Annotated in this window: 88 protein-coding genes and 1 tRNA gene (1 of these 89 running past the window's edge); 44 read left to right on the top strand and 45 right to left on the bottom strand. The window is 42.3% G+C overall.

Annotated elements, in window-relative coordinates; genetic code table 11:
* Positions 1-364 precede the first annotated feature (364 nt).
* From BW976_RS20795 to BW976_RS20770, 6 genes are all read right to left on the bottom strand, one after another.
* Positions 365-697 carry an EF-Tu C-terminal domain-related protein gene (locus BW976_RS20795; RefSeq protein WP_076376071.1) on the bottom strand — a complete coding sequence of 111 codons (333 nt, stop codon included), beginning with the start codon at positions 695-697 and terminating at the stop codon, positions 365-367.
* A gap of 1 nt (position 698) precedes the next feature.
* Positions 699-1,613 carry an alpha/beta hydrolase gene (locus BW976_RS20790; RefSeq protein ID WP_076376069.1) on the bottom strand — a complete coding sequence of 305 codons (915 nt, stop codon included), beginning with the start codon at positions 1,611-1,613 and terminating at the stop codon, positions 699-701.
* An 18-nt stretch (positions 1,614-1,631) separates the two neighbouring features.
* On the bottom strand, positions 1,632-2,390 hold the full coding sequence (locus tag BW976_RS20785) for a LytR/AlgR family response regulator transcription factor (RefSeq protein ID WP_084192286.1): 759 nt from the start codon (positions 2,388-2,390) through the stop codon (positions 1,632-1,634).
* A 10-nt stretch (positions 2,391-2,400) separates the two neighbouring features.
* Positions 2,401-4,182, bottom strand: a complete 1,782-nt coding sequence (locus BW976_RS20780) for a sensor histidine kinase (RefSeq protein ID WP_175614149.1) — start codon at positions 4,180-4,182, stop codon at positions 2,401-2,403.
* A 173-nt stretch (positions 4,183-4,355) separates the two neighbouring features.
* Positions 4,356-5,448 (bottom strand): peptide chain release factor 2 gene (gene prfB / locus BW976_RS20775; RefSeq protein ID WP_183583930.1). Its coding sequence is split into 2 segments (ribosomal slippage): positions 4,356-5,387 and positions 5,389-5,448, totalling 1,092 coding nucleotides; the frame shifts between segments, so codons are not numbered across the junction.
* Between the two features lie 349 nt (positions 5,449-5,797).
* The gene (locus BW976_RS20770) at positions 5,798-6,235 is read right to left on the bottom strand and encodes a hypothetical protein (RefSeq protein WP_139332368.1); all 438 of its coding nucleotides are present in this window, start codon (positions 6,233-6,235) and stop codon (positions 5,798-5,800) included.
* A 255-nt stretch (positions 6,236-6,490) separates the two neighbouring features.
* On the opposite strand from BW976_RS20770, the gene pgi reads away from it, so the two are divergent.
* A complete protein-coding gene (pgi, locus tag BW976_RS20765) occupies positions 6,491-8,137 on the top strand; it encodes a glucose-6-phosphate isomerase (RefSeq protein WP_076376061.1) in 1,647 nt (548 codons plus the stop codon).
* A 133-nt stretch (positions 8,138-8,270) separates the two neighbouring features.
* Here pgi and BW976_RS20760 read toward each other — a convergent pair whose 3' ends face one another.
* The 4 genes from BW976_RS20760 to BW976_RS20745 form a co-directional block, all read right to left on the bottom strand.
* Positions 8,271-9,365, bottom strand: coding sequence for a glutaminyl-peptide cyclotransferase (locus BW976_RS20760; RefSeq protein WP_076376059.1), 1,095 nt, complete (start codon positions 9,363-9,365; stop codon positions 8,271-8,273).
* Between the two features lie 8 nt (positions 9,366-9,373).
* Entirely contained in the window at positions 9,374-9,742 is a 369-nt protein-coding gene (locus BW976_RS20755) for a YraN family protein (protein WP_076376057.1), read from the bottom strand.
* Complete coding sequence (dnaG, locus tag BW976_RS20750) at positions 9,742-11,676, bottom strand: DNA primase (RefSeq protein WP_076376055.1); 1,935 nt, start codon at positions 11,674-11,676, stop codon at positions 9,742-9,744. The genes BW976_RS20755 and dnaG overlap by 1 nt, the downstream gene beginning before the upstream one ends.
* A 209-nt stretch (positions 11,677-11,885) precedes the next feature.
* Positions 11,886-12,746, bottom strand: coding sequence for a DMT family transporter (locus tag BW976_RS20745; protein WP_076376053.1), 861 nt, complete (start codon positions 12,744-12,746; stop codon positions 11,886-11,888).
* A gap of 111 nt (positions 12,747-12,857) precedes the next feature.
* On the opposite strand from BW976_RS20745, the gene asnS reads away from it, so the two are divergent.
* From asnS to BW976_RS20725, 4 genes are all read left to right on the top strand, one after another.
* Positions 12,858-14,294, top strand: a complete 1,437-nt coding sequence (gene asnS, locus BW976_RS20740; RefSeq protein WP_076376051.1) for an asparagine--tRNA ligase — start codon at positions 12,858-12,860, stop codon at positions 14,292-14,294.
* Between the two features lie 231 nt (positions 14,295-14,525).
* On the top strand, positions 14,526-14,993 hold the full coding sequence (locus BW976_RS20735; protein ID WP_076376049.1) for an SRPBCC family protein: 468 nt from the start codon (positions 14,526-14,528) through the stop codon (positions 14,991-14,993).
* Positions 14,994-15,083: 90 nt separating this feature from the next.
* Positions 15,084-15,620: an RBBP9/YdeN family alpha/beta hydrolase gene (locus BW976_RS20730; protein WP_076376047.1), complete on the top strand. Its 537-nt coding sequence runs from the start codon at positions 15,084-15,086 to the stop codon at positions 15,618-15,620.
* 155 nt (positions 15,621-15,775) lie between these two features.
* Positions 15,776-16,858 (top strand): Ldh family oxidoreductase, encoded by a 1,083-nt coding sequence (locus tag BW976_RS20725; protein WP_076376045.1) that lies wholly within the window; start codon positions 15,776-15,778, stop codon positions 16,856-16,858.
* Positions 16,859-17,494: 636 nt separating this feature from the next.
* On the opposite strand, the gene lepB (BW976_RS20720) is transcribed toward BW976_RS20725, so the two are convergent.
* The 7 genes from lepB (BW976_RS20720) to BW976_RS20690 form a co-directional block, all read right to left on the bottom strand.
* Positions 17,495-18,967: a signal peptidase I gene (gene lepB / locus BW976_RS20720; RefSeq protein ID WP_076376043.1), complete on the bottom strand. Its 1,473-nt coding sequence runs from the start codon at positions 18,965-18,967 to the stop codon at positions 17,495-17,497.
* A 253-nt stretch (positions 18,968-19,220) separates the two neighbouring features.
* Positions 19,221-20,363: a signal peptidase I gene (gene lepB, locus BW976_RS20715; RefSeq protein WP_076376041.1), complete on the bottom strand. Its 1,143-nt coding sequence runs from the start codon at positions 20,361-20,363 to the stop codon at positions 19,221-19,223.
* Positions 20,364-20,600: 237 nt separating this feature from the next.
* Positions 20,601-22,043, bottom strand: a complete 1,443-nt coding sequence (gene lepB / locus BW976_RS20710; RefSeq protein WP_076376039.1) for a signal peptidase I — start codon at positions 22,041-22,043, stop codon at positions 20,601-20,603.
* 15 nt (positions 22,044-22,058) lie between these two features.
* Positions 22,059-22,805, bottom strand: coding sequence for a 4-hydroxy-tetrahydrodipicolinate reductase (gene dapB / locus BW976_RS20705; protein WP_076376036.1), 747 nt, complete (start codon positions 22,803-22,805; stop codon positions 22,059-22,061).
* A gap of 135 nt (positions 22,806-22,940) precedes the next feature.
* Positions 22,941-23,627, bottom strand: coding sequence for a DUF5683 domain-containing protein (locus BW976_RS20700; protein ID WP_076376034.1), 687 nt, complete (start codon positions 23,625-23,627; stop codon positions 22,941-22,943).
* Positions 23,628-23,742: 115 nt separating this feature from the next.
* Complete coding sequence (locus tag BW976_RS20695; RefSeq protein ID WP_076376032.1) at positions 23,743-24,666, bottom strand: ParB/RepB/Spo0J family partition protein; 924 nt, start codon at positions 24,664-24,666, stop codon at positions 23,743-23,745.
* A 3-nt stretch (positions 24,667-24,669) separates the two neighbouring features.
* Positions 24,670-25,473: a ParA family protein gene (locus BW976_RS20690; RefSeq protein WP_076376030.1), complete on the bottom strand. Its 804-nt coding sequence runs from the start codon at positions 25,471-25,473 to the stop codon at positions 24,670-24,672.
* 282 nt (positions 25,474-25,755) lie between these two features.
* On the opposite strand from BW976_RS20690, the gene BW976_RS20685 reads away from it, so the two are divergent.
* Positions 25,756-26,277 (top strand): NADPH-dependent FMN reductase, encoded by a 522-nt coding sequence (locus BW976_RS20685; RefSeq protein WP_076376028.1) that lies wholly within the window; start codon positions 25,756-25,758, stop codon positions 26,275-26,277.
* 31 nt (positions 26,278-26,308) lie between these two features.
* Positions 26,309-26,527 (top strand): hypothetical protein, encoded by a 219-nt coding sequence (locus tag BW976_RS20680; RefSeq protein WP_076376026.1) that lies wholly within the window; start codon positions 26,309-26,311, stop codon positions 26,525-26,527.
* A gap of 3 nt (positions 26,528-26,530) precedes the next feature.
* Here BW976_RS20680 and BW976_RS20675 read toward each other — a convergent pair whose 3' ends face one another.
* The 3 genes from BW976_RS20675 to BW976_RS20665 form a co-directional block, all read right to left on the bottom strand.
* A complete protein-coding gene (locus BW976_RS20675; protein ID WP_076376024.1) occupies positions 26,531-27,223 on the bottom strand; it encodes a VIT1/CCC1 transporter family protein in 693 nt (230 codons plus the stop codon).
* Positions 27,224-27,294: 71 nt separating this feature from the next.
* Positions 27,295-27,906 (bottom strand): class I SAM-dependent methyltransferase, encoded by a 612-nt coding sequence (locus BW976_RS20670; protein WP_076376022.1) that lies wholly within the window; start codon positions 27,904-27,906, stop codon positions 27,295-27,297.
* A gap of 70 nt (positions 27,907-27,976) precedes the next feature.
* On the bottom strand, positions 27,977-28,978 hold the full coding sequence (locus BW976_RS20665; RefSeq protein WP_076376020.1) for a BT4734/BF3469 family protein: 1,002 nt from the start codon (positions 28,976-28,978) through the stop codon (positions 27,977-27,979).
* Between the two features lie 206 nt (positions 28,979-29,184).
* On the opposite strand from BW976_RS20665, the gene BW976_RS20660 reads away from it, so the two are divergent.
* From BW976_RS20660 to BW976_RS20620, 8 genes are all read left to right on the top strand, one after another.
* Positions 29,185-30,939: a reverse transcriptase/maturase family protein gene (locus tag BW976_RS20660; protein ID WP_076376018.1), complete on the top strand. Its 1,755-nt coding sequence runs from the start codon at positions 29,185-29,187 to the stop codon at positions 30,937-30,939.
* 238 nt (positions 30,940-31,177) lie between these two features.
* Complete coding sequence (locus tag BW976_RS20655) at positions 31,178-32,092, top strand: LysR substrate-binding domain-containing protein (RefSeq protein WP_221276107.1); 915 nt, start codon at positions 31,178-31,180, stop codon at positions 32,090-32,092.
* A 430-nt stretch (positions 32,093-32,522) separates the two neighbouring features.
* Entirely contained in the window at positions 32,523-33,533 is a 1,011-nt protein-coding gene (locus BW976_RS20645; protein WP_076376014.1) for an NAD(P)/FAD-dependent oxidoreductase, read from the top strand.
* A 2-nt stretch (positions 33,534-33,535) separates the two neighbouring features.
* Positions 33,536-33,844, top strand: coding sequence for a 2Fe-2S iron-sulfur cluster-binding protein (locus BW976_RS20640; RefSeq protein WP_076376012.1), 309 nt, complete (start codon positions 33,536-33,538; stop codon positions 33,842-33,844).
* 528 nt (positions 33,845-34,372) lie between these two features.
* Positions 34,373-34,720, top strand: coding sequence for an antibiotic biosynthesis monooxygenase family protein (locus BW976_RS20635; RefSeq protein WP_076376010.1), 348 nt, complete (start codon positions 34,373-34,375; stop codon positions 34,718-34,720).
* A 118-nt stretch (positions 34,721-34,838) separates the two neighbouring features.
* Complete coding sequence (locus BW976_RS20630; protein WP_076376087.1) at positions 34,839-35,531, top strand: flavin reductase family protein; 693 nt, start codon at positions 34,839-34,841, stop codon at positions 35,529-35,531.
* Between the two features lie 167 nt (positions 35,532-35,698).
* Positions 35,699-36,265 carry a Crp/Fnr family transcriptional regulator gene (locus BW976_RS20625; RefSeq protein ID WP_076376008.1) on the top strand — a complete coding sequence of 189 codons (567 nt, stop codon included), beginning with the start codon at positions 35,699-35,701 and terminating at the stop codon, positions 36,263-36,265.
* A 60-nt stretch (positions 36,266-36,325) separates the two neighbouring features.
* Positions 36,326-36,772, top strand: a complete 447-nt coding sequence (locus BW976_RS20620; protein ID WP_076376006.1) for a DoxX family protein — start codon at positions 36,326-36,328, stop codon at positions 36,770-36,772.
* Here the strand turns inward: BW976_RS20620 and BW976_RS20615 are convergent, their stop codons facing one another.
* Entirely contained in the window at positions 36,773-37,327 is a 555-nt protein-coding gene (locus tag BW976_RS20615) for a hypothetical protein (RefSeq protein WP_139332367.1), read from the bottom strand.
* 271 nt (positions 37,328-37,598) lie between these two features.
* Entirely contained in the window at positions 37,599-39,500 is a 1,902-nt protein-coding gene (gene acs, locus BW976_RS20610; protein ID WP_076376002.1) for an acetate--CoA ligase, read from the bottom strand.
* Positions 39,501-39,738: 238 nt separating this feature from the next.
* Between acs and rpmB the strand changes: the two genes are divergently transcribed.
* From rpmB to lpxB, 9 genes are all read left to right on the top strand, one after another.
* A complete protein-coding gene (gene rpmB / locus BW976_RS20605; RefSeq protein WP_022830076.1) occupies positions 39,739-39,972 on the top strand; it encodes a 50S ribosomal protein L28 in 234 nt (77 codons plus the stop codon).
* Between the two features lie 105 nt (positions 39,973-40,077).
* Positions 40,078-40,260 carry a 50S ribosomal protein L33 gene (gene rpmG, locus BW976_RS20600; protein WP_022830075.1) on the top strand — a complete coding sequence of 61 codons (183 nt, stop codon included), beginning with the start codon at positions 40,078-40,080 and terminating at the stop codon, positions 40,258-40,260.
* Positions 40,261-40,363: 103 nt separating this feature from the next.
* Complete coding sequence (locus BW976_RS20595) at positions 40,364-40,528, top strand: DUF4295 domain-containing protein (protein WP_076376000.1); 165 nt, start codon at positions 40,364-40,366, stop codon at positions 40,526-40,528.
* Between the two features lie 256 nt (positions 40,529-40,784).
* On the top strand, positions 40,785-41,750 hold the full coding sequence (ftsY, locus tag BW976_RS20590) for a signal recognition particle-docking protein FtsY (protein ID WP_076375998.1): 966 nt from the start codon (positions 40,785-40,787) through the stop codon (positions 41,748-41,750).
* Between the two features lie 94 nt (positions 41,751-41,844).
* Positions 41,845-43,182: a 30S ribosomal protein S12 methylthiotransferase RimO gene (rimO, locus tag BW976_RS20585; protein WP_076375996.1), complete on the top strand. Its 1,338-nt coding sequence runs from the start codon at positions 41,845-41,847 to the stop codon at positions 43,180-43,182.
* Positions 43,183-43,260: 78 nt separating this feature from the next.
* On the top strand, positions 43,261-44,958 hold the full coding sequence (gene bshC / locus BW976_RS20580; protein WP_317042956.1) for a bacillithiol biosynthesis cysteine-adding enzyme BshC: 1,698 nt from the start codon (positions 43,261-43,263) through the stop codon (positions 44,956-44,958).
* A 119-nt stretch (positions 44,959-45,077) separates the two neighbouring features.
* Positions 45,078-45,851, top strand: a complete 774-nt coding sequence (surE, locus tag BW976_RS20575) for a 5'/3'-nucleotidase SurE (RefSeq protein ID WP_076375994.1) — start codon at positions 45,078-45,080, stop codon at positions 45,849-45,851.
* Positions 45,844-46,113 (top strand): hypothetical protein, encoded by a 270-nt coding sequence (locus BW976_RS20570; protein ID WP_076375992.1) that lies wholly within the window; start codon positions 45,844-45,846, stop codon positions 46,111-46,113. Before surE ends, BW976_RS20570 begins: the two co-directional genes overlap by 8 nt.
* Entirely contained in the window at positions 46,110-47,222 is a 1,113-nt protein-coding gene (gene lpxB / locus BW976_RS20565) for a lipid-A-disaccharide synthase (protein ID WP_076375990.1), read from the top strand. Before BW976_RS20570 ends, lpxB begins: the two co-directional genes overlap by 4 nt.
* A gap of 52 nt (positions 47,223-47,274) precedes the next feature.
* Here the strand turns inward: lpxB and BW976_RS29510 are convergent, their stop codons facing one another.
* The 4 genes from BW976_RS29510 to BW976_RS20560 all read right to left on the bottom strand — a co-directional run bounded on the left by BW976_RS29510 (position 47,275) and on the right by BW976_RS20560 (position 49,208).
* The gene (locus tag BW976_RS29510; RefSeq protein ID WP_175614148.1) at positions 47,275-47,424 is read right to left on the bottom strand and encodes a hypothetical protein; all 150 of its coding nucleotides are present in this window, start codon (positions 47,422-47,424) and stop codon (positions 47,275-47,277) included.
* Positions 47,425-47,465: 41 nt separating this feature from the next.
* The gene (locus tag BW976_RS29905; RefSeq protein ID WP_260170956.1) at positions 47,466-47,594 is read right to left on the bottom strand and encodes a hypothetical protein; all 129 of its coding nucleotides are present in this window, start codon (positions 47,592-47,594) and stop codon (positions 47,466-47,468) included.
* A gap of 31 nt (positions 47,595-47,625) precedes the next feature.
* The gene (locus tag BW976_RS29505; RefSeq protein WP_175614147.1) at positions 47,626-47,796 is read right to left on the bottom strand and encodes a hypothetical protein; all 171 of its coding nucleotides are present in this window, start codon (positions 47,794-47,796) and stop codon (positions 47,626-47,628) included.
* A gap of 215 nt (positions 47,797-48,011) precedes the next feature.
* Positions 48,012-49,208 (bottom strand): MFS transporter, encoded by a 1,197-nt coding sequence (locus BW976_RS20560; RefSeq protein WP_076375988.1) that lies wholly within the window; start codon positions 49,206-49,208, stop codon positions 48,012-48,014.
* A 722-nt stretch (positions 49,209-49,930) separates the two neighbouring features.
* Here BW976_RS20560 and BW976_RS20555 point away from each other — a divergent pair.
* From BW976_RS20555 to BW976_RS20540, 4 genes are all read left to right on the top strand, one after another.
* Positions 49,931-50,004: transfer RNA gene (locus BW976_RS20555), tRNA-Ala, on the top strand.
* Positions 50,005-50,134: 130 nt separating this feature from the next.
* Complete coding sequence (locus BW976_RS20550; RefSeq protein WP_076375986.1) at positions 50,135-50,449, top strand: DUF6660 family protein; 315 nt, start codon at positions 50,135-50,137, stop codon at positions 50,447-50,449.
* Between the two features lie 77 nt (positions 50,450-50,526).
* Entirely contained in the window at positions 50,527-54,903 is a 4,377-nt protein-coding gene (locus tag BW976_RS20545) for a CusA/CzcA family heavy metal efflux RND transporter (protein WP_076375984.1), read from the top strand.
* Position 54,904: 1 nt separating this feature from the next.
* Positions 54,905-56,113 carry an efflux RND transporter periplasmic adaptor subunit gene (locus tag BW976_RS20540; protein WP_076375982.1) on the top strand — a complete coding sequence of 403 codons (1,209 nt, stop codon included), beginning with the start codon at positions 54,905-54,907 and terminating at the stop codon, positions 56,111-56,113.
* 307 nt (positions 56,114-56,420) lie between these two features.
* Here the strand turns inward: BW976_RS20540 and BW976_RS20535 are convergent, their stop codons facing one another.
* The 3 genes from BW976_RS20535 to BW976_RS20525 all read right to left on the bottom strand — a co-directional run bounded on the left by BW976_RS20535 (position 56,421) and on the right by BW976_RS20525 (position 59,014).
* Positions 56,421-57,122 carry an NUDIX hydrolase gene (locus BW976_RS20535; protein WP_076375980.1) on the bottom strand — a complete coding sequence of 234 codons (702 nt, stop codon included), beginning with the start codon at positions 57,120-57,122 and terminating at the stop codon, positions 56,421-56,423.
* Positions 57,123-57,299: 177 nt separating this feature from the next.
* Complete coding sequence (locus tag BW976_RS20530) at positions 57,300-57,647, bottom strand: TfoX/Sxy family protein (RefSeq protein WP_076375978.1); 348 nt, start codon at positions 57,645-57,647, stop codon at positions 57,300-57,302.
* A gap of 125 nt (positions 57,648-57,772) precedes the next feature.
* On the bottom strand, positions 57,773-59,014 hold the full coding sequence (locus BW976_RS20525) for an RNA polymerase sigma factor (RefSeq protein WP_076375976.1): 1,242 nt from the start codon (positions 59,012-59,014) through the stop codon (positions 57,773-57,775).
* A gap of 174 nt (positions 59,015-59,188) precedes the next feature.
* Here BW976_RS20525 and BW976_RS20520 point away from each other — a divergent pair, with 174 nt between their 5' ends.
* From BW976_RS20520 to BW976_RS20460, 13 genes are all read left to right on the top strand, one after another.
* Positions 59,189-59,665, top strand: a complete 477-nt coding sequence (locus tag BW976_RS20520) for an RNA polymerase sigma factor (RefSeq protein WP_076375974.1) — start codon at positions 59,189-59,191, stop codon at positions 59,663-59,665.
* Entirely contained in the window at positions 59,649-60,260 is a 612-nt protein-coding gene (locus tag BW976_RS20515; RefSeq protein WP_076375972.1) for a hypothetical protein, read from the top strand. The genes BW976_RS20520 and BW976_RS20515 overlap by 17 nt, the downstream gene beginning before the upstream one ends.
* 80 nt (positions 60,261-60,340) lie before the next feature.
* The gene (locus tag BW976_RS20510) at positions 60,341-60,787 is read left to right on the top strand and encodes a nuclear transport factor 2 family protein (RefSeq protein WP_076375970.1); all 447 of its coding nucleotides are present in this window, start codon (positions 60,341-60,343) and stop codon (positions 60,785-60,787) included.
* 75 nt (positions 60,788-60,862) lie between these two features.
* Positions 60,863-61,765 carry a helix-turn-helix domain-containing protein gene (locus tag BW976_RS20505; RefSeq protein WP_076375968.1) on the top strand — a complete coding sequence of 301 codons (903 nt, stop codon included), beginning with the start codon at positions 60,863-60,865 and terminating at the stop codon, positions 61,763-61,765.
* Between the two features lie 89 nt (positions 61,766-61,854).
* Positions 61,855-62,862 carry an aldo/keto reductase gene (locus BW976_RS20500; protein WP_076375966.1) on the top strand — a complete coding sequence of 336 codons (1,008 nt, stop codon included), beginning with the start codon at positions 61,855-61,857 and terminating at the stop codon, positions 62,860-62,862.
* Positions 62,862-63,830 carry a zinc-dependent alcohol dehydrogenase family protein gene (locus BW976_RS20495; protein ID WP_076375964.1) on the top strand — a complete coding sequence of 323 codons (969 nt, stop codon included), beginning with the start codon at positions 62,862-62,864 and terminating at the stop codon, positions 63,828-63,830. The genes BW976_RS20500 and BW976_RS20495 overlap by 1 nt, the downstream gene beginning before the upstream one ends.
* Before the next feature lie 11 nt (positions 63,831-63,841).
* Positions 63,842-64,621 (top strand): N-acyl homoserine lactonase family protein, encoded by a 780-nt coding sequence (locus BW976_RS20490; protein WP_076375962.1) that lies wholly within the window; start codon positions 63,842-63,844, stop codon positions 64,619-64,621.
* Between the two features lie 32 nt (positions 64,622-64,653).
* Positions 64,654-65,754 (top strand): zinc-dependent alcohol dehydrogenase family protein, encoded by a 1,101-nt coding sequence (locus BW976_RS20485; protein ID WP_217696286.1) that lies wholly within the window; start codon positions 64,654-64,656, stop codon positions 65,752-65,754.
* 81 nt (positions 65,755-65,835) lie between these two features.
* Positions 65,836-66,240 (top strand): tautomerase family protein, encoded by a 405-nt coding sequence (locus BW976_RS20480; protein ID WP_076375960.1) that lies wholly within the window; start codon positions 65,836-65,838, stop codon positions 66,238-66,240.
* A 143-nt stretch (positions 66,241-66,383) separates the two neighbouring features.
* Positions 66,384-66,998 carry a hypothetical protein gene (locus BW976_RS20475; RefSeq protein ID WP_139332366.1) on the top strand — a complete coding sequence of 205 codons (615 nt, stop codon included), beginning with the start codon at positions 66,384-66,386 and terminating at the stop codon, positions 66,996-66,998.
* Positions 66,999-67,028: 30 nt separating this feature from the next.
* Positions 67,029-67,517, top strand: coding sequence for an OsmC family protein (locus BW976_RS20470; protein WP_076375956.1), 489 nt, complete (start codon positions 67,029-67,031; stop codon positions 67,515-67,517).
* A gap of 9 nt (positions 67,518-67,526) precedes the next feature.
* The gene (locus tag BW976_RS20465) at positions 67,527-67,895 is read left to right on the top strand and encodes a hypothetical protein (RefSeq protein ID WP_076375954.1); all 369 of its coding nucleotides are present in this window, start codon (positions 67,527-67,529) and stop codon (positions 67,893-67,895) included.
* 8 nt (positions 67,896-67,903) lie between these two features.
* The gene (locus BW976_RS20460) at positions 67,904-68,215 is read left to right on the top strand and encodes an isochorismate lyase (protein WP_076375952.1); all 312 of its coding nucleotides are present in this window, start codon (positions 67,904-67,906) and stop codon (positions 68,213-68,215) included.
* A 194-nt stretch (positions 68,216-68,409) separates the two neighbouring features.
* On the opposite strand, the gene BW976_RS20455 is transcribed toward BW976_RS20460, so the two are convergent.
* The 3 genes from BW976_RS20455 to BW976_RS20445 form a co-directional block, all read right to left on the bottom strand.
* Positions 68,410-68,952: a DUF4199 domain-containing protein gene (locus BW976_RS20455; protein WP_076375950.1), complete on the bottom strand. Its 543-nt coding sequence runs from the start codon at positions 68,950-68,952 to the stop codon at positions 68,410-68,412.
* A gap of 115 nt (positions 68,953-69,067) precedes the next feature.
* Positions 69,068-69,544: a response regulator transcription factor gene (locus tag BW976_RS20450; RefSeq protein WP_076375948.1), complete on the bottom strand. Its 477-nt coding sequence runs from the start codon at positions 69,542-69,544 to the stop codon at positions 69,068-69,070.
* Positions 69,545-69,678: 134 nt separating this feature from the next.
* Positions 69,679-70,200 (bottom strand): nuclear transport factor 2 family protein, encoded by a 522-nt coding sequence (locus BW976_RS20445; protein ID WP_217696285.1) that lies wholly within the window; start codon positions 70,198-70,200, stop codon positions 69,679-69,681.
* Positions 70,201-70,346: 146 nt separating this feature from the next.
* On the opposite strand from BW976_RS20445, the gene BW976_RS20440 reads away from it, so the two are divergent.
* Entirely contained in the window at positions 70,347-71,354 is a 1,008-nt protein-coding gene (locus BW976_RS20440; RefSeq protein WP_076375946.1) for an AraC family transcriptional regulator, read from the top strand.
* A gap of 4 nt (positions 71,355-71,358) precedes the next feature.
* Here BW976_RS20440 and BW976_RS20435 read toward each other — a convergent pair whose 3' ends face one another.
* The 10 genes from BW976_RS20435 to BW976_RS20390 form a co-directional block, all read right to left on the bottom strand.
* Complete coding sequence (locus tag BW976_RS20435; RefSeq protein ID WP_076375944.1) at positions 71,359-72,285, bottom strand: hypothetical protein; 927 nt, start codon at positions 72,283-72,285, stop codon at positions 71,359-71,361.
* 107 nt (positions 72,286-72,392) lie between these two features.
* Positions 72,393-73,577, bottom strand: coding sequence for a M20 metallopeptidase family protein (locus BW976_RS20430; RefSeq protein WP_076375942.1), 1,185 nt, complete (start codon positions 73,575-73,577; stop codon positions 72,393-72,395).
* A complete protein-coding gene (locus tag BW976_RS20425; RefSeq protein ID WP_076375940.1) occupies positions 73,570-74,031 on the bottom strand; it encodes an SPOR domain-containing protein in 462 nt (153 codons plus the stop codon). The genes BW976_RS20430 and BW976_RS20425 overlap by 8 nt, the downstream gene beginning before the upstream one ends.
* A gap of 100 nt (positions 74,032-74,131) precedes the next feature.
* The gene (secA, locus tag BW976_RS20420; RefSeq protein WP_076375938.1) at positions 74,132-77,440 is read right to left on the bottom strand and encodes a preprotein translocase subunit SecA; all 3,309 of its coding nucleotides are present in this window, start codon (positions 77,438-77,440) and stop codon (positions 74,132-74,134) included.
* Between the two features lie 149 nt (positions 77,441-77,589).
* Positions 77,590-78,543, bottom strand: coding sequence for a bifunctional riboflavin kinase/FAD synthetase (locus BW976_RS20415; RefSeq protein ID WP_076375936.1), 954 nt, complete (start codon positions 78,541-78,543; stop codon positions 77,590-77,592).
* Between the two features lie 243 nt (positions 78,544-78,786).
* On the bottom strand, positions 78,787-79,092 hold the full coding sequence (locus BW976_RS20410; protein WP_076375934.1) for a GIY-YIG nuclease family protein: 306 nt from the start codon (positions 79,090-79,092) through the stop codon (positions 78,787-78,789).
* A 255-nt stretch (positions 79,093-79,347) separates the two neighbouring features.
* Positions 79,348-80,070 carry a tRNA pseudouridine(55) synthase TruB gene (gene truB / locus BW976_RS20405; RefSeq protein WP_221283410.1) on the bottom strand — a complete coding sequence of 241 codons (723 nt, stop codon included), beginning with the start codon at positions 80,068-80,070 and terminating at the stop codon, positions 79,348-79,350.
* A 414-nt stretch (positions 80,071-80,484) separates the two neighbouring features.
* Positions 80,485-81,282 (bottom strand): undecaprenyl-diphosphate phosphatase, encoded by a 798-nt coding sequence (locus BW976_RS20400; RefSeq protein WP_076375930.1) that lies wholly within the window; start codon positions 81,280-81,282, stop codon positions 80,485-80,487.
* Between the two features lie 27 nt (positions 81,283-81,309).
* Entirely contained in the window at positions 81,310-81,588 is a 279-nt protein-coding gene (locus BW976_RS20395; RefSeq protein ID WP_084192285.1) for a DUF3098 domain-containing protein, read from the bottom strand.
* Positions 81,589-81,676: 88 nt separating this feature from the next.
* On the bottom strand, positions 81,677-82,555 hold the full coding sequence (locus tag BW976_RS20390; protein WP_076375928.1) for a cell division protein FtsX: 879 nt from the start codon (positions 82,553-82,555) through the stop codon (positions 81,677-81,679).
* A gap of 249 nt (positions 82,556-82,804) precedes the next feature.
* Between BW976_RS20390 and BW976_RS20385 the strand changes: the two genes are divergently transcribed.
* Positions 82,805-83,008: a hypothetical protein gene (locus tag BW976_RS20385; RefSeq protein WP_076375926.1), complete on the top strand. Its 204-nt coding sequence runs from the start codon at positions 82,805-82,807 to the stop codon at positions 83,006-83,008.
* An 84-nt stretch (positions 83,009-83,092) separates the two neighbouring features.
* Here BW976_RS20385 and BW976_RS20380 read toward each other — a convergent pair whose 3' ends face one another.
* Together BW976_RS20380 and truA are read right to left on the bottom strand one after the other, a co-directional pair.
* Positions 83,093-84,892: an ABC transporter ATP-binding protein gene (locus BW976_RS20380; RefSeq protein ID WP_076375924.1), complete on the bottom strand. Its 1,800-nt coding sequence runs from the start codon at positions 84,890-84,892 to the stop codon at positions 83,093-83,095.
* Positions 84,893-85,004: 112 nt separating this feature from the next.
* A complete protein-coding gene (gene truA / locus BW976_RS20375) occupies positions 85,005-85,820 on the bottom strand; it encodes a tRNA pseudouridine(38-40) synthase TruA (protein ID WP_076375922.1) in 816 nt (271 codons plus the stop codon).
* A 197-nt stretch (positions 85,821-86,017) separates the two neighbouring features.
* On the opposite strand from truA, the gene BW976_RS20370 reads away from it, so the two are divergent.
* A complete protein-coding gene (locus tag BW976_RS20370; RefSeq protein ID WP_076375920.1) occupies positions 86,018-86,311 on the top strand; it encodes a hypothetical protein in 294 nt (97 codons plus the stop codon).
* Positions 86,312-86,425: 114 nt separating this feature from the next.
* Here BW976_RS20370 and BW976_RS20365 read toward each other — a convergent pair whose 3' ends face one another.
* Positions 86,426-86,742: the 3' portion of a DUF892 family protein gene (locus tag BW976_RS20365; RefSeq protein WP_076375918.1), read on the bottom strand. 214 nt of this gene lie beyond the right edge of the window; 317 of the gene's 531 nt are visible here — the last part of the coding sequence; its start codon lies beyond the right edge, outside the window; the stop codon is at positions 86,426-86,428.

Raw genomic sequence — 86,742 nt, 5'->3', positions numbered from 1 at the left:
CGCATCACTGCAAAATCCAGTTCGTTTTTTGACACATCGGTGCCGATGAAATAGGTGAATTCCATAACTTTGCTTTTGATTGTTAATAAATCAAGATTAACCTGTTTAAACACAATCAATACCTTACTAATGAGCCTGAGAACTCTAATTTCTATTTGATGCTTGTTTAAACAAACTGACAGAGGATTGAATCGAAGTATAGGCCTTTAAGCCTGGTAAGTCTTTTAATGTGCCTCTGTCAGTGTTAATCTTTTTAACAAAAATCGGAGTTGTTAACAAAGAAAAAGAAGCAAAAAGAAAGCTTCAACAATAATAACAACTCGTTTATTCTTGTTGAAGCTAATCTAAAGGTAAATCTTATAAGCTACCTTTCCAAATCCTTATTTAAAATTTCCACTATCTTCCCGTTTCCAATTACCCTGGCCCCCTCTCTAAATTCAAAGGATAGGCCGGAATATAACTTTCCGGCAAATATCTCGGTTGATATGATAGTTATTTCAGCAAGAACGTCTTCTCCCGGATACACAATTTCTTTATTCAAAAAAATTTGCTGTCCGGAGGTCTGCATATCACTAAATGCAAACTTAACCTGTGGCCTATAACCTGAAAATGCCGGAGTTGATCTTCCTCCATCTTCTGTCGTAAGATATTTTAATTCAGCAATAAAATCTGCGGAATTCTTCACAAACTTACCCATACTACTTCCCTTTCAAAAAGCCATTCTCGTCCAGCCAGTTTGTGGCCCAATCAAACCATTTGCCTTTGTTTTTGGAATTGTTTAAGCCAAAGCCGTGGCCACCTTCCTGAAACAGGTGCATCTCGGCCTTTACGCCATTTTTAAGCAGGGCATCATAAAACAGCAGGCTGTTTTGTACAGGTACAGTTTTATCATCCTCAGCATGTACTAAAAACGTGGGTGGGGTATTGGCAGTAATTTGTTTCTCATTCGAATACAGGTCAACCTGTGCTGCCGATGGTGTTTTACCGATCAGGTTTTCGCGCGAGCCTACATGCGCCTGCTCGCCAAAAGTGATCACCGGATAAATCAGCATCATAAAATCGGGACGCAAGCTGATATTCTCCTTATTTTCAATTACAGGTTTATCAAAGTGAGTGCCGGCCGTAGAAGCCAGGTGCCCGCCGGCCGAAAAACCGATGATACCTATTTTATTAGGGTTAGTACCCCATTCGGCAGCTCTCTTACGTACAATCATAATGGCCGTTTGTGCATCCTGTAGGGGACCTATCGATCTGTCGACCATAATCTCGTCACTGGGCAGGCGATATTTTAAAACAAAGGCGGTAACACCAATTTTATTAAACTCCTGGGCGATAGCCATACCCTCATGTGCCGAAGCCAAACCAGAATAACCGCCACCCGGAATAACAATTACCGCCACACCATTGGCTTTATCTTTTGACAAAAAATAAGGCGTAAGCGTTGGCACGCTTACATGATCTATCCAGGAAGATTCATTTATTTTCTCTACATAAGCAGCAGGAGTTGGTTTGGAATTGGGTACTCCTTTTGGATATAAGGGAATAGGCTTTTCCTGGCCGTAGGATAATGTTGTTGCAATAGTCAAAATAAAGGCAGATAAAATGGTTTTCATAAATCAAATTTATAATAATTATAAACTTTTACTGAGTGTTTCTTTTACAAGCTCCCGGTTCTGTCGCGAAATGGGAACCTTAGTCTGATCATTTAAAAGTAGCGTGCCGCCATCTTCGCGTAAGTAGCTTTTTACATATTGCTGGTTTACCAAATGCGATTGATGCGTACGTACAAACTGATGCGGTTTTAAAATATCAGCAAAATCTTTAAGCGTTTTACATACCAACACCTGCTCGCCATTTTGCAGGTAAAAGGTGGTGTAATTGTTTGAGGCTTCGCACCTGACGATATCTGTAATTTTTACATACATGATACCTGTAAGCGTAGGCAATGTTATTTTAGGTATTTCTTTTTGCCCGGCTTTAATATACTGCAGCAGGTTTTCGATACTATGATTTTGCTGGCGATGGCTTATTTTTTGTTTTGCTTTAGCTATGGCCAGTTTAAATTCGGCAATATCAATTGGTTTTAGCAGATAATCTAATGCCGAGAACTTGATGGCCTGGATACCATACTTATCATAGGCTGTAATAAATATAACTTCGAATTTTATTTCGGGTAAGGCACGTAACAAATCAAAACCCGATTGTCCGGGCATCTGGATATCCAAAAATACCAGATCGGGCTGATGATCCTGTATAGCTTTTATTCCTTCTGCGGCTTTTGAAGCAGTTGTTAATATCACAACATCTGTACTGTGCGTCGCGACAATGAGCTGCAGGTTTTCAATATTATTAGGTTCATCATCAATGATAATACTGCGAATGCTGGTCATTTTATAATAGTTATACCCAGTTTGATAAACGTATGTTTACAGCAGTTCCTGTAGCCTGTGTATCAATATCTAAACTAACAGCCTGTTCTTTATATAACTGGTTCAATAAAGCTACGCGTTCTTCACTTAATTTCAGGCCATAGCTTTCTTTTTCATCCTGCCTATTGATAGCAAAGCCTTTGCCATTATCTTTTACAGTTAAAAGGATATCTTTCACTTCCTTCATTATCCTCACTTCTATTTTCCCATCAGCCTGTAAGCTAGCCACACCATGCTTTACGGCGTTTTCAACAAAGGGCTGCAGTAACATGGCTGGTATATCAATATTAGCAATGTTTAAACCATCATCGGCTATTATTTCGTACTGAAAACCAAACCGTAATTGCTCCATCTGTAAGTAATCATCCAAAATTTTCAATTCCTGCTCCAAACTTAGCAACTCATCATTCCCGGTATCAAGTACCTGCCTGGTTAAACCCGCAAATTTTGAAAGGTAATGATTGGCACCCGCGATATCATTTTTATTCACCAGGTTTTGTATGGATGTTAACGCGTTGAACATAAAATGAGGATTAAGCTGCGCCCTGATGGAGCGTAATTTTAACCCTGCAGTTTGTTTTTCCTGTGCGGCTTTTAAAAGCTTTACCTGGTTACGCCGGTAATACAGCCCAAACAACAAAGCAACACCCGTGAGTGTTGCTATGATATAAGGCAAGGTTTGTTTAAAAGTTATGGCCGCTTTTTTATCGGGCGGTGCGGGTAGTACCTCAAATGGGATCCGTAGCAACTGGCTTTCAGACCAATGCCCCAAATCTTCAGCCCTTTGTATAATTATCTCATAACTACCTGGTTGATTAAAGTATTTACTTGCCAAAACATAATAATTTTCAAGATGGTACCAGCCTATCTCGTTAGTATCAATTTTCCCTTTAATATTTTTAGTCAAGTATATTACATAGGGTACATCAGCATGTTGTTTATAAGCAAGGCGTATATTAGTAATGCTATCAACCGGAAATTTAAAATTTAAGGGGAGGCCGGTTTTAGGATCAAACCGCGTGGCATACCCTTTATTCATTTTTGAATAATTAAGGTTAAAATAATATATCTTCTTGGTAGAGTCATTGCCACTTTTACCATCATCAGGCGTTTCTATAGTAATTTGAGTAACTACTGGCTTAAAATTAACCCGCCAATCAAAAACCACCCCATCTCTGATATTATAGTCTTTAATATTTACTACCTCTATCATAACCATTTTACCTGGAAACCGATAGTTGCCTAAAAAGCCATACGACTGCTCAGCACCATACTTTTGCTCAAGCTTAGGAATTTTGGACCAGGGAACTATTTCAACACTATCATTCTCAACTACATGGTAACGATAGTTTTTAATATTGCTTTTATCGATACCCAACGCAATTAAAATTGCCGCAGAACTATCTTTAATAATATAACTGGAATATTCTTTTGATAAAGACTTTACAGGATTTGAAAAAAAATCTTCGAGATTGGGGTTTAGTTTAACACCCAGCATAATTGGACTACGGGGTGTTTCATCCTGAGAATTAAAGTAATGTCCCTCTTTATATTCCATTACATCACTAACAGCAGTATCTGCTGCACGGAAGGTTTCAGATTGCCTCACCATCATCCGTTGATCCGTTGAAATAAAATCAAAACAAAAGGCATTCCCAAATTTATTGGTGTTAGAGGTTTGGGCAAATGTGGCCGACATTAAATTAACAGCGAACACAAACCAAGTTATTAATACTAAAGTTCTTTTTTTCATGATGTGATAAGGTTTAGGTTGTTTCATATCACAAAATTGTATCTAATGCTCGGTTTTATCAACGCGTAATGAGTATCTGGTAGCATGCGGTTAGAATTTGGTGCCCGATCAAGATAAAACAAAAAACGGCACTATATGATATAGTGCCGTTTTTTAGATTTGATTAAACAGTTTTAATTTTTAGGCCCGCCAAATTCCATCAGGTAAGCTTTTAAAAATTCGTTGAGCTCTCCGTCCAGCACAGCGGCGGCGTTGGAGGTTTCATGATCGGTACGCAGGTCCTTCACCAGTTTGTATGGATGAAGTACATAGTTACGGATTTGTGAACCCCACTCTATTTTCTTTTTGTTGCCTTCAATGGTATTGGTTATTTCTAATCGCTTACGCATTTCAACTTCGTACAATTGCGATTTTAATAAACGAATGGCATTATCCTTATTCTGTAATTGCGAGCGCGATTCCTGGTTTTTGATAATAATACCCGATGGCTTGTGATATAAACGTACGGCGGTTTCTACCTTGTTCACGTTCTGCCCGCCAGCACCACCAGAGCGGAAGGTTTCAAACTCAATATCGGCAGGGTTAATATCGATCTCTATCGTATCATCAACCAATGGATAAACGTATACAGATGCGAATGAGGTATGGCGCTTGGCATTGGCATCAAACGGAGATACCCGCACTAAACGGTGAACACCATTTTCGCCTTTTAAATAACCATAGGCAAAATCGCCTTCCAACTGCAGGGTTACGGTTTTTACACCGGCCACATCACCAGGCTGGTAATCCTGCTCGGTAACTTTATAACCATTTTTTTCGCCCCACATAATGTACATACGCATGAGCATACCTGCCCAGTCGCAGCTTTCGGTACCACCCGCACCGGCTGTTATTTGCAGTACGGCATGAAACTGATCTTCTTCGGCCGAGAGCATATTTTTAAACTCAAGCTCTTCCACCACCTTGATGGCCTGGTTAAATTGCTGCTGCATTTCTGCTTCGGTAGCATCCCCACTCTGGTAAAATTCAAAAAGCACGCCGGCATCATCAATTACGGATGATACTTTCTGAAACTCATCTGTCCATACTTTTTTGGTTTTGATGGATGCCAGTACTTTTTCGGCGTCCTTGGGATGATCCCAAAAATGGGGACCAACAGTTATTTCCTGTTCTATTTTTAATTGGTCAAGCTTCTTGTCGATGTCAAAGATGCCTCCTCAGGGAAACTAATCTATCCCTTAAATCCTGAATCTGTTCTTTAGTCATTCGGCAAATATATACAATTTGATAATCGGCATAAATAAAAAAGGATGCATTTTAGATTGTCGCATAGTAAACTCACCCCGTGCGACAATTTGATAATCGGCATAAATAAAAAAGTTCCGAAGCTATACTTCAAAGATACGTTGAAGCATAATCCATGAACAGAGGATATTTTGCTAAAAAGTGGGTTTACATGGTTTACACTTTTTACGGTTAACATGACATTATTTAATTGATAATCAGTAAATTAAATACATTTACCCCTCAAATAGTGTAAACCATAATTTTCGGCGTTTGCCCCAACAAAAAAGGCCCGCAAGTTTGCGGGCCTCACAATGTCAGTTATATTTTATTAAGCCACCATCAGTTTATTAACCAATAAGCTTAGGTCGGCTTTGTTACCGTTTAGTTTGGTAAGCATGTTAGTTAAGCCAAATTCTTTGATCTGCTCGCTTTTTGACTCCCTTACCAGTTCCTTCATCACCTGCGGTATAAGTGCGTTTGCAGTTGCCAGGGATTGTACAGGATCAATATGATAAAAAGTATTTAAACGATTGGCAAAGCGGTTTACTATGCTTGATACTAATGAATGATTGTAAATACCCGACGACTGAAAGTACTTGATCAGTTCTTTCAATTTGCCATTTTCCATCTGGCCTTTTAAAACCTCTATGATAGAACTTGAGGCCTCAATCATCACTGCTTCGCGGTGCTTTGCAGGTATTATAGGGTTGTTAACAACAGCCGTCCCGGCGTTATTTTTTACAAGCAAAAAAAGTTTTTCAAACATGACCTTTTTTATTTTTACTTTTAAATTTACAAATTGATGATAAATAATGCATTTGATTACCAACAAAACAAATATATCAAATAACTATTTGAAATATCCAAACAATTGTCAAATATTTTTAAAATTATCGCAATTTTTAGGTGTAAAACAAACACTATGTAAACAGTGTTAAAACAACACTAACAATTGTTAGTTTAATATTTAATATCCACCTAACAATTAACTTGTTACTTTTGTTAAAAAACCACTTCAATTATGCTGCCAAATATCGATTTTACCACCACCCAGAGTTATAAATATTTAACAGATCACTACATCGACATCGTATCGAAAAGCCTGAAAGAGCTATTTGATACTGATAAAGAGCGATTTACAAAATTCCATATCCAGTTTGAAGATATTTTATTTGATTATTCCAAAAACCGGATAGACGAGCAAACTATCGCTTTATTGATACAGTTAGCTAAGGAATGTTCAGTAAATAAGGCAATTGAGGCCATGTTTTCGGGCGAAAGGATCAACGTCACTGAAGATCGTCCGGTGCTGCACATTGCCCTGCGTAACCGCAGCAACAAACCTATTTATGTTGACGGCAAAGATGTGATGCCCGATGTAAATAAAGTGCTTGACCATATGAAAGATTTCAGTCAGGCTATTATATCCGGCGACTGGAAAGGTTATACCGGCAAACCCATCACCGACGTGGTGAACATTGGCATCGGAGGATCTGATTTGGGCCCGGTAATGGTTACTGAAGCGTTAAAGGCTTATAAAAATCATCTGACCCTGCACTTTGTATCTAACGTTGACGGTACCCATATAGCCGAAACGCTAAAAGTGGTTGATCCGGAAACTACTTTATTCCTCATTGCCTCTAAAACATTTACCACGCAGGAAACCATGAGTAACGCGCACAGTGCACGTGATTGGTTCCTGGCTGCCGGAGCAAAAGAGGCGGATGTAGCTAAACATTTCGCGGCCTTGTCAACCAATGCCGCCGCTGTTGGAAAATTCGGTATCGATACCAAAAATATGTTTGAGTTTTGGGATTGGGTTGGTGGTCGTTACTCTTTATGGAGCGCTATTGGCCTGTCTATCTCTTTGAGTATTGGCTTTGATAATTTTGTTAAACTGCTGGAAGGCGCCCATGCTACCGACGAGCATTTCCGCACCACGGAGTTTGACCAAAACATCCCGGTGATACAGGCTTTAGTGGGTATATGGTATAACAACTTCTTTGAGTCTGAAACCAACGTAATATTACCTTACGATCAATACATGCACCGTTTTGCCGCTTACTTTCAACAGGGCGACATGGAAAGCAATGGTAAACATGTGGATCGCAACGGTAAAGAGGTTGACTACTCTACCGGACCGATCATCTGGGGCGAACCCGGCACCAATGGCCAGCACGCTTTTTACCAGCTGATACACCAGGGGACCAAACTGATCCCTGCCGATTTTATAGCGCCTGCACAATCACACAATCCGCTGGGCGAACACCATAATATGTTATTGTCAAACTTCTTTGCGCAAACCGAAGCTTTAATGAACGGTAAAACCGAAGAAGTAGTGATCGACGAGTTAAAGGCAGCCGGTAAATCAGCCGCAGAGATAGCTGAAATAGCGCCTTTCAAAGTATTTGAAGGTAACCGTCCTACCAACTCTTTCCTGCTTAAAAAGATCACTCCGCATAGCCTTGGTTCATTAATAGCCATGTATGAGCACAAAATATTTGTACAGGGCATTATCTGGAACATCTATAGCTTTGATCAATGGGGCGTTGAGCTTGGCAAGCAACTGGCCGGCAAAATCCTTCCTGAATTGAAAGATAACGCCGAAATCAGCAGCCATGATTCATCAACCAATGGTTTGATCAATCAGTATAAGGCCTGGAGGTAGAGCCCCCCTAACTCAAGCCCCCCACCCCCCTAAAGGGGGAGCTGATAATCCTGAAGATAAATGAATAAAACCGAAAAAGCCTGCAATTGCAGGCTTTTTCGGTTAATGAATATGCTAATCAAAAGCTCCCCTTTTAGGGGGCTGGGGGGCTAATCTTTATCTGATACAGATGCGGCCATTTTTTGCCGGTTACAAACAGGCGTTTGCCTTTTGCATCCCAGGCAATGCCATTCATTACATCCGCATTGGGGTTTCTACTTGCCTCCGGGTATAAATTGCTTAAGTCAACTTTTTGTAATACTGCACCTGTTTTAGGGTCTATTACTAATATGTTATTGGTATGATATACATTGGCGTATATCTTACCATCAATGTATTCCAACTCATTAACCTCTTCTACCTGACCTTTATCATCATACACATCAATAAAACCAATTTGCTTATAAGTATCCTTATCCAGGAAAAAGATCCGGTTGGTTTTATCATCCATGTATAGTTTTTTACCGTCAAAACACATACCCCAGCCTTCAACACCTACATTATTGGTAAAAGTGCTCAGTAGCTTAAAAGTATCCTTATCATAAACATAACCTATCTTTTCCAGGTAGGTAAGCTGGATGAGCTTGTTGCCTACAATGGAGATCCCCTCGCCAAAAACTTTCGGGTCAAGCATAATTTGTTTGATGGATTTGCCCGTAGCCAGATCGACTTTTCTTAATCTCGACTGTACATCTCTTGATTGTCCTGCCGGTGGGTCAAGATAACCGCCCCCGCTTTCATAAAGCGCACCATCCTGGTAAAGCAAACCTTCGGTATAGCAACTGGTATCATGCGGAAATACTTTTTCAACTTTATAGGTCAGCAATTCCGGTGCTTTGGCGGCCGTCAAAATAATATTGGTAGTTATTTCCTGATCTTTACCACCGGAGTATACTTTCGCGGTGATCAATTTAATACCCAGGGGAATAGTATCCGTTTTCAGGTTGATACCTGCCGAATCTTTACCCACACCTAATTTTAAGGCATCCAGCATGTATACAATAGAGTCGGGCTTGCTATCCGCAGGCAAACTTACTTTGATCTTTACTTCATCGCCAGATTTGTAGGAGGTACCGGCTTCGGGGCTGATGGTATAGTCAGCGCCGTTATCTTTTGGTTTATTATTGCAGCTGCAGCCAAATGCCAATAAGGCACAGGCGGCAAAAAGTACTTTTAGTTTATTATTCATAAAATAAATCAAGTGGTCGAAGGCCAAAACGCATCTTCAATATGGTTTAGTATATAATTTTTATCCCTGTCAAACAAAATAGCGATGATATCAAACCGCACTTCGCCCTGGTGGTTCATGAGGTAAATATATTCATCTGCGGCATCAGCCAGTAATTTTTGTTTACGGGCATCCACAAAATCCTCGGGTTCACCAAAACCGTTGCCGGTGCGGGTTTTTACTTCGGTAAATATAATAACCTTGTCTTTATATGCAATCAGGTCTATCTCGGCTTTTCCGTGGGTCCAGTTCTCATCGAGTATTTCATAGCCGGAATTTTCCAGGTGGGTTTTGGCTAAAGCCTCGCCGGCGCGGCCCAGGTCAAGGTGCTTGGCCATTATTTGATAATTACTGAGCCTAAAAAATCGGAGATCATTTTTTCGACCTTTTTCATGCGGATATATTGGTTCAGCAATATTTCCTGGTCGGCCTCGGTTTCGGCTTTTTGTAACTCACTGCGCAGATTTTCGAGCATTTTACCCACTTTATGCTTCTTGAGGTGGAATATAGCACCTAAAATGGCAGCTTTCATATTATCCTGCTCATCGTGAATCATGATCCGGTGCATCTCGTACCAGTTTTCGCTCAGCGTATACTTGGTAGCCAGCATGGTTACGGTGAGGTCAACAATCCCCTTATCTTTATGATGGATAAAATAGGCGTCATCGGGCAGCACACCGTTCTCTACTTCCTGCCGGTATAAGTCCGTAAACATTTTACAAACAGGATGCTCAAAAGTAACATCGCCAAGTTCGGCTATCATGAACGGGCCGATATAGGTATTAGCGATACCATCCCAATCAATCATTCTACTACCGTACAAGAGCAACAGCCTGATAATCTCTTTCTCCTGCGAACTCTCATCCTTGGCTTCCTGAACTTCGGGCTCATCAAAAAAGTTGGGCTCGTCCGGAGGTTGTTGCGGGGAGTACCTGGTATTTTGCTGTTGCTGGCCATCTTTTTTAGCCTTGGCCTGCCGCATTTTATTCAGTTCGGAAAGGAGCGAACGCTCATCTATCTGTAACAGATAGCTACACTCCTTAATGAAAACCGAAGCCTTGATGGAGTCAGGTATCTTGGCGATGCTCTCTACGATCTCGCGGATGATCTCGGCTTTCTTTATCGGATCGTTACCGGCATCTTTTAAAAGCAGGTTGGCTTTATAAAGGATAAAATCCTTTTTGCTTTCTTCAATATGTTTTTTGAAGGCGTTGGTACCTACCAGGCGTACATAAGAGTCGGGGTCATGTCCATCAGGGAACGAGACTACTTTTACGTTAAGTCCGGCTTCCAATATCATATCCAGCCCACGCAGGGATGCTTTGATACCCGCCGCGTCGCCATCATACAAAATGGTGATATTCTGCGTAAAACGGCTTATCAGCCTGATCTGTTCGGATGTTAACGATGTACCTGATGACGCCACTACATTTTCGATACCCGCCTGATGAACCGACAGCACATCGGCATAACCTTCAACTAGGTAGCAATTATCTTCATCGCGTATAGCCTTTTTGGCAAAATATAATCCGTAAAGTACGTTTGATTTATGGTAGATCTCACTCTCGGGCGAGTTTACATATTTGGGTACGTTCTTATCTTTTTTCAGCGTACGACCGCCAAAAGCGATGACACGCCCGGTAAAACTATGTATCGGAAACATCACCCGGCCCCGGTACCTGTCGTACAGTGTACCGTTGTCGCGCTTAACCGATAGTCCGCTTTCCTCTAAAAATTGTTGTTGATAGCCCTGATTTATAGCTGTCCCGGTAAAAGCCTCCCATTGATCTGGTGAGTAACCAAGCTCGAACTTTTTGATGGTTTCGGTACTAAAACCGCGTTCTTTAAAATAGCTCAGACCAATATTTCTACCTTCATCAGTATCCAGCATGCTTTCATGAAAAAACTTGGCAGCAAAGGCCGTCACGATCATGAGGCTTTCCCGGCGCAGGTCTTCTTCCTTATTTTCCGGATGATCAATGGTTTCTTCAACCTCGATACCGTACTTTTTAGCCAGCCATTTTAAAGCTTCGGGATAACTGAATTTTTCCAGTTCCATTAAAAAAGTAACCGCCGAACCACCTTTACCTGTCGAGAAATCTTTAAAAATGCCTTTTGCTGGCGATACCGTGAACGATGGAGTACGCTCATTGGCAAAAGGCGATAAGCCCACGTAGTTTGCACCACGCTTTTTTAACTGCACAAACTCCCCTATCACCTCCACAATGTCGGTGGCTTCCATAATACGGTCGATGGTGGATTTTATGATCATGCGCTAAAATGCAAAGGTAGCCTATCGGGTATCAAGTATCAAGTGGTGAGTAGTGAATAGTTAGTGGTGAGCGGAGAGTAGCAAAAGGTGAGCTGTGAGTAATGAATGATGAGTAGTTAATAGTAAGCATCATAAGCTTTTAATAAAAAAGAAATGCCATTATTTAGACAACTAATTATAATTACTCATTACTAACCACTCACTATTCGCTACTTACCACTCACCAAAGTTGGCTTTAAAAATGTTACCGCTATACCGGCAAGCACAATTACACTACCTACTATTTCTTTCAGCTGTAAACTTTCGTGCAGCAAAATTACCGCGATAATACCTGCAATTACCGTTTGTCCCAAAAGCGCTATAGCAACCTTTGTACTCTCCAAAAATCGCAGTGAATAATTGATGGTTATCCAGCCGGTTAACTGGCAAAGCAGGCTCATCCCCAAAAAACAAAGCCAGCTATTTAAAGAAAAGCTAATCAAATTATTGCCTTGCCAACAGCTGATCATGAGCAGGAAGGCACTCGCCGCAAGCATGTTATAAAACATGAACGACAGGGTGCCTATCCGCTGTAAAATATTATTGGTTATTACGATGTAGATGGAATAAAACATGCTGGCCAAAAGCGCCAGTGCAATACCAATATTAAACTGCAGGTTGATTATATTCTGGTAACCCACTAAAATGATCATCCCTAATATGGCTATGCCCGTACCTATCCAAAATAATATTCCCGATTTTTTGCGCAGGATAAAAAAGCTGATGAGCCCTACCCAAACCGGGGCCAGGTTAGCCAGCAGGGTTGATACGGTAGCACTGATGTGCCCCAACGAAATATTCCACACGGCAATGTCTGAGGCAAAAATGAGTCCGCCCAGGAAGGCCGTTAACAGATCCTTAGTGGCTATTTTAAGGTTTACCTTCCAGAAACACCATGGAGCTAATACCAGCCAGGCCAAAAACACCCTATAAAAAGCCGCTGTAATTGGGGGCGCCCCGCAAAGCTTTACAAATATGGGCGAAAAGGCTATACATAAAATACCGATAGTAAGGCTGATTTTGGGGTTCATAGGGGTAACAGATGAGGGGCAAATTTAGTTAAATAGCTTATCATTAAGGCCAAAATTACCCGTACCATTATATAAATAATTGTATTTTTGCGACTCTAAAAAATATATTATATGAGTCAGCGAGTAAAGATTAAAGCATTGCTGCAAAGTCAGCAAACCGACATTGATGTAACAGTAAAAGGATGGGTGCGTGCATTCCGTTCCAATCGTTTCATTGCTTTAAATGATGGCTCAACAAATAATAACATCCAAATCGTTGTTGATTTCGAAAATACTGATCCGGCATTGCTGAAACGCGTTACCGTGGGTGCTGCTTTAAGCGTTGTGGGTAAACTAATAGCTTCACAAGGCAAAGGTCAAACGGTTGAAGTTATAGCTACCGACATTGAAATACTGGGCGACAGCGATCCTGAAAAATACCCCATCCAACCAAAAAAGCACAGTTTGGAGTTTTTGAGGGAGAACGCCCACCTGCGTTTCCGCACCAGTACTTTTGGGGCGATATTCCGGGTGCGCAACAGCCTGGCTTTCGCCGTACACCAATTTTTCCAGGAGCGCGGTTTTATTTACCTGCATACACCGGTGATCACCGCGTCTGACGCGGAGGGCGCGGGCGAAACTTTCCACGTAACCAACTTCGACCTGGATAACATCCCGAAAACAGATACCGGCGAGATCGATTTTAAACAGGACTTTTTCGGTCGCCCAACCAATTTGACCGTATCCGGGCAACTGGAAGGTGAACTAGGTGCTATGGCCCTGAGCGATGTATATACTTTTGGCCCTACTTTCCGTGCCGAAAACTCTAATACTACCCGCCACCTGGCTGAGTTTTGGATGATAGAGCCCGAAGTTGCCTTCAACAGTCTGGACGATAACATGGATCTGGCCGAGGAGATGCTGAAATACGTGATCAAATACGCTTTGGACAAAAATGCCGATGATATCGAATTTTTAACTCAGCGCCTGGAAGAAGAGGAAAAACAAAAACCGCAGAACGAACGCTCAGAAATGACCCTGCTCGAAAAACTGCAGTTTTGTTTAAATCACGATTTCGAGCGCCTTACTTACACCGAGGCTATCGACATCCTGAAGGAATCGACCCCGAACAAAAAGAAGAAGTTCCAATACCCGATTGAAGGTTGGGGAACCGACTTGCAAAGCGAGCACGAACGTTACCTGGTGGAGAAACATTTCAAAAAGCCAGTGATCCTGACCGATTATCCTAAGGAGATCAAAGCATTTTACATGCGCCAGAATGATGACGGCAAAACCGTTGGCGCTATGGATATCCTGTTCCCGGGCATTGGCGAAATTATAGGCGGATCGGCCCGTGAAGAACGTTTGGACAAGCTGGAGCAACGCATGGACGAAATGAATATCCCTAAAGACGAGCTTTGGTGGTATCTGGACACCCGTCGTTTTGGCTCTTGCCCGCACGCTGGTTTTGGCCTGGGCTTTGAACGCCTGGTGCTGTTTGTAACCGGCATGGGCAATATCCGCGATGTGATCCCTTTCCCAAGGTTCCCGAAAAATGCTGAGTTTTAATCAGGATTACAGGATTTAGTTAGATTGACAGGATTTTTAAAGACTTCATTATTGCAACCATGAGAATCCTTTCATTCACTAAATAACCCTCAAATTATGTTGCTGTGAACGTAATTGCATTTTCAAATAGGACTACATAATTTTAGATCGATTAACAGGATTTTAAACATTGCATTATAGCGATTGTGAAAAATCCTGTTAATCTTTAAATAATCCTTAAATCGTGTCACTGTGCCTGTAATTGAATTAGCCACCCATATCAATGCGCCCATCGGGAAATGTTTTGATTTGGCCCGGAATATCGATGTACATGTTGCTTCAACCCGGCATACCGGCGAAACTGCTATTGCCGGTCGTACCAGCGGATTGATTGAACTGGGCGAGTGGGTTACCTGGCGGGCTAAACATTTTGGCGTCTGGCAAACCCTCACTTCAAAGATCACCGAGCTGGAGTATCCCAACTTTTTCACCGACGAAATGGTGCAGGGCGCCTTCAGAAACTTCAGACATGAGCATTACTTTTTTGCTATAAAAGAGGAAACGCTAATGAAGGACATCTTCAGGTACGAATCATCGTATGGCACTATATTCGATCTTGTTTTTTTGCAGAATTATATGTGTAGTCTTTTAGAAAAACGCAACATGGTTATTAAAGAAATAGCCGAGGCCCCCCAGCCCTCTGAAGGGGATGAATATTAATAATTTAAAGTAAAAATGTCGTATTTCGAATATCGAACGCCGAAGTACTTCGAAATTCAGTATTCAATATTCTTATTTAAAGTATTTACCATGACTTTTAACTCAACCATTCTTATCCACCCGGGATTGGGAAACTCAGGTCCGGCACACTGGCAGTCGCTTTGGGAAAAGCAATTTAACTTGGTGCGCATTGAACAGCAAGACTGGGACACCCCGGTTTGCAGCGACTGGATTGAAACTCTGAATAGCTATGTGCAGCAACACGATCCCAAAAATGTGATTCTGGTTGGTCATAGCCTGGCTTGCACCACTATAGCGTATTGGGCACAGCAATACAACGTAAATATTAAAGGTGCCCTGTTGGTAGCCCCAAGCGATACTGAGGCTGGTACTTACCCCCAAGGCACTACCGGATTTACACCTGTGCCCTCGCTAAAACTCCCTTTCAAAAGCATTGTAGTAGCCAGCAGCAACGACTATTATGTAACCACCGAACGTGCCCGCTTTTTTGCAGATAGCTGGGGTAGCGAACTGATAAACATTGGCGATGCAGGCCATATTAATTTAGCCGCTGGCTATGGCGAATGGCCCAAGGGATTAGAGTTGCTGCAGCAGCTGGATAATTGATATATTTAACCTTGTAAACACATTTAGTAAATTATGTGATTGCGAGCGCAGCGTGGCAATCTCATCAATGCGAATCATTCATTGGTAGTCTACTTGTCCTGATGAGATTGCTTCGTCGTCCTCCTAGCAATGACATACTTTTTAGTATTAAATTTATGCTTGTAAGCCCTAATACCCTCCGCGTTTTTACAGAAAATATTTTCAAGGCCATCGGCTGTAGTACGGAGCATGCTACGCTTGCTGCCGATGTTTTGTTGCGCTCCGATTTGCGGGGGATAGACTCGCATGGGGTGGCCCGACTGAGCGGCTATGTACGCCTATGGGAGAAGAATCGCATTAATGCCACACCGAACATCCAGATAGTACACGAAACACCCACCACAGCCACCGTTGATGGCGACGCGGGTCTCGGATTGGTGGTAGCGCCCTTCGCCATGCAAGTAGCCATCAAAAAGGCCGAATTATACGGCTCGGGCTGGGTATCCGTACGTAACTCTAATCATTTTGGCATAGCAGGCTACCACGCACTGATGGCCGTGGAGAAAGACATGATCGGTTTTGCCATGACCAATGCCAGCCCACTGGTAGCGCCTACTTTTTCGAGCGAGCGTTTGTTGGGTACCAATCCTATGTGCTATGCCTTCCCAGCCGGTCATTATCCGCCTGTGGTGGTGGATCTGGCTACTTCGGCAGCGGCTAATGGTAAGCTTGAAATTGCCCAGCGCCTGGGTAAACAGGTACCCGAAGGCTGGATTCAGGACCAGCACGGCCAGTATACTACCGATCCGCATGCGCTCAAAACCGGCGGTGCGTTGTTACCCCTGGGTGGCGACCGCGATCATGGCAGTCATAAAGGCTTCGGACTGAGTGCTACAGTGGATATTTTGTCGGCAGTGCTGTCCGGTGCCAATTATGGACCATGGGTGCCTCCTTTTGTGGCTTTTTTGGATCCGCCGGCTAACCCGGTAGGGCAGGGTATCGGCCATTTCGTGGGCGCTATGCGGGTTGATGGCTTTCGCCCGGTTGATGAGTTTAAGAGCCACCTGGATAACTGGATAGCCCGGTTCAAGACCTCCGCCACCGTTGACCCTACCCAGAAGGTCATCATCCCCGGCGAGCCCGAACTGGAGGCCGAGCAACATCGCAGTACCCATGGCATCCCCCTGGTTGATGCCGTTGTGACCGACCTGCATATTTTGGCCGAGCGTTTTGGCGTGGAACCTTTGCAGGGTTTATAATTTAATATCACCCTTCCCAAAACTTTTTAAACCTTAAATTTTAACACTTTTCTGGCCGAAAACGGGGCAAAATCGTTCAAAATTGGCCTCAAAACGATCGATTTTAACACTTTTTAACAAATTTCAACGCAGTTTTGAGCAGTTTTTAAAACTTTAAAAAGTATTCATTTATTAACTATCAAATAATTACACACCAAACGGTTGGTTTTTGGCTTGGCTTTGTCCTTAACAAAACAGCCCGGTTTTCTGTTAACAGAAAACCGGGCTACCGATTGATATAAATATACGAAAAATTGGAGAGCCTTGCAATTTCTATTTTATAATCGTTCGATGGGTAACCGGGTGACTATCCAATTTTTGTCATCCTGAGCGAAGCGAAGGATCTTCTTCGCGAGCATATTCAACAATAGATGCTTCGTCCCTCAGCATGACAAACCCTATTTTTTACCCTCTTTCCGCCGCGGCCGAAGCGAGGGTCGGCAAGCACAGCGATGCCGGGGTGAGTGGCCTCTGCGTGCGCCCTTCGACAAGCTCAGGATGACAGGCCTACTATCATATTCACAAAAAAGCCCACCCGGTAAACCAGGCAGGCAATGCAAATTTTCTATTCCCCCTTCAAGGGGTTATTAGGGGGGCTTAACGGATAATATTAAACAACCTGCTCCACCTAATCTTGCTCAGGAAGCTGGCATTATCGTCGATACTCATCCAGATAAACAGGGCCTTACCCACGATATGGTCTTCGGGTACAAATCCCCAGAAGCGGGAATCTTCGGAATTGTGGCGGTTATCGCCCATCATAAAATAATAGTTCAGTTTAAAGGTATAGGTATCAGCCTTTTTCCCGTTGATCAGGATATCCTTGCCTACAACCTGTACTTTGTTGCCCTCGTAAATTTCAATAGCGCGACCATAAACCGGGAAGGTTAAACTATCCAGTTTTACTGTCCAACCCTTTTTAGGTACGATGATAGGTCCATAATTATCTACGTTCCATTTAAATTTCGGAAAATTTGGCGTGATCTTATAATTCGGGAATTTTACCGGATAAACATCCCCATTCAACTGATCCGGAACCCCGGCAGGAGATATATTAGGTGTAACCGATTTGATATTGGAGTACCCTTTTAATGTATTGGCCGATGCAACAGTGGTGTTGGTAGTAAAGGTGTTATCAATTCCCGGTGCAATATCTTCCAGGTGAAGCTCATTAACCAGCTGTGGATTAATTTCGCTGCCGTCTGATTTTACCAGGTAATTCATTTCACCATGTATTGGCGTAATGGCAGGCTTACCGTTAATAACTACCTGCGCGTTCACTACGCTCAACGTATCGCCGGGTGTTCCCTGGCAGCGTTTAATATAGTTTTCGCGTTTATCAACCGGGCGGTATAATGGTGAGTCGGCATCCATGGGGTAGTTAAATACTACCACATCACCTTTTTTCACATCACTTAGTCCGGGCAAACGGTAATAAGGCAGTTCGATACCATCCCAATAAGCTTTGGTATTGATGAGCGGCATAGTATGGTGTGCAAACGGAAAAGCCACAGGCGTCATAGGCAGGCGGGCTCCGTAGTTCACTTTGCTTACAAACAGGTAATCGCCAATTAACAGCGAGCTTTCCATAGAAGCACTCGGAATTACGTAGGCCTCAATAAACAGGGTACGGATCAATGTGGCGGCAATCACAGCAAAGATGATGGCATCGGCCCATTCACGTGCCGGTGTTTTTTTAAGGGCTATCTTATATTTTTCCCTAAACTCCGGACTGGCAGATTGACCCAGGTATTTGGTATCCTTGTCAAAACCCCATTTGGGCAAAAATATAAATGGTAAAGCTACTCCCAAAATATGATCGAGCAGGCTGAATTTACCAAACGACTTGATAAAATCAACGGTGAGGCCAATCATCACCAATATGTTCAATCCGGGTATCAATACAAGCACAAACCACCAGGCGGGCCTGCCGCTTAGTTTAATCATGCCGTAAATATTGTATAAAGGCACAATACCTTCCCAGCCTGGTCTGCCGGCTTTTTCAAACAATTTCCATAACCCTACATAAGGTAGTATAACCAGTAGTATAATAGCAAGTATAATGTTCACTTTTCTTTATTTAAATTCTAATTATTGTTCTGTGTTTGACTATTGAAAAAAATCATTAATTCAAAACCCTGTTATCCTTCCTCGCACCTTGTCAGGTCCGCCTCATGTCATTGCGAGGAGGAACGACGAAGCAATCTCGTAGCTATTCCTATCCAAGAGAACGCGAGGAGATTGCCACGCTACGCTCGCAATGACATATTTTTAATTCTCAGATTGACATGGCTTTTATATTTTTCAATAGCTATTCAATTTATTAATGTATCCCTCTAAACAACCTGTTCCAGCGTATCCTATTTACAAATGAGGCGGTGCTATCCACACTCATCCAGGTAAATAAGGCCTTGCCTACTACGTGGTCTTCGGGTAAAAACCCCCAATAACGCGAATCTTCGGAGTTATGGCGGTTATCACCCATCATCCAGTAGTAGTTGAGTTTAAAAGTGTAAGTATCGGTTTTTTTATCGTTTATATAAATATCGTGGCCCACTACTTTTACTTTATTGTGCTCATAAATTTCAATAGCCCTGCCATAAACCGGGAAAGTTAAACTATCCAGCTTCACTGTCCAGCCTTTTTTAGGGATAATGATGGGGCCAAAATTATCAATGTTCCAGGTATAATGCGGGAAGTTTGGTGTATTCTTATAACGCGGGTATTTACCGGGATAAACCGGGTTCAGATCGTCGGCAATACCTTTAGTAGCGATATCTGCCGTAACTGATTTGATATTGGAATAAGCCCTTAATGCCTTGGCCGATTCAACCGTAGTGTTGGTTTTAAACGTGGTACTATCAATAATACCTATATCGGTTAAATGGAGCTCATTGATCAACTGCGGATTTATCTGGCTACCGTCGGTTTTTACTACGTAAGCCATTTCGCCTCTCGGGGCAGTGATTTCTGGTTTACCGTTAATGTAAACCTGGGCATTTACCAGGCTCAGGGTATCACCTGGAGTTCCCTGGCAGCGTTTAATGATATTTTCGCGTTTATCAACCGGGCGAAAATAAGGCGAATCGGCTTCCATGGGTTGGTTAAACACCACAATGTCGCCCTTTTTAATATCGCTAAAACCCGGCAGGCGGTAATACGGTAACTGTATACCATCCCAATAAGCTTTGGAGTTGGTATACGGTATGGTGTGATGCATAAAAGGTATAGCCACCGGGGTTATAGGCATGCGGGCACCATAGTTAACCTTGCTTACAAATAAATAATCGCCAATAAGCAGAGAGCTTTCCATCGATCCGCTGGGGATAACATAGGCCTCAATAAAAAGGGTACGTATCAGTGTGGCCGCAATTACCGCGAAAATTATAGCATCGCCCCATTCGCGCAGGGCGCCCTTTTTCTTTTTAGGCTTGCTTGTATCTTTTTTCCAGAATTTCCAGTTCATATTTCAGATGTGCAGATATGCGGATGTGCAAATGTGCAGATTGGTTTAAAAGTATATAATTATTTTTTTATTCCTATGACTGTTTTGTAAGCTATATGTTACTATTCAAATGTGCGAATGTGCAGATGAGCTGCAGATGTGTGGATATGCAGATGAGTTACCATGTATAGATTAATTACTCAGCATTCGCAAATCTATTCCCCCATTTGCACATCTGCATATTTGCACATCCGCACATCAATGAATCATTCTCATCACCCTGCTCCACCTGATGCGGTGGACTTCGGCATCCCAGCTCATCCATACAAATAGGGCCTTGCCCACAATATGGTCTTCGGGAACAAAACCCCAAAAGCGTGAATCTTCGGAATTATGACGGTTGTCGCCCATCATCCAGTAATAGTTGAGCTTAAAGGTGTAACTGCTGGCGGGTTTGCCATTGATAATGATGTTATTACCATTTACCTGCAGCTTATTCTGTTCATAAACTTCAATAGCACGGCGATAGATGGGTAGCGTAAGACTGTCGAGTTTTACCGTCCAGCCTTTTTTGGGGATAATGATGGAGCCCAAATTATCTACATTCCACCTGAATTTAGGGCTGTGCGGAAATATCTCCGGGTCATAAACCCCTCTGAGCCGGATGTTTGGCCTAACCGATTTAATATCGGCTTGCTGCTTCAACAAAGCGGCCGATTGAGCGGTCATGTTCATCATAAAATCCTGATTGGTAAACTGCTGAATATCTGACAGGTGCAGATCAAATACCACCTGCCGGTTAAAACTACCCGCACTGTTACGCACCATATACTCCATTTCGCCATGCGGAGGGGTAATGGCTGCTTTACCATTTATATAAACCTGCGCGTTAAGCAAACTCAGGGTATCGCCGGGAGTCCCCTGGCAGCGTTTGATATAATTTTCGCGTTTATCAACCGGACGATAGAAGGGCGAATCGGCATCCATGGGATAATTAAATACTACCACATCGCCCTTTTTAACATCGCCAAAACCGGGCAACCTGAAATACGGCAGTTTGATGCCATCCCAATAGGCCTTACCGCCGGTAAGTGGCATGGTATGATGCGCAAATGGGAAGGCAACAGGTGTCATGGGCAGGCGCGCACCATAATTTATTTTGCTCACAAACAAAAAATCGCCCACCAGCAGTGAGCTTTCCATGGATGGTGTGGGGATGGTATAGGCTTCGATAAAAAGCGAACGGATAAGCGTAGCAGCAACTACCGCGAAAATAACCGCCTCGGCCCATTCGCGGGTGCTTGATTTTTGAAGATTTTCCCGATGCTCTTCATGAAAATCGACACTTGCCGAAGGGCCCAGGTAACGCGTATTTTTATCAAAACCCCATTTAGGCAAACAAATAAACGGCACCAGGATAACAGCTGCGTTCTGGCTTATTTTAAATTTACCGTACGATTTGATAAAATCAATAGCTATGCCCACACCAATAATAATGTTGATGCCAGGTATCAGTAACAGCAGCAATAACCACCAGGGCCTGCCGCTGAGTTTGAGCATGATATAGGTACTGTAAACCGGGATCAGGGATTCCCAACCTGGTCGACCAGCTTTTTCAAATAACTTCCATAAGCCGATAATCATTAAAATTATTAATGGCCCGGCAGTTAAACAAAAGGCGGTGTATGTGGCTATATCCATTTAAAAATAGCGGTGCTATTTAAAATCAAACATAGCATCAACAGCATAAAAACCTTTTTTATTGTGCACCCATTCGGCAGCCAGTACCGCGCCAAGGGCAAAACCGTTGCGGTTATGGGCCGTATGTTTAAATTCGATGGTATCCACTTCCGAGTCGTAAATAACGGTATGCGTACCTGGAACGCTGTCGATACGTAAAGATTCGATCAGCAATTGGTTATTGGAAACCGCGTCGTCATCGCTTTTATCATCTGTAGTTAAAACATTAACCCATTCAGATTTGGTTTCCAGGTTATCCAGGATACCTTCGGCAATGGTGATAGCAGTGCCGCTGGGCGAGTCGAGCTTTTGGGTATGATGAATCTCTTCTACCTGCACATCATAGTACGGATAGTTGTTCATTACTTTGGCCAGCAGGCGGTTAACATGAAAAAATATATTTACGCCAACGCTAAAGTTTGATCCGTACAACAAGGTATTGTTACTCTCTTCGCAAAGCTGCTTTATTTCGGGTATTTGATCGTACCAACCGGTTGTACCAACTACAATGGGCACGCCTGCATTAAAGCAGTGCTTAATGTTATCCAATACTGATGCCGGCATGGTAAATTCAATAACCACATCGGCTTTTTGTAAGTTTTCAACCGTCAGATCATCCAGGGTATCGTGATCTATCGTTAACACAATTTCATGTTTGCGGCTAATGGCGATCTTCTCGATGATCTTGCCCATTTTTCCATAACCCAGTAATGCTATTTTCATTATTTTTTAGTATCAAGTAGCTAGTATCAAGTATCAAGACAGCTGCCCTATATATAAATGGCGTGTATCAAAGCTCTCTTAATTGTTTAATCTCTTAAAAAATCTGATACTTGATACTAGCTACTTGATACTAATCTAAAACGTAAAGGTAATTTTTATCGACGGAATATAAGAAGTATTAGCAGTTTGTGCATAAACCGGCTGGTTGATTAAACCTGGGGTAATTTTCATATTCATGCCCAGGTTGTTATCAACCGTATAGGAATGCATGAATTTGGCATCGATGTAAGCTTCAACAGTCTGTATACCCCAGGCAGCCAAAATACCGAAATAGCTCAGATCGCGGTTACGTCTGTAGCCATCGAGCTGGCTGATGATACTAGCATCGGGCACATTATACTGGGCATATAACTGGTATGTAGCATAATACGGCTGACCGGGTGTGGGAGCGATACCCTGCTTACGATAATTATATATCGCTAAATTTTCGTTATAATTTTTTTGATTAAATATCACCGCCGAAACCAAAAGGCCCAGACCACCATAGATGATTGGTACTTTCCACCAGCTACGGTTATACAGCTGGCCCCATCCCGGAATCATTAAGGAGTGCATTACCGCCTTATGGGGACTGTGTAAGCTATCGGGATGATATACTTTTTCTTTTTTAATAGGCGGCGCAAAAGAGCCGGGGGCTGTATTCGACGCTTTTTTCGTAGTGTCGCTTTTACCAGATTTCACGGTATCTGGCCCAAGCCCTTGCGCTTTTGCCGTTAAAGCAAATACGGTAACTAAACCAATAACAAGCAGGAATTTATACATCTTTTAATATAATATTTAAGAGGCAAGAAATTAGAGTCAAGAACCAAGAAAAAGTGATAATCGTAAATTTATCTTCATGTCTTGATTCTTGACTCTAATTTCTTGGCTCTCGGTCTTACCAATCCAGCATCTCCAGGATACGGCCCAGATCATCGTCTGAAAGAAAAGGTATTTCAATAACACCGCTCCCTTTGTTGCCTACCTTAAGTTTTACCCTTGTACTAAACTTTGAAGCCAGATCGTCCTGTATTTTTTGCAGCTGGTATGATACGGGTTCGGGTTGTTTCCCTTCCTTCTTTACCGGCGACTTCTGTATTTCACGAGCCAGTTCTTCAGCTTTACGAACGGATAAACCTTGCTGAATGATATGTTGATGTAAATATAATTGTTTGGCGGGATCGTCAATAGTGATCAAAGCCTTGGCATGACCCATGGTTAAAGCTCCATCGCGGATGGATGCCTGTATGCTTGGCGGCAACTTTAACAAACGCAAATAATTGGTTACGGTTGAGCGGTTTTTGCTCACGCGGTCGCCCAGCTCTTCCTGTTTCAGGTTACATTCTTCAATCATGCGCTGAAAGCTGAGGGCCACTTCAATGGCATTCAGGTTTTCGCGCTGGATGTTTTCGATGAGGGCCATCTCCAGCATTTGCTGGTCGTTGGCGGTACGCACATAGGCAGGTATCTGCGTTAACCCGGCTATTTTTGAAGCACGGAAACGGCGCTCGCCCGATATGAGCTGGTATTTATGCGCGTTAATGCGCCTTACCGTAATGGGCTGTATTAACCCTTGCAGTTTAATGGAGTCGGCCAGTTCGGCCAGGGCTTGTTCATCAAAATCGGTACGGGGCTGAAAGGGGTTTACCTCAATTTCGGCCAGTTGTATCTCATTTACCGAGCCCAGGCTATTAACCTCCACAGCTGATGTGGAGGCTTCTTTATCTTTATCCTTGGTTTTATTATAAGGTTGTACGTTTACAGAGTCATTCAACAGCGCACTTAATCCTTTGCCCAGGGCATTTCTTCTTTCACTACTCATTGGTTACACTGTTGCTGTCGCGGCTTCCGACTCGTTCTTGGTGAGGCCGTTCTTCTCAATAATTTCGCGGGCCAGGTTTAAATAATTGATGGCACCCTTACAGGTGGCATCATGCATAATTACCGATACACCGAAGCTTGGCGCTTCGCTTAAACGGGTGTTACGCTGAATGATGGTATCAAAAACCATATCCTCAAAATGCGTTTTAACTTCATCAACCACCTGGTTGCTCAAACGCAAACGCACATCGTACATGGTTAATAATATACCTTCAATTTCCAGCTGCGGGTTAAGGCGCGACTGTACAATTTTTATGGTGTTAAGTAATTTACCCAAACCTTCCAACGCAAAGTATTCACATTGTACAGGTATAATTACCGAATTGGCTGCGGTTAGCGCGTTGATAGTGATCAAACCTAAAGATGGCGAGCAGTCGATAATAATAAAGTCATACTCGTTTTGTATGGCTTCAAATACCTGTTTCATTTTATACTCGCGGCCGCTCAGGTTAATCATTTCAATCTCGGCACCTACCAGATCGATATGGGCCGGTAGCAGATCAAGGTTTGGGGTATCCGTTTTCTGGATAGCCTCATGCGGGTCAACCTGGTTTATGATGCACTCGTAAATACTATTCTTGATGTTACGGGGATCAAAACCGATACCCGATGTTGAATTAGCCTGCGGATCCGCATCAACCAACAAGGTTTTAAAATCTAATACGGCCAAACTTGCGGCCAGATTTATAGATGATGTAGTTTTTCCTACGCCACCTTTCTGGTTGGCTAAAGCAATTATTTTACTCATTCTATATCCTTACAAAATTTATATTACTATGATTTATAACAACGAAAAATAGAACCGGAAATTTCTACTTTCGTAAAGTTTTTGTCCGGTGATAAAGATACGGATTTAAAACTATTCCGAAATCCACAGGATTTGGCAATTTACAAACAATTTAATTATTGAATTACTGAATTATTGAGTTATTGAATGAATGATTTATTGAATAACGGAATTATTGAGTAATATGGGAGCTTTAAGAATATTTGAGCTTCAATCAATAATTCATTAAATCAATAATTATACATGATCACAATTATATCATCAACCAATCGCCCCGGAAGCCATACACTTAAGCTTGCTAAATATTATCAGCAAAAATTGAGTGAGAAAGGCGTTGAGGCAGGTATATTTTCATTGGCCGATCTGCCGGCAAATGTGATACAAACCGATTTGTACGGCAAGCGCAGCCCGGAGTTTGAACCGATACAGGATTTGATTAACCGTACCGATAAATTCATATTTATCATCCCCGAATACAATGGCAGCTTCCCGGGCGTATTGAAGGTTTTTATGGATGCCTGCGATTTCCCATCCAGCTTTTATGATAAAAAAGCCGCGTTGGTTGGTCTGTCATCCGGCAAGTACGGCAATATCAGGGGTATCGATCATTTTACGGGAGTTTGCCATTACATGCATCTCAACATCATGTCGTTAAAAATCCACATCTCCTCTATCAATAAAGAAATGGATCAGGATGGCAATTTGTTAAATGCCGATACTTTAAAATTTACCGACGAACAAATAGATAAGTTTATTAAATTTTAGTTTGCCATTCATTGTCGGTCAATTATTATCTATGAGTTTTCTTAATCGAAAAAGGCCCCTCCCTGAAGATGTCGTTAAAGAAGCATTGAACAATCCAGATGGATGGGTGTATGTAATTGACGAAGCTTTCAAAAATGAAGAAAATGTACCTCCACAGGCTATAAAAGGTGCATGGAAGGTCAACTCAAAAGGAATAATTACCGGCGACTTTATATATAATCCTAATTACCACTCTCCTAAAAAAACATGAGTTTTAATGCTGCCCGTTGATCAGCTTAGCCATTCCAAATGCAGCAGCAGCAGCCAGGGCTCCTATCAGTAATACTTTCAGTGCGCCTTTGATAGCAGGTTGCCCGGTTACCTTGCTTTTGAAATAGCCAAACACAAACAGGCAGATCATGGTAATACCGCAAGAATAATATAAAGCCTGCGTTGAATCGGCAATAAAAAAATAGGGCGAGAGCGGGATAATGCCTCCAACAATATAGGATACACCAATGGTGATGGCGCTTTGTGTGGCCCGGTTAGCTTTGGGCTCTTCCAGCCCCAACTCATAGCGCATCATAAAATCAACCCATTTATCTTTGTCTTTGGCCATTTCTTCGGCAACTTCATGCTGTAGTTTTTCCGACAGGCCAAAGGCCGCGAACACTTCCTTTACTTCTGCTTTTTCCTGCTCGGGTACTTTTTCTACCTCCTCATACTCCCTTTTCAGTTCAGAAGCATAATGATCGGCTTCGGTACGACCGGCCAAAAAACCGCCCAGGCCCATAGCGATGGACCCTGCCACAATTTCGGCTATCCCGGCCGTGATCACAATACCCGAGGAGTTTACTGCCCCGCTTAAACCAGCGGCCAGGGCAAAAGGTACCGTTAGCCCATCAGACATACCAATAACAATGTCCCTGATGGTGTCTGAGCTTTGTAAATGTTGTTCGTGATGCATAGGTTAAAGGTACCTGCATTAAGGTTAGTAATCGGTATAAATAACTATTTGTTATTAGTTTGAATTAAGCTTTACTGCTTTTGCACACACCAGGTGGTCATACAACGCAGGTTTTGCACATTGGTGGTTTTGATGGGTTCATAAAGAGAGCCGCCTAATTCGGCAGTGTACCGGAGCAGCGTTTGCTCATTCACCAGGAAACGTTCGGAGCCATCGGGTAGCAGGTAGCGGCCATTGCCTGTGCTTGCCACCAATTCTTCGATACCGATATCCGATGCCAGGCGGGCAAACAGATAACCGCCTGGTTTCAGCACCCGCCACAGCGAACGTACCATATTATCAAAGTGCTGCTCATTTTTGGCAAAATGCAATACGGCGCTGCAGATCACCAGGTCGAAATGATTATCGGCCCAGGGCATATCCTCCACGCCAGATACCCGGAATTTGTTGAGCGCGTGTGTAGATGAAAGCTTTGCCGAGAGCTGTTTTACCGCCTCTACAGCTTCTGCACTTTGGTCGGTACCATATACATCAAAGCCATTTTGCATAAAATACACCAGGTTGCGCCCGCCGCCGCAGCCGGCATCCAGTACGGTTTCGCAATGATCAAAGCGCCCTTTCAATAACTGATCGAACAAATAGATATCGATATTGCCAAAGCTTTGCTGCAGATTGTTTTGCATGGGATGTTGTTTGGAGGGGGAAATTAAGGAATCTGGAGAGATGCGAAAAGAGGTAAAGGAATGCTAAACCCTATGTTTTATTTTTTAATATGAACCCTTTTTGTTCTGCAAAGTATATAATTGTAGCAAAGGAAACTTGATCCATTTTGCGGTTCCGATAACAGTATTCAAGTAGATATAGACTTTTATATTCATCATGATTTATTCCATCCAAACTACACACTTCCAAATAATACTTTTTACCTATATCAAATGTAAATGTATTAGCGATAGAAAGCCCCACTTTGTACCATTGTTCATAATTCGAAGTAATTGAAATACTATGCTTTTTTAGATATTTAATTACTTTCCCCATAATAATTCTATCACTCTGGCTGTTTTTTTTATCTGTTGAATAAAAAAGCAGTTTATCTAAATTAGAATTGACAAATTTAGGCTGAATTATAGTATTTGATTTCTGACGCTTAGGATTTATTTCATTTATTAAGTTCGAAGAAATTGTCTCAACATCTACTTCAAATAGATGATAACTTTCTTTGATAAGAATATCGGGATCGTAAGAAGAAAAACATAATCGGCATACATCACTTCCACTTTTATCTACATTCAAATCGTACTTTAATTTTATATATTTTACAAGTTCATCAAAGTATAATTTATGTGTTTCTACGTTCGCATTAGTCTTTATTAATATTTTTATCCCTCTATTTGATGGCGATGTCCAAGTTGCCCAAACATAATCATCATCAAATAATTTTTGCTTTAACTCTTTGACTTTAAGAGTCTCAATCCCATCTAAATCTATTATTATGAACCCGTTGTAGTCTATTAAATTTTCCTTCCTATGGGAGCCATTAAATCTACCGCTGAAAGTTACAGCAGGCAATTTAGCTTTTGCTTGTTTATATTCTAAAACTAAGCCTTCATTTAGTAAATTTCTACATAATAAAACCGAGTCCTTAAAAACACCGGTTTTTATCATGTTTAATTCCTCAAAAAGATCTATGTTATTATCAATTTTAGAAACCGCATTATTATACTTAGAAATAACAAAGCATTTTTCATCAATCATAATAACAAATATATATATATTTAGACACGCTAGAGTAGCGAAGAGTGAATGTAAAAATTCATTAAATTGAATCGGGTTCTTTTATTAGATAGACTGTAAAGTTGAAAAAATGGCTTTTTTGCGTTGTTCCTCCCGTATGTTATTCAATGCATCTGATTTATGTCAGTATTTTGGTTAAAACCTAAACCAGCTACTCTAGCTTTTTTATGAAGGATTTAGAAAGATATTTCAGTCATAAAGCGATAATTACGCTTTTATGCAAATACCGTATCAAGAGTGCTAAAAAAAAGCATAAATATCATTTACTAAGGGATATTAGCTTGCATAAAGTTTCAATGCACTATTTCAAGACGAAACATAATTGCCCTTCTGATTTAAAAGAACTCTTTCCAAGTAGACGTCAGTGGTATAGGCCAAATTTAAAAAGTCGGAATAAGTTCGCCAATACTCAAGATTTAAACATAGCTGCACTATATAAGACCATTCTAACAACACACATAAATGTTGTAAATAAAAAAATCACTCCACCAGAATGGTATTTAAAGCTTAATAAGTTCATTTACTACGTTCAAGAAAGAATAAAAAATCCTGATAATGAATCTATTAAATTACCAATAATAGTTCCGATTAAGAAAGATGATAATAAACATTGCACTGTTTGTAGGCCAATTTCTTTATATAATCTCGAAGATCGGGTCATTATAAGCTTAACGTCCAAATACCTGACTGATATTTTCGATCCATATTTACATAATTGCTCATACGCATTTCGATCAGTGAAATATGATGTTATTAGAACTCACCATGACACTATTACTGAAATCATAAATTATAAAGAAAGAATAAAAAAAGGCTCTGTTTGGGTTGCTGAGTGTGATTTAAAAAAGTTTTTTGACTGTGTTAACCATGAATTAATCATTAACATTTTTGAAAAATTCGTACAGAAAGTTGAGGGGGCAGATTTAAAAGTTTCAAAATCAGCTATAAGGATATTCCTTCAATATCTTAATTCATATACGTTTAATAACAGCGTTTTCAAATTAAATAAAACGCCCCAATATTTCCTAGGTTACAATATTCCTAATGGGCAATTCGAATGGCCCTACGATGAATTAAGACATAATTTTTATGATGGCAATGTTGATACCTCAAACATTGGTGTACCCCAAGGAGGGGCATTATCATGTTTAATCGCAAATTTAATATTACACGATGTAGATGAATCAGTTGATAGCGAACCGAAAGACAGCGATTTACTTTATATCCGTTTTTGTGATGACATGGTAATTATGCATACTGAAAAAATGAAGTGTGAGGAGGCTTTAAAGCGATACAATAAAAAAATCAAATCATCAAGACTATTAATTCATCAACCTGAAGATATCGTTGTTTACAATAAAGCTTTTTGGAAAACTAAATCTAAGAAACCGTATAAATGGACTTCAAGAACTAATAGCGGAGTGCCTTGGGTAAGCTTTGTAGGCTATCAAGTTCGTTTCGATGGAAATATTAGAATCAGGAAGAAATCACTAAAAAAAGAAGTTAACAAACAAAAGAAAGAAGCGCAAGAAGTATTGAAGGCGTTATCTCACAACGTTAAAACTCAAAAAAACATAAACGAAAGTTCAAGAAAATCAAAGAAGCAACAAGTTTATGCATTAGAAAGCAGATTAATCGCAATGTCTGTTGGAAGAGTTAAACTATACAATTACAAGTCTATAAAACCAGGATTATGTTGGACAAATGGGTTTAAAAATCTGAACTATAATATTATAGTAAAATCACAATTAAGATATTTAGATAGACAAAGAACTGTTTCAATTAACAATTTCAAAAGAAAATTAAAATACTTGACTAGGGCTACGGAGAATCCGGTAATTATTAATAAAACATATTTTGGAAATCCTTTTAGTTACCATAATTTCTCGTCCAATCTTCCTACACAAACGTCCATTCGCTAAAATCTCGCATCATATCTACAAATAATTGTTACTGGAAATTTCTCCTGTAACATTTCCCTCTAAAATAAATCTCAATAGCATGGAAACATTCATCTACCTCAGCACAAGAATTATCTCGATATGTTGTCTGGCTGTTATTGCCTGTACGTCTGTTCCTTTTGCTAACTTCCTCAAATGTTCGAGGGAAGTAAAATAGTTCCATCCTCTTTTCTGCCATAAAACCACTAATTTTAACCCAATGATTTTTGATTTCAGGTTAAAGGTTTTTTATACGGTTGCCCAAAGGCTCAGTTTTACCAAAGCTGCTCATGAGCTGTACATTACTCAACCGGCGGTTACCAAGCATATTAAAGAGCTGGAGCAGCAGCTGAGCACCCAGTTGTTTAAACGCAATGGCAATAATATAGCGCTTACTGTAGCGGGTAAAATACTGGCACAATACGCCGAAAAGATATTCCAAACCTATACCGAATTGGAAACCGAACTGGCCCAGCTCAACAATTTGGAGGCAGGTACGCTGCACATTGGCGCCAGCACTACGGTGGCCCAAACCATTTTACCCAAGATATTGGCGCTATTCAAAAAGACCTATCCCGATGTTACCTTCAACTTTATACAGGGTAATACTGATTATATTTCGCAGCTAATCCTCGACGAAAAAATTGATGTGGCCATTGTGGAAGGTGCCGCCCATTCGCCGCAGCTGGCCTACTCCCCTTTTGCCAAGGACGAGATTGTGCTGGTAACCCGGGCCAATAATAAGTTATCTAAAAAACAGGAGATCAGTCCCAAACAATTACTGGACATACCGCTGGTACTGCGCGAAGCCGGTTCGGGCACGCTGGATGTAATCTTTAATGCCCTGGCCGATGTACAGATCAACCCCAAGGACCTCAACATCGAGATCCAGCTGGAAAGCAGTATCGCCATCAAACAATATTTATTGTACTCAGATACCGCCACTTTCCTGTCTATCCAATCGGTACTGAGTGAGTTGAAGTATAATGAACTGAGCATTATTGAGATTAAAGGGATGGAAATTTTCCGCACTTTTCAGTTCATTCAACTGCATGGCAAAAACAGCAAATTGATTGATCTTTTTAAGCGTTTTTGCCTCGCCAATTATAACCTGAAGGGTAGTGTCTCAGTTTGAATTTATTTTGTATTTTAAGACGAAAACCATAATTGTGGCAACTCCCCCAATTAACACTAATATGGGCAAATAAATTAATAGTATAGGTCTGTATGGCAATAGATCTTTTTTAAAAACATTTGCCATAACAATACTACTTAACCCAAAGATATTGAAGTAGTTTAATACTTTTTGCCAAAAAACTAATTTGTCGCTATTACTGCCCGTAAATATACTTTTCATTGGAATTTATTTAGGGAATAAAAAAAACACGTGTTAATTATTCTAAATATATGAATAAGTTATGTGAAATCACTCTGCATAAACAGTCAGGCATAAAAACAAATTCAAACAGAGTCACTATAACCTGGAGTAATGACACATTACTAAATACCATTTGATTTTTGAATGACTTGTAGCCACATTTGAGTGCTTATTAAAAGGCACTTTTATGGAACACATCAATACCGATATTTGCATTATAGGCGCAGGTCCTGTTGGTTTATTTGCTGTTTTTGAAGCGGGTTTACTCAAAATGCGCTGCCATTTAATTGACGTGCTGCCGCAGGTTGGCGGTCAGCTTTCTGAAATATATCCACGCAAACCTATTTATGATATTCCCGGTTATCCGGATATTACTGCCCAGCAACTGGTTGACAGGCTGATGGAGCAGGGAGCGCCCTTCCACCCCACTTTTAGCCTGGGCGAACGGGTAGAAACCCTCACTAAGAATGACGATGGCTCCTACCTGATACAAACCAACGACGGTACCACCGTACACTGCCAGGTGGTGGTGATAGCTGGTGGCCTGGGTTGTTTTGAACCCCGCAAACCAGAGATTGACCGTTTACTGGAGTTTGAAGGGAAAGGCGTGGCCTATATGGTTAAAAATCCCGAAGCCTTACGCGGTCGTAAAGTAGTAATTGCTGGTGGTGGCGATTCGGCGCTGGACTGGGCCATATTTTTGGCCGATGTGGCCGAACGGGTTACATTGGTACACCGGGGCGATACCTTCCGTGGTACGCCTGATGCTGCCGAGAAGGTTTTTGAACTGGCCAAACAAGGCAAGATCGACCTGGTGCTCAAATCGAACGTAGTAGCTTTAACCGGCGAAGGGCATTTGCAGGAAGTCACTTTATTAGATCGAAATAACCAGGTAAGCCATATCACCGCCGATCATTTGATACCGCTGTTTGGCCTGAGCCCCAAACTTGGACCAATTGCCAACTGGGGCCTTAATATTGATTTTTCGGCCATTGTGGTGAACACCCGCGATTACAGCACCAGCGTGGAACGTATTTATGCCATAGGCGATATCAATACCTACCCGGGTAAGCTAAAGCTGATCCTTTGCGGTTTCCATGAAGCGGCATTGATGGCCCAAAGTGCCTTTAAATACGTTTACCCCGAACAAAAACTAAGTTTTAAATACACTACCGTTTACGGCGTAACCGAGTTTTAGCCATGATCAACTTAATTATTGAAGACCGTGAAGGCCACCGTGCCCCGGTCGAAATTCCCGAAGGCATCAACCTGAGTTTGATGGAGGTGCTCAAAGCCTCAGAATATGAGATACTGGCTACCTGCGGCGGTATGGCCCTGTGCGCCACCTGCCATGTACAGGTGGTGGAAGGCCCCGAACAGTATTTTACCCCGACAGATAATGAGCTCGATATGCTCGACACACTGCCTAATGCAGGTCCGGACAGCCGCCTGGCCTGCCAGATCCATCTGAGTGAAGAAATGGATGGGATGGTGTTTAGATTACTTTAAGTTATGCCCAGTTTTTTTGTACACTAAGTAAACAAGGGCATTTTTAACATTTTTTAAGATCAAAACAGCTCTTTTTCTATTGTTTTTTAAGGAAAAATGCTCAAAAATACCCCATTTTAACACTTTTTAACAAATCGGCAAAACAGGCGAAAATTGATACACTAAGTCATCACGCTAAAACCGGGAGATTTGTCCTGGCGGCGAAGACTCACCCCGTCTGCGCTACGCTGGACGGCCCCCTCTTCGGCTTCGCCGGAAATAGGGTAAAAAGGCTTTGTCATGCTGAACGGAGTGAAGCATCTATTTTGCAGCCCTGCAAATTCAACAATAGATCCTTCGTTCCTCAGGATGACAAAATCAAATGATATCCGATCTTCTAAAATCCCCTCTTTCCGCCGCAAGCCAAGAGAGGGTGGTCGAGCGAAGCTATTACCGGGTGAGTCGCCATCCTACACTTCACTCCAACCCGAAGTATCCTTCATCAAACTACCATACCTTTGAGTTGTTACATCATCAAAAGCAAATAAAATGGTAGCCGTAATTTTTGAAGTGATGCCCGCGGAGGGCAAAAAGCAGGAATACCTGGACATAGCCGCCGATCTGAAACCTACATTGGTCACTATTGACGGTTTTATTTCGATAGAACGTTTTCAGAGCTTGACCGATCCGGGTAAAATATTGTCCTTATCCTTTTGGCGCGATGAGGAAGCTGTAAAGCAATGGCGCAATATAGAAGTACACCGGGATGCCCAGGCCAAAGGCCGCGAATACGTGTTTAAAGATTATCATTTGCGTATAGCGCATGTGGTACGTGATTACGGCATGTTTGACAGAAAGGAGGTACCTCAGGATAGCAAGCAAGCGCATCATGGGTAAGGCAGGATAACACAAGGCCGATCAAATACCGCAAGTTCCGGGTTTCACAGGGGCGTATAATTTGGCAATTTTGAATAAGCAAATAAGCGTATTCAATAATTATCAAAATAATAGCAACATGCACAAAATAAGCGAACCCGCCATCCTGTACTTCGGCACCCCGGTAGTACTCATCAGTACCCTAAACGAGGATGGGTCATATAATTTAGCGCCCATATCATCAGTTTTCTGGCTGGGCTGGCGTTGTATCATCGGCATGGCTACCACCTCTAAAACGGTGCAAAACCTGCAGCGTACAGGGCAATGTGTTTTAAACCTGCCATCGGTTAATGAGGTACAGGCGGTGAATAACCTGGCGCTTAAAACCGGCATGCACCCGGTGCCCGAAGGTAAATTAAGTCGCGGTTATTATTATGAGCCCGATAAGTTTGGGATTGCGGGACTAACCCCGGTACCATCGCAAAAAGTGGCCGCTCCGCGTGCCATGGAGTGCCCGGTACAAATGGAGGCGCACGTAGCCGAAATACACCCCATTGGCGAAGACAACGACCAGCAACGCGGACGCATAGTAACCATGGAGTTAAAAATAGTACAGGTTTACCTGGAAGAATCCATCATCATGAATGGTGACCCCAACCGTGTTGATCCGAACAAATGGCGACCGCTGATCATGAGTTTTCAACAGTTTTATGGTCTTGGCGAACAAGTACATGATTCGTCGCTGGCCAGTATTCCGGAGTATAAATACCGTAGTGCTGATATAGAGATAGCCCGGAATATGAAAAGTATCATGGAGCCGGCGGATGCCTGACACCAGTCTCAGGGCCCTCTCCGAGAGCCCCTGAGGGGACGGTAAAGGGCGTCACCCTGAGCCCCGTCGAAGGTAGAGCGCAGAGGCCTGCCCACCATGCTTCGATGGAGCTCAGCATGACACCACGAGATGGTAAAATATAAGCCTTAGTGCTTATCTTCACCTTTATGGAAAAAATACGGGAATACCTGGAGCACATTGCTCCTATGAGCGACAAGGATTGGCAAATATTTTCGTCGAAGTTGACCAAACGGAAAGTCCCTAAACATACCGTGCTTTTAAAAAGAGGTGAAACAGAAAACTATATGTCGTTCATGGAAACAGGAATAGTACGTTATTATATCCCTAAAGATGATAACGATGTAACCTTCTCCTTTAGTTTTGGCAACCATTTTACCAGCGGATATGATTCATTTTTAACCCGGGGACCATCGCCTTACCAGATAGAAACGCTTACCGATGTTACGCTATGGCGGTTAACTTATAATGACCTGCAACATATTTATGCTGATACAGAAGTTGGCCAGACTATGGCCCGCCACGCCTGCGAAGCTATTTTCCTGCTCAAATCCAAACGGGAACTATCGCTTTTAAATGACACTGCCGAACAACGCTATCTGAACTTATTTACCGAAGAACCATACCTTATTAAATATATCCCCTTAAAGTATATCGCCTCATATATCGGCGTTACACCACAGGGATTAAGCCGGATACGGCGACGCATTACTTAACCCAGGTTCATTGTTTGTTGCTGGGTGTATTTCCACTTTTGCATCAAATAAAACACCAATATGAAAGTACTGATCGTATTACTGGCTACCTTTGGAATAGGCCTTATAGTTACTAAATTAACAGATGATTTTAATATAAAACTGTCGGCCCAGATAGCTATGGCTGTGATGATGGCCTTTACCGCCCTGGGGCATTTTAAATTTACCAAGGGCATGGCCATGATGCTGCCTGCATCTATCCCCTATAAAAAACAAGTAGTATATATTACCGGAATGATAGAAATTGCCGCGGCCGTGGGTTTGCTTATACCTGATACCCGTACACTTACGGCATGGTGTCTTATCCTGTTTTTCATAGTACTTACTCCGGCCAATATCAATGCCGCCATGAAACACTTGAATATGGAAAAAGCTACGTTAGATGGACCTGGTCCGGAGTATTTGCGGTTCCGGATGCCGTTGCAGCTTTTGTTTATAGCCTGGGTTTATTGGAGCTGTTTGTTGTAATTACTTTTTCACAAACTGCTTGAGCACTTTGCGATCCATACGGCTATCGGCCCACATCGTTATTTTATAATGATCCTGGCCCTCATCGGCTTCGGGATCCACATTGTTTAATCCTGAGGAATAAACTCTTACCCGATATTTGCCGGGGGTGATAATGAGTTTCAAATATGATTTATAATCCGGAAAGTTAAGTACCTGCAACAACCCCGATTGAATGGTAATGCCGGCTTCCACCACATGATCATACCGGCTAAAATCTTTTTCAGGATCGGCGCTGTCTAGTATTTCCAGGTCGGCTTTTACATGACCATAACTTTCAATACCAATGCCCAGGATATCATAGTCAACGCCCAATTTATCATGATAGGCTTCCGGTGTCCAGAAAGTATCGGAGCCGGTATTGCTTTTATATGCCGAATCGCAGAGGTAAAACTGGTTGTGTTTGGTGAAAAAATCGAGCCGGTATTTACCGGATGGCTTGGATTTAAAAGCCAGGTTAGAAAACGATAAAAGAATAAGGATGCAAGGAACAAGGAAAAAAGTCCAGTACTTCATTTTTCCCGATCTATCACTCCTGATTCCTTGCATCTATCTTTAATTTCTAATTTTTCAAAAGAGTCTTTGCTCCTTGTTCCAAATATTCTTGCTCCCGCTACAAAGGGGGATAGCCTATGAAAAGGCTTTATGCAAAAAAGGTCTCATACCGAGCTCCGTCGAAGCATGGTGGGCAGGGCCTCTGCGCTCGACCCTTCGACGGAGCTCAGGGTGACAGCCCACCCTTTTAAACATTTTCTTGATTCCTGATTCTTATTTCTTGCCTCTCTAATTACAAAGCCCCTGCCTTGATCTCATCAACCACAGCCGGATCAAGCAGTGTAGAGGTATCACCTAAATTAGAGGTATTACCTTCGGCTATCTTACGCAAAATTCGGCGCATGATTTTGCCCGAGCGGGTTTTTGGCAGCCCGGTTACAAACTGAATCTTATCGGGTTTGGCAATAGCGCCAATAATACGCGCCACAGTCATCATAATATCTTTACGGGTCAGGTCATCATCTGCATGATGTTTGGGGCATACCACAAAAGCATAAATACCCTGCCCTTTAATATCGTGCGGGTAACCCACCACGGCCGACTCTACCACGCTGCTGTGCATGTTGATGGCATTCTCCACTTCGGCAGTACCAATACGGTGACCGGATACGTTCAATACGTCATCCACACGACCTGTTATGCGGTAATAACCATCCTCATCGCGCAAACAGCCGTCGCCGGTAAAATAAAGATTTTCGTAAGTAGCAAAATAAGTGGTACGGCAGCGTTCATGATCGCCATAAGTAGTGCGCAGCATACCTGGCCAAGGGAATTTGATACACAGGTTACCGCTTACACCGTTACCTTCTATCTCTTTACCGTTCTCATCAACCAATATTGGCTGAATGCCGGGCAGCGGTAAAGTTGCATAACCAGGTTTGGTTGGTGTTACGTTGCAGATAGGTGATATCATTAAACCGCCGGTTTCTGTTTGCCACCAGGTATCGGCAATTGGGCAATTGCCATGACCTATTTTTTCATCAAACCAATGCCAGGCTTCTTCGTTGATAGGCTCACCTACTGATCCCAGTTTGGTGAGTGAGCTGAGGTCTTTACCTTTCAAAGGCTCTTCGCCAAAGCTCATTAACGAGCGAATGGCGGTTGGCGCGGTATATAATATGTTTACTTTATACTTATCAACTATTTCCCAAAACCTACCGGCATCCGGGTAGGTAGGCACCCCCTCGAACATTAAAGTAGTAGCACCTTGCGACAGCGGACCATAAGCGATATAAGAGTGACCGGTGATCCAACCGATATCGGCGGTGCAAAAATACACCTCACCTTGATTATACTGGAATACGTTGGCAAAGGTATAACCGGCATAAACCATATAACCGCCGCAGGTATGTACTACACCCTTAGGTTTACCTGTTGAGCCGGATGTATACAGGATGAACAGCATATCCTCGGCATCCATTACTTCAACCGGGCATTGCGGACTACCCTGGGTCTCCACTTTTTTCACTTCATCTTCCCACCACACGTCGCGGCCTTTAATCATGGATACCGGAGTACGACTTCGGGTTAATACAATTACTTTTTTAACGGATTTGCATTGAACCAGAGCATCGTCAATCACATTTTTTAAAGGAATATCTTTATTGCCACGGAATCCACCATCGGCCGTGATCACGATATTACATTCGGCATCATTGATCCTATCGGCAATAGACTGGGCCGAAAACCCACCAAATACTACCGAGTGAATAGCACCGATACGGGCACAAGCCAAAACAGCAATAGCCAGTTCGGGTACCATGGGCATATAAATACAAATACGGTCGCCTTTTTTAGCGCCGTTGTTTTTAAGCACATTGGCAAACTGGCAAACCTTATCATGCAGCTGGCGATAAGTTAATATACGGTGATCTTCCTGCGGATCATTGGGCTCCCATATAATGGCGGGTTTATCGCCCTGGGTTTCCAGGTGACGGTCCAGACAGTTTTCGGTAATGTTGAGTTTGGCACCCTGGAACCATTTTACGTTTGGTTCTTTAAAGTTCCAGTCCAGTACCTTATCCCACTTTTTGTGCCAGTAAAAATTATCGGCAATGCCTGCCCAAAACTGCTCAGGCTGTTCAACACTTTGCTGGTAAACCTGCTTGTATTCGTCAAATGATGTAATCTTCATATTGGTTTAATGGAGGCGTAAATTAGCAATTTATGTGTTAAGTGTAAATTAAAAAACATTACTTATTAAAAAAATTTAAGAAGTAATTTTATACCGGGTAATGAGTTGACTTCAAAGCGAATGCTTCCTTTTAAAAAGAATTTGAAATATTTTAAAAACGCTCTTGAATATTTGATTTAAAAGTCTGATATTTGCAAACTCTTTTTGAATAAAGGGTTGATAATTAAAAATATTTGTCATGTCAAGAATTTGTGATCTAACAGGAAAAGGATCTATTGTAGGTAATAACGTTTCTAACTCAAACGTTAAAACAAAACGCAGGTTTCATCCTAACTTAAAACTTAAAAAGTTTTATATCCCTGAAGAAGATAAATGGATAACCTTAAAGGTATCTACATCAGCTGTTAAAACTATCAGCAAAAACGGTATTACTGCCTGTATCAATAAATTTGTTAAAAAAGGATACATTTAGTAGGTATTACGTTGAACGTTTTACGTGCTACGTAAATAGTAAACGCAATATATAATTTGAAAAATTACGTAAGCCGTGAGGTGACACGTACAACATAAAAAGAAAATGGCAAAAAAAGGCAACAGGGTTCAGGTTATTTTAGAGTGTACTGAACACAAAACAAGCGGTATGCCAGGCATGTCTCGCTATATTACCACTAAGAACAAAAAAAATACAACTGAAAGGTTAGAATTGAAAAAATTCAACCCGGTTTTACGTAAAGTAACTGTTCACAAAGAGATTAAATAAGTTTTACGTCGAACGTTTTACGTTATACGCAAAATCAACTTATAACCGAATGTTTAACAAATACGTATTACGTACATCGTAAAACGTACAACACAAAAACAACATGGCAAAGAAAGTAGTTGCAACACTGAAAGTAGCAGGTAAAGGCAAAGAATATTCAAAAGTGATCACCATGAATAAATCACCAAAAACTGGTGCTTATTCATTTAAAACACAAATTGTCCCTAACGATTTTGTTAAGGATGCAATTGCAGGTAAAACACTGTAATAACTGCCGACTAAAATATTGAAGCCGTCTTGTTTTTACGAGAGGGCTTTTTTTGTTGATGTGTAATTGATGTGCAGATTTCAAATGTGCAGATTTCAAATGTGCAGATGTGCAAATGGGGTACATTAATAACATTGATCTGATATCTGTTCTTATGAATATTGGCATATTTGCACAGTAAAATATAAATGTCAAGAAATCTGCATATTTTAAATCTGCACATCCGCACATTTGAAATCTGCACATCTGAAAAAATATGGGATTATTTGATTTTTTTAAGAAAAAGGAAAATACGCAGCAGGAACAGCAGGCGCTTGATACCAGTTTAGAAAAAACCAAGGATAGCTTTTTTTCAAAGATCACCAAGGTAATTGCCGGTAAATCAACCGTTGATGACGACGTTTTGGATGAACTGGAAGAAGTACTGGTAACATCTGATGTTGGCGTTAGCACTACCCTAAAAATAATTGAGCGTATACAAGCCCGCGTAGCCCGTGATAAATATTTAGGTACCAGCGAACTGAATACCCTGCTGAAAGACGAGATACAGCAACTACTGGCCGAAAATAACAGCAATGATTTCCGCAACCTGGAGTATGGCAACCACAAGCCTTATGTAATTATGGTGGTTGGTGTTAACGGTGTGGGTAAAACAACTACCATTGGCAAATTAGCCCACAAATTAAAACAAGCGGGCAACCAAGTGGTTTTAGGTGCTGCGGATACCTTCCGCGCCGCCGCGGTAGACCAGATCAAACTCTGGGGCGAGCGTGTTGGCGTAAAAGTGGTGGCGCAACCTATGGGATCTGACCCCGCCTCTGTAGCCTATGATACCTTAACTTCTGCCGTTGCCAATGGCGATGACGTAGCTATTATTGATACCGCCGGCAGGTTGCATAATAAAGTAGGCTTGATGAATGAGTTGACCAAGATCAAAAATGTGATGCAAAAGGTAATTCCCGGTGCGCCACATGAGATATTGCTAGTACTGGATGCCTCAACCGGGCAAAACGCCATTGAGCAATGCAAGCAATTTACTGAGGCTACCAATGTTAACGCCCTGGCCTTAACCAAGCTTGACGGTACAGCTAAAGGTGGCGTAGTGATCGGTATATCAGATCAATTTAAGATCCCGGTAAAATATATAGGTGTGGGTGAAGGTGTAGAACATTTGCAGCTGTTTGACAGACAAGCATTTGTCGACTCCTTGTTTAAACAATAACAAAACGCCCCACCCAACCCTCCCCGGTAGGGAGGGCTTCAAAAAGTATTTAAAAGTCTCCCCTACCGGGGGAGATTTAGAGGGGGCTTACATTATGAAAACAAAAGAAATTTCAAAACCGGTAGCCAAAGCTGTTAAGCAACGTGTAAACGTGGTTACTTTAGGCTGTTCCAAAAACATATACGACTCTGAGATATTGATGGGTCAGCTTAAAGGCAATCAGTTTGATGTGGTGCACGAGTCTGATAAAGTAGGTAAAAATGATATCGTGGTGATCAACACCTGCGGCTTTATTGATAATGCCAAACAGGAATCTATTGATACCATTCTGCAATACAGCGAACTGAAAGAGCAAGGTAAAGTTGGCAAAGTAATTGTAACCGGCTGCCTGAGCGAGCGCTACAAACCCGAGCTGGAAGCAGAAATCACTAATGTTGATGCTTATTTTGGGACCAACGACCTGCAAAATCTATTGCATTCTGTTGGAGCTGATTATAAACACGAACTGATAGGCGAGCGTTTGTTAACCACCCCATCACATTTCGCGTATTTTAAAATTGCCGAAGGCTGTAACCGCCCCTGCTCGTTCTGTGCTATCCCACTGATGCGTGGCAAACACTTGAGCACACCTATTGACCAATTGGTTAAAGATGCCCAGGCCCTGGTTAAAAACGGCACCAAAGAATTGATACTGATAGCCCAGGATTTGACCTATTATGGACTGGATCTGTATGGCAAACGTAATCTGGACGAATTGTTGCGCCGCCTGAGTGATGTGAACGGTGTAGAGTGGATCAGGCTGCAATACGCCTATCCTTCTGGTTTCCCGATGGAGATTTTGGATGTGATGAACGAGCGCGACAATATCTGCAAATACATGGATATGCCTTTGCAGCACATCAGCGATAATATGCTGAAATCCATGCGCCGCGGCCTTACCAAACAAAAAACAATAGACGTTGTCAACGAAATCCGCGACAAGGTACCGGGCATTGCCATGCGTACTACCCTCATCACCGGCTATCCAGGTGAAACCGAGCGTGATTTTGAAGAGATGATGGAATGGGTTGAAGAAACCAAGTTCGACCGTCTGGGTTGCTTCACTTACTCGCACGAAGAAAAAACGCATGCGTTCTCTTTAGTAGATGACGTTCCGGCTGAAGTAAAACAGGAACGCGCAGATGCCATTATGGAAATTCAGCAGGGTATTTCGTTTGATAAGAACCAGGAAAAAGTTGGTCATACTTTCAAAGTACTGATCGATAAAAAAGACGGGGATTACTTTGTGGGTCGTACCGAATTTGATTCGCCCGAGGTGGATAACGAAGTGTTGATTGATGCCAGCATTGATTACGCTACCGTTGGAAGCTTTGTAAATGTGAAAGTTAACAGCGCCGAAGACTTTGATCTTTATGGACAAATTGTAAAATAATGTTAATGGATATTCCTTTATTGAAGGATTTTAAGATTTAAAATCTAAATTCGGCGTTAGCATTAAATTTATTTGCTGATGTTTCGCATTTCAATTTTAAATCCGAAATTGAACATCCGAAACTGCGAAGCTTTCTTGAACACCGTAGAAAGCATACAAAAAGTGAAAAATCCAAAATCAAAAATGGAAGCTTCCTGTACAAGTTATAAAAACACCGGCTTTTTTTCGCCCACGGTTATTGATTACCTCGAGAACCGGGCCGATCTGAAGCCATTTTACAGTTACCGCCCGGATATGGCCGGCTTTGCCGAGCTGTTGAAAAACAAAAAAGTTGTTGCTGATCGGGAGATTTTGCATCGGGTGCTGTCAAAACAATATGATCATAACGAGCCGTATCCATCCATCGTAAAACATAACCTCGATCTGCTGAAGGCGGAAAGTACGTATACTATAACAACCGGTCATCAGCTTAATATTTTTGCCGGCCCGCTATATTTTCTTTATAAAATTGCTACCGCGATAAAATTAGCTCAGCAGCTAAAAGCGGCCCACCCCGATAAAAATTTCGTACCCGTTTACTGGATGGCCAGTGAAGACCATGACTTTGCCGAAATCAATTATACCAACATTGGCGGCAAAAAAGTGCATTGGTGGTATGAAGCATCTGGCGCTACCGGGCGTATTAACCCCGACACCATGCGCCAGGCCCTTAACCAATACAAAGGTGTTTTGGGCATGGAGGGACATTCCAAAGAGCTTGCCGAAATAGTAGAAACAGCCTATACCCGCTTTGATAAACTGGCCGATGCTACCCGCTACCTGGTAAACGCCCTGTTTGGTCAATACGGCCTGGTGATCATTGATGCCGACGACCACGAATTTAAGCAGCAGTTCGCCTCGATTATAAAACAGGATATCATCAATCAAAACAGCTTTAAAAATATAACTGCCACCAACGAGCAATTGCAAAAATTGGGGGTACACATACAGGTTAATCCACGCGAGATCAACTTTTTTTACCTGAAAGATCAGCTGCGCGAACGTATCGTTTTTGAGCAGGACAGCTACCAGGTCATGAATACCGATATCCGCTTTAGCGAGACCGAACTAAAACAGGAGATCGCCACATCGCCTGAGCGTTTTAGCCCGAATGTGGTGATGCGCCCACTTTACCAGGAATGCATTTTACCCAACATCGCTTACATAGGCGGCGGCGCCGAAGTAGTATATTGGCTGGAGCTTAAATCAAATTTTGATTTTTATAAAGTCGATTTCCCTATCCTGATATTACGCAACTCGGCCCTGGTGGTTCGTAAAGAACAAGCCGCCAAAATTGAGCGCATGGATCTGGATGTAGCCGCATTGTTTAAACAAACAGATGCACTGCAAACCGACTGGATAAAAAAACACAGCGACCATAACCTTTCCCTGGAAGGCGAATGGCGCGAACTGACCGCCGTTTTTGAAAAGATAAAGCTGCGTTCGTATAAGATCGACCCGACACTTTCACCCTCAGCCGCTGCTGTACAAGCCCGCCTGAAACATGCGGTTGATAATCTGGAGAAGAAAATGATCCGTGCCGAAAAACGCAACTATGATGTAAGGCTGGAACAGCTATCCATAGTAAAAGCCGAGCTTTTTCCGAAAGACAGCTTGCAGGAACGAACCGAGAATTTTGGTTTGATGTATGTAAAATGGGGACAATCATTTGTTGATGAACTCATCCGCCATTTTGAACCACTTGATTTTGAGTTTACTATTCTGACGGAGGAGTAAACCCCACCCAACCCTCCCCGGAAGGGAGGGCTCTACATTATTTATTTATAAAGTCTCCCCTTCCGGGGGAGATTTAGAGGGGGCTCCCACATCCCCCAAAATATCAGTAATTTCGCAGCATGAATAAAGCGAAACCAACCATACTTGTTGTAAACGACGATGGCATAACCGCCCCCGGTATAAAAGTGCTGCTGGAAGCCATGAGCGAGATAGGCCGGGTGGTTGTAGTTGCACCGGATAGTCCGCAATCGGGTATGGGGCACGCCATCACCATAGGTAAACCATTGCGTTTAGATAAAGTGGATTTGTACGAAGGTGTGGAAATGTACCGCTGCTCTGGCACCCCGGTTGATTGTGTAAAGCTGGCTGTCAATAAAATATTTAAAGGCCAAAAGCCCGATCTGTGTGTATCCGGCATCAATCATGGTTTAAATAACTCCATCAATGTATTGTACTCCGGTACCATGTCGGCCGCGGTTGAAGGCGCTATTGAAGGTATTCCATCTATCGGTTTTTCTTTGGATGATTATACCCTGCAGGCCGATTTTAGTCACTGCGTAAAGTATGTTAAAGAGCTGGCTTTACAGGTTTTAGCCAATGGTCTGCCACAGGCCACGCTGCTCAATGTAAACTTTCCGAATACGCCTCATATCAAAGGTATCAAAGTATGCCGGCAGGCAGCTGCCAAATGGGCCGAGGAGTTTGACGAAAGAATTGATCCGCATAAACGACCATATTACTGGCTTACGGGTGTTTTTCAATTAAATGATGGTGGTGAAGATACCGATGTTTGGGCATTGGAGCACAATTACGTATCGGTAGTGCCCGTTCAGTTTGATATGACGGCGCATCATGCCATTCCTTATTTAAATAACTGGAAATTCAATGTTTAAGCACAATACAGTAACAGCGGGCACCATTTATGGCGCTATATTACCTGCCATCAGTCTGTTCATTTTTCTGTACCTGTTAAAAGGCAATTTCTTATTGTTTAATAAACCGGGGACTCCTTATCTGATAGCCATTGGTTTAAATCTTTTAATCATCAGGTGGTATGGTAAAAAGAAGATGGATAAAGCAGTGATCGGTATAGCGGCCGTTACTTTTATGTTTATGATCGCCATATTTGTATTTAAATTGCAACCTATCCGATGAAATATTACCTGGTAGCCGGCGAGGCCTCAGGCGATATGCATGGGGCCAATTTAATGAAGGCCCTAAAAGCGCTTGACCCGGCTGCCGAGTTCCGTTTTTTTGGCGGCGATCTAATGCTGGCCGAAGGTGGCAACCAGATAAAACACTATCGCGAAATGGCCTATATGGGCCTGGTAGAAGTGATTGTGAATTTGCCCGCCATCCTCAAAAATATCAAACAGTGCAAGCAGGATATTCATGATTGGCAGCCCGATGTACTTATCCTCATCGATATTCCTGGCTTTAACCTCAAGATTGCTGCTTATGCGCAAACCATCGGGCTAAAAGTAAACTATTATATCTCGCCCAAGGTTTGGGCATGGAACCAGAAACGGGTGTTAAAGATCAAAAAGATAGTGAACCATCTTTTCTGCATCCTGCCATTTGAGGTCGATTTTTACAAAAGCTGGGGTATGGAGGTTGATTATGTGGGCAACCCACTGCTAGATGCCATTGCGGCTTTTAAATCTGATCCTGATTTTTTGCAGCAGCACCAGTTGACCGGTAAAAAAATCATCGCCCTGTTACCCGGCAGCCGTAAACAGGAGATCAGCAATCTACTGCCCGAAATGCTGGATATAGTCGAACGATTTCCCAACCATCAATTGGTAATAGCCGGTGCTCCATCATTTAGTATCGATTATTATAAACAGTTTTTAGGGGATAAGAATATCCCCGTATTATTTGATGCTACTTATAACCTGTTGAGTCACGCCGAAGCGGCTGTTGTAGCCTCAGGTACAGCAACATTGGAAACAGCTTTGTTCCATGTGCCGCAGGTGGTTGTTTACAAAGGCAACGCATTAACCATTGCAGTAGCGCGCATGCTTGTTAAATTAGAATTTATATCGCTGGTTAACCTCATCATGAACAAGGGCGTGGTGAAGGAATTGATCCAAGAAAATTGCACCGTATCAAAAATCAGCGATGAGGTTTACCTGCTGGTTAATAATAAAGATCACAGGCAAAAAGTATTGTCTGATTATGACGAATTGGATAAACGAATGGGCCAACCTGGTGCATCTGAAAAAACGGCCGCGCTCATCATCAGATACGCTCAAAATAAATAAAGCCCTGTTAAAACAGAGCTTTATCTTTTCATAGGTATAACGTATATATGGATCAGGCAACGGACAATGTTTGTTGTGTAGTTACCCGTTGTTTGCTGTTTTTGGCTCTGAAATTTCTAAAATCCTCCAATAAAATATCTAACAACTGATTTTCAAAGCGGGCAATTAATTTACTTGCTGATGGTGTTTTATGATTTTTCATAGATGTGTTGGTGTTGTAGGTTAGTATTAGTTTGTAGGCAATTAAGCGGCCGTTGGCAATAGCGGTGTTTTAGCTTTAATAGCTTTTAAATCGTTCATGATGATCCTTTTTAACTGATTATCAAAGTTGGCTACTAACTTGCTGATAGATGGTTTTTTGGTGCTTTTCATAGTTTTAGTTTTTCGTGTATTCTAAATTTCTTTAATCCTTCTTTGTATCGTCGTTTTCGGTAAGGTTATCTTTCCTTCTTTTAGCTTCCTTGTATTGCCTTAGTATCTGTTCTTCATCACGTTCATCTGATGTTTTTGTCGGCTCTACCGGATTCTCCCATTCTTTCTCTGCTTCCTTAATGGTTTTCTTTGTAGCTTTCATAACAGTTACATTTAATAACTAGTATTCCAAACCTGTGCCAAAAAACTGATCGTGCCTCAAAAAAGTCATTAAAATCTATAAAAAAATTTACAATACCATGTAAATACCTGTATTTAAGGAATTTACTAATCAATAAAAATTTCCATTTTTTTGTACAGCAACGTGATACATACGCTAAAAAGCGTACGCTAATTGAACATCTCCGTACAGTAATATTAATCCCGAACGTTTGCCTTATAGTTAATAAAGTGTGCAGCTAGGGCGATAAGCGCTAAACCACCACCAATAGCACATACTCCGGTCCACCCGTAGTTGTTCCAAAGCAAACTTGCCAGGAACGTTCCAGACGCACCGCCCACGAAATAAGACACCATGTATACCGTGTTGAGCCGGTTGCGGGCCTCGGGTATCAATGCAAAAATGATAGATTGGTTAGAGATATGCGTGGCCTGTACCCCCATATCCAAAACAATTACGCCAATGATAAGTCCGGCGATGCTACTGCTGGAGAAGTAAAAGATAACATAGGAGATCAACACTAATAATAAAGTATAACCCGACAATTTATAGGGGTTCATTTTATCGCTCAGTCGCCCCATTAAGCCTGCCGCCAACGCCCCAAAAGCGCCCACCAGCCCGAAAGCTCCTGCTGCTGCACTACCTTCGTTAAATTGAGGTTGTTTTAACAAAAACACCAGGGTTGTCCAAAAAGCGCTGAAGCCCGCAAAACACAAGGCACCTCTGAAAGAGGCCATGCGTAATTTGGGTTGTGTTTTTATTAAATGAATAAGCGAGGTCATCAATTTTTTATAGTTGCCTTTATAATCGGGCTCTACCTCAGGTAAAAAGAAAAATATCATCAGCCACATAGCTGCCATTAAGCCGGTAGCTATATAATACATGCTTCGCCAGCCAAAATGCTGGCCAATAAAACCACTCAAGGTACGGGAGAGTAATATCCCTATCAACAGTCCGCTCATGACAAAACCTAACTTTTTGCCCCGTTCATGAGGTTTGGCCAGGTGTGCGGCCATCGGAATTAATAACTGTGGTATAATAGACGAAAGACCCAGTAAAAAACCGGCAATAGTTAACACTAATATAGATGGGGCAAGCGCACTGATCAGCAGGGCGAAAATAACCAATATAAAATCTAACAAGATCAGTTGCTTACGTTTTACCATATCGGCCAGGGGTACAATAAATAACAAGCCGCAGGCATAGCCAATTTGAGTAAACAGGGATAGCTGCTGAGCCTTTTTATCAGTTATGCCAAAAGTGTGCGCGATATCGGCAAGTAAAGGTTGATTGTAATAGATATTGGCTACCACCAAACCGGTAGCGATGGTCATGATCCATAAAGTAAGCGGTGTTAAATGCGGATGTTCTTTAGAGGCCTCGGTAACTGTCATTATCAATAAAATATAAAATTTGCTGCAAAAGTGACAAAGCATTTTTAAAAAGATGCCTGTTTAAAGTAAATTTTCTTTCACAATAAACAATAAGATAGGTTTTATGGAGTTTTATATTTTGATAAAAAGAATTGATTTATAAATACTTTTTTGAGAAATAGACCTATTAAAATGATAATTTTATAGATTTATTGAATTTTTAATACAAAAACTGGTTAAAAATTTACTATTATTTTATTTAACTCATTTTTTAACATTTTTTTAACAAAAAAAATGTTAAAAGTTAAATTTTACAATAAAAATAAATTATTTTATTGAATAAATAACTTACAAATACGTTAACATTTTAAACTGGTATAAAAAAATTAAAATTTTACTACATTATTAAAGTTTTATTGGTATTTTTGATAATCAAATACAAAACGAACGAGTATTTAATAAATGTTACAAAAATATTACAAAATAAAATTGGTGAATCTAAAAACTTAGTGTTACTTTTACACCATAATAAAAACGATAAAAAAGTCTTCTCATAATTTAGGTTTATAATTGGTTAGTAAAGGCCCCTGCCCATCAGGGGCTTTACTTGTTTTAAGGGATTCTCTGTTCAGATTTAACTATAGCGATCCACCTTCCCGAATTAAAGCAGCTTGACCATGAAATAAAATAATCACATAGAGTTTCATTTTATTACTTAATATAATATATTTGCAACCCGAAACGGGGGATTAGCTCAGCTGGCTAGAGCGCTTGCATGGCATGCAAGAGGTCATCGGTTCGACTCCGATATTCTCCACAATCATAAAAAAGGGCTTTACGAATCGTAAAGCCCTTTTTTATGAAATAAACTTTAATATACTCCTCCTTTTTCACCTTCCAATAATAGCCATTGAGTTTTTGACATAAATAATCTAACTTTGTGCCGGATGAAATATATTGCCATCATCATAAGTCTATACGTTTCCCTACTGTCGGTTATGCCGTGCCAGGACAGGGATGATGCTGTATGGGCTCAAGCGCACCTCTCTATCAGACAGGCGCATGATGGTAATCAAAACTGCAGTCGCGAATCTTGTACACCGCTTTGTTCCTGCTCCTGCTGTTCAAGCGTTAGAGACATTGACCAACAGGTATATATTCCATCATTTCAGCAAAATACATTTGTTCCATATCCCGACCTGATTATTCCGGCTTTATCTGAGCAGGATATCGCTATCTGGCAACCGCCGCAATTAAGTTAATACGAATTTCCTTTTAATTTTTATTGCCCGTCACTCATGACGGAGCATGGATTGTCGCATTAATTTAATAAAATTTCATGTTTGATCATATTATCGCGTTCTCTATCCGGAACAAGGTAACTATTGGGATCATGACGCTGCTGCTGGTTGTTGCCGGAATTTATTCTGCTGCCAATTTACCAGTCGACGCGCAACCCGATATTACCAATAACCAGGTACAGATCATTACGCAGGCACCTAATCTGGGTGCACAGGAAGTGGAGCAATTTATTACCGCTCCCATTGAATTATCCATGGCTAATATTGCCGGGATAGTTGAAAAACGGTCGATATCCCGTTCGGGTATATCCGTTATAACTATTGTTTTTAAAGACAATATTGACATATACTGGGCTCGCCAGCAAGTAACGGCCCAATTAAAAGAAGCCGAAAGCAGCATTCCCACTGATCTTGGTCAACCTATGCTGGCCCCGATAACTACCGGGCTTGGGGAAATTTATCAGTATGTGATCCATCCCCAAAAAGGTTACGAACAAAAGTACACGGCTACCGATCTCCGCACCATCCAGGATTGGCTGGTACGCACACAATTAGCGGGCACCGTGGGCGTTGCCGAAGTAAGCGGCTGGGGCGGCTTTGTTAAACAATACGAAGTGGCGCTGGATAATGATAAGCTCAATTCTTTGGGTCTTACTATTCCGGATGTTTATACTGCTCTGCAAAAAAACAACGAGAACACAGGCGGCTCTTACATCGAACAGCTCAACAACGCTTATTTCATCCGCGGTTTGGGACAGGTAAAATCTTTGGATGATATCAAAAAGATCGTTGTTAAAAATGTAAAAGGTACACCCGTTTTGATACGGGATATTGCCATAGTACAGTTTGGCAGCGCTACCCGTTATGGCGCAGTGACCAGGAATGGTGGCGGCGAAGTAGTAGCCGGTGTGACCCTGATGTTAAAAGGTGAGAATTTTAGCCAGGTGATCAAAAACGTAAAAGATCGTATGGTGCAGATCAAAAAATCTCTCCCCGAAGGTGTGGTCATCGAGCCGTTTATTGACCGGACAGAACTGGTAGACCGCGCCATCGGCACCGTAAAACGTAACCTGCTGGAAGGTGCACTGATTGTTATTTTTGTATTGGTACTGCTGTTAGGCAACTTCAGGGCAGGTCTGGTGGTTGCTTCTGTTATCCCTCTGGCTATGCTGTTCGCGTTTTTGATGATGCGCTTATTTGGCGTTTCGGGGAACCTGATGAGTTTAGGCGCCATCGATTTCGGACTTATTGTTGATGGCGCGGTAATTATCGTAGAAAGCGTGGTGCATCATATTACCAGCGGCCAATATCAGAAGAATGCTATCGAAAAGCTGAGTACCGAACAAATGGACACCGAGGTTCAAAACAGTGCCGGCAAGCTCATGAAATCGGCAGCTTTTGGGCAGATCATTATCCTCATTGTTTACCTTCCCCTGCTATCGCTTATTGGTATTGAAGGTAAAATGTTCCGCCCGATGGCTCAAACCGTAGCGTTTGCCATTTTGGGCGCATTTATCCTATCGCTCACTTACGTGCCGATGGCCAGCGCCCTGTTCCTGAGCAAAAAGACAGTACATAAAACCAATATTTCCGATCGTATCATCAATTTCTTACAGCGGATTTATCAGTATGCACTTGTGGCCGTGTTAAAAGTAAAAATGATTACCGTGGCGGTGGTTTTTATACTATTTGGCTTATCGATATGGACATTCAGCCGCATGGGCGGCGAGTTTATCCCTACACTGGAAGAGGGCGACCTCACCGTAGAGATATCTATGATGCAGGGCACTTCCCTTTCTGAGGTGGTTAAAACCTTCGGCAAAGCGGAGAAATTATTAAAGGATCGCTTTCCGGAGATCAAACAGGCGGTTACCCGTATCGGCAGTTCCGAGATCCCGACAGACCCTATGCCTATTGAACGAGGAGATATGATGCTGGCCATGAAGCCCAAAGCTGATTGGAAAACAGCAGCAACCCGCCAGGAAATGACCTCAAAAATGGAGGCCGTGCTGGAGGAGATCCCCGGCATCCACGCCTCTATTTCGCAGCCCATGCAAATGCGTTTTAATGAGCTGATGACCGGCATCAGGCAGGATGTAGCCATCAAAATATATGGTGAGGATCTTGACGTGCTGGCCGATGAAGCCGCCAAAATTGCAAAGGAGATATCAACAGTAAAAGGTGTAAGTCAGCCTTATATCGAAAAGGTGATCGGCTTGCCGCAGATACAGGTATCCTATAACCGCGACAGGATGGCCCAGTATGGATTAAATATCAGCGATGTAAATGTGATACTAAAAACAGCCTTTGCCGGTAATGTGGCAGGTGTGGTATTTGAAGGAGAGAAACGCTTTGATATGGTGGTACGTATGGACCGCAACCTTCGTGAAAACATTGCCAATGTTGAAAACCTGCTGATCCCACTCCCATCGGGCAATAAAGTACCCTTGAATCAGGTAGCTGATATCAGCATCAAAGATGCACCGGCGCAAATATCCCGTGAAGATGGCAAGCGCCGTATCTATGTAGGTTTCAACGTAGAGGGCCGCGATGTAGAGTCAACCGTAACTGAGATACAAAACAAACTGGCTGACCGCATAAAACTACCCGGTGGCTATTACATGACTTATGGCGGGCAGTTTCAAAACCTGCAGGCAGCAAAAAGTCGGTTGGCTATTGCCGTGCCCGCAGCCTTGTTGTTTATCCTGGTATTGCTGTATGTCACCTTCCGTTCAGTTAAGGAAAGTTTGCTCATTTTTACGGCGGTACCATTAGCCTCTATGGGTGGTATAGCGGCTTTATTGCTACGCGGTATGCCTTTTAGTATTTCGGCAGGGGTTGGTTTTATTGCCCTGTTTGGGGTTGCGGTACTTAACGGCATTGTGCTCATCGGCTATTTCAACCAGCTGAAAGAAGAGGGCATGGGCAATATTTATGACCGCGTACTGGAAGGTACCAAAACAAGATTACGCCCCGTACTCATGACTGCCTCTGTGGCTTCGCTTGGTTTCCTGCCCATGGCTCTATCGTCAAGCGCCGGTGCCGAAGTGCAAAAGCCGCTGGCTACCGTAGTCATAGGAGGACTGGTCACTGCCACTTTTTTAACCCTGTTTGTTTTGCCTTGCCTGTACTTGCTTTTTAACCGCAAAGAGGTAAGCAAAATAAAATTGCCCAAAGCGGTAATAGCCATCCTGATTATCGGCATACTGACTATAGCTGGTGCTCCTAAGGCCAATGCGCAAAGCAATCCTCCATTAACTTTGGATAGTGCGATAGCCCAAGCATTAAGTCAGAACCTGAAGGTGCGATCTGCCGGATTATCGGTTGATCAGGCCAGGGCTTTACAAAAATCGTCTGTTGATTTGCCCAAGACTGAGCTTCTGCTTACCCAGGACCCTACCAGCGGCGGTAATATTGATAACAGCATCGCTATAACTCAAAACATTGCCTGGCCCGGACTTTATAAGAATCAACGAAAATTGCTAGATCAGCAAACCCGGTTGGCTGAAAGCTCGGGCGCCGTGACGAGGTCCGATATCATTAGGCAGGTACGCAACGCGTGGTATGCATACCTCCTGAACCGCGAAATGCTACGAGTATTGGACCACCAGGATAGCATTTACTCCGGCTTTGTAAAAAAGGCCGAAATCAGGCGTAAAACGGGAGAAACATCTGCACTGGAAGTAATCAGCGCCCGTAATAAATACCAGGAAATTCAGGCTCTCCGGATAAGCACACAAGCCGATCTGCGCAGTAATGAGCTGGCATTGCAGCAATTGTTGAATATGGATAAACCAGCAAACGTGAGCGAAAGCACTTTACCCATATGGCTTGATCTTCGCTCTGATACGGCCAATGTAGCCGAGAATCCACAGGTAGGCCTGGGGCTTCAGCAGGTGGAAGTAGCCAGGGCAAAAGTGGCCGTTGAAAAATCAAGGCTCCTACCCGATTTTACCTTGGGTTATAATCAACAGCTACTCATTGCCGGGTTTAATCCAGCCAACATCAACCGGAGTTACTCGCCGGGTACGCGCATTGGTGGTTTCCAGGTAGGCATTTCCGTACCTGTTTTTAGCAAGGCGTACACAGCGCGTATCCGCTCAGAAAAATTAGCTTCACAGGTAGCCGAGATCAATTATCAGCAAACCCGCCAACAGCTCCGCATCCAATATGAGCAGGAGTTACAGCAATATCAAAAATTCAGGCAAGCGGTGGAATATTATACCTCGGGCGGATTAAAGCAAGCTGATGAACAGCTAAGAATAGCACAGGTATCCTTCAATTTGGGCGAGATAGGTTATATCGAATACATCCAGAATACATCAGCAGCGGTACAAACCAGGCTTGCCTACCTCGAGGCGGTAAGCCGCTTAAATCAATCGGCCATACAAATTCAATATATCAAAGGAAAATAAAATGCAGATTCAAAAATATAAATACATTATACCGGCACTGATTATCATTAGTGTTGGTACGCTGGCTGCCTGTTCGGGCGGTTCGCCAAAAAAAGAAAATGACAGCCCACAAGTGTTGACCAATGTAAGAAGCACTAAACCGGATGACATTACGCTTACAGAAGCACAAATGAAAAACGTGGGAATTGAAATAGGCCCTATCGCTCAAAAGAACCTCGATGCGGTGATCAAAGCCAACGGACAACTAGCCGTTCCGCCACAAAACCGGGCAGATGTAAGCATCCTTTCGGGTGGGGTGATCAGTCGTATCAGCGTACTCGAAGGACAGCAGGTTAAACGGGGGCAAGTGTTAGCGACCATCAGCAACCAGGATCTTATCAAAATACAGCAGGACTACCTGGCTGCAAAAAGCAACTTTACTTATGTGCAGGCAGAGTTTAACCGGCAGCGCCAGTTACAGGATGCCGGTGCCGGAACGGGCAAATCATTTCAATCGGCACAAGCTACTTATAACGCGGAGTTTTCACGGATCAAGGCCTTTGAAAGTCAGCTCAGGCAGTTAAACATTACCCCGGGCCGCATCAACAACGGCAATATTGTTTCCGGTTTTCCGGTAGTTTCACCCATTACCGGAACCGTTGGAAAAATATCGGCTAATACAGGTGCGTTTGTACAACCAGGTACATCCATTATGGAAGTAGTGGATAACTCCAAGATCCATTGTGATCTTACCGTATTTGAAAAAGATCTGATGCAGGTAAAGCTCGGTCAAAAAGTAAACTTTCAGCTCACCAATCAGGGCGACATGATGATCACCGGTAAAATCAATGGCATCAATAAATCTTTTGAAAACGAAAGCAAGGGTGTTATTGTTCATGCCGAGATTGATAACCGGCAGCATAAAAACCTTATTCCGGGAATGTATGTTACCGCCCTCATCAGCGTAGGTAGCCACCCCGTACCGGCTGTTCCCGTTGAGGCAGTGATTCGTTCGGGTGGCCGGCAATATATTTATATAGTGGCCAGTGAAGAAGCCGGACCAAACAAAACAAGCTTCGCTTTTAAAAAGGCGGAGGTTGCAACCGGCGTAATGGAATTGGGTTATATTGAAATTAAACCCATGACCAGTTTACCAGCCAATGCTAAAGCAGCTCTAAAAGGAGCATTCTACCTGGAATCAAAAGCCGAAGGTGGCTCGGACGATGATTAATTATCTGATTACCTGAAAGACTGCCATTAATTAAGTTACGAGAGCTCTATATAATAAAACCCCCATGTCGTTTCGACAAACGGCGATGGATAAAGCTGTAGGGTGCGGAGAAATCTTCTGCGTGATGCAAGGTTCTCAATGCGAATCGTAAAAGATTTCTCCTCGTACCTCGTTCGAAATGCCATGGAGTTTAGATTAAACCCACTTCACGTCAAATAACGTTTTTAGAGAATGATTGTTAAAATCACTTTTATTTATTTATTAAAAAGAGCACTGTCTAATTAAAAAAATTTAAGAAGTGTGCAAATTAAACCGTATCCGGATTGGGGATAAAGTTCATGAAAGCCTGGAATTTGGCGTAGTAATTCTGCATGTTGAGTTGATAGTAATACGCACCTCTTTTTGAGCCTGCTTTATCTTTATCGGCCAGTTTAATAAGTAGGCCGGTTGCCAGCACTCTTTTGCTAAAATTACGCTTATCAATAGTGGTATTAAAAACACATTCATAAAGTGTTTGCAGCTGAGGAATGGTAAATTTGGTAGGCAGAAGCTCAAACAATATCGGGTGCATGGCCGCTTTATAACGGATACGCTTTTTGGCCTGCTCCAACATTTCCTGCTGATCAAATATGAGTTTGGGCGTCCGTTTTAACTGAAACCATTCGGCATGATAATCAGAACTGATCTGGGTTTGATACTTTTGAATATCTATAAGTGCGAAATAAGCTACGGAAACGGTACGTTCCATCGGATCCCGGTTTGGTTCGCCAAAGGTATATAGCTGCTCCAGGTACACCCCTTCCAGTCCTGTTAATTGTTTGAGGATACGGTTAGCTGCCTGGTCAATACTTTCATTACCCTGCACAAAACCACCCATCAGGCTCCAGTTTCCCTTCTCGGGCTGAAATCCTCTTTTGATCAGTAATAGTTTTAAAACCTCTCCGTCAAATCCAAAAATAATGCAGTCAACAGCCAGTAATAGCCTGGTCTGTTTAGAGTATTTTAGCATCTTATATAATCCGAATTACAATAAAAAACAAATATAGAATTACATTCGATATAAGCATAAATAAAAGAAATTCCAAAAAAATTCTAAAAAAGGTAGATGCCGATCGATGAAGTAAAGTAGGAAAAAATTATTATCAATACGATATAATTGTTAAAAAAACAGTTATGAAGGGATATTTTAACTATTTTTCTTCTTTTTGGATGCCTTAGCGACCTTATTAAACTGCAGGCAAAGACTTATCCAATGGTCAAAATCTTTTGTTGAGCGCAGATTTTCTGCCTCCACAAAAACAAAGTCTTTCATCACCCGGCTCCCATGAACCATCTGGCGGCAATTATCGTTTTCCAATGCAACAACAGCCTGTTCGTTACCTATCCGGCATAGCATATCCTGATTCCGTATACAAACACACATTTTATCATTAACCATAAAGCACAAACCCTGAAACATCTTTACTTCATCTACCTGGTCTTGTTCGCTCAGGGCCTCCCGTACCCGGTTAGCTAATAATTCGTCATATGCCATAATGGAGAGTCAAGATAATAAGAGTCAGGAATCAAGATTAAAACCAAAAGTCAATTATCACACCACCGCTCGTATTTCAATCAGCTCTTGATTCTTGACTCTAATATCTTGATTCTTTTTAAAAACTACTCTAATTTTTCCAGGTCTTTTCGTATGCGATTCTTTTCGGTTGTTGTTTTTGCCTGTTTCAGTGCAGTCTGCAAATGTTTTATAGCCCTCTGTTGGTCAACCCCTGTATATAAATGTCCCAGTAAAACATGGTATAAATGATTATCATTCAGCTGCAGTTTTTCGGCCTCGGTTATGGCCTCCTGTTTTCCCCTCGCCTTATAAAGCGCATAGGTGCGGTTAAGCGCAGCAATGGGCGAGTAGGCAACTTGCAGCAAACCATTATATAGTTGTAAAATATTTTCCCACTTCTGAGTAGTATCAGCATTAATAGTATGCCAGTAAGCGATGCCTGCTTCCAGGTGATATTTGCCTAATTGATCGCCCTGCGAGGCCCTGTTCAAATAATCATTCCCTTTTGCTATAAGCTCGGCATTCCATAGGCTGGTATCCTGCTCATCATAACGTATCATTTCGCCGTGTTCATCGGTTCGGGCTTCAAAACGCGAAGCATGAAAACACATCAGGGCAATAAGCGCATTGGTATCAGGCAAATTAGTGTCTTTATTTTCGGTTAATAAAACGGCCAGGCGCAAGGCTTCCAAACAAAGGTCTTTACGCAGGGTGGTGTCTTTACTACTGGAATAATATCCTTCGTTAAATAATAGGTACAGTGTGGTTAAAACCGGTTGTATCCTGGTACTGATTTGGGTCGGCGGCGGAAACTCGATCCTCACATTTTGCTCGCGCAGTTTTTCCTTTGCCCTGAACAGTCTTTTGTTGATACTTTCTTTGTTGGATAAAAAAGCATCCGCTATTTCGTTGATACCAAAACCGCAAAGGATTCGGAGCGCCAGGCCAATCTGAGCTTCGGGAGGCAATATGGGCTGACAAATAGCAAACATCAACTGCAGCTGGCTATCCCTGATATGCTCATCCGACAGATCTATCACCAGTTCATCAGTACCTTCATAAGCCGCCTGCAGGTTGCCGGTTATTTTCTGCGTAAATAATTTATTGCGCCTCAGATGGTCTTTTGCCTTGTTGCGAGCCACGGTATATAACCAGGCTACTGGATTATCGGGTAAGCCTTTAAGACCCCAGACTTCGGCCGCAGTCAAAAATGTGTCACTGGCAATATCTTCGGCAATTTCTGGGTGTTCAAAGCCAAAGTGCTTATAAAGCACGGCCGTTATTTTGCGGTATTCCGTACGGAATAAGTGAGGCAATAATTCCTGTTTATTGATCTCAGCGGCCATATTGATTTATCATGACCCGAATATAAACGTATTTCCTCCACCTTATTTAAACTTTTAAAAGCGTGGCACAAACTTTACAAAGTATCAGTAATACTTTTATAAAAGTGTAGCATTTTCATAAACCTGGTATCTAACAACGCATAAAGTTTGACCAAAGGGGCCTTTTCATAAATTATGTCATTCGAAGAAATATACGATACTTATTATAGTAAAATATTCCGCCTGTGCATGGGGTATATGAATGATCATGACTGGGCGCAGGATGTTACACAGGAAACCTTTATTACGGTATGGCAAAAGTTATCGCAATTTCGTCATGAGTCGGCCGTCGGAACCTGGATATACCGTATAGCTTCCAACCATTGTTTAAGGCAGTTGCAAAAGCAAAGCAAAATGCCTAAAGCCGAAATGCCGGTTCAACTGGAAGATAAACCACCACCCGACAATGATAGCCAGGTGCAGCTGCTCTACAAATGTATTGCGGAGCTACCCGAGATTGACCGTATTATTATTTCGTTGGAACTGGAGGATGTTAAACAGGCGGAAATAGCTTGCATAGTAGGACTTTCGGAAACCAACATCAGGGTAAAGGTTTACCGCATAAAAGAAAAGCTCTCACAAAAATTTAAAAAGTATGAGCAGCAATATTGATTTTAAAGCGCTTTGGCAGCAACAGGATGTTTTGGCCAAACCCGATATCAAGGAGGTTATTAAAAAATCCCGTCAGCTGAAAAAAAAGACAAGGAATAAATTGTTATTAACAAATGGCTTGCTGGTGGCCGTAACCACTTATTATGTAGTTTTCCTTTTCGGAGGCTATTATCCGACAACGATTACTACACGCATAGGTGGCTTGCTCACGATCATGGGCTTTGTGGCTTATCTACTGGTTTCTAATGGTTTATTAGTAGGTTTATTTAAAGGTCATTCTGAGGTTGATAGTTTTGCCTATTTAAAAGAGCTATTGACCATCAAAAAGAAACAGGAGCTTGTTGAAACCAAAGTAGTAAAGTTGTACCTGATAACCCTATCTGTTGGTGTGGCTTTATTTATGATTGAATACACAATAAAAATGGGTGTAATTTGGGGAAGTGTTGCGTATATTTGTTTATTCGCATATATGGCTTTCGTATATTTTTATCTAGTTCCACGGAGAGTCAGAAAGCTACGCGCAGACTGGGCGGGCATTATCGAAAAACTACAAACTATTAACGATCAGCTAACTCAAATCGGACATCTTGAATGATGGATCACCGATATTGATAAATTATTAATTAATTAGGTTTAAATTTGAAACAAATTCAGTATTTTAACATCTAAAGGGGTATGGAAGGCAATAAAATAATACAAGCAATTACACATTTATTTAAAAGCGTTGATAACCGCGACTGGGAATCAGTGCACAACGTAATGGCCGAAACTGTTTTGTACGACTATACTTCGATGGTGGGCGGTGAACCTTCTGTACAAACACCTCAGGAAATTACAGATCTCTGGTCGCATTTCATGCCGGGTTTTGATTCTACCCATCACCAGATCTCTGAGTTTAGGGTAAAACTGCACGGCAACCTGGCTGATGTGGATTATGTAGGCAAAGCTGATCATTTTTTGGATGATGATGTGTGGACAGTTTCCGGATCATACCACACTAAGCTGGAAAAGCAAAACGGTGTTTGGCTGGTTACTCACCTTCAGTTAAACTACGATAAGCAAAGCGGCAATACCGGCCTGCCTCAACGGGCCAAAGAGCGGTTAGCCAAGCTGCAATCTTAATGTAAACATTTATGGTGATGATCGCATATTCATTGCGGCCATCTTCCCGGTTATTTGAATTTCATAACTTTGAGTATGCATCCAACCGAAACAATCGAAGAATTTTACGAAGGTCACCCCGGCATGAAAATGATACCGGCAGGGCACCATCACCAGGAGGCCGGGCACTTTAATGTATACCCGCGCGGCTCTCTTTGTCATAGCGTAACCAGCTATCACCGTCGCGATTTTTACAAGATATCACTAAGTATTGGCGGCGGCACTATATATTATGCCGATAAGGGTATCTCTTTTGATAAATGCGCCCTGGTGTTTTCAAACCCAACCATACCCTACTCCTGGGAGGCTGCCCCGATGGAGCAAACTGGTTATTTTTGCCTTTTTACCGAAGATTTTATCAGCAGTAACAACCGCAGCGAAAGCTTTATCAATTCGCCATTATTTAGTGTAGGCGGCAGCCCTGTTTATTTTGTTAATGATGAGCAGGTGAAGATCATCAGCGATATATTTTGCAAAATGCTGGACGAGATCGACAGCGACTATATGTATAAATATGATCTGCTGCGCAATTATGTAAACCTTATTGTGCACGAGGCGCTTAAACTAAAACCAGCCGATACTTTTTTTAAACATAGTAACGCATCATCGCGAATAGCCAGTTTATTTATGGAGTTACTGGAGCGCCAGTTCCCTATTGATTCACCCAATTATGCACTTAAACTAAAAACAGCCGCTGATTACGCAAGTCGCTTATCTGTTCATGTAAATCACCTGAATCGGGCCGTAAAAGAGATTACCGGTAAAACTACCAGTATGCACATTGCCGAACGTGTGGCAAAGGAAGCCAAAGCCCTGCTCCGGTATACTGATTGGAACATCGCCGATATTGCCTATAGCCTGGGTTTTGAGTATCCGGCTTACTTTAACAACTTCTTTAAAAAACAAACTGCCCTCAATCCAAAAGCCTTCCGCGTTTAATTGTTTGAATTTTATAGGTTTTAGTTTGATAAGTGTAAACGGCACGATTCGTGGTCGCTATATATTTGTACTATCAAAACAGAAATACTATGGAATACAGGAATTTAGGAAACACCAACGAAAAACTATCGGCCATTGGCCTGGGTTGCATGGGCATGAGCTTTGCCTATGGCCCCATTGATAATGAAGAGTCAATAGCTACACTTAACCTGGCCCTTGATCTGGGTATTAACTTTTGGGATACTGCCGATATATATGGTTACGGCAAAAACGAAGAGCTGATATCAAAAGTACTTAAACAAAATCGCGACAAAATATTTATTGCCACTAAGTTTGGATTCAGGGTGCATGATGAAAATGTACCTTATGGAGGTAGTGGTACTTCTAATATTTATTTCGACGCATCACCCGCGCATATCAAGAATGCGGTAGAAGCCAGTCTGAAACGTTTAGGTATCGACACTATCGACCTATACTACGCACACCGCATTGACCCGAATGTACCCGTAGAAGAAATGGTTGGCGCCATGGCCGAACTGGTTAAAGAAGGCAAAGTACGTTACCTGGGTTTATCCGAGGCATCTGCAGCCAGCATCCGCAAGGCACACGCCGTTCATCCGATAGCCGCGCTGCAAAGTGAGTACTCTTTATTAACCCGCGATGTGGAAAACGAAATTTTACCCGTTCTGCGCGAACTGAATATTTCGCTGGTACCTTACAGTCCGCTGGCTCGTGGTTTAGTAACCAACACCGTAAGCAAAGATGATCTGGCGGCTGATGATTTCCGCAGGATACTACCCCGTTTTAGCGACGAGAACTGGGATAATAACCAAAAGCTGGCTCATGCATTTGCCGATATAGCTCAACAAAAAAATGCCAGTCCGGCACAATTGGCTTTAGCCTGGGTATTAACACAGGGCGATGATATTATACCTATCCCAGGGACTAAAAAACGTAAATACTTACAGGAAAATGCAGGTGCAGTTGATGTAAAATTATCAGTTGCTGATTTACAGGAAATAGGCACCTTGCTGTTAAAATATCCCGATACCGGCGGCCGTTATAATGAAGCTTCTTTAAAAATGACTAATTTGTAATGAAAGCCATCTATTTTAAAGAAACGGGTGATGCCAAAAGCGTGTTGCTATTAAAACAATTTGATAAACCCTCACCTAAGGCAAACCAGGTAGTTGTAAAACCTCTGGGTAGCCCTATAAATCCTTCAGATTTTTTCTTCATCAGCGGTACATACCGGTTAAAGCCCGAGTTTCCGCAAATAGCGGGAATGGAAGGGGCTGGCATTATTGAAAGTATAGGCGAGGGTGTCGATCTGCCGGTTGGCACCCTGGTATCCTTTTTCAGCCAGAATGCCTGGGCCGAATATGTGGCTGTATCTAAAAACGATCTACTAGTGCTGCCCAGTAATTTCCCGGTAGAGAAAGCAAGTCAGTTTACCCTAAACCCTATTACCGCCTGGGGCTTGCTGGAGCGGGCAGATCTGCAAGCCGGCGACTGGCTATTGATCACTGCGGGCAGTTCTGTAGTATCAAAGCTGATCATACAAATGGCCAAACTGCGCGGCATCCAGGTGATAGCCACCGTACGCCATGATAAAAATACGACTACCTTAACATCCTATGGTGCTCATGTGGTCAATGTGAGTAAAGACGACCTGGTTGAATACGTACAGCAAGTTACCGGCGGCAAAGGGGCTCATATAGCTTTGGACGCGGTGGGCGGTAAAACCGGCAGCGATGTTTTAAAATGCCTGCAACCCGGTGGCCGGTTGATTATTTACAGTCGCCTAAGCCCCGATCCCATACAGCTTTACAGCGGCGATGTGCTTTACAAAAATATCTCCATCAACGGATTTGGTATCAGGGCCTACCTGGCGAGTAAAACTACCGAACAAAAGGCCGAGATTGTACGTTCTTTGATAAGTATTATTGGCGACCCTGAATTTAAAATGGAAGTTGCCGCAAGCTTTCCGCTTGATGATTACCAGGAGGCTATCAAAACCGCTATTGAGGCAAAAAAGGAAGGAAAAGTGCTGTTTAAATTTTAAACATTAACCGAATGCTCAGTAAAGATCTTATAGTAAATAAGTTATACATTATCCCGGCGGGGCATGGGATGCTTAAAGAGTTCTTCTTCAATACTAATCTGGGGGCCGATAACCCCGAGTTGCTTTATTCTCCGCTTTGTATTTATTTATTGGATACGAGTGATGGACCGATCCTGATAGATACAGGCTTTGCGGAGGTGTTCCTGAACAACCCCGATTTTTACAAAGGTACACCGCTAGAAGGAGCTTTATATATGTATATGGAGGAAGACCATCGCCTCCCTAATCTGCTTAAACGTGCCGGCCTTCAACCGAAAGACATCAAACTAGTGATCGCTACCCATTTTCATAGTGACCACTCCGGCGGCAACCCGTATTTCCTGGAAACCCAGACACCCGTTTTGGTACAACAAAATGAGTTGACCATTTTAGATGATGAAAATTATTCGCCACCGGCATGCCGTATCAAGGGACTAAACTACCAGGTAATTGATGGTGACTACCAGCTTTGCGATAACATCCGGTTGATATCTACACCAGGGCACTCACCCGGTCATCAGTCGGTATTGATCAATACGGCAAGCTCCGGTTATGTGCTGCTTTGTATAGATGCCGCACTAACAGAAGCTAATTTCAGGAACAATGTACCCTATTCCGCCGCCGATCCGGAAGTGGCAGCCGAGTCACTAAAAAAGATACAGGCTATCACCGCGGAGCATAATGCCTTCCCCATTTTTGGGCATGATGAAAAGCAGGCGAAAGGGATAAAAGTATATCCTGAATTTTATTGATCGGATTGAGGATATTTGTCGTGAAGTGGTAAATGGCTGTCGTGAAATGGTTGCTGTTTGATGTGTTTGCCGGGGTAGGTTTACAGCATCAAATAAAACACATCATGAAGGCGTATATCATCGAAAATTTTGGCTCTATAGAAGGAATTACTTTAACCGAGCGCCCGATACCAACACCCGGACCTAACCAGGTTTTAATCAAAGTAAAAGCAGTATCCATTGCCCGCCGGGATATTTATATACTCAACCAGGTTTATCCGCTGCCTCCCAAACAAGGTATTATACCTTTGAGCGATGGCGTTGGCGAAGTAGTATCAACCGGCACCTATGTTACCCGCTTTAAATCCGGCGACCGTGTCGCGGGCAATTATTTTGCCAACTGGCGCGATGGGCAAATGAATATGGATGTTATGGATCAATTAGGTTGTACGCTGGATGGCATGCTTGCCGAATATGTATTAATGAACGAAGAATGGCTGGTCAGGATTCCCGCCAACCTGAGCTGGGAAGAGGCGGCTACACTGCCCTGTGCTGCTTTAACCGCATGGTCGGCATTAACAGGGCCACGCCCGGTTTTGGCCGGGGATACGGTACTCACTATTGGCAGCGGCGGCGTGGCGGTATTTACCATACAGTTTGCAAAAATGATGGGGGCCCGTGTTATTGCGCTCACGTCAAAAAATTCAAAATTTGAAGCACTGCGTAACCTGGGTGCCGATGCGGTGATCAATTATACTACTCATACCGATTGGCATCAACAAGTAAAAGAATTAACAGGAGGTAATGGCGTGAGTCGCGTGATAGAAACCGGGGGAATTGACACTTTTGAACAGTCGGTAAAATCTGCCGCTTTTGGGGCCGAAGTTACGCTGGTAAGCAGCGCCGGGGTGGTTAACAATTCAACGGCCCTTTTAAAAAGCGTTCTTGCTCCGTTGTTTGTTAAAATGATCAGCATTCGGCCAATTTTTGTAGGTAGCCGCTTAAGCTTTGAAGCCATGAACCGGGCAATTGAAGCATTTGATATTAAACCGGTTATTGATAAAATTTATACGTTTAAACAGGTAAAAGAAGCCTACCGTTACGTAGCAGCGGGTGAACACTTGGGCAAAGTAATTATCGTGCTAAATCAGTAAGTTTTTGTCATTAAGAAGTAACAAAATGCTAAAAAACTTATCTAAAATAAGTTAGTATAATATTTATCCATAATTTAGTTTATGCCTTTTGTACGAATAAGTTTGTTGAAAACATTGGCAGCTGAAGCCAAAGACAAAATATCCAGGGCAGTACATGAATCTTTGATGACCGAATTTAATGTACCCCTTGACGATTACTTTCATGTTGTGGAAGAACTGGAGGCTTCGCAATTATACTACCCCAAAAACTACCTGGGTATAGCGCATAGCGGCAATATGGTATATGTGCAGATAACCGCAGGTTCGGGCCGCACTTATCAACAAAAAGAGAAACTATATGCCGCTATTGCCGGTAAAATAGCAGCCGAAACCCCGGTATTGATCAATGATGTGATCATTATCCTGGTAGAAAATGGTGGTAAAGAAAACTGGTCGTTCGGTGAGGGTAAAATTCAAAACCTGAGCCATATTAAAACTGCAGAGTAAAATAGCAGGCATATAACAATTGCCTTTGCTTAAATGTCGTTTTTGTACAATTTGTTACGATCAAGTACCTGTAGTTTTGTAAAGAACAGATGGTTTATTGGTTGTATCACTTTATAACTAATCAGCGTAAAATACTTAAGACTATGGCAATTGATTCACAAGTTTTACCAAGAATAGTTATCCGCAGTATTGGTGGTGGTTTATTGCTCATGGCTCTTTTTACCATGATGTGGACGGGTGTAGCGCAGGGCGGCTTACAACAGCATGACCATCATGCAGTATTGATCCTTTTTTCTATTTTCAGTGTCATCTTTGTGGTATACGGCATTACAGTGTTAATAGCCGCGCAAAGATTTCCCAAATTTACCGGCGACAGTGATGTGGCCGAAGGTAAAATGATGGCTACCCGGTTCGGGATCATTTTTGGTATTGAAGGAACAGCCATACCCGTTGTTTCGGTTATACTACTGGTGCTGGGATATCAGCAGTTTACTTTGCCTGCCATTGCCCTCATTGTTGGCTTGCACTTTTATCCAATGGCAAAAATATTCAACAGAAAAATTGATTATTATTTAGCCACCTGGACCTGCCTTGTAGCTATAAGCGGCATCATTATGATGGCCCGTTATCAGTATACCCAGACGCTTACTTTAACCATTATAGGTATTGGAGTGGCTATGGCTACTTCTGCTTATGGCTTTTACATGCTGGTTAGCGGGTATAACTTAATTAAAAACGATAGCAGGAAACGGGTTTGATACCTGCTGGCCCTACTTTATATTACGTCTATGAAAAATCATCATTATCAAACAAACGTCACCTGGACCGGTAATACAGGCGACGGTACTAAAGACTACCGGGCTTATGAACGATGTCATGAGATCAACATTGATGGTAAACAGTGCATCTTGGGTTCATCAGATCCAAATTTCCGTGGCGACAGATCAAAACACAGCCCCGAGGACATGTTGGTTGCGGCAGTTTCCTCTTGCCATATGCTGTGGTACCTGCATTTATGTACTACAGTTGGCGTTGTAGTAACGGCCTATGAAGATAACGCCGAAGGAGTAATGCTCGAAAACAAGAACGGGAGCGGTTGCTTTACCGTGATATTGTTAAGACCGTTGATCACCGTTACGGACAGAACGATGATCGAAAAGGCTGAGGAAATGCACAAGGAGGCCAATAAAATGTGCTTTATTGCCAACTCCTGCAATTTTCCTATTCTACATGAACCGCGTTACCAGGTTGTTACCGAGGAAGACCTTGCCGTATAAAACATCATTATGAACACACTGAAAGATAAGGTAGAGGCTTTTAACCAGCTTATTACCAACGACAAGACGGTACCGGCAATGGAATTATTTTATAACGATGAGGTGGAACTTCAGGAAAACGAAGCCAACACAACAACAGGTAAACAAAATTGCATAGCCCGCGAAAAGTTTCTCCTGGGCAAATTTGACTTGGCACTGGTGATAACCAAACAGGCCATTGACGAAATAAACCAGGTGGTTTTTAGCGAGTACGAGATGACCATTACCGACAAGGGCAATCAAAAAGTTATGCATAGAACCGAAATTTCTGTACAGCAATGGGAAAAGGGCCTGGTGAAAAAAGAAAAGTTTTACTACAACGAGGCTAAGCCATTATAAATAGTAATATGACTACCATCAGCAACCAACCTGAAGAATGCCGGGACATGACCGATATACGCCGGGAAATTGATGCTATAGACAGGCTAGTGATTGCATTGATAGGCCGACGGTTCAAATATGTACAAGCAGCCGCCAAGTTCAAAAGAAATCCCACCGATGTGGCCTCTCCCGAGCGATTTAAAGCCATGCTTGCCGAAAGAAGATCATGGGCGCAAGCCGAGGGCCTTTGTCCCGATGCCATAGAAAAAATGTATGCCGACCTGGTAAACCATTTTATAACCGAGGAACTAAAAACCTGGAAGGCCCATCATCAATAATTTGTAGAAGCCCCATAAAAAAGGTCTGTCACCTTGAGCTTGTCGAACGGTAGTGCGCAGAGGCCTGCTCACCATGCTTCGATGGGGCTTCATGACACCCATTTTATATTTCCTCCTTTAACGTTCTGCAAATTTAATCTCTCGTCATAATCTATATGACGCACAAAGGCCCTTAAAACTTCAACAATGAATTATTAGGCAGCAGGTATTGCCCGCTCAGCATCGGATTTACGTTTCAATATCAGCGCCGCTATTACAGCTATAACCAAACCTACAGGTAAAATTTCCATATAAGTAAGGAGAATTACCCCCAACGGATTTTTATACATGGAGACATAGCCTGCCATTTGCTCTTTTTGCCGGGCGATATCGGCTTGACTGGCCCCGTTAGCTTTTGCTTTGGCGATAACATGTGAAACATATTTATCCATAAAATCGGGCATAAAACAATAATACGCAATCAACCATGTGAGCACATATATGGTTGAGCCTATCAGCACAATATAAAGTCCCATTTTAAAAGCCTTCCCAAAGGAGATAGTGCCATTATTATACTTATCCCTGAAATTTTTTACTGCGACAAAAATAAAGGAAAAGGCTACGATCATGGACGCGTAGCCCATCCACATGCTGCCTTCAAAGTTTGGATTGTTGTAGTGCCCAACAACGGCAACCATCATCCATCCTGCTGTGATGATTCCCGCGATTGCTCCAAAAACAAGTACATTTTTTTTCATGATGTTTATTTTAATGATCTACAGGACAAAATTGCACGATCAGAATATTTTTGCGGTCATACTTTTGGGTGATTTTGCTGAACAGAACATCATTTCATACCAAAGCATGAGAGCGTTAAGGTATAATGCACAATCTCTTAGCCATTTCAATAGCCTGTGTGCGGCGTTTTACATCCATTTTATCAAACAGGTTTGATGAATGCGTTTTAATAGTGTTTAGTGATACAAACAAACGTGCAGATATTTCCTGGTTACTTAGCCCCTCGGCCATCAACTCCAGAACCTCCAATTCACGACGGCTAAGGTTAAGGCGTTCCAGTTCGCGCTGGTCAGGAGAAAAACCAGATCTGTCATGATTAATATAAACCTGTTTTTCAACAACTACGGTTTGTACCTTAGGTTTGGTCAGTTTTAGGGCAAGCCAGATACCCAGCAAGGTAAACAATACGGCTATGGTACCTATATAAACTTCATAAGCGTTATTGATAATAATAAAATGAAATTCGAGCCATTTTAATAAAAACAGCAACACAGCCAACGCTACACCATATAGTATAGTACGTTTGTTTTTGATGAATAACTTGAAGGTCATGGTAGTGTCGGTTAGCTGATTTTCATCTTAAAAATAAGGTATTTTAAACAGAAATTAAACATCTCATTATAGGTATAAAACAAAAAGAGACACATATGATGCGTCTCTACATATAACCCAATGGTATAAGGAATTTAATCCCCCCAAAACATTTCTTCTTTAGGTTCATCGGCAGTAAATACTTCTACTTTGATGATCTTGCCGTTCTCTACCGTATACACATCAATATTATCTACATCCAAAATGCCCCCAGCAGGCTGAGCAGCGTTCCAGTGCAGCAAACAGGCTACTTTGTTACCGCTAACGCAAATAGATTTGATATCGGTAAGCTTCAGAGTATTGGATGATAGCTCAAACATTTTGCCAACCATCTGAAACACCTCATTACTGGAATGTTTGATACCTGAAATGCGACTATTACCTGGCTGGCTCCATTCTACATCGGGATGTAATAGGGCGTTTAATTGTTCAATATCTGCTACTTGTACGGCGTTTAAAAATTCGGTTACTACTTGTTGCGCTTGGTTTTTCATGTTATTTGTTGTTGTTGGATGAATGGAATGGATTAATTGTGCCTGGCTGTATCCCGTGGCGGCTAGCAGGCATAGCACACCGGTAAGTTTGATGGATAAATGCTTTGTTTTGAATAGTGACATCGTGTTTTCCTTTCTTTTTGATAAACCAAAGGTCGCCCGTAAATCCCACTCATAACTTACCATTACACGACATCCGCTTACCACATTGCGCCATTTTTTGGCAAAATCATTTGCTACAGGTACATTAGTACAGCAATCAAAAAATCATGGAAGATCAACTTAAAAAACTAACCATAAGTTTACTAGCCTACGCTGTACAGCGCGACCTGTCGCCCGAAATGCTGTGCCGTTTATCAAACATCCCCGTAGCCCAGCTGCAAACTGACAAACAGCCGCTTACCCCCAAACAAGTGGGCGATCTGTGGCTCAATGCTATTCATTTAAGTAAGGATACCTTGTTTGGTCTGCACTTTGGGGAGTCGTTGCAATTATCGGCGCTAGGCATTGTTGGCGAGATCATTAAGAGCAGTGAAACTGTTGGCAGCGCTTTAACTATTGCCGCGTCTTTAACTCATTTAATAACTACAGCCTTTACTTTAGAAGTAAGGCAAAGTGACGATTCCTTTTCGGTAGAGTTTGTTCCAACAACGCCTGATTGGCAAAATTCTACCACATCCGTACAAACACTTGACCTGCTCATGGTTTTTGTGGTGCATGAACTGGATGGGTTGATGATGAAGAAGATAAGTCCGCGGGCTGTTAGCTACGGCAGGTCAATTGATAACATAGCCGAATATGAACGTGTGATGCGTTGTAAACCCATGATGAATACCACTACCAACACCATCACCTTGGACAAAAAATATTGGAATGAGCAAATCATTACCGCCAATTACGAACTGCAGCATATCCTGCTGCAAAAGGTAAGTCCATTAAAAGATACGCTGGCCGAAAAGCAAATGCTAAAAACTCGCATCCATAATTATTTGCTGGCCAACTCTTACCTGGGTATCGTATCACTGGAGGATATCGCAGCCAACTTTAATATCAGCGCGCGGACTTTGCAGCGGAAGCTTAAAGAAGAAGGTATTAACTTTCAACAGGTAGCCGATGAGGTTCGCAAATCATTAGCCATTAATTATTTAAAGGCGGGCTCCTATCCGGTTAAAGAAATATCCTACATGCTCGGGTATAATGAGCTAAGCGCCTTCACCCGTACCTTTAAACGGTGGACAGGAATTACCCCGGCCATTTATCAGAAGAATTATAATTGATGGCTTATTCCTTTTTGTAATCCTTGTGCACAATTAAAAAGCTGGCCCGCTCTTCTTTGTGGAATGGGATATTCCAGTTGCCCTGGTAGGTTATTTTAGTAGGTAGCAGCTCGCCACCAAAATTATTGAGTTCGATGTTCATCTGCACATTAAAATCAACAAACATATTGCTGAATTTCATATCAATATAGCGGCCCAGAATCTGGAAGGTACGCTCATCAAATATGGTGGTCATTTCTTTAATCATGGTATCACCGTCTGATGTGCTGGGCTTGCACCGCACCCTGAAACGATAAACCGGGATAGTATCCAGGTACTTGCCACGCGCAAATTCATAGTAATAATAGCCGCGCATATCGCCCGCGAATATTTCGGTTTTGCTGCTGATGAAAGGAATACCTTTTACCCTGCGTCCAGGCGTGAAGATGAGCGTCTTCAACTTGTCTTTATAGGATTCATTTTTACCTCCTGAACCAGGTAGGGCATCACCCTTGGTAAAGTCGGAATTGTAAGCGTTCATGAAAATATAGTCAAACATCTCCACGGTATATAGCTGGTACTTACCGTTCTTTTTAAACATGTTGCCGCTATCGGTTTTGGCTACATATTCCATTCGGTGCTTGCCAGCTGCATTGCTGTGGATGATCTTGCGGTAGATTTTACCATCAACCTTATTCTTTTTATCGTAGGTAAAAATGCGGTTCTCGGCAGTAAACCCGTAGCGTTTCATGTTTTGAAAGGCCTTGTAAAAGCTGGTATCGGCCAGTACAGCATCAATAAAATCCTGCGCGTTTAACTTGTGTGATTTGATATCAACCAACGAATCAATCACAATGGTACGTATAGTATCCGGATTAAAACGCTTGATCTGCTGCGCGAAAGATGCAGACACTATGGTACAGAAAAATAATAATAGCAGAAGTTTTTTCATAGGTATTTTGGTCGATGGTCAATAGTCCATAGACCATGGTATCTCTCGATTAATTTGGATTCTTAAACAGAACCATGGTCCATGGACTATGGTCTATTAGCCCTCCTCTAATTCCCCAGTTGTTTAATAGCCAGATAAGCCATCAAACCGGTACTGATCTTAAACGCGTCCTCTTCCACATCAAAGGTTGGTGTATGTACCGACGAGGTAATACCCCTGCTTTCGTTACGGGTACCCAAGCGATAGAAACAGCTATCGGCCACTTGCGAGTAGTAAGCGAAATCTTCGGCGGCCATCCAGATGTCCAGGTCCAGCACATTTTCTTTACCAAGGTAATCTTCGGCATGCCCACGGGTTGCGGCGGTTAGCACTTCTTCGTTGATCAGGAAAGGGTAACCGCGCATAATATTAAAATCACAGCTGCCGCCCATACTTTCGGCAATACCTTCGGCCATTTTTTTCATGCGTTTGTGGGCTTCTCCGCGCCATTGTTCGTCCATGGTGCGGAAGGTACCTTCCAAATAAACCTCGTTCGGGATCACATTGGTGGCTCCATTGGCAATCACCTTACCAAATGATAATACCGAAGGACTTTTTGGATCGGCAAAACGACTTACTACCTGTTGTAACGCGGTTAATATATGAGCGGTAATAATTACCGGATCGATGTTTTGTTGTGGTTGTGCACCGTGGCCACCTTTACCCTTCACGGTAACATAAAGTTCATCGGTTGAAGCCATGTATTTACCTGCCCTGAAACCTACCTTACCGGCGTCAATCAGCGGCATTACATGTTGCCCCAATACAGCCTGTGGTTTAGGGTTTTCCAACACCCCTTCTTTGATCATGAGGCTGGCTCCCCCAGGTAGCTTCTCTTCGGCGGGTTGAAATATCAGCTTTACTGTACCCGCGAACTGACTTTTGAGCTCGGTTAATATACGGGCTGTGCCTAATAATGATGAGGTATGCGCATCATGACCGCAAGCGTGCATGACGCCAACGTTCTGCGATTTGTAGGGTACATCATTAGCTTCAATGATAGGCAGCGCGTCCATATCAGCACGAAGAGCTACTACCTTATCAGATGGTAAATCGCCTTTGATTAAAGCTACCAGGCCTGTATCGGCCATTTTTTCGTAAGTTAAACCCAGCTCGTCTAACTTGCCGGCTACAAAAGCTGATGTTTTTTGTTCGTGAAACGATAGCTCAGGATTGGTATGCAAATGGCGGCGATTAGCCACCACATCGTTAAATATTTTGTGGGATAATTCCTGTATTTGTTCTTTAATCATTGGTATCCGTTTTGGGTAGATTTATTTTTTCTGAGATGATGAACAGGCTCGGGAAGGAAGCCCGTAGGTCCTGCATTAGCTTCTGAGCTTCCAGGCGGGTCCGGAAATCGCCGGCACGCACTTTAAAATTGGGTTCGTTATAAATGATGTAAGTGCGCAGCTCCGGGTATTCGCTTTGCAGCCTGGCCTGGGCATTGTACGCATCCTTGCGGTTTGATCCACTAAAGAACTGTACCCTATAACCATAAGATGAAAAGGCGACAGGAATACCGCTGGCGCTACTCATTTCATAACGTTTGGCTATCAGCGTATCTACAAGGGGGTCTCTAACCACCTCAACCTTGCCTCGTGCTTGCTGTGCAAAAATTGGGGTCGACACTATGATCAGCACAAAAAAAAAGCAGTATTTGATGAAGGCTGGTTTAGCTTGATGATCAAATACTGCTTTTTTCATTTGGTATAGCCCCCTCTAAATCTCCCCCGGAAGGGGAGACTTTTTGTTTTTATTTTGTTGTTTATAAGCCCTCCCTCCCGGAGAGGGTTGGGTGGGGCCGTTAATTCTGCCCTACGCCGTGGCAGTTTTTATATTTTTTACCGCTTCCGCAAGGACAAGGGTCATTACGGCCAATCTTGTTTTCAACCCTAACCGGGGTGGCTTTCTGCTGTTCGCGAAAATCATCCATCGGTATGCCATTGCTTTCGCTTACCAGCTCGGCTTTGGTGGTTTTCATTTTACGCAGATCAAGCTTGGGTTCCGGTCTGGCTTCTTTGATCTCATCTGGCTGTTGCTGAACCGGGATACCTCCTCTGAACAGGAAGCTCACGATCTCTTTATTCACATTGGCCAACATCCCTCTAAACAGTTCAAAAGCTTCAAACTTGTAAACCAGCAGTGGGTCCTTTTGCTCATAAACCGCGTTCTGTACAGATTGTTTTAACTCATCCATCTCGCGCAAATGCTCTTTCCAGGCATCATCAATCAGGTAAAGGGTTACGTTCTTTTCAAAAGATTTAAACACTTCTACCCCATGGTTCTCTACCGCTTTTTTCAATGGTACAGAAACCTGTATGCCGTGGATACCATCACTAAACGGAACCACAATATTCTCCACATACTGACCGCGGGTATCATATACATCTTTCAGTACCGGGAAAGCCTGTTGAGCTACCGCTTCTTGTTTGCGTTTGTAAAAGTCCATTACCGTATGGAATGTCCTGTCGGTAAGGGCTGTAATATTTTTCGCTGCAAACTCTTCAATATCCAGCTCAATATCAACCGAGAACAAACGGATCACTTCCAGCGTAAAGCCTTCGTAGTTGTTTGCTTCTTTATACTCGGTCACAATATCTTCAACCACATCAAATATGGTATTGCTCAAGTCAACATCTAAACGTTCGCCAAACAGGGCATTTTTACGTTTGGTATAGATCACCGTACGTTGTGAGTTCATCACATCATCATACTCCAGCAAACGTTTACGGATACCAAAGTTGTTTTCCTCTACCTTTTTCTGTGCACGTTCTATAGATTTAGATATCATGGAGTGCTGAATTACTTCACCCTCTTCAATACCCATACGTACCATCAGGTTAGAGATACGCTCTGATCCGAATAAACGCATCAGGTTATCCTCTAACGACACAAAGAACTGTGATGAACCTGGGTCACCCTGACGACCGGCACGACCACGCAACTGCCTGTCCACACGGCGCGACTCATGGCGCTCTGTACCTACAATGGCCAAACCACCCGCGTCTTTAACACCCGCACCCAGTTTAATATCCGTACCACGACCAGCCATGTTAGTGGCAATGGTCACTGTACTTGTTTTACCGGCTTCGGCCACAATATCGGCTTCTTTCTGGTGCATTTTGGCATTCAGTACGTTATGTTTAATACCGCGCAGTTTCAGCATACGGCTTAGTAACTCCGAAATTTCAACCGATGTAGTACCTACCAGTACTGGGCGACCGGCCTCTGTCAGCTTCACGATCTCATCGGCAACAGCATTATATTTTTCACGGATGGTACGGTACACCAAATCCTGCCTGTCTGCACGACTTGCCGGGGTATTGGTTGGTATCTCTACTACATCCAGTTTGTATATTTCCCAAAACTCACCCGCTTCTGTAACGGCAGTACCCGTCATACCGCAAAGTTTGTGGTACATACGGAAGTAGTTTTGCAGGGTGATGGTTGCAAATGTTTGTGTAGCATCCTCCACCTTTACGTTTTCTTTTGCTTCAATAGCCTGGTGTAAGCCATCAGAGTAACGGCGACCGTCTAATACACGACCGGTTTGCTCATCCACAATTTTCACCTTGCCTTCGTCCAGGATATACTCTGTATCTTTTTCAAACAGGGTATAAGCTTTCAATAACTGGTTAACCGAGTGGATACGCTCAGATTTGATAGAGAAATCGCGCATCAGCTCATCCTTGCGGGCAATTTTTTCTTCGGGAGCCAGGCTTGATTTTTCGATCTCGGCAATTTCGGTGCCTACATCAGGCATCACGAAGAAATGAGGATCTTCGCCAGATGAGGTGATCAGTTCGATACCTTTTTCGGCTAGTTCAACCTGGTTATTTTTTTCGTCGATCACAAAGAAAAGCTCCGAGTCAACCTTTGGCATATCTTTACCCTGATCCTGCATGTAGTGGTTTTCCACTTTCTGCAAAATTGTCCGGTTACCGCCTTCGCTCAAAAATTTAATCAAAGCCTTGCTTTTTGGCAAACCTCTAAAAGCGCGTAATAAAGCCAAACCACCACCATCAACATCGGTATTGCCTTCATTAATGGCCTTTTTAGCTTCGTTCAATACGCCGTTCACATAGGCTTTCTGCGCGTTAACCAAACGTTCAATGCGTGGTTTAAGCTCATAAAACTCGTGCTCATCGCCACGTGGAATTGGGCCAGATATAATTAAAGGTGTACGGGCATCATCAATTAATACTGAATCGACCTCATCCACCATTGCGTAATGTGATTTACGTTGTACCAGTTCTTCCGGGCTACGTGTCATATTGTCACGCAGGTAATCAAACCCAAATTCGTTGTTGGTACCAAAAGTAATATCTGATAAATAAGCCTGGCGACGCTCATCAGAATTTGGCTCATGTTTATCAATACAATCAACCGATAAGCCATGGAACTCATACAAGGGCCCCATCCACTCACTATCACGACGGGCCAGGTAATCATTCACCGTTACGATGTGCACACCCTGACCAGCCAGCGCATTCAAATACGCAGGCAGCGTGGCTACCAGCGTTTTACCTTCACCCGTGGCCATTTCTGATATTTTGCCCTGGTGCAGTACAATACCACCAATCAGCTGTACATCATAGTGTACCATATCCCAGGTAACCTCATTACCGGCGGCAAGCCAGGTATTGTGGTGTATAGCCTGATCGCCTTTGATGATCACATTATTTTTGCGTGCCGCCAGTTCACGATCAAACTGGGTGGCAGTAACTTCAATAGTTTTATTACCGGCAAAGCGGCGGGCAGTTTCTTTTACAACCGCAAATGCTTCGGGCAGTATATTTAACAATATATCTTCCAGCTCTTTATTGCGGTCTTTTTCCAGTTTGTCCAACTGGGTATAAAGCTCCACTTTTTCACTTACATCCATATCCAGCTCATTCTCAGTGCGATCTTTAATAGCTTGTATCTCGCTATCGATGCCCGAAAGGCCCTGGGCTATGGTTTCTTTAAAATCTATGGTTTTAGCTCTAAGCTCATCATTACTGATGTTGTCGAGTTTTGCAAATTCAGCCTTAATTTTTTCAACTATAGGCTGTATTGCTTTTACATCCCGTTCTGATTTGCTTCCAAAAAGCTTACTGATAAAATCTAACATATTATTTTGATATAATCGAACAAACTCAACAATTGCGCCAAGGCAACTGACTGAGTCATATTGACAGGTAAAGGTACAATTTTAGTTGAAAATAACGTGAAAGCGCCCTCTAAATCTCCCCCGGAAGGGGAGGCTTTTGAGAAATATCTTTAAGCCCTCCCTTCCGGGGAGGGTTGGGTGGGGCTCAACGCCAGCACATCTTCCTTATCTTTTGCCAACTGTACTTTAAGTTCATCAAGGGAGGCAAATTTGATATCACCGCGTACATAATGGAGGAACTCCATCCTGATAACCTGATTATAGATATCCTGGTCAAAATCAAAAATGTTTACCTCGATGTTCCTGGTAAGGCCATTTACCGTTGGTCGGCTGCCAATATAAGCCATACCTTTATACTGATTGCCCGCAACGGTTACTGTTACGGCAAAAATTCCATCGGCCGGAATAAGCTTGTATTTTTCTTCAACCACGATATTGGCTGTAGGATACCCTAATTGCCTGCCAATCTGGTCGCCGCGGATCACGGTACCGGTGATGAAGAAGGGATACCCCAGGAAGGAATTGGCCAGTTCTATTTCGCCATTTAATAACGCGTTACGGATACGGGTAGAGCTGATGGCAACCTCGTTGATATCCTGTTCGGGTATTTCAACTACATCAAAACCATAAACCGGACCAAGCCGCTGCAGATCTTCCAGGCCACCCTGACGGTCTTTCCCAAAGCGGTGATCATAACCGATCACAATTTTTTTGGTGCCTATTTTATTCACCAGCACATCGCGGATATAACTCTCGGCTGTCTGGTTCGAAAAATCTCTTGAAAAAGGGGTGATGATCAAATGGTCGACACCCAGTTCTTCCATCAACTCCGCTTTTTCGCTAATGGTGGTGATCAGTTTAAGGCTTTCATCCTCTGGATGAAGTATCATGCGCGGATGCGGGAAGAAGGTTAAGATGACGGTTTCGCCACCGATACTATCCGCTATTTCCTTTATTCCCGATATGATTTTACGGTGACCGATGTGTACTCCATCAAAGGTACCAATGGTTACCACCGCGTTTTTTACCGCTGTAAATTCGTCAATATGATTGTAAACCTTCATGATATGCGTAAAAACACAAAGTTAATTTTTTGACCGTTAACACTATAAAAGTCAATTATTTTGACGTTCGGATGTAATTGTTTGGTTTGTTTATATATCCTACAATACCCGCTTGTCATTTCGAACGAGGTACGAGGAGAAATCTTTTGCGCGGGACATATCAGTCGCAAAAGATTTCTCCCTCCGGTCGAAATGACAACGCTTTTTTATTGAATTCTACTATTTAAATACATAAAATTCAACCTATTCCCCACTTACCTGCTCATTCAAAAATATCCAATCAGGATTTGTTGTGGCGATCAAAGCCTCTTTCTTTTCTCTCCTCCACCTCTTTATTTCTTTTTCCACTTCAATGGCGTGTTCAATGTGAGTAAAATGCTCATAATAAACCAATAGATAACAATAGTATTTGCCTGTAAAAGACCGTTTTGTTCCTTTGTTTTCTGTATGTTGAATAAGCCTTACACGAATATCATTGGTAACGCCAACATACAGTACCGTTCTGTCTGGGTTAGTTGTGATATAAACGTAGTAGTTATGATTCCACATCTTTTAAATGTACAAATTCCGCACGATTGGGAACATGGCGTAAAAGATTTCTCCTCGCCCCTGCTCTCTTTGCCCCTGCCGCTCGCTCGAAATGACAAATCGGAGAAAAGAAGTGTCATTTCGAACGAGGTACGAGGAGAAATCTTTTGCGCGGGACATATCAGTCGCAAAAGATTTCTCCCTCCGGTCAAGAGATAGTTTCTCCCGCCGCTCGAAATGACATTGCTTTTCACTAAACTGCCTCCAAGAAGCTAACTACTCAACAGGCGCCCCACCACCGGTCTTTAACTCCCTGATCATAGTCACCAGCTCCATTACTTCCCAGGCATCCTCTACCCGGAAATTGCCGCTACGCGTACGCCTGAGTTTGGAAAGATAAGCCCCGTTGTTAAGCGTAGCCCCAAAATCATTTACCAACGACCGGATATAAGTTCCCTTGCTGCACACCACTCTGAAATCAACTTCGGGCAGTTCAATCCGTGTCAGCTCAAACTCGGTGATGGTTACATTACGCAGGCGCAGCTCCACCTCTTCGCCCCTGCGAGCTTTTTCGTACAGACGCTCGCCGTCAATTTTTATAGCCGAATGCGCCGGCGGATACTGTTGTATATCACCGGTAAACTGCCCGCAGTTATTACGCAGCTGCTCTTCGGTAAGTTGGCTCGTGTCGAATTTATTGTCAGGCTCCGTTTCCATATCGTAGGATGGCGTAGTGGCGCCCAATACCATGGTACCGGTATATTCTTTTTCTTCGGCCTGAAAAGTGTCGATCTGTTTGGTCATTTTTCCGGTGCAGATGATCAGCAGTCCGGTAGCCAGTGGGTCAAGCGTACCCGCATGCCCTACTTTGAGTTTAAGCGGCTTAAATGAATTGCGAATTTTACCAACCACATCAAAGCTTGTCCAATTGTAGGGTTTATTAACCAGCAGCAACTGTCCTTCGGCAAATTCCTGTATTTGAGTATATGTTTTTTTCAATGAATGCAATTAAAGCGGCAAAGGTAGGGAAATAGTATGGAATCAGAACTTGGGGATAAAATGGGGCATTGCAAATCCGTGGTATTTTTGTACCTTTAAGTTAACCGTTAACTAGATTCTCTTTGTTTGAAAATCATAATCAGCTCTGTTTATCAAGAGAGCAAAAGCGCAAAAAAAACAGACATAATTTCAAACATACAATTGAATATCAACCATATAAATCTTTTCAAACTCCAAAAAACCTGTCAAAAATTTGTTAAAAAGTGTTAAAACAGATGGTTTTGAATGAGTTTTCGAGCATTTTCGACCTGATTTCAGCCGAATTTCAAACAGAAAAGTGTTAAAATAAAGGTTTAAAAAGTTTTTTTTAAAACGGTGGCGGTTTGAATTTTATAAGTTTCCGTTTCTAAAACGTTATAAAATCTCCAAAGTATGACCGCTTAATATCAACCCGATAATAACAGCGCCTACAACAATACGGTACCAGCCAAATAGTCTAAACCCTTTACGTTCCAAAAAGGTAATAAATGATTTAATGGCCAGCATAGCCACAATAAAGGCAATAATATTACCAATGATCAAAAACTTAAGCTGATCACCAGTAAAAAGTGGTGTATGGGTTTTATGAAAGTCCCAAACCTCTTTTAAGGTTGCCCCCAACATAGTGGGTACAGCTAAAAAGAAAGAAAACTCAGCTGCCGCGGTACGGGTTAGCTTTTGGCTCATACCACCAACAATAGTTGCGGCAGATCGGGAAACCCCTGGAATAACAGCCAGACACTGAAAAATACCGATTTTTAAAGCAGTAGGATAGCTGATCTGCGCTTCTTCTTTAACAGTTGATTTATTAAACCACTTATCAACAAATAACAGCAAAACACCGCCAATTAGCAAGGAAAAAGCCACAATGAGGGGGCTCTCCAAAAATTGATCGATGTGCTTTTTAAACAGTACGCCCACAATAACTGCAGGTATAACACCTACAACAAGCTTGAAGTAAAAACCTATGGAACGGAAAAATCTTTTGAAATATAGAACAACCACCGACAGGATAGCCCCCAGTTGGATCACCACTTCAAATAGCTTTACAAAATCATCTTTACCAATACCCATGAAAGATGAGGCGATAACCATATGTCCGGTTGAAGATACTGGCAAAAACTCTGTCAGGCCTTCAATAATAGCCAGAACAATAACGTGGATGATATTCATTAGGGGTAGTTTGAGTTGGATTAGCTATTAATTGGTTGCCGGCTTTTTTAATATAGCGAAAAAGCCTAAGGCAAATCCAGCTAATACCACGATAGGTGCTATTACAATTTTGGTAGTACTGTAAATATCAGTTGTGCCTGCCATTAATACAAAGCCAAAAGCTACTACAGCTACGCTGATGATCAGCCATCTGTAATTACTTTTATCAAATATGAATTGTACTGGCTCGGTGCCTGTTGTTTTTGATGCCGGTTTAGCTGCCTGTGTTGTTTTTACAGTTGAAGCTGGTTTAGCTGGTTGTGCCATATTTTTTTAAATGACTGAATTAGTGATTTATTGAATTAGTAAATTTTCTAACCCCGAGGGTTTTGAATTTTGACTTTTTAATTTTGAATTACCTATACAGGTCGTATATTTTTAAACGTAAAAATTTATTGACCGCCAAAAAGGTGCTAAAGCCCGATATAAAGATACCCAGGCCTATTACGCCTAAAAACACGATGCCAAATTCCGTGTAATTTTGCAGGAAAACCAAATCAGGAATATTTCTGTAAGCAACGTATAGCGTACCTACCAGTAAAATAATAGCGATCAATCCGCCCAAAAGGCCATGCCATATGCCATACAACAAAAACGGTTTCCGGATAAAACTTTTGGTGGCCCCCACCAGCTGCATAGATTTGATCAGGAAGCGTTGCGAATAAATAGCCAAACGGATGGTATTATTGATTAGTGCTACCGACAATACCACAAATATACCGGCAAAAATCAAGATAATTAAGCTAATGGACGTTACGTTCTGGTTCATTTGGTCAACCAGCGATTGTTGATATTTAACCTCTTTGATCAGTGGGTTTTTCATCAACTCGGTCTTGAATTTCTCAATGTCCTTGTTATTGGTATAATCTGCCTTCAAGTAAACATCTATCGATTGCGATAGTGGATTATAGCCCAAAAACTTCACAAAGTCTTCGCCCAAGTCTTTTTGCAGATTACGAGCGGCCAGTTCTTTACTTACATACTGGGTTTGTTTCACCATCACGTTGCCTTCCAGCTGTTTTTGCAACTGCAATACATCTGTTTCATGCGCGGCATCGTCAACAAAAATATTCAGTACTATGTTTTCTTTTACATAGCGTGAAATATTGTTGGCATATACCAAAAACAGGCCTAACAACCCTACCATTAACAATACCATAGCGATACCAAATACGGTTGATATGTATATCGTTTTTGTTTTTTTTGCTGACGCGCTTGCTTCAAATTCTTCCATGTTTCAGATTTGAGACATTAGATAATGAGATGTGAGACAAAGATGGCTTATTTTGAAGCTCATCCCATATCTCACATCTCATATCTCACATCTATATATTTGTGCAAAATTAACAAACCTGCTTTAAAGGTAAAAGTTTATTAGTTATAAATATGGTTTATTAAACAGTTATACCTATAGTTTTAACATTTATTAACGTCTGCCAATTACAAATTAAACAAAAACCTTGCTCCTGTTGTTCCATTTAGTATGACAAAGCCAGCAAATTCACATAATAAACCCTCGCCTGCTGATACGCCTACCAAAAGGCCAAATGACAATGGCGGCAAAAGCAAAGTGCGAAAAGAAGACAAACAATACCATGCCGATAAACCACATGGTGGCGACATCGCCAAAAAACATGAAAAAGAAGAGCAACCCGTTGAACCAATAAAGACAGCGCCGAAGGAGTGATCGGTGGCCTGGTTCGGGGAGCGGGGCTCGGGTATCAACAATTAAAACACCCGCAACAGGTAACCGGCAACACGCAACCGATCATCATCTCGCTATCCCTGCCGAATTAAACTGTAGGTCATATAGTTTACGGTAATGACCATTCTCAATTTTGAGGAGTTCCTGGTGGGTTCCGCTTTCCATGATTTCGCCATGGTCAAGCACAATAATGCGGTCGGCGTTTTGTATCGTGGAGAGACGGTGAGCTATCACGATAGCCGTCCGCCCCTGCATCAGTTTATTGATGGCATTCTGAATCAACATTTCGGTTTCGGTATCAACAGATGAGGTGGCTTCGTCTAAAACCAAAATAGCCGGGTTATACACCAGTGCCCTAATAAATGATATCAGTTGAGATTGCCCTGCCGAAAGTGTAGAACCTCTTTCCATGACATTATAATCATACCCACCTGGCAGGCGTTCTATAAATTCATGCGCACCAACATCTTTCGCCGCCGCTATGATCTGCTCGCGGGTGATGGATTGATTATTCAGACTGATATTATTGGCAATGGTATCGGTAAATAAAAACACATCCTGTATCACGGTAGCAATCTGCGAGCGTAAAAACTCCACCTGGTAATCGCGAAGATCGTGCCCGTCAACCTTTACGTTGCCTGCTCCTATCTCGTAAAAACGGTTCAGGATATTAATGGTTGATGATTTACCCGCACCAGTGGCACCTACCAGCGCCAGCGTTTCGCCTGGTTTAATGTGAAAGTTGATGTCTTTTAAAACCCAGTTCTCATCGTTATAGGCAAACCATACTTTGCTGAATTCAATGTCGCCATGCAGCCTGCCGGTATTAATCTGGCCGGTATCTATCGCAACCTCATCGGTATCCAGAACTTTAAATATCCTGTCGGCACCTACCATGCCCATTTGCAGGGTATTAAATTTATCGGCCAATTGACGTATTGGCCTGAACAACATATTGAGCAATACAATAAAACTGGTAATAACACCCGGTGTAATACCACCCGACCTTGCTGAAATAGCAGCCAGCTGACTATCAGACAACATTCTTTTACAACCATACCATACCAACAGCCCCATACAAACGGCAAACAGCACTTCAACTACCGGAAAAAATATAGAATAATACCAGTTAGAGCGGATGTTGGCATCGCGATATTTCAAGTTAACCTCTTTAAACTTCCGCATCTCCTGATCTTCGCGGGCAAATAGTTGAATAATACTGATACCCGAAATATGTTCGGCCAGGAAAGTATTCAACCGGGCTACCTGCGTACGAACTTCCTGAAAAGACGATTTAATAGCCTCCTTAAAAACATAGGTGGAGGCAAACAGGAACGGCATTGGAATCAGTGTAATGAGCGCCAGCTTCCAGTCTTCATATAACATAAAACCGATCACCGCGAATACCAGCAGCATATCACCCATGATAGAGATTAAACCTTCCGAAAAAATATCGGCGATGGTTTCCAGGTCTGATACCGTACGGGTAATAAGCATACCAATGGGTGTACGATCAAAATATTTAAGGCGGAGGCTGGTAATGTGATTAAAAATATCAATCCGCAGATCGCGGATAACAGATTGCCCCAGGGCATTGGTTAAATAGGTTTGATAATACTGGGCAATCGTAAGCACAATAAGTTGCGTTATCATTAGCACAACCATAAAAACCAACCCATCGTAATTATCATTCAGGATATCGTTATCTAACGTGTGTTGTATCAGGATAGGTTGTAACAATGCACCAGCCGCAAGGAAAACAGTTAAAAATGCCGAAATTACAAATGTGCTGTTATACGGTTTTACATAGTGCATCACCCGTTTTAACAATTTCCAATCAAGTGCTTTTCCGGTTACATCTGACATATTTTTTATTTCGGATTTCGAATGTTCGATTTCGGATTTATAAAATTATACATTTCCCAATAGCTTTTAGATCAAATTCCGAAATCGAACATTCGAAATCCGAAATTATATATTACAAATACGGATACTTCACTTCTGTTAAATATAAACCACAGGCGGGGACGCTAGTACCGGCGTTTGAGCGATTTTTACTTTCAATAATGGCACGCACCGCCCCAGATTCTATTTCATGCTTGCCTACCATCATCAGCGTACCCACTATGGCTCTAACCATATTGCGCAAAAACCTGTCGGCCGAAATATGGAAAACAATACCCTGATCTGTTTTTATCCATTCGGCCCGCGTTATTTTACAGTTATTGGTTTTAACCTGTGTGTTTGATTTACTGAAACAGCTAAAATCAGTATACTCCATAATAATAGCTGCCGCCTGATTCATCAACATGATATTGGGCACGTCACGCACCATCCACGAATAACCATGCAAAAACGGATCTTTATGAAAATGGATATGGTATTGATAAGAACGCCGAGTTGCATCAAAACGTGCATGCGCATCTTCATGAACCTGGATGATGTTTTTTATGGCGATATCAGGAGGAAGAAGAGAATTGAGGCCGCGTACTTTTAGTCCATAGTCAATAGTCGATAGTCCATGGTCTGTGGATTTGCTTTCTTCTGCTTGCTGACTATCGTCCATGGCCAATGGGTTATTTACCTCAAGATCAAAATGCGCAAAAAACTCGCGGGCATGAACACCCGTATCTGTACGGCCGCAACCTATGGTTTCAATGGGTTGGCGCAAAATGGTAGCCAGCGCCTTATTTAATAACTCCTGTACGCTCACAGCATTTTGCTGTATCTGCCAACCGTGGTATTTGGTACCATCATAAGCCAGTTCAATAAAATAACGTTGTTTAGCGGTCACACGGCAAAGTTAATAATATGCCGGGTAAGGGTATTCATTATTTGGTCAAAGTAAAAATATATAGATAAAAGGCAAAGCAGACAGACGAACGAAAAAAATCGGAAAGCAGGCTTTCTAAGTATTGCATATCTGTATTTTTTCATATTTTTATTGTATTATATAGTTTTCTATTTATTTAATCTTTAAGCATTATTCCAATGAAAAAATTTAGAGGTCTTTTATGTTTGTCGTTATTGACTATGGTATTACTGTTTAGTTCATTTTCATCAAAGACACAACAAAATGTTGCTGTCCCTTTGATAAGAAACTATGCATGGTACACTCCTTCGGGGCAATTCGTTGCCTGGAGCACTTTAATAAATACAGAAGTGGTTACCGGAGGTGACCTCAACCCCACTAATGGAACATTGATTTCGGAGGGCTATACCGATGGTGGCCCGGGAGAGTCACCGGTCGGGGCGGTCGTTTATAAAATATACTCACACCCATAATAAAAATGCCCCAACAATGGGGCGTTTTTATTTCCTCCTGTTTACCAGCCCGGATTAAAATACGCGAGCATGGTCATCAGAAGTCGAAACTTTCAGACAATGGGATAATTTCATCTACGAACCGGGCTCGCTGATATATTCTTTATAAATAGATTCAAACATGATCTTATCTTCCAAAGCCTGGTTAAATGGTTTATCCAAAAAGGTATTGCTATAGCCTATAGCTTTGGCAAGATTTTTTAACACTTTAAAATAAGTTACTTCAATACCTTCTATCAGTTGCAGGTAAAAAATAATAAAAACATCGCGTTCCATAGGTGTTTTACCTGCTTTAATGGCTGAGATATAAGCCTCAAGCGTCATGGCTTTCATACCCAAAACACTAATTTTTGACTGATCTTCATTAATGGAATTAAATATACTGTCCAGAT

This window comes from Mucilaginibacter lappiensis (assembly GCF_900155965.1).
Classification (GTDB): domain Bacteria; phylum Bacteroidota; class Bacteroidia; order Sphingobacteriales; family Sphingobacteriaceae; genus Mucilaginibacter; species Mucilaginibacter lappiensis.
The sequence above is the reverse complement of the archived record's forward strand: the minus strand, read 5'-3'. Positions and strand labels throughout refer to the sequence as shown.

Coding starts and splice junctions, on each gene's coding strand:
- BW976_RS20510 (WP_076375970.1), top strand. CDS start 60,341: ATGGAAGGCAATAAAATAATACAAGCAATTACACATTTATTTAAAAGC.
- bshC (WP_317042956.1), top strand. CDS start 43,261: ATGTTTCGCATTTCAATTTTAAATCCGAAATTGAACATCCGAAACTGC.
- BW976_RS20595 (WP_076376000.1), top strand. CDS start 40,364: ATGGCAAAGAAAGTAGTTGCAACACTGAAAGTAGCAGGTAAAGGCAAA.
- BW976_RS20780 (WP_175614149.1), bottom strand. CDS start 4,182: ATGAAAAAAAGAACTTTAGTATTAATAACTTGGTTTGTGTTCGCTGTT.
- BW976_RS20440 (WP_076375946.1), top strand. CDS start 70,347: ATGGAAGATCAACTTAAAAAACTAACCATAAGTTTACTAGCCTACGCT.
- BW976_RS20370 (WP_076375920.1), top strand. CDS start 86,018: ATGAAAAAATTTAGAGGTCTTTTATGTTTGTCGTTATTGACTATGGTA.
- BW976_RS20430 (WP_076375942.1), bottom strand. CDS start 73,577: ATGATTAAAGAACAAATACAGGAATTATCCCACAAAATATTTAACGAT.
- BW976_RS20410 (WP_076375934.1), bottom strand. CDS start 79,092: ATGTGGAATCATAACTACTACGTTTATATCACAACTAACCCAGACAGA.
- BW976_RS20690 (WP_076376030.1), bottom strand. CDS start 25,473: ATGAGTAAAATAATTGCTTTAGCCAACCAGAAAGGTGGCGTAGGAAAA.
- BW976_RS20530 (WP_076375978.1), bottom strand. CDS start 57,647: ATGGCATATGACGAATTATTAGCTAACCGGGTACGGGAGGCCCTGAGC.
- BW976_RS20640 (WP_076376012.1), top strand. CDS start 33,536: ATGATCAACTTAATTATTGAAGACCGTGAAGGCCACCGTGCCCCGGTC.
- BW976_RS20730 (WP_076376047.1), top strand. CDS start 15,084: ATGACTTTTAACTCAACCATTCTTATCCACCCGGGATTGGGAAACTCA.
- BW976_RS20400 (WP_076375930.1), bottom strand. CDS start 81,282: ATGAATATCATCCACGTTATTGTTCTGGCTATTATTGAAGGCCTGACA.
- BW976_RS20630 (WP_076376087.1), top strand. CDS start 34,839: ATGCACAAAATAAGCGAACCCGCCATCCTGTACTTCGGCACCCCGGTA.
- BW976_RS20700 (WP_076376034.1), bottom strand. CDS start 23,627: ATGTATAAATTCCTGCTTGTTATTGGTTTAGTTACCGTATTTGCTTTA.
- BW976_RS20645 (WP_076376014.1), top strand. CDS start 32,523: ATGGAACACATCAATACCGATATTTGCATTATAGGCGCAGGTCCTGTT.
- BW976_RS20795 (WP_076376071.1), bottom strand. CDS start 697: ATGGGTAAGTTTGTGAAGAATTCCGCAGATTTTATTGCTGAATTAAAA.
- BW976_RS20425 (WP_076375940.1), bottom strand. CDS start 74,031: ATGAAAAAAGCAGTATTTGATCATCAAGCTAAACCAGCCTTCATCAAA.
- secA (WP_076375938.1), bottom strand. CDS start 77,440: ATGTTAGATTTTATCAGTAAGCTTTTTGGAAGCAAATCAGAACGGGAT.
- BW976_RS20545 (WP_076375984.1), top strand. CDS start 50,527: ATGTTTGATCATATTATCGCGTTCTCTATCCGGAACAAGGTAACTATT.
- BW976_RS20790 (WP_076376069.1), bottom strand. CDS start 1,613: ATGAAAACCATTTTATCTGCCTTTATTTTGACTATTGCAACAACATTA.
- BW976_RS20515 (WP_076375972.1), top strand. CDS start 59,649: ATGAGCAGCAATATTGATTTTAAAGCGCTTTGGCAGCAACAGGATGTT.
- BW976_RS20770 (WP_139332368.1), bottom strand. CDS start 6,235: ATGTTTGAAAAACTTTTTTTGCTTGTAAAAAATAACGCCGGGACGGCT.
- BW976_RS20435 (WP_076375944.1), bottom strand. CDS start 72,285: ATGAAAAAACTTCTGCTATTATTATTTTTCTGTACCATAGTGTCTGCA.
- BW976_RS29505 (WP_175614147.1), bottom strand. CDS start 47,796: ATGAAAGCTACAAAGAAAACCATTAAGGAAGCAGAGAAAGAATGGGAG.
- BW976_RS20380 (WP_076375924.1), bottom strand. CDS start 84,892: ATGTCAGATGTAACCGGAAAAGCACTTGATTGGAAATTGTTAAAACGG.
- surE (WP_076375994.1), top strand. CDS start 45,078: ATGAATAAAGCGAAACCAACCATACTTGTTGTAAACGACGATGGCATA.
- BW976_RS20620 (WP_076376006.1), top strand. CDS start 36,326: ATGAAAGTACTGATCGTATTACTGGCTACCTTTGGAATAGGCCTTATA.
- BW976_RS20670 (WP_076376022.1), bottom strand. CDS start 27,906: ATGCAAAACAATCTGCAGCAAAGCTTTGGCAATATCGATATCTATTTG.
- BW976_RS29510 (WP_175614148.1), bottom strand. CDS start 47,424: ATGAAAAATCATAAAACACCATCAGCAAGTAAATTAATTGCCCGCTTT.
- BW976_RS20655 (WP_221276107.1), top strand. CDS start 31,178: ATGATTTTTGATTTCAGGTTAAAGGTTTTTTATACGGTTGCCCAAAGG.
- rpmG (WP_022830075.1), top strand. CDS start 40,078: ATGGCAAAAAAAGGCAACAGGGTTCAGGTTATTTTAGAGTGTACTGAA.
- BW976_RS20470 (WP_076375956.1), top strand. CDS start 67,029: ATGAAAAATCATCATTATCAAACAAACGTCACCTGGACCGGTAATACA.
- lpxB (WP_076375990.1), top strand. CDS start 46,110: ATGAAATATTACCTGGTAGCCGGCGAGGCCTCAGGCGATATGCATGGG.
- BW976_RS20745 (WP_076376053.1), bottom strand. CDS start 12,746: ATGAACCCCAAAATCAGCCTTACTATCGGTATTTTATGTATAGCCTTT.
- BW976_RS20785 (WP_084192286.1), bottom strand. CDS start 2,390: ATGACCAGCATTCGCAGTATTATCATTGATGATGAACCTAATAATATT.
- BW976_RS20450 (WP_076375948.1), bottom strand. CDS start 69,544: ATGACCTTCAAGTTATTCATCAAAAACAAACGTACTATACTATATGGT.
- acs (WP_076376002.1), bottom strand. CDS start 39,500: ATGAAGATTACATCATTTGACGAATACAAGCAGGTTTACCAGCAAAGT.
- BW976_RS20675 (WP_076376024.1), bottom strand. CDS start 27,223: ATGCATCACGAACAACATTTACAAAGCTCAGACACCATCAGGGACATT.
- BW976_RS20490 (WP_076375962.1), top strand. CDS start 63,842: ATGCTCAGTAAAGATCTTATAGTAAATAAGTTATACATTATCCCGGCG.
- dapB (WP_076376036.1), bottom strand. CDS start 22,805: ATGAAAATAGCATTACTGGGTTATGGAAAAATGGGCAAGATCATCGAG.
- BW976_RS20635 (WP_076376010.1), top strand. CDS start 34,373: ATGGTAGCCGTAATTTTTGAAGTGATGCCCGCGGAGGGCAAAAAGCAG.
- BW976_RS20460 (WP_076375952.1), top strand. CDS start 67,904: ATGACTACCATCAGCAACCAACCTGAAGAATGCCGGGACATGACCGAT.
- BW976_RS20760 (WP_076376059.1), bottom strand. CDS start 9,365: ATGAATAATAAACTAAAAGTACTTTTTGCCGCCTGTGCCTTATTGGCA.
- BW976_RS20535 (WP_076375980.1), bottom strand. CDS start 57,122: ATGCTAAAATACTCTAAACAGACCAGGCTATTACTGGCTGTTGACTGC.
- BW976_RS20685 (WP_076376028.1), top strand. CDS start 25,756: ATGATCACAATTATATCATCAACCAATCGCCCCGGAAGCCATACACTT.
- BW976_RS20395 (WP_084192285.1), bottom strand. CDS start 81,588: ATGGCACAACCAGCTAAACCAGCTTCAACTGTAAAAACAACACAGGCA.
- rpmB (WP_022830076.1), top strand. CDS start 39,739: ATGTCAAGAATTTGTGATCTAACAGGAAAAGGATCTATTGTAGGTAAT.
- BW976_RS20480 (WP_076375960.1), top strand. CDS start 65,836: ATGCCTTTTGTACGAATAAGTTTGTTGAAAACATTGGCAGCTGAAGCC.
- BW976_RS20695 (WP_076376032.1), bottom strand. CDS start 24,666: ATGAGTAGTGAAAGAAGAAATGCCCTGGGCAAAGGATTAAGTGCGCTG.
- BW976_RS20465 (WP_076375954.1), top strand. CDS start 67,527: ATGAACACACTGAAAGATAAGGTAGAGGCTTTTAACCAGCTTATTACC.
- BW976_RS20415 (WP_076375936.1), bottom strand. CDS start 78,543: ATGAAGGTTTACAATCATATTGACGAATTTACAGCGGTAAAAAACGCG.
- BW976_RS20455 (WP_076375950.1), bottom strand. CDS start 68,952: ATGAAAAAAAATGTACTTGTTTTTGGAGCAATCGCGGGAATCATCACA.
- rimO (WP_076375996.1), top strand. CDS start 41,845: ATGAAAACAAAAGAAATTTCAAAACCGGTAGCCAAAGCTGTTAAGCAA.
- BW976_RS20560 (WP_076375988.1), bottom strand. CDS start 49,208: ATGACAGTTACCGAGGCCTCTAAAGAACATCCGCATTTAACACCGCTT.
- BW976_RS20505 (WP_076375968.1), top strand. CDS start 60,863: ATGCATCCAACCGAAACAATCGAAGAATTTTACGAAGGTCACCCCGGC.
- BW976_RS20540 (WP_076375982.1), top strand. CDS start 54,905: ATGCAGATTCAAAAATATAAATACATTATACCGGCACTGATTATCATT.
- dnaG (WP_076376055.1), bottom strand. CDS start 11,676: ATGATCATAAAATCCACCATCGACCGTATTATGGAAGCCACCGACATT.
- BW976_RS20390 (WP_076375928.1), bottom strand. CDS start 82,555: ATGGAAGAATTTGAAGCAAGCGCGTCAGCAAAAAAAACAAAAACGATA.
- BW976_RS20525 (WP_076375976.1), bottom strand. CDS start 59,014: ATGGCCGCTGAGATCAATAAACAGGAATTATTGCCTCACTTATTCCGT.
- BW976_RS20475 (WP_139332366.1), top strand. CDS start 66,384: ATGGCAATTGATTCACAAGTTTTACCAAGAATAGTTATCCGCAGTATT.
- BW976_RS20755 (WP_076376057.1), bottom strand. CDS start 9,742: ATGGCCAAGCACCTTGACCTGGGCCGCGCCGGCGAGGCTTTAGCCAAA.
- asnS (WP_076376051.1), top strand. CDS start 12,858: ATGAGTCAGCGAGTAAAGATTAAAGCATTGCTGCAAAGTCAGCAAACC.
- BW976_RS20550 (WP_076375986.1), top strand. CDS start 50,135: ATGAAATATATTGCCATCATCATAAGTCTATACGTTTCCCTACTGTCG.
- BW976_RS20445 (WP_217696285.1), bottom strand. CDS start 70,200: ATGTCACTATTCAAAACAAAGCATTTATCCATCAAACTTACCGGTGTG.
- BW976_RS20725 (WP_076376045.1), top strand. CDS start 15,776: ATGCTTGTAAGCCCTAATACCCTCCGCGTTTTTACAGAAAATATTTTC.
- ftsY (WP_076375998.1), top strand. CDS start 40,785: ATGGGATTATTTGATTTTTTTAAGAAAAAGGAAAATACGCAGCAGGAA.
- BW976_RS20385 (WP_076375926.1), top strand. CDS start 82,805: ATGACAAAGCCAGCAAATTCACATAATAAACCCTCGCCTGCTGATACG.
- BW976_RS20495 (WP_076375964.1), top strand. CDS start 62,862: ATGAAAGCCATCTATTTTAAAGAAACGGGTGATGCCAAAAGCGTGTTG.
- BW976_RS20680 (WP_076376026.1), top strand. CDS start 26,309: ATGAGTTTTCTTAATCGAAAAAGGCCCCTCCCTGAAGATGTCGTTAAA.
- BW976_RS29905 (WP_260170956.1), bottom strand. CDS start 47,594: ATGAAAAGCACCAAAAAACCATCTATCAGCAAGTTAGTAGCCAACTTT.
- BW976_RS20660 (WP_076376018.1), top strand. CDS start 29,185: ATGAAGGATTTAGAAAGATATTTCAGTCATAAAGCGATAATTACGCTT.
- BW976_RS20625 (WP_076376008.1), top strand. CDS start 35,699: ATGGAAAAAATACGGGAATACCTGGAGCACATTGCTCCTATGAGCGAC.
- BW976_RS20615 (WP_139332367.1), bottom strand. CDS start 37,327: ATGAAGTACTGGACTTTTTTCCTTGTTCCTTGCATCCTTATTCTTTTA.
- pgi (WP_076376061.1), top strand. CDS start 6,491: ATGCTGCCAAATATCGATTTTACCACCACCCAGAGTTATAAATATTTA.
- lepB (WP_076376041.1), bottom strand. CDS start 20,363: ATGAACTGGAAATTCTGGAAAAAAGATACAAGCAAGCCTAAAAAGAAA.
- BW976_RS20485 (WP_217696286.1), top strand. CDS start 64,654: ATGGCTGTCGTGAAATGGTTGCTGTTTGATGTGTTTGCCGGGGTAGGT.
- BW976_RS20665 (WP_076376020.1), bottom strand. CDS start 28,978: ATGATTGATGAAAAATGCTTTGTTATTTCTAAGTATAATAATGCGGTT.
- BW976_RS20500 (WP_076375966.1), top strand. CDS start 61,855: ATGGAATACAGGAATTTAGGAAACACCAACGAAAAACTATCGGCCATT.
- BW976_RS20570 (WP_076375992.1), top strand. CDS start 45,844: ATGTTTAAGCACAATACAGTAACAGCGGGCACCATTTATGGCGCTATA.
- lepB (WP_076376039.1), bottom strand. CDS start 22,043: ATGGATATAGCCACATACACCGCCTTTTGTTTAACTGCCGGGCCATTA.
- BW976_RS20520 (WP_076375974.1), top strand. CDS start 59,189: ATGTCATTCGAAGAAATATACGATACTTATTATAGTAAAATATTCCGC.